Annotated in this window: 109 protein-coding genes, 1 tRNA gene, 2 pseudogenes and 1 riboswitch (2 of these 113 cut by a window edge); of the genes and pseudogenes, 60 read left to right on the top strand and 52 right to left on the bottom strand. The window is 63.2% G+C overall.

The window, feature by feature from the left end; genetic code table 11:
* A protein-coding gene (locus WHZ77_RS25280) for a DUF1499 domain-containing protein (protein WP_375310437.1) crosses the window boundary here: on the bottom strand, positions 1-536 show its 5' portion. Its footprint begins 319 nt before the window's first position; 536 of the gene's 855 nt are visible here — the first part of the coding sequence; the start codon lies at positions 534-536; the stop codon falls past the left edge of the window.
* A 165-nt stretch (positions 537-701) separates the two neighbouring features.
* Entirely contained in the window at positions 702-2,330 is a 1,629-nt protein-coding gene (locus tag WHZ77_RS25275; RefSeq protein WP_375310436.1) for a fatty-acid--CoA ligase, read from the bottom strand.
* Between the two features lie 64 nt (positions 2,331-2,394).
* Between WHZ77_RS25275 and WHZ77_RS25270 the strand changes: the two genes are divergently transcribed.
* A complete protein-coding gene (locus WHZ77_RS25270) occupies positions 2,395-3,480 on the top strand; it encodes an extensin family protein (protein WP_375310435.1) in 1,086 nt (361 codons plus the stop codon).
* Positions 3,481-3,517: 37 nt separating this feature from the next.
* Here WHZ77_RS25270 and WHZ77_RS25265 read toward each other — a convergent pair whose 3' ends face one another.
* On the bottom strand, positions 3,518-4,204 hold the full coding sequence (locus WHZ77_RS25265) for a L,D-transpeptidase (RefSeq protein ID WP_375310434.1): 687 nt from the start codon (positions 4,202-4,204) through the stop codon (positions 3,518-3,520).
* 317 nt (positions 4,205-4,521) lie between these two features.
* On the opposite strand from WHZ77_RS25265, the gene WHZ77_RS25260 reads away from it, so the two are divergent.
* Entirely contained in the window at positions 4,522-5,499 is a 978-nt protein-coding gene (locus WHZ77_RS25260) for a magnesium transporter CorA family protein (protein WP_375310433.1), read from the top strand.
* Between the two features lie 207 nt (positions 5,500-5,706).
* Complete coding sequence (locus tag WHZ77_RS25255; protein WP_375310432.1) at positions 5,707-5,940, top strand: hypothetical protein; 234 nt, start codon at positions 5,707-5,709, stop codon at positions 5,938-5,940.
* Between the two features lie 147 nt (positions 5,941-6,087).
* Here WHZ77_RS25255 and WHZ77_RS25250 read toward each other — a convergent pair whose 3' ends face one another.
* Both WHZ77_RS25250 and pdxH read right to left on the bottom strand, forming a co-directional pair.
* Positions 6,088-6,840, bottom strand: a complete 753-nt coding sequence (locus tag WHZ77_RS25250) for an SDR family NAD(P)-dependent oxidoreductase (RefSeq protein ID WP_143843881.1) — start codon at positions 6,838-6,840, stop codon at positions 6,088-6,090.
* 38 nt (positions 6,841-6,878) lie between these two features.
* Positions 6,879-7,520: a pyridoxamine 5'-phosphate oxidase gene (pdxH, locus tag WHZ77_RS25245; protein ID WP_375310431.1), complete on the bottom strand. Its 642-nt coding sequence runs from the start codon at positions 7,518-7,520 to the stop codon at positions 6,879-6,881.
* A 113-nt stretch (positions 7,521-7,633) separates the two neighbouring features.
* Between pdxH and WHZ77_RS25240 the strand changes: the two genes are divergently transcribed.
* Positions 7,634-8,041 (top strand): RT0821/Lpp0805 family surface protein, encoded by a 408-nt coding sequence (locus tag WHZ77_RS25240; RefSeq protein ID WP_041748476.1) that lies wholly within the window; start codon positions 7,634-7,636, stop codon positions 8,039-8,041.
* A 109-nt stretch (positions 8,042-8,150) separates the two neighbouring features.
* Positions 8,151-9,116, top strand: a complete 966-nt coding sequence (locus WHZ77_RS25235; RefSeq protein ID WP_375310430.1) for a DnaJ C-terminal domain-containing protein — start codon at positions 8,151-8,153, stop codon at positions 9,114-9,116.
* A 422-nt stretch (positions 9,117-9,538) separates the two neighbouring features.
* Here the strand turns inward: WHZ77_RS25235 and WHZ77_RS25230 are convergent, their stop codons facing one another.
* The gene (locus tag WHZ77_RS25230) at positions 9,539-10,312 is read right to left on the bottom strand and encodes an anti-sigma factor family protein (RefSeq protein WP_375310429.1); all 774 of its coding nucleotides are present in this window, start codon (positions 10,310-10,312) and stop codon (positions 9,539-9,541) included.
* Positions 10,313-10,418: 106 nt separating this feature from the next.
* On the bottom strand, positions 10,419-10,907 hold the full coding sequence (locus tag WHZ77_RS25225) for a sigma-70 family RNA polymerase sigma factor (RefSeq protein WP_375310428.1): 489 nt from the start codon (positions 10,905-10,907) through the stop codon (positions 10,419-10,421).
* 171 nt (positions 10,908-11,078) lie between these two features.
* Here WHZ77_RS25225 and fabI point away from each other — a divergent pair, with 171 nt between their 5' ends.
* From fabI to WHZ77_RS25205, 4 genes are all read left to right on the top strand, one after another.
* Entirely contained in the window at positions 11,079-11,894 is an 816-nt protein-coding gene (gene fabI, locus WHZ77_RS25220; RefSeq protein WP_375310427.1) for an enoyl-ACP reductase FabI, read from the top strand.
* Between the two features lie 14 nt (positions 11,895-11,908).
* Positions 11,909-12,508, top strand: a complete 600-nt coding sequence (locus WHZ77_RS25215; protein WP_375310426.1) for a histidine phosphatase family protein — start codon at positions 11,909-11,911, stop codon at positions 12,506-12,508.
* 151 nt (positions 12,509-12,659) lie between these two features.
* Positions 12,660-13,748 (top strand): chorismate synthase, encoded by a 1,089-nt coding sequence (gene aroC / locus WHZ77_RS25210; RefSeq protein ID WP_375310425.1) that lies wholly within the window; start codon positions 12,660-12,662, stop codon positions 13,746-13,748.
* Positions 13,749-13,827: 79 nt separating this feature from the next.
* Complete coding sequence (locus WHZ77_RS25205) at positions 13,828-15,018, top strand: adenylate/guanylate cyclase domain-containing protein (protein ID WP_375310424.1); 1,191 nt, start codon at positions 13,828-13,830, stop codon at positions 15,016-15,018.
* 7 nt (positions 15,019-15,025) lie between these two features.
* Here the strand turns inward: WHZ77_RS25205 and clpS are convergent, their stop codons facing one another.
* The 3 genes from clpS to WHZ77_RS25190 form a co-directional block, all read right to left on the bottom strand.
* The gene (clpS, locus tag WHZ77_RS25200) at positions 15,026-15,331 is read right to left on the bottom strand and encodes an ATP-dependent Clp protease adapter ClpS (RefSeq protein WP_015687798.1); all 306 of its coding nucleotides are present in this window, start codon (positions 15,329-15,331) and stop codon (positions 15,026-15,028) included.
* Between the two features lie 139 nt (positions 15,332-15,470).
* Positions 15,471-15,854 (bottom strand): fluoride efflux transporter CrcB, encoded by a 384-nt coding sequence (gene crcB / locus WHZ77_RS25195; protein ID WP_375310423.1) that lies wholly within the window; start codon positions 15,852-15,854, stop codon positions 15,471-15,473.
* A gap of 31 nt (positions 15,855-15,885) precedes the next feature.
* Positions 15,886-17,091: an MFS transporter gene (locus tag WHZ77_RS25190; RefSeq protein WP_375310422.1), complete on the bottom strand. Its 1,206-nt coding sequence runs from the start codon at positions 17,089-17,091 to the stop codon at positions 15,886-15,888.
* Between the two features lie 104 nt (positions 17,092-17,195).
* Positions 17,196-17,273: riboswitch (Fluoride riboswitch) on the bottom strand.
* A 265-nt stretch (positions 17,274-17,538) separates the two neighbouring features.
* On the opposite strand from WHZ77_RS25190, the gene WHZ77_RS25185 reads away from it, so the two are divergent.
* Positions 17,539-18,432, top strand: coding sequence for a DUF1194 domain-containing protein (locus tag WHZ77_RS25185; protein WP_375310421.1), 894 nt, complete (start codon positions 17,539-17,541; stop codon positions 18,430-18,432).
* Between the two features lie 179 nt (positions 18,433-18,611).
* Positions 18,612-19,244, top strand: a complete 633-nt coding sequence (locus tag WHZ77_RS25180; protein ID WP_375310420.1) for a hypothetical protein — start codon at positions 18,612-18,614, stop codon at positions 19,242-19,244.
* A 109-nt stretch (positions 19,245-19,353) separates the two neighbouring features.
* Here WHZ77_RS25180 and WHZ77_RS25175 read toward each other — a convergent pair whose 3' ends face one another.
* Entirely contained in the window at positions 19,354-20,412 is a 1,059-nt protein-coding gene (locus tag WHZ77_RS25175) for a class I SAM-dependent methyltransferase (RefSeq protein ID WP_375310419.1), read from the bottom strand.
* Between the two features lie 216 nt (positions 20,413-20,628).
* Between WHZ77_RS25175 and WHZ77_RS25170 the strand changes: the two genes are divergently transcribed.
* The gene (locus WHZ77_RS25170; protein ID WP_375314811.1) at positions 20,629-21,222 is read left to right on the top strand and encodes a hypothetical protein; all 594 of its coding nucleotides are present in this window, start codon (positions 20,629-20,631) and stop codon (positions 21,220-21,222) included.
* Here WHZ77_RS25170 and WHZ77_RS25165 read toward each other — a convergent pair.
* From WHZ77_RS25165 to WHZ77_RS25125, 9 genes are all read right to left on the bottom strand, one after another.
* A complete protein-coding gene (locus WHZ77_RS25165; protein WP_375310418.1) occupies positions 21,219-22,298 on the bottom strand; it encodes an Acg family FMN-binding oxidoreductase in 1,080 nt (359 codons plus the stop codon). The two genes, WHZ77_RS25170 and WHZ77_RS25165, sit on opposite strands and share 4 nt — an antisense overlap.
* Positions 22,299-22,394: 96 nt before the next feature.
* Entirely contained in the window at positions 22,395-23,642 is a 1,248-nt protein-coding gene (locus WHZ77_RS25160) for a class I SAM-dependent RNA methyltransferase (RefSeq protein WP_375310417.1), read from the bottom strand.
* Positions 23,635-24,369 carry a TlyA family RNA methyltransferase gene (locus WHZ77_RS25155; RefSeq protein WP_375310416.1) on the bottom strand — a complete coding sequence of 245 codons (735 nt, stop codon included), beginning with the start codon at positions 24,367-24,369 and terminating at the stop codon, positions 23,635-23,637. The genes WHZ77_RS25160 and WHZ77_RS25155 overlap by 8 nt, the downstream gene beginning before the upstream one ends.
* A 25-nt stretch (positions 24,370-24,394) precedes the next feature.
* On the bottom strand, positions 24,395-24,949 hold the full coding sequence (locus WHZ77_RS25150) for a nucleoside 2-deoxyribosyltransferase (protein WP_375310415.1): 555 nt from the start codon (positions 24,947-24,949) through the stop codon (positions 24,395-24,397).
* Between the two features lie 193 nt (positions 24,950-25,142).
* On the bottom strand, positions 25,143-27,071 hold the full coding sequence (gene dxs / locus WHZ77_RS25145) for a 1-deoxy-D-xylulose-5-phosphate synthase (RefSeq protein WP_015687788.1): 1,929 nt from the start codon (positions 27,069-27,071) through the stop codon (positions 25,143-25,145).
* Between the two features lie 585 nt (positions 27,072-27,656).
* Positions 27,657-27,908: an exodeoxyribonuclease VII small subunit gene (locus WHZ77_RS25140; protein ID WP_008132970.1), complete on the bottom strand. Its 252-nt coding sequence runs from the start codon at positions 27,906-27,908 to the stop codon at positions 27,657-27,659.
* Between the two features lie 73 nt (positions 27,909-27,981).
* The gene (locus WHZ77_RS25135) at positions 27,982-28,911 is read right to left on the bottom strand and encodes a histone deacetylase family protein (RefSeq protein WP_015687787.1); all 930 of its coding nucleotides are present in this window, start codon (positions 28,909-28,911) and stop codon (positions 27,982-27,984) included.
* Positions 28,912-29,045: 134 nt separating this feature from the next.
* Positions 29,046-30,707, bottom strand: a complete 1,662-nt coding sequence (locus WHZ77_RS25130) for a bifunctional metallophosphatase/5'-nucleotidase (protein WP_375310414.1) — start codon at positions 30,705-30,707, stop codon at positions 29,046-29,048.
* Between the two features lie 111 nt (positions 30,708-30,818).
* A complete protein-coding gene (locus WHZ77_RS25125; RefSeq protein ID WP_375310413.1) occupies positions 30,819-31,577 on the bottom strand; it encodes an enoyl-CoA hydratase-related protein in 759 nt (252 codons plus the stop codon).
* Between the two features lie 277 nt (positions 31,578-31,854).
* Here WHZ77_RS25125 and WHZ77_RS25120 point away from each other — a divergent pair, with 277 nt between their 5' ends.
* Positions 31,855-33,090: an MFS transporter gene (locus tag WHZ77_RS25120; RefSeq protein WP_375310412.1), complete on the top strand. Its 1,236-nt coding sequence runs from the start codon at positions 31,855-31,857 to the stop codon at positions 33,088-33,090.
* A 65-nt stretch (positions 33,091-33,155) separates the two neighbouring features.
* Here WHZ77_RS25120 and WHZ77_RS25115 read toward each other — a convergent pair whose 3' ends face one another.
* Positions 33,156-34,934: an acyl-CoA dehydrogenase gene (locus WHZ77_RS25115; RefSeq protein WP_375310411.1), complete on the bottom strand. Its 1,779-nt coding sequence runs from the start codon at positions 34,932-34,934 to the stop codon at positions 33,156-33,158.
* Positions 34,935-35,174: 240 nt separating this feature from the next.
* Here WHZ77_RS25115 and WHZ77_RS25110 point away from each other — a divergent pair.
* The 4 genes from WHZ77_RS25110 (at position 35,175) to WHZ77_RS25095 (ending at position 37,289) form a co-directional block, all read left to right on the top strand.
* Positions 35,175-35,249 (top strand) — tRNA-Gln (locus WHZ77_RS25110).
* Positions 35,250-35,444: 195 nt separating this feature from the next.
* Positions 35,445-36,317, top strand: a complete 873-nt coding sequence (locus WHZ77_RS25105) for a hypothetical protein (protein ID WP_375310410.1) — start codon at positions 35,445-35,447, stop codon at positions 36,315-36,317.
* A gap of 39 nt (positions 36,318-36,356) precedes the next feature.
* Complete coding sequence (locus WHZ77_RS25100; RefSeq protein ID WP_375310409.1) at positions 36,357-36,875, top strand: hypothetical protein; 519 nt, start codon at positions 36,357-36,359, stop codon at positions 36,873-36,875.
* An 87-nt stretch (positions 36,876-36,962) separates the two neighbouring features.
* Entirely contained in the window at positions 36,963-37,289 is a 327-nt protein-coding gene (locus tag WHZ77_RS25095) for a hypothetical protein (protein WP_375310408.1), read from the top strand.
* Positions 37,290-37,404: 115 nt separating this feature from the next.
* On the opposite strand, the gene WHZ77_RS25090 is transcribed toward WHZ77_RS25095, so the two are convergent.
* The gene (locus WHZ77_RS25090; RefSeq protein WP_375310407.1) at positions 37,405-38,160 is read right to left on the bottom strand and encodes an SDR family NAD(P)-dependent oxidoreductase; all 756 of its coding nucleotides are present in this window, start codon (positions 38,158-38,160) and stop codon (positions 37,405-37,407) included.
* A gap of 256 nt (positions 38,161-38,416) precedes the next feature.
* Between WHZ77_RS25090 and WHZ77_RS25085 the strand changes: the two genes are divergently transcribed.
* Positions 38,417-39,313: an AraC family transcriptional regulator N-terminal domain-containing protein gene (locus WHZ77_RS25085; protein ID WP_375310406.1), complete on the top strand. Its 897-nt coding sequence runs from the start codon at positions 38,417-38,419 to the stop codon at positions 39,311-39,313.
* A gap of 653 nt (positions 39,314-39,966) precedes the next feature.
* Positions 39,967-41,661 carry a methyl-accepting chemotaxis protein gene (locus WHZ77_RS25080; RefSeq protein WP_375310405.1) on the top strand — a complete coding sequence of 565 codons (1,695 nt, stop codon included), beginning with the start codon at positions 39,967-39,969 and terminating at the stop codon, positions 41,659-41,661.
* 69 nt (positions 41,662-41,730) lie between these two features.
* On the opposite strand, the gene WHZ77_RS25075 is transcribed toward WHZ77_RS25080, so the two are convergent.
* A complete protein-coding gene (locus WHZ77_RS25075; protein ID WP_375310404.1) occupies positions 41,731-42,444 on the bottom strand; it encodes a GntR family transcriptional regulator in 714 nt (237 codons plus the stop codon).
* 158 nt (positions 42,445-42,602) lie between these two features.
* On the opposite strand from WHZ77_RS25075, the gene WHZ77_RS25070 reads away from it, so the two are divergent.
* The 10 genes from WHZ77_RS25070 (at position 42,603) to WHZ77_RS25025 (ending at position 52,854) form a co-directional block, all read left to right on the top strand.
* Entirely contained in the window at positions 42,603-43,994 is a 1,392-nt protein-coding gene (locus tag WHZ77_RS25070; RefSeq protein WP_375310403.1) for an adenylosuccinate lyase family protein, read from the top strand.
* Between the two features lie 155 nt (positions 43,995-44,149).
* Positions 44,150-44,650, top strand: a complete 501-nt coding sequence (locus WHZ77_RS25065; RefSeq protein ID WP_375310402.1) for a cation:dicarboxylate symporter family transporter — start codon at positions 44,150-44,152, stop codon at positions 44,648-44,650.
* A 31-nt stretch (positions 44,651-44,681) separates the two neighbouring features.
* Complete coding sequence (locus WHZ77_RS25060; protein ID WP_375310401.1) at positions 44,682-46,301, top strand: class II fumarate hydratase; 1,620 nt, start codon at positions 44,682-44,684, stop codon at positions 46,299-46,301.
* A gap of 196 nt (positions 46,302-46,497) precedes the next feature.
* Positions 46,498-47,838, top strand: coding sequence for an ABC transporter substrate-binding protein (locus WHZ77_RS25055; protein WP_375310400.1), 1,341 nt, complete (start codon positions 46,498-46,500; stop codon positions 47,836-47,838).
* A 7-nt stretch (positions 47,839-47,845) separates the two neighbouring features.
* Positions 47,846-48,775 carry a branched-chain amino acid ABC transporter permease gene (locus WHZ77_RS25050; protein WP_375310399.1) on the top strand — a complete coding sequence of 310 codons (930 nt, stop codon included), beginning with the start codon at positions 47,846-47,848 and terminating at the stop codon, positions 48,773-48,775.
* A complete protein-coding gene (locus WHZ77_RS25045) occupies positions 48,772-49,713 on the top strand; it encodes a branched-chain amino acid ABC transporter permease (RefSeq protein WP_375310398.1) in 942 nt (313 codons plus the stop codon). The genes WHZ77_RS25050 and WHZ77_RS25045 overlap by 4 nt, the downstream gene beginning before the upstream one ends.
* Positions 49,710-50,474, top strand: a complete 765-nt coding sequence (locus tag WHZ77_RS25040) for an ABC transporter ATP-binding protein (RefSeq protein WP_375310397.1) — start codon at positions 49,710-49,712, stop codon at positions 50,472-50,474. The genes WHZ77_RS25045 and WHZ77_RS25040 overlap by 4 nt, the downstream gene beginning before the upstream one ends.
* Entirely contained in the window at positions 50,461-51,117 is a 657-nt protein-coding gene (locus WHZ77_RS25035) for an ABC transporter ATP-binding protein (protein ID WP_375310396.1), read from the top strand. Before WHZ77_RS25040 ends, WHZ77_RS25035 begins: the two co-directional genes overlap by 14 nt.
* Before the next feature lie 82 nt (positions 51,118-51,199).
* Positions 51,200-51,949 (top strand): SDR family oxidoreductase, encoded by a 750-nt coding sequence (locus tag WHZ77_RS25030; RefSeq protein WP_375310395.1) that lies wholly within the window; start codon positions 51,200-51,202, stop codon positions 51,947-51,949.
* 125 nt (positions 51,950-52,074) lie between these two features.
* Entirely contained in the window at positions 52,075-52,854 is a 780-nt protein-coding gene (locus WHZ77_RS25025) for an SDR family NAD(P)-dependent oxidoreductase (RefSeq protein ID WP_375310394.1), read from the top strand.
* Positions 52,855-52,942: 88 nt separating this feature from the next.
* Here WHZ77_RS25025 and WHZ77_RS25020 read toward each other — a convergent pair whose 3' ends face one another.
* On the bottom strand, positions 52,943-54,370 hold the full coding sequence (locus tag WHZ77_RS25020; RefSeq protein ID WP_375310393.1) for an NAD-dependent succinate-semialdehyde dehydrogenase: 1,428 nt from the start codon (positions 54,368-54,370) through the stop codon (positions 52,943-52,945).
* A gap of 221 nt (positions 54,371-54,591) precedes the next feature.
* Positions 54,592-55,221 (bottom strand): helix-turn-helix domain-containing protein, encoded by a 630-nt coding sequence (locus WHZ77_RS25015; protein WP_375310392.1) that lies wholly within the window; start codon positions 55,219-55,221, stop codon positions 54,592-54,594.
* A gap of 585 nt (positions 55,222-55,806) precedes the next feature.
* On the opposite strand from WHZ77_RS25015, the gene WHZ77_RS25010 reads away from it, so the two are divergent.
* The 6 genes from WHZ77_RS25010 to WHZ77_RS24985 all read left to right on the top strand — a co-directional run bounded on the left by WHZ77_RS25010 (position 55,807) and on the right by WHZ77_RS24985 (position 61,122).
* Complete coding sequence (locus WHZ77_RS25010; RefSeq protein ID WP_375310391.1) at positions 55,807-57,492, top strand: MFS transporter; 1,686 nt, start codon at positions 55,807-55,809, stop codon at positions 57,490-57,492.
* 311 nt (positions 57,493-57,803) lie between these two features.
* The gene (locus WHZ77_RS25005; protein ID WP_375310390.1) at positions 57,804-58,736 is read left to right on the top strand and encodes a fumarylacetoacetate hydrolase family protein; all 933 of its coding nucleotides are present in this window, start codon (positions 57,804-57,806) and stop codon (positions 58,734-58,736) included.
* A gap of 16 nt (positions 58,737-58,752) precedes the next feature.
* A complete protein-coding gene (locus WHZ77_RS25000) occupies positions 58,753-59,535 on the top strand; it encodes an N-acyl homoserine lactonase family protein (RefSeq protein WP_375310389.1) in 783 nt (260 codons plus the stop codon).
* Between the two features lie 245 nt (positions 59,536-59,780).
* The gene (locus WHZ77_RS24995) at positions 59,781-60,140 is read left to right on the top strand and encodes an acyl-CoA dehydrogenase family protein (RefSeq protein ID WP_375310388.1); all 360 of its coding nucleotides are present in this window, start codon (positions 59,781-59,783) and stop codon (positions 60,138-60,140) included.
* A gap of 10 nt (positions 60,141-60,150) precedes the next feature.
* Positions 60,151-60,333: an acyl-CoA dehydrogenase family protein gene (locus WHZ77_RS24990; protein ID WP_375310387.1), complete on the top strand. Its 183-nt coding sequence runs from the start codon at positions 60,151-60,153 to the stop codon at positions 60,331-60,333.
* 456 nt (positions 60,334-60,789) lie between these two features.
* Entirely contained in the window at positions 60,790-61,122 is a 333-nt protein-coding gene (locus WHZ77_RS24985; RefSeq protein ID WP_375310386.1) for a hypothetical protein, read from the top strand.
* A 30-nt stretch (positions 61,123-61,152) separates the two neighbouring features.
* On the opposite strand, the gene WHZ77_RS24980 is transcribed toward WHZ77_RS24985, so the two are convergent.
* Entirely contained in the window at positions 61,153-61,959 is an 807-nt protein-coding gene (locus tag WHZ77_RS24980; protein ID WP_375310385.1) for an enoyl-CoA hydratase-related protein, read from the bottom strand.
* A gap of 106 nt (positions 61,960-62,065) precedes the next feature.
* Here WHZ77_RS24980 and WHZ77_RS24975 point away from each other — a divergent pair, with 106 nt between their 5' ends.
* The 8 genes from WHZ77_RS24975 to WHZ77_RS24940 all read left to right on the top strand — a co-directional run bounded on the left by WHZ77_RS24975 (position 62,066) and on the right by WHZ77_RS24940 (position 69,653).
* Positions 62,066-62,845, top strand: coding sequence for an IclR family transcriptional regulator (locus WHZ77_RS24975; protein WP_375310384.1), 780 nt, complete (start codon positions 62,066-62,068; stop codon positions 62,843-62,845).
* 180 nt (positions 62,846-63,025) lie between these two features.
* Positions 63,026-63,730 (top strand): dienelactone hydrolase family protein, encoded by a 705-nt coding sequence (locus WHZ77_RS24970; RefSeq protein WP_375310383.1) that lies wholly within the window; start codon positions 63,026-63,028, stop codon positions 63,728-63,730.
* Between the two features lie 132 nt (positions 63,731-63,862).
* On the top strand, positions 63,863-64,975 hold the full coding sequence (locus WHZ77_RS24965) for an ABC transporter substrate-binding protein (RefSeq protein WP_375310382.1): 1,113 nt from the start codon (positions 63,863-63,865) through the stop codon (positions 64,973-64,975).
* A gap of 37 nt (positions 64,976-65,012) precedes the next feature.
* Positions 65,013-65,888: a branched-chain amino acid ABC transporter permease gene (locus WHZ77_RS24960; RefSeq protein ID WP_375310381.1), complete on the top strand. Its 876-nt coding sequence runs from the start codon at positions 65,013-65,015 to the stop codon at positions 65,886-65,888.
* Positions 65,860-66,924 carry a branched-chain amino acid ABC transporter permease gene (locus WHZ77_RS24955; RefSeq protein ID WP_375310380.1) on the top strand — a complete coding sequence of 355 codons (1,065 nt, stop codon included), beginning with the start codon at positions 65,860-65,862 and terminating at the stop codon, positions 66,922-66,924. The genes WHZ77_RS24960 and WHZ77_RS24955 overlap by 29 nt, the downstream gene beginning before the upstream one ends.
* Positions 66,905-67,690, top strand: a complete 786-nt coding sequence (locus WHZ77_RS24950) for an ABC transporter ATP-binding protein (RefSeq protein WP_375310379.1) — start codon at positions 66,905-66,907, stop codon at positions 67,688-67,690. The genes WHZ77_RS24955 and WHZ77_RS24950 overlap by 20 nt, the downstream gene beginning before the upstream one ends.
* Positions 67,680-68,393 (top strand): ABC transporter ATP-binding protein, encoded by a 714-nt coding sequence (locus WHZ77_RS24945; protein ID WP_375310378.1) that lies wholly within the window; start codon positions 67,680-67,682, stop codon positions 68,391-68,393. The genes WHZ77_RS24950 and WHZ77_RS24945 overlap by 11 nt, the downstream gene beginning before the upstream one ends.
* 36 nt (positions 68,394-68,429) lie before the next feature.
* Positions 68,430-69,653 carry a CaiB/BaiF CoA transferase family protein gene (locus tag WHZ77_RS24940; RefSeq protein WP_375310377.1) on the top strand — a complete coding sequence of 408 codons (1,224 nt, stop codon included), beginning with the start codon at positions 68,430-68,432 and terminating at the stop codon, positions 69,651-69,653.
* A gap of 14 nt (positions 69,654-69,667) precedes the next feature.
* Here WHZ77_RS24940 and WHZ77_RS24935 read toward each other — a convergent pair whose 3' ends face one another.
* Positions 69,668-70,330, bottom strand: a complete 663-nt coding sequence (locus WHZ77_RS24935) for a hypothetical protein (RefSeq protein WP_375310376.1) — start codon at positions 70,328-70,330, stop codon at positions 69,668-69,670.
* Between WHZ77_RS24935 and WHZ77_RS24930 the strand changes: the two are divergent.
* The 3 genes and pseudogenes from WHZ77_RS24930 to WHZ77_RS24920 all read left to right on the top strand — a co-directional run.
* A pseudogene (locus WHZ77_RS24930) lies at positions 70,287-70,635 on the top strand (acyl-CoA dehydrogenase); the annotation flags it as partial. The gene WHZ77_RS24935 and the pseudogene WHZ77_RS24930 overlap by 44 nt on opposite strands.
* Before the next feature lie 26 nt (positions 70,636-70,661).
* On the top strand, positions 70,662-71,438 hold the full coding sequence (locus WHZ77_RS24925; RefSeq protein WP_375310375.1) for an enoyl-CoA hydratase/isomerase family protein: 777 nt from the start codon (positions 70,662-70,664) through the stop codon (positions 71,436-71,438).
* Positions 71,439-71,447: 9 nt separating this feature from the next.
* Entirely contained in the window at positions 71,448-72,308 is an 861-nt protein-coding gene (locus WHZ77_RS24920; protein ID WP_375310374.1) for an amidohydrolase family protein, read from the top strand.
* 19 nt (positions 72,309-72,327) lie between these two features.
* Here the strand turns inward: WHZ77_RS24920 and WHZ77_RS24915 are convergent, their stop codons facing one another.
* From WHZ77_RS24915 to WHZ77_RS24905, 3 genes are all read right to left on the bottom strand, one after another.
* Complete coding sequence (locus WHZ77_RS24915) at positions 72,328-72,816, bottom strand: PaaI family thioesterase (RefSeq protein ID WP_375310373.1); 489 nt, start codon at positions 72,814-72,816, stop codon at positions 72,328-72,330.
* Between the two features lie 73 nt (positions 72,817-72,889).
* Positions 72,890-74,059 carry an NADH:flavin oxidoreductase/NADH oxidase gene (locus tag WHZ77_RS24910; protein WP_375310372.1) on the bottom strand — a complete coding sequence of 390 codons (1,170 nt, stop codon included), beginning with the start codon at positions 74,057-74,059 and terminating at the stop codon, positions 72,890-72,892.
* A gap of 151 nt (positions 74,060-74,210) precedes the next feature.
* Positions 74,211-74,534, bottom strand: coding sequence for a hypothetical protein (locus tag WHZ77_RS24905; RefSeq protein WP_375310371.1), 324 nt, complete (start codon positions 74,532-74,534; stop codon positions 74,211-74,213).
* Between WHZ77_RS24905 and WHZ77_RS24900 the strand changes: the two genes are divergently transcribed.
* On the top strand, positions 74,533-74,892 hold the full coding sequence (locus WHZ77_RS24900) for a hypothetical protein (protein WP_375310370.1): 360 nt from the start codon (positions 74,533-74,535) through the stop codon (positions 74,890-74,892). The two genes, WHZ77_RS24905 and WHZ77_RS24900, sit on opposite strands and share 2 nt — an antisense overlap.
* Before the next feature lie 844 nt (positions 74,893-75,736).
* Here the strand turns inward: WHZ77_RS24900 and WHZ77_RS24895 are convergent.
* Positions 75,737-76,981 carry an APC family permease gene (locus WHZ77_RS24895; RefSeq protein WP_375310369.1) on the bottom strand — a complete coding sequence of 415 codons (1,245 nt, stop codon included), beginning with the start codon at positions 76,979-76,981 and terminating at the stop codon, positions 75,737-75,739.
* A 263-nt stretch (positions 76,982-77,244) separates the two neighbouring features.
* On the opposite strand from WHZ77_RS24895, the gene WHZ77_RS24890 reads away from it, so the two are divergent.
* Together WHZ77_RS24890 and WHZ77_RS24885 are read left to right on the top strand one after the other, a co-directional pair.
* Complete coding sequence (locus tag WHZ77_RS24890) at positions 77,245-78,315, top strand: AI-2E family transporter (RefSeq protein WP_375310368.1); 1,071 nt, start codon at positions 77,245-77,247, stop codon at positions 78,313-78,315.
* 134 nt (positions 78,316-78,449) lie between these two features.
* On the top strand, positions 78,450-78,677 hold the full coding sequence (locus WHZ77_RS24885) for a hypothetical protein (RefSeq protein WP_375310367.1): 228 nt from the start codon (positions 78,450-78,452) through the stop codon (positions 78,675-78,677).
* A 287-nt stretch (positions 78,678-78,964) separates the two neighbouring features.
* Here the strand turns inward: WHZ77_RS24885 and WHZ77_RS24880 are convergent, their stop codons facing one another.
* Positions 78,965-79,459, bottom strand: coding sequence for a hypothetical protein (locus tag WHZ77_RS24880; RefSeq protein ID WP_375310366.1), 495 nt, complete (start codon positions 79,457-79,459; stop codon positions 78,965-78,967).
* Between the two features lie 159 nt (positions 79,460-79,618).
* Here WHZ77_RS24880 and WHZ77_RS24875 point away from each other — a divergent pair, with 159 nt between their 5' ends.
* From WHZ77_RS24875 to WHZ77_RS24865, 3 genes are read left to right on the top strand one after another with little or no spacing between them, the layout of a single operon-like run.
* The gene (locus WHZ77_RS24875) at positions 79,619-80,884 is read left to right on the top strand and encodes an NHLP bacteriocin system secretion protein (protein WP_375310365.1); all 1,266 of its coding nucleotides are present in this window, start codon (positions 79,619-79,621) and stop codon (positions 80,882-80,884) included.
* Positions 80,877-83,042: an NHLP family bacteriocin export ABC transporter peptidase/permease/ATPase subunit gene (locus tag WHZ77_RS24870; RefSeq protein WP_375310364.1), complete on the top strand. Its 2,166-nt coding sequence runs from the start codon at positions 80,877-80,879 to the stop codon at positions 83,040-83,042. The genes WHZ77_RS24875 and WHZ77_RS24870 overlap by 8 nt, the downstream gene beginning before the upstream one ends.
* Positions 83,039-85,921 (top strand): NHLP bacteriocin export ABC transporter permease/ATPase subunit, encoded by a 2,883-nt coding sequence (locus WHZ77_RS24865; protein WP_375310363.1) that lies wholly within the window; start codon positions 83,039-83,041, stop codon positions 85,919-85,921. The genes WHZ77_RS24870 and WHZ77_RS24865 overlap by 4 nt, the downstream gene beginning before the upstream one ends.
* A gap of 124 nt (positions 85,922-86,045) precedes the next feature.
* Here WHZ77_RS24865 and WHZ77_RS24860 read toward each other — a convergent pair whose 3' ends face one another.
* The gene (locus WHZ77_RS24860) at positions 86,046-86,285 is read right to left on the bottom strand and encodes a hypothetical protein (RefSeq protein ID WP_375310362.1); all 240 of its coding nucleotides are present in this window, start codon (positions 86,283-86,285) and stop codon (positions 86,046-86,048) included.
* 157 nt (positions 86,286-86,442) lie between these two features.
* Positions 86,443-87,330, bottom strand: a complete 888-nt coding sequence (locus tag WHZ77_RS24855) for a VOC family protein (RefSeq protein ID WP_375310361.1) — start codon at positions 87,328-87,330, stop codon at positions 86,443-86,445.
* A 165-nt stretch (positions 87,331-87,495) separates the two neighbouring features.
* On the opposite strand from WHZ77_RS24855, the gene WHZ77_RS24850 reads away from it, so the two are divergent.
* Positions 87,496-88,683 carry a CaiB/BaiF CoA transferase family protein gene (locus WHZ77_RS24850; protein WP_375310360.1) on the top strand — a complete coding sequence of 396 codons (1,188 nt, stop codon included), beginning with the start codon at positions 87,496-87,498 and terminating at the stop codon, positions 88,681-88,683.
* Between the two features lie 65 nt (positions 88,684-88,748).
* On the opposite strand, the pseudogene WHZ77_RS24845 reads toward WHZ77_RS24850, so the two are convergent.
* The 5 genes and pseudogenes from WHZ77_RS24845 to WHZ77_RS24825 all read right to left on the bottom strand — a co-directional run.
* A pseudogene (locus WHZ77_RS24845) lies at positions 88,749-89,087 on the bottom strand (ferritin-like domain-containing protein); the annotation flags it as partial.
* Between the two features lie 130 nt (positions 89,088-89,217).
* Positions 89,218-90,366 carry an amidohydrolase gene (locus WHZ77_RS24840; RefSeq protein WP_375310359.1) on the bottom strand — a complete coding sequence of 383 codons (1,149 nt, stop codon included), beginning with the start codon at positions 90,364-90,366 and terminating at the stop codon, positions 89,218-89,220.
* A gap of 229 nt (positions 90,367-90,595) precedes the next feature.
* A complete protein-coding gene (locus tag WHZ77_RS24835; protein ID WP_375310358.1) occupies positions 90,596-91,681 on the bottom strand; it encodes a mandelate racemase/muconate lactonizing enzyme family protein in 1,086 nt (361 codons plus the stop codon).
* Positions 91,682-91,925: 244 nt separating this feature from the next.
* Positions 91,926-93,131: a M20/M25/M40 family metallo-hydrolase gene (locus WHZ77_RS24830; protein ID WP_375310357.1), complete on the bottom strand. Its 1,206-nt coding sequence runs from the start codon at positions 93,129-93,131 to the stop codon at positions 91,926-91,928.
* Positions 93,132-93,275: 144 nt separating this feature from the next.
* The gene (locus WHZ77_RS24825) at positions 93,276-93,677 is read right to left on the bottom strand and encodes a response regulator (RefSeq protein WP_375310356.1); all 402 of its coding nucleotides are present in this window, start codon (positions 93,675-93,677) and stop codon (positions 93,276-93,278) included.
* Positions 93,678-93,756: 79 nt separating this feature from the next.
* Between WHZ77_RS24825 and WHZ77_RS24820 the strand changes: the two genes are divergently transcribed.
* Entirely contained in the window at positions 93,757-94,968 is a 1,212-nt protein-coding gene (locus WHZ77_RS24820) for an ATP-binding protein (RefSeq protein ID WP_375310355.1), read from the top strand.
* 36 nt (positions 94,969-95,004) lie between these two features.
* Here WHZ77_RS24820 and WHZ77_RS24815 read toward each other — a convergent pair whose 3' ends face one another.
* The 6 genes from WHZ77_RS24815 to WHZ77_RS24790 form a co-directional block, all read right to left on the bottom strand.
* Positions 95,005-95,181, bottom strand: coding sequence for a hypothetical protein (locus WHZ77_RS24815; RefSeq protein WP_375310354.1), 177 nt, complete (start codon positions 95,179-95,181; stop codon positions 95,005-95,007).
* Between the two features lie 93 nt (positions 95,182-95,274).
* On the bottom strand, positions 95,275-96,531 hold the full coding sequence (locus WHZ77_RS24810) for an MFS transporter (protein WP_375310353.1): 1,257 nt from the start codon (positions 96,529-96,531) through the stop codon (positions 95,275-95,277).
* A 150-nt stretch (positions 96,532-96,681) separates the two neighbouring features.
* Complete coding sequence (locus WHZ77_RS24805) at positions 96,682-97,965, bottom strand: type II toxin-antitoxin system HipA family toxin (RefSeq protein WP_375310352.1); 1,284 nt, start codon at positions 97,963-97,965, stop codon at positions 96,682-96,684.
* Positions 97,952-98,287: a helix-turn-helix transcriptional regulator gene (locus WHZ77_RS24800; RefSeq protein ID WP_375310351.1), complete on the bottom strand. Its 336-nt coding sequence runs from the start codon at positions 98,285-98,287 to the stop codon at positions 97,952-97,954. Before WHZ77_RS24800 ends, WHZ77_RS24805 begins: the two co-directional genes overlap by 14 nt.
* A 111-nt stretch (positions 98,288-98,398) precedes the next feature.
* On the bottom strand, positions 98,399-98,665 hold the full coding sequence (locus tag WHZ77_RS24795) for an HGGxSTG domain-containing protein (protein WP_375314810.1): 267 nt from the start codon (positions 98,663-98,665) through the stop codon (positions 98,399-98,401).
* Positions 98,666-98,694: 29 nt separating this feature from the next.
* Complete coding sequence (locus tag WHZ77_RS24790; protein ID WP_375314809.1) at positions 98,695-99,363, bottom strand: hypothetical protein; 669 nt, start codon at positions 99,361-99,363, stop codon at positions 98,695-98,697.
* 408 nt (positions 99,364-99,771) lie between these two features.
* On the opposite strand from WHZ77_RS24790, the gene WHZ77_RS24785 reads away from it, so the two are divergent.
* Entirely contained in the window at positions 99,772-100,746 is a 975-nt protein-coding gene (locus tag WHZ77_RS24785) for a Bug family tripartite tricarboxylate transporter substrate binding protein (RefSeq protein WP_375310350.1), read from the top strand.
* 35 nt (positions 100,747-100,781) lie between these two features.
* On the opposite strand, the gene WHZ77_RS24780 is transcribed toward WHZ77_RS24785, so the two are convergent.
* The 3 genes from WHZ77_RS24780 to WHZ77_RS24770 form a co-directional block, all read right to left on the bottom strand.
* The gene (locus WHZ77_RS24780; RefSeq protein WP_143843915.1) at positions 100,782-101,057 is read right to left on the bottom strand and encodes a hypothetical protein; all 276 of its coding nucleotides are present in this window, start codon (positions 101,055-101,057) and stop codon (positions 100,782-100,784) included.
* Positions 101,058-101,136: 79 nt separating this feature from the next.
* Positions 101,137-101,994 carry a VOC family protein gene (locus WHZ77_RS24775; protein WP_375310349.1) on the bottom strand — a complete coding sequence of 286 codons (858 nt, stop codon included), beginning with the start codon at positions 101,992-101,994 and terminating at the stop codon, positions 101,137-101,139.
* A gap of 144 nt (positions 101,995-102,138) precedes the next feature.
* Positions 102,139-103,329: a urate hydroxylase PuuD gene (locus WHZ77_RS24770; RefSeq protein WP_375310348.1), complete on the bottom strand. Its 1,191-nt coding sequence runs from the start codon at positions 103,327-103,329 to the stop codon at positions 102,139-102,141.
* Between the two features lie 235 nt (positions 103,330-103,564).
* On the opposite strand from WHZ77_RS24770, the gene WHZ77_RS24765 reads away from it, so the two are divergent.
* Positions 103,565-104,902: a PQQ-dependent sugar dehydrogenase gene (locus tag WHZ77_RS24765; protein WP_375310347.1), complete on the top strand. Its 1,338-nt coding sequence runs from the start codon at positions 103,565-103,567 to the stop codon at positions 104,900-104,902.
* A gap of 158 nt (positions 104,903-105,060) precedes the next feature.
* On the opposite strand, the gene WHZ77_RS24760 is transcribed toward WHZ77_RS24765, so the two are convergent.
* The 3 genes from WHZ77_RS24760 to WHZ77_RS24750 are packed head-to-tail and all read right to left on the bottom strand — an operon-like array spanning position 105,061 to position 107,243.
* Entirely contained in the window at positions 105,061-105,861 is an 801-nt protein-coding gene (locus WHZ77_RS24760) for an SDR family NAD(P)-dependent oxidoreductase (RefSeq protein WP_375310346.1), read from the bottom strand.
* A gap of 1 nt (position 105,862) precedes the next feature.
* Complete coding sequence (locus WHZ77_RS24755; protein ID WP_375310345.1) at positions 105,863-106,417, bottom strand: carboxymuconolactone decarboxylase family protein; 555 nt, start codon at positions 106,415-106,417, stop codon at positions 105,863-105,865.
* A gap of 13 nt (positions 106,418-106,430) precedes the next feature.
* Positions 106,431-107,243, bottom strand: coding sequence for an SDR family NAD(P)-dependent oxidoreductase (locus WHZ77_RS24750; RefSeq protein WP_375310344.1), 813 nt, complete (start codon positions 107,241-107,243; stop codon positions 106,431-106,433).
* 232 nt (positions 107,244-107,475) lie between these two features.
* Here WHZ77_RS24750 and WHZ77_RS24745 point away from each other — a divergent pair, with 232 nt between their 5' ends.
* The 4 genes from WHZ77_RS24745 to cyoD are packed head-to-tail and all read left to right on the top strand — an operon-like array spanning position 107,476 to position 111,332.
* A complete protein-coding gene (locus WHZ77_RS24745) occupies positions 107,476-108,309 on the top strand; it encodes a cytochrome ubiquinol oxidase subunit II (protein ID WP_375310343.1) in 834 nt (277 codons plus the stop codon).
* On the top strand, positions 108,299-110,299 hold the full coding sequence (cyoB, locus tag WHZ77_RS24740) for a cytochrome o ubiquinol oxidase subunit I (RefSeq protein ID WP_375310342.1): 2,001 nt from the start codon (positions 108,299-108,301) through the stop codon (positions 110,297-110,299). Before WHZ77_RS24745 ends, cyoB begins: the two co-directional genes overlap by 11 nt.
* Complete coding sequence (locus tag WHZ77_RS24735) at positions 110,299-110,940, top strand: cytochrome (ubi)quinol oxidase subunit III (protein ID WP_375310341.1); 642 nt, start codon at positions 110,299-110,301, stop codon at positions 110,938-110,940. Before cyoB ends, WHZ77_RS24735 begins: the two co-directional genes overlap by 1 nt.
* Positions 110,937-111,332 (top strand): cytochrome o ubiquinol oxidase subunit IV, encoded by a 396-nt coding sequence (gene cyoD / locus WHZ77_RS24730; RefSeq protein WP_375310340.1) that lies wholly within the window; start codon positions 110,937-110,939, stop codon positions 111,330-111,332. The genes WHZ77_RS24735 and cyoD overlap by 4 nt, the downstream gene beginning before the upstream one ends.
* 209 nt (positions 111,333-111,541) lie before the next feature.
* On the opposite strand, the gene WHZ77_RS24725 is transcribed toward cyoD, so the two are convergent.
* Positions 111,542-111,796: the 3' end of a thermonuclease family protein gene (locus WHZ77_RS24725; protein ID WP_375310339.1), read on the bottom strand. Its footprint extends 534 nt past the window's final position; 255 of the gene's 789 nt are visible here — the last part of the coding sequence; its start codon lies beyond the right edge, outside the window; its stop codon occupies positions 111,542-111,544.

The raw sequence follows: 111,796 nt of genomic DNA, 5'->3' as shown, positions 1-111,796 counted from the left end.
TTGACGAGCTGGAGCGCGATCGCATAGGCGCGGTCAACCGTGATTTCGAGCTCGATCGGCTCGATCTCGGGATAGAAATGGCGCTGCTGCTCGGCCGAATAGAGGCCGGCATAGACCGCGCTGTTGGCGCCGTCGCCGGTGCGCAGACGCGCCAGCGCGTCGAAGCGGGGCGGGTCGATCGGGTCGGTGGTGATGTCGTGGATCGCCGGCAGCTTGCGATATTGCAGTCCGAGATAGGCGGGGTAGGCGAGGATCGCCCCGTCGATCAGGAAGGCGAGCAGGATGCGCGCCATGCCACGCGAGCCGTTCTGCCAGATCGCCGCAAAGCCGGCGAGCCCGAACAGGATCGAGAGTGCGGCGATCGCGAGGCCCCCGAAGAAGGTGACGAGCGCCGGCTTCGGCTCCAGGAAGCCGAAGCGGACAATGAGGATCGACACCACCACCGCCACCACCGCGAACACGGCCAGGTTGCGCGCCCAGCTCGCAAGGCTGGACACGGGCTCCGTCTGATAGGGAGCGGAAAACCTGCGGGCCATCGGATGAGCTCTGCCGGGGTGCTTGGGGGCGGTGCCGCGCGAAACGGCGTTGGCGCCGGGTGTGCCGTTGAGACCACGGCCCGGGGGCAATTTCAAGGGAGACCGTCACGGCCCGTCATTCCGGGGTCGATGCCGTTGGCATCGCCCCGGAATGACGTGAGAGCTTTATGCCGCCGCGTTCGGGAAGCGGTAATCCTTGAACTGGTCGCGGAGTGCCGTCTTCAGGATCTTGCCGGTCGCCGTGTGCGGGATGCCCTCGACGAAGGCGACGTCATCTGGCATCCACCATTTGGCGATCTTGCCGTCCATGAACTTGAGGATGTCCTCGCGCGTGGTCTGCTGGCCCTGCTTGAGCTGCACGATCAGCAGCGGACGCTCGTCCCATTTGGGATGATAGACCCCGATCACGGCAGCCTCGGCCACCGCCGGATGGCCCACAGCGAGGTTTTCGAGGTCGATCGAGGAGATCCACTCGCCGCCGGACTTGATCACGTCCTTGGAGCGGTCGGTGATCCGCATGTAGCCGGCCTCGTCGATGGTCGCGACGTCGCCGGTGTCGAAGAAGCCGTTCTCGTCGAGGATGTTGCTGTCGACCCGGTAATAGGCCTTGGCGACGGCGGGGCCGGAGACCTTGAGGCGGCCAAATGTCTTGCCGTCCCAAGGTAGCTCCTTGCCGGCATCGTCGGTGATCTTCATCTCCACCGCGAAGGGCGCATAGCCCTGCATCTGAAGCACGTCGAGCCGCGCCTCGCCGGTTGCGTCCGTGAACGGCGGCTTCAGCGCGGCGACGCTGCCGATCGGACTCATCTCGGTCATGCCCCAGGCGTGGCGAACGTTCGAGCCCATGTCGAGGAAGGCCTTGATCATCGAGCGCGGCATCGCAGAGCCGCCGCAGATCACCATCTTCAGGTCCGGCAGCTTCAGATTGTTTGCGGCCATGTGCTGCAGCAGCATCAGCCACACCGTGGGCACGCCCGCGGTGTGCGTCACCTTCTCGGTCGAGAGCAACTCGTAGACCGAGGCGCCGTCGAGCTTGGCTCCGGGCATCACGAGCTTGGTGCCCTGCGACGGCGCGGAGAAAGCGATGCCCCAGCTATTGGCATGGAACAACGGAACCACCGGCAGCATTGTCTCGGAGGCACTGGTGCCGAGCGCATCGACATTGTTGGCCATCAGCGCGTGCAGCACGTTGGAGCGATGCGAGTACAGCACACCCTTCGGGTCGCCCGTCGTGCCGGACGTGTAGCACATCGCGGCTGCCGTGTTCTCGTCAAAGTCCTTCCATTTGAATTTGCCGTCGGCCTCCGCGATCCAGTCCTCGTAGGCGACAACGTTCTTGAGCGTGGTCTTGGGCATATGCGCCTTGTCGGTGAGCACGACGTAGCGCTCCACGCTCGGCAGCTTGTCGGCGATCTTCTCCAGGACCGGAACGAAGGTGATGTCGGTCATCACGATGCGATCCTGCGCATGGTTGATGATCCAGGCGATCTGCTCGGGGAAAAGGCGGGGATTGACGGTATGGCAGATGGCGCCGATCCCCATGATGCCGTACCAGACTTCGAGATGGCGCCAGGTGTTCCAGGCGATCGTTGCGACGCGGTCGCCGAACTTGATGCCATCGCGGTCCAGCATCTGCGAGACCTTGAGGGCACGCTGGTGGATTTCGCCATAGGTGGTGCGATGGATCGGTCCTTCGATCGATCGCGTGACGACCTCCTGCTTGCCATGAATCCTGGCGGCGTGTTCGATGATCCGGTGGCAGAGCAGGGGCCAATCTTGCATCAAACCAAGCATTCCGTCGTTCCTCCGAGGTGGGCTGGACTTGTTATCGCTCTCAGCGCTGGGCCAAAGAATTGTCATGGGTTTTAGCCTGCTGGACTTTCGCCGCAAATGGTCTTGTCGCGGCTATATGTCCGCCGGCGCGGCAATGGTTACCGCTGCGCTCGGGCTGTCGCTCGTGCTCCCGGAGCGGGCAGAGGCGCGGAAATATGCTGCGCCGCTGGATATCTTCGGCCTTGGTACACCACGACCGCGCCCGACGGTTCATTCCGCCAAGATCCCGCTACCGAAACCCCGTCCTGAAGAGGCCCCAAAGGCATCGGACGAGCCTGCTCCGGAGGCCGAAGGGAAACCTGCCCCCGACAAGTCCAACGCCAGCAAGCCCGCGGAGGCCGCGCCGCCGCCCGAGAAGCAGGCTTCGGCCTGCCGCCTCGCGCTGACCGAGGAGATCGCGGTCGCGCCGTCCATTCCGGATATCCGCGGCCCCGGTGCCTGCGGCGGCGAGGATCTGGTGCGGCTGGAGGCCATCGTGCTGCCGGACAAGCGCAGGGTGGCGGTCAAGCCCGCGGCGATCCTCCGCTGCACCATGGCTTCCGCGATCGCCGACTGGGTCCGCAAGGACATGGTGCCGCTGGCCGGCAGCCTCGGCTCGGCGATCAGCGATCTCGACAATTTCGATAGCTTCGAGTGCCGCGGCCGCAACCGCGTCGCCGGTGCGCTGCTGTCCGAGCACGGCAAGGCCAACGCGCTCGACGTCCGTGCCATCAAGCTTGCCAATGGGCAGTCGATCGGCTTCACCGACCGCACCATGTCCCGCGACGTCCGCGAACGTGTGCTGCAGTCGGTCTGCGCGCGCTTTTCCACCGTGCTCGGGCCGGGCTCGGACTGGTACCACGAGGACCACATCCACCTTGACCTCGCGCAGCGGCGCAACGACTACCGGATCTGCCAGTGGAACGTCTGGGATCCCCTGCCGCAGGTCGCTCCGCTGCTGCCGGCGGAACGGCCGGAAGAAGCTCCGCCGCGCGAGGTCGCGGCCAGGCCGGAGGCAAAGGAGGGGGCTGAAGATCAGGAGACTGCGAGGCCCACAGCGCCCGCGGACAAGCCGGCGGCCGAAGGCGGCAAAGTCGAGCCGCACAAGCCGGCAACAAAAAAGCGCCGGTAAAACCGGCGCTTTTGGATGTCAGATAATCCGGAAGAGATCAGAAGCTGCCTGCCTGGCCGGTTTGGCTGCCGCCGAGCGCGAGGCGCGAATTATACGGCGAGTCGCCATGCTTCGGCTCGAGCACCACGACGAGGGTGCCGACCTTGACGCGATCATAGAGATCGATCGCGTCCTCGTTGGTCAGGCGGATGCAGCCAGACGAGATCGAGGCTCCGATATATTCCGGCTGGTTGGTGCCGTGGATACGAAACAGCGTGTCCTTGCCGCCGGAGTAGAGATACATCGCGCGGGAGCCCATCGGATTGTCCGGGCCAGGGGCGACATAGGTCGGCACGCCCAGGCGCGAAATTTCGCCGGGGGTGGGGTGCCAGGCCGGCCACTCGGTCTTGCTGCCCACCTTGGCGATGCCCGACCAGGCCATGGCCTCTTCGCCAACGGTGATGCCGTAGCGGATCGCCTTGCCGCCATCCAAAACGTAGTAAAGATAGTGGTTGTCGGAATCGACCACGATCGAGCCCGGCGATTCCTTGCGGTGGTAGTCGACAATGGCGCGGCGGAACGGCTCTGCGACCGCAGTATTCTCGTACCTGACCTTGGCGAGGAGTTCCTTGTCCTTCGGCTTGAACGCCTTGGTGTCGGTCGCTTCGTAACGCGTGGCCTGCATGCAGCCCGACAGCATCAGGCCAGCGGCCAAAACACCCAGCATAACTTTCAGCGACGACATGATTTGGTTCCAATCGACAATAACAAGCTTTCGCGGAGCTTGAGCCAAGCCCAAACCACGACTCCGTTGGTCCCTATTATCGTTGAAATCTGCCACAATTCCAGCGTCTCGGACCTTTTCCCGCGCTGCAAGGTCCGAGCTGTGGCTTTTTTGCCGCAAGTTTAGCGGCCTTGGGCTGATTTTCGAGCAAACTGTCGATTTTGTGCCACGGTGCGGCCACAAATGCCAACGCTCCGTAATGTGCTTGTCATCATGAACTTGTCAGAATCGCGCTAAGGGCTGTCATTCGGTCGCAGGGCCCCCCGCTGGAGTTGTGCATGTTTTCTGTGTTCGTTCCCTCCGACACCTCCCTCAAGAAGGCCGTCATCGACGATCTCGCCGCGGTGCCGGAGCATGCGGTGTGGATCGACCTCGTCAACCCGACCGCGAACGAGGACAAGGCGGTGGAGCGGCTCTCGGGCATCGCGATCCCCACCCGGGAGGACATGCAGGAGATCGAGATCTCCAGCCGTCTCTATATCGAGAACGGCGCGCGCTATATGACGGCGACGCTGATGTGCCACTCCGATACCGACATGCCCCGGACCACGCCGGTCACCTTCATTCTCGGCGACCACCGACTGGTCACGGTGCGCTACGATCAGCCTAAACCGTTCGCCCTGGTCGAGGCCAAGCTCGCCCGCGCCTGCACGCCGGCGATCACCGGCGAGATGGTGCTGATGGAGCTGCTGGACGCGGTGATCGACCGCTGCGCCGACATTCTGGAGAAATGCGGCGCCGAGATCGACCAGGTCTCGCACGACATCTTCGAGCCGGAGCAGGATCGCCACGGCCACGCCAAGTTGTACGCGCAGATACTGGCCGCGATCGGCCGCAAGGGCGACCTGACCTCCAAGGTTCGCGAGAGCCTGGTCTCGATCGGCCGCGTCGTCGCCTTCCTCTCGGCAGTGGTGGAGGGCGTGAAATGGTCGAAGGACATGCGCGAGCAGCTCAAGACCATGCAGCGCGACGTCGTCTCGCTGACCGATCACGCCTCCTACCTCTCGAGCAAGATCACCTTCGTGCTCGACGCCATGCTGGGCGTCGTCAATCTCGAGCAGAACAACATCATCAAGCTGTTTTCGGTCATGGCCGTTGTCCTGATGCCGCCGACGCTGATCGCCTCGATCTACGGCATGAACTTCAAGGCGATGCCGGAACTCGAATGGGCGCACGGCTATCCGTTCGCGCTGGTGCTGATGCTGATCGCGGCGATCGTGCCGTACTGGATCTTCAAGTGGAAGAAGTGGCTCTGATCTCATCGCCCTCTCGGGAAATAGTGACCGAGACCTTACGGCGTTCACAGAGACACGGCGGTTGGTGTCGCAGAATAGATCGGGATTGCGGCCGCGCGGTGATGTGTGCCCGCCGCCCCAATTCCTCCGGTAAAATTTGAGCGGTGGGCTGAACGTTTGCGCGAAGCTTGTCTGCGATAAGCAGTGGGTTAGCCGCGAGGAACAGCCATGGTTGAAAAACACATAACGTCGCTCCGCAACGTCATTGATCTGGCGAACTATCGTCAGGTCCTGGCCAGCGGCAAGGCGGCGTCGATGTCGGCACGGATGTGCCGGCACTGTGGTGCTCCGCTGCTCGACGGCGAGAACGACGACGACTGCTCGACTGCAATCAATGCCGCAGCTCCAGATGCCGCAGCTCAAAGACTGCGCGATCAGCCGCGTCGGTTTCGCGCCGATTGAGAACGGAAGGTAAGGGCGATCCAGGTCTTGCGGCGGCTTTGTCTGGATCGCCTTGCTTCCCCAGAACCAACGAATTCGGTCATTTCGAGAAGCCCGCGACAAAATTGCAAAGCAATTTTGCGCTTGCGCTCGTAACGACGTCAGCACCTACACGTGCTGACCACCGTTGATGTGGATCTCGGCGCCGTTGACGTAGGAGCTGGTGTCCGTGCACAGCACGTAGATGATCTTGGCGACCTCGTCGGGCGTGCCGAGGCGGTGCAGCGGGATCTGCTGCTCGACGATCTTGTCGGTGCCCGGCGAGAGGATCGAGGTGTCGATCTCGCCCGGCGCGATCGCGTTGACGCGCACGCCGACGCGGCCGAAATCGGAGGCCATCTCGCGCGTCAACGATGCCAGCGCGGCTTTCGAGGTGGCATAGGCGGCGCCCGCGAAGGGATGCACGCGCGAGCCCGCGATCGAGGTGACGTTCACGACCGAGCCCTTGGCCGCCTTCAATTCCTCGATCAGCCCGCGCGCGATCATGATCGGCGCGAAGAAATTGACGTGAAACACGTGGGTCCAGGTGTCCAGATCGGTGTCGACCGAGCCGAGCCGCGAGCCACCCGGGCCCTTCGGCGAGATCGCGGCGTTGTTGACCAGCGCATGCAGCATGCCACCTTCGAGGCGGTCGCGGATGTCGGAGATCGCGCGCGTCGTGTCCTGGGGATTGCCGAGGTCGACCTGGATGTGATCCTCCGGCCCTGCGTCCCAGGGACAGTCCTCCGGGAACGGATGCCGCGAGCAGGTGATGACACGCCAGCCCGCCGACGAGAAGCGGATCACTGTGGCGTGGCCGATACCGCGGCTCGCTCCGGTCAGGAGCAGCGTGCGGCGCGGCGCATTGGACGAATGCGACATGGACATCTTTCAGGTCGGCCCAAAGCTCGAGGTAAGGCTCACGGGTACATCCGCGTCTTGGACCACGGTTGGCTGGCCGCGTCACGGCGAAATTCGATGCGGTCGTGCAGGCGGAATGGGCGGTCGTGCCAGAACTCGATCCGAGAAGGGGTGATGCGCCAGCCGCTCCAGCCCGGCGGCCGCGGCACTTCGCCGATGACATGCCTTGCAGCGATTTTCGCAATGGCCTGCTCGAAGGCGAAGCGGCTCTCCAGCTCCTGCGACTGCTTGCTGGCCCAGGCGCCGATCTGCGCCTGCTTGGGGCGGGTGGCGAAATAGGCGTCGGCCTCGGCGTCGGTCACCGGCGTCACGTTGCCGCGGATGCGGACCTGACGGCGCAGCGACTTCCAGTGAAAAAGTAAAGCCGCCTTAGGATTTGCGGCGAGTTCGCGGCCCTTCTGGCTCGCGATGTGGCTGTAGAAGACAAAACCCTCGGTATCGAAGCCTTTCATCAGCACCATGCGCACGTCAGGCAGCCCGTCGGGATCGACGGTTGCGAGTGCCATGGCGTTCGGATCGTTCGGTTCGCTCTTGATCGCCTCGTTCAGCCAAGCGTCGAACAGCGCAAATGGCTCGTCGGCGGCGGTGAAATCACCGGATGTTAAGGGTGTCTGGTGTTTCATCGAGGTCGTGTCGGTCATGTCTGGAGTCCGAGTTGCGTATCGCGGCCCAAAACGCGTTGTTGTCCGCTCCCGCCCTATATAGGGCATGGGGACGCGTTGGCCTATCGGCGATCGGGCCGTCCAGCTTTGTCATGACGATGATTCTGATCGGGCTCGGCACCGGCGGCTGCAGCTTTTCCCGCAATGACACCAGTGCCTATGCCAAGGCCGACGACAGCGACCTCACAGGCTCGATCGCGCGGCCGGCAAAGGACGCCCCGCCGACCGAGACCGATCTTGCCTTCGCCCGCAACGCCGCCTCCGACGTCCTCAGCAAGGGCGACAGGGATTCGAGCCAGCACTGGGAAAATCCGGAAACCGGGGCGCGGGGCTCGGTGACGCCGATCGCGCAATCCTATGCCGCCGAAGATGGGCGCAAGTGCCGCGATTTTCTGGCCAGCTACGTCAACGGCAGCACCGAGAGCTGGCTCCAGGGCGCCGGCTGCCAAAGCAGCCGTGGCCGTTGGGAGATACATACGCTAAAGCCATGGCGGAGCTAGGAATCGCTTCACCTGACTAGTTGCAAAAATACCACTCGCCCCCCACATGAGGCTCAGATGGGGCGGGGAGCCCTTTGAACATATCGATTTCCGAGAGGAGACGTGACGGATGCGCGACCCCTATGAGGTCTTGGGGGTGCAGCGGAGCGCTAGCGCTGCCGCGATCAAGAGCGCCTATCGCAAGCTTGCCAAGAAGCATCATCCCGACAGCAACAAGGACGACCCGAAGGCCGCCGAGCGCTTCTCCGAGATCAACTCGGCGAACGAGATCCTCGGCGACGAGGACAAGCGCAAGCAGTTTGACCGCGGCGAGATCGACGCCGAGGGCAAGCCGCGCTTCCAGGGTTTTCCGGGCGGCGGCGGCGGGCCGCGCGGACGCGCGGGTCCTGGCGGATTCGAGTATTCGTTCCGCGGCGGCGGTGGAGGCCCCGGTCAGGGGGCGGGTGCGTTCGAGGATATCCTCAACAGCATGTTCGGCGGCGGGGTTCGCGGCGCGCGGCCCGGGGCTGGCGGGGGTGCCCAGTTCGAATTCGACACCGGCGGGATCGGGCTTGATCTCGACGTCAACGTCGCCATGTCGGTCTCGCTGGAAGAGTCGGTCAAGGGTGGCGAAAAGCGAGTCCGGTTGCCGAACGGCAAGGAATTGAACGTCAAGATTCCGGCCGGCGTCACCGAGGGCCAGCAGATCCGCCTGCGCGGGCAGGGCGAGAGCGCCCAGGGCCATCCGCCGGGCGATCTCCTGATCACCATCAGCGTCGCGCCGCACGCGTTCTTCAAGATCGAAGGCGCCGACCTCAGGATCGACCTGCCGGTCACGCTCTATGAGGCGGTGCTCGGCGGCAAGGTCCGCGTGCCCACCCTCGGCAATGCCGTCGAGCTTTCGGTCCCGAAAAACACCTCCAGCGGCCGGACCTTCCGCCTCAAGGGCAAGGGCCTGCCGAAAGCCGGCGGAACCGGGGATCTCTTCGTCACCATCAGGATTATGCTACCGGACGGGAACGACGCCGAGCTTGAGGCATTGATGGAGAAGTGGCGGGACCATCATCCTTACAATCCACGTAGTGGGCTGGGCTAAGCATGATCCGGACCCGAAAGGCCGCGTTAGCGCAAAGTGCGTAGCGGTTTTCCGACAAGATCATGCGCAAACAAATAGCTAAAGCGCGAGCCGTCGCGCTTTAGGGTACGATTGAACCGAAGGGGTTTCTCCTAAAGGCCTAGGGCATCGTCGAGGAGATGATGCTCATCATATGGCAGAAGCGTGGTAGCGCTTCATGTGCTCGACGTGTCGGTTGTCCGGCGGGCCAGCCGATAAAAAGGTGCGGCCTCGAGAGGGGGACCAGCGCGGTACCAAAAACCCCAATCGAGGCCGCCCGCGTCGATCGGCGGATCGAACGCCGCTCATAATCGCGTGAACACTCGGTGCGATAATGAGACGCGCCGATGTTTTGATTCCAGATTTTCAATGACGGAATCGAGGCACCGCGCTTGCGCGGTTGTCTAGCCGCCACTTTTCTCGGCCTGGTCGTACACGGCCTGCGCCACCTTCGTCAGCCGATCGCGGTCGGTACCGCCTCCGCTGACGACATAGCCGACGCCGCGCTCGGCCCAGAACAGCGCCCCGTCCTTGTCCGTTTTGGCGTAGCGCATCTGCGTCGCGCCGTTCTCGGTCTTGGAGGTGTAGATCGTGTACCGCTCGCCCGAGGCGCCCTCATACATCAGGAACGAGGCCGGACCATTCGGCCCCGGCAGGAGCCGGCCGCCGACGAGCTTCAGCCCGCTCGCTTCCAGATTCGGCGCGAACACGGTCCAGCCGCAGCGCCGGGTCAGCCAGGCCTGGAGGTGGTCCCGCTCGTTGCCGCCGACCTCGACGGGGTGGCGAACCTCGACGACATAGAGGCGGTGGGCATCGAGCGCGTCCGCCGTAAAGCTCTGGAAGGGCGAGGGCGCATTGGCGGCGCCATGCGCCACCCAGCCGGCGGTGCCGCCGGCGACGAAGGCAACCAGCACAGCCGCGGCGGCGCCATAGAGCCATTGCCGGGGACGGCGTTCCAGCCGTTCGAGCTCAAGCCGGGCCGGCACCGGCTCCTGGGCGACGGAATCGTAGCGGGCGTGCAGCATCTCGGCCATGGCGCGCCAGGACCGCACGCGCTCGGCATCGTCGGGGTGCGCGTCAAGCCAGGCCTCGACGTCGGCGCGGCGCTCAGCCGGCAGCTCGCCGTCGACATGGGCGTGCAGCTCGTCCTCGGTCACTGAAATCCTGTGGTCGTTCATATCGATCGTCTCTGGCTCTGCGGCCCCAAAAATCTGACGCGGTTCAACTGCACTGCTTCTCTTTCCGTGCAGGGAACGCGGGTCGCGCGATGCATCAATCCTGCCATCATTTCACCCGCCTGAGCGCGGGGCGCTCGCCCTCCAGCGAGGCCTTGACGTGGGCACGGGCGCGGGCCAGGCGGGACATCACGGTGCCGATCGGCACACCCTGGATGTCGGCGACCTCGCGGTAGCTCATGCCCTCCAGCATCACCAGCAGCAGCACCGAGCGCTGCTCCTCGACCAGCGTTGCCAGCGCCCTCTCGATGTCGCGCCCCTCGGCTTCGGTCCCGCTGGCATCCGGGTTGTTCTCCGTCAGCTGCGTGAATTGCGGGCGCCTTGCCAGCGAGCGCCGCCGGTTCTTGTTGAGGTTGGTCAGGATCGTGTAGAGCCAGCTCCTGACGTCGCCTCCGAGGAACAGGCGCTCCGAACGCAGCGCCCGCACCAGCGTATCCTGCACCAGATCGTCGGCCGCATCCGCCTCGCGCGTGAGCGCACGGGCGTAGCGGCGCAACGCCGGGATCATGGCCTCCACACTCTGGCGAAATGCGCTCATGCCGTCTTGATGTCCTGCCGTTCGGCGCAAGCGCCACTATCATCATAACACCCGAACGGAACGGCTATTCCGGCGCTTGAAACAGCGTTAACGCTGCGTATTAGGACTGTACCGCGAAGGAGGGCTGGTGTACCTCCAAACCGCAACGAGAGCTCGACGGGACGTTAGCAAATGGCGCAGAATTCGGGACTGATGCAAGGCAAGCGGGGGGTCATCCTCGGCCTCGCCAACAACCGCTCGATCGCCTGGGGCATCGCCAAGGCATGCCACGCGGCCGGCGCCGAGCTCGCCTTCACCTATCAGGGCGATGCGCTGAAGAAGCGCGTCGAGCCGCTCGCCGCCGAGATCGGCGGGCTCGTGCTCGGCCATTGCGACGTCACCGATGCCGCGACCATCGACGCCGCCTTCGCCGTGCTGCAGGAGAAGTGGGGCAAGATCGACTTCCTGGTGCACGCGATCGCCTATGGCGAGCAGCTCGACGGCCGCTACGTCGACACCACGCCGGAGAATTTTTCCAAGTCGATGCTGATCTCCTGCTACTCGTTCACGGCGGTGGCGCAGCGCGCCGAGAAGCTGATGACCGACGGCGGCTCGCTCATCACGCTCTCCTATTACGGCGCCGAGAAGTGGATGCCGCATTACAACGTGATGGGTGTGGCCAAGGCGGCGCTGGAGGCCAGCGTGCGCTATCTCGCCGCCGATCTCGGCGAGAAGAACATCCGCGTCAACGCGATCTCGGCGGGGCCGATCAAGACGCTGGCCGCGTCCGGCATCGGCGACTTCCGCTATATCCTGAAGTGGAACGAGTACAACGCGCCGCTGCGGCGCAACGTGTCGACCGAGGACGTCGGCGGCAGCGCGCTGTATCTCCTCTCTGATCTCTCGCGCGGTGTCACCGGCGAAGTGCATCACGTCGATTCCGGCTATCATGTGCTGGGCATGAAGCGGCCCGACGCACCGGACATTTCGTTCGGCAGCAAGGAATAGTCTCCAAGTTTGGAATGCCCGTGCCCACGATCTATTATCTTCGCCACGGCGAGACCGAGTGGAACGCGCTCGGCAGGCTTCAGGGCACCAGGGACATTCCGCTGAACGCGCGCGGCCGCGATCAGGCCGTTCAGGCCGGTGGCGTTCTCGCGGATCTCTTCAAGCGCGACGGCCGCGACAAGGCGGCGCTGCCCTACGTGTCGAGCCCGCTCGGACGGGCACGCATGACCATGGAGCTCGCGCGCGGCAAGCTCGAACTGCCGGTCGCGGACTATGCGCTCGATGATCGCCTGCGCGAGATCGGTTACGGCAGCTGGGAAGGACTGACGCTGGCCGAGAGCGAGGCGACCGATCCCGAAATCTATGCCCGGCGCCTCGCCGACAAATGGACGGTGGGTCCCGCCGGCGGGGAGACCTATGCCGACGTGCAGGTCCGCGTGCGCGCCTGGTACGATCAGCTCCAGACCGACACCGTCGCGGTCGCCCATGGCGGCACCTGCCGGGCCCTGATGGTCTCGCTCGGCCTTCAGACCCCCGCCGGCGCGGCCGAGCTCTATATCGAGCAGGGCGCGGTCTACGTGTTTCGCGACGGACGGCTGGAGAAGTTTAGTTAAGTCCTCTCGCCGACCCGCCCTCCGCCGTCATCGCCGGGACAAGCCCGGCCATGACGACTGAGGTGGGTATTTGACCCTTCATCCAGATCGCGTTACGTCACGTTGAGATATAACACAGGCGTTGCCATTCAACGCTAGGCGACGGTCCAGCATGTCTTTCAACACCTTCGGCCACATGTTCCGCGTCACCACCTTCGGCGAGAGCCACGGGGTGGCGATCGGCTGCGTGGTCGACGGCTGTCCGCCGATGATCCCGCTCACTGAGGCGGACATCCAGCAGGACCTCGATCGCCGCCGTCCTGGCCAGTCACGCTTTACCACCCAGCGCCAGGAGCCGGACCAGGTTAAAATCCTCTCCGGCGTGATGGCGCATCCGGAGACCGGCGTGCAGGTGACGACAGGCACGCCGATCGGGCTCCTGATCGAGAACACCGACCAGCGCTCGAAGGACTATTCGGAGATCAAGGACAAGTTTCGCCCGGGGCACGCCGACTTCACCTATGAAGCGAAATATGGCCTGCGCGACTATCGCGGCGGCGGCCGCTCCTCCGCGCGCGAGACCGCGACACGCGTCGCCGCCGGCGCCATCGCGCGCAAGGTGCTGCCCGATGTGAAGGTGCGCGGCGCGCTGGTGCAGATGGGCCCGCACAAGATCGACCGCGACAAGTGGGACTGGGACGAGATCGCGAAAAATCCGTTCTTCTGTCCGGACAAGGACAAGGCCGCGTTCTTCGAGACCTATCTCGACGGCATCCGCAAGAGCGGCTCATCGATCGGCGCGGTGCTGGAGATCGTCGCCGAGGGCGTGCCGGCCGGCCTCGGCGCCCCGATCTACGCAAAACTCGATTCCGATCTGGCGGGCGCGATGATGACCATCAACGCGGTCAAGGGCGTCGAGATCGGCGCCGGCTTTGGCGCGGCGGAATTGACCGGCGAGGAGAACGCCGACGAGATGCGCACCGGCAATGACGGCACGCGCTTTTTGTCCAACCATGCCGGCGGCATTCTGGGCGGCATCGCGACCGGGCAGCCGGTGGTGGTGCGCTTCGCGGTGAAGCCGACCTCGTCGATACTCCAGCCGCGTCTGACCGTCGATCGCCAGGGCGCCGACACCGAGATTCTTACGAAGGGCCGCCACGACCCCTGCGTCGGCATCCGCGCAGTGCCCGTCGGCGAAGCCATGATGGCCTGCGTGCTGGCCGATCACTTCCTGCGCGACCGCGGGCAGGTCGGGCGATAGAGCTGGGCGAGCGTTCGTGTCGCGGTACTAGCCCACCGCGCAGCTTGACGATCCCACAACTTCATCCGCAAATGCGGACATGCAAAACTCCGAGATCCAGCGCATCACCAATTGGCTGATCGACGGCGCAAGGTCCGCGGGGACCCCGTCCGAGATGATCGCCGATGTCTGCGAACATCTCGTCGCAGCGGGCCTGCCGCTGTGGCGGTTCGGCATCTTCGTCCGCACGCTGCATCCGGAAATTTTTGGCCGCAACTTCATCTGGCGGGAAGGCCAGGAGGTCGAGATCGGCACCGTCGATTTCGAGATCCTGGATACCCCCGAATTCGCCAGGAGCCCGCTTCGGATCGTGTTCGAGGAAGGACTCGAGGTCCGGGGACGGATGCACGATCCGGACAGCAGGCGCTTTCCGTTCCTCGACGACATGCGCGCCGAAGGCGTGACCGACTACCTCGCGATGCCGATGCCGTATCTCGATGGCTCGATCCACGCAACGAGTTGGGTCACGCGCCGTCCCGGCGGTTTCAGCGACGACGACGTCGCGGCGATCCGAACCCTCGTGGCGCCGCTCGCACGTGTCAGCGAGATCGTCAGCCTGCGTCGCACCGCCGAGATGTTGCTCGACACCTATGTCGGCAACCGCGCCGGCGCGCGCATCCTTGGCGGCCAGATCCGCCGCGGCCACAACGACACCATGCAGGCCGCGATCTGGCTCTCGGATTTGCGCGGCTTCACCGCGCTGTCGGACCGGCTGCCGGCCGAGACCGTGGTCGAAATCCTCAACCAGTATTTCGACTGCCAGGTCACCGCGATCCGGGGGCATGGCGGCGAGGTGCTGAAATTCATGGGCGACGGTCTGCTCGCGGTGTTCCCGATCGACGAATATGTCGGCGATGCCGCGCATGTCTGCACGCGCGTGCTGGAAGCGGCGCGCGAGTCCCGCGCCAGCGTCGAGGCGCTCGCTTTTCCGGTCGGCGACGTGGTCGAGCGCTTTCGCTTCGGCGTCGCGCTGCACGTCGGCAACATCCTCTACGGCAATATCGGCGGCGGCAACCGGCTCGACTTCACCTGCATCGGCCCTGCCGTCAATCTGGCGGCACGGCTGGAGAAGATCGCAGGAAGGCTCGGCCGCACCGTCGTGGTCTCGGAAGTCTTTGCGAAGGCCTGCCGCCACGACTGGCGCGAGCTCGGCGAATTTCCGATCGCGGGATTTTCCAAGGCGCAACTCGTGTACGGGCTGGCGGAAGAGACGCCGGCGTTGATGGCCTGATGAAGCCCTATTCCTCTGGCTCCGTCGTGAATAGCAGCGGATAGCCCTTTGTGCGCGCGGCGTCGGTGGCGCGGGTGGCCTTGGTCTCGGCGACGTCCTTGGTGAACACGGCGACCACACAGGCGCCCAGCTTGTGCGCGGTGATCATCACCTTGTAGGCCTGATCCTCGGTCATGCGGAACTCGGCCTTCAGGATCATCGTGACGAACTCACGCGGCGTGTAGTCGTCGTTGATCAGGATGACCTTGTGCAGCTTCGGCCGCTCGACCTTGGTTTTGGTCCGCGTCTTGGGTGTGGTGACGGTGTCGTTCATCGTGTCCTGAAACGTCCCGGCCCTGACGAGCTTCGAACTTGCCCATTATATTGCAGGACCCGGGGCCTCTCCAAGATGGTCAGCCCCTCGTCATCATGCCCAAGGGAATGGCAGGAATGCGCCGGTTGTGCAGGTGCCTTCACGGAAGCGCGCGCACCAATTGCAGCGCGGCAATGAGCGCGCCCACGGACAGCACGACCGATCCAATCATGTAGGCCGCGGAGGCCCATGTTTGGCCGCGCTCGATCAGGTACCAGGCATCCAGCGAGAACGTCGAGAATGTCGTGTAGCCGCCGCAGATCCCGACCGTCAGGAAAATCCGGGCGGTCTGCGGCAGGTTCCATCTGGTCGCGAACAGCGCCGCGAAAAGGCCGATCAGGAACGATCCCGTCACGTTGATGATCAGGGTGCCCCAGGGAAAATCGGTGCCGAACAGTCGGCCCGAGCCGATCGCGACGAGGTAGCGTACGACCGCACCGAGCGCTCCGCCCGCTGCGACGGCCAGAATATATTGAATGTTCAACGTCTCGTTCCCCAATTTGCGCCGTGTACGATCATTTCTTCTCCGCTGTCAGCCCGTTGCCGACGGCGAGCAGCCCCACCAGCGAGACCAGCGCGAAGCCGAGCCCGGCGAAGAAGGTTACGGCAGGGCCATAGGCATCCCACAGCGCTCCGGCGATCACGCTTGCGGCCAGCAAAGCGAGGCCGGTGAACAGATTGAAATAGCCGAATGCCGTGCCGCGCAGGCTCGGCGGCGCGGCGTCGGCGACGAGGGCCGAGAGCAGGCCTTGCGTCAATCCCATGTGCAGCCCCCACAGCACCACGCCGAGCGCGAGGCCCGCCAGATTGGGCAGCAGCGCGAGCGCAAGATCGGCGCCGGCGAGACAAACGAGGCCGACCGCGAGCAGGCCGGTGCGGTTGATGCGGTCCGACAGCACGCCGGCCGGATAGGCGGACAGCGCGTAGGTGATGTTCATCAGCACCAGCACCGCCGGCACCCACATCGCGTTGAGCCCGATGTTCTGGGCGCGCAGGATCAGGAAGGCCTCGCTGAAGCGCGCCAGTGTGAAGACGATTCCGACCGCCACGACGCGCCAGTAGACCGCTCCAAGCTGCCGCATCGCGGCGAGATTGAGCGGATTTTTCGCGGGCTCCCGGCTCGGGTCCGGCTCCGGCTCGCTCACCGCGAACGCGATCAATCCGAAGGACAGAAATGCCGGCAGCACCGCCACCCAGAACACCGCGGCAAAATTGTCCGCGGTCCACCACATCAGGCCGATCGCCGCGAGCGGCCCGACGAAGGCGCCGATCGTGTCGAGCGATTGCCGCAGGCCAAAGCTCGCACCGCGCACGCCGACGGGCGCGATATCGGCGATCAGCGCATCGCGCGGCGCACCGCGAATGCCCTTGCCGACGCGGTCGACAAAGCGTGCCGCCACAAGCCATCCGACACTGGGGGCGATCGGGAACAGCGGTTTGGTGAAGGCGGCGAGTCCGTAGCCGAGCGCGGCAAGCAACTTGCGGCGGCCGAGCCAGTCCGACAACGCGCCGGAGAAGATCTTCGTGATCGAGGCCGTCGCCTCGGCGAAGCCTTCGATGAAGCCGACGGTGAGCGTGGAGGCCCCGAGCACGGTGACGAGATAGACCGGCAGCAGCGCGTGGATCATCTCGGAGGAGATGTCCATTAGCATCGAGACGAAACCGAGCACCCAGATCCCTCTGGGCAGTGCGGCGCGTGCAGTATTCGGTGTCGTCGTCACGTCCTCGCCTTCGTCCTTGGCCTTCGTTGTCAGGCAACAAAAAACCCGCCATCGGCGGGCTTGTCCATGCTCCCGCCAAAGGCAGAGGCTCAAAGATTGCCTCGCCTCGAGCAGGAGTCATCAGCCCACTACGGTCACAGGCCGCCGGGCGGTTATCGGGGGACTCCATCCCCATCTGTGCGTCCAGCCTAGCATGGAAATCGCGCCGGACAAATGGGCGGGAGAGCTCCGTCCCATGAGCCGTCGTTTTGCATCTCGATGCGGGAGGCACTTGCGTAGGATGCTGCAGATGATCGCGCGAGGCCCGGTGGCGCGAAAGCGGCGAGACGACGGCCGCTTTGCGCAACACGCCTCAATTGCTGACCTGAATGTGAGCCGCGATCGATCTTCGCACTTTGCGGCAAGGCGATTGCATGTCACCATCGCATCATACGACGGGAGACTGCGATGCGCATGCTGTTCTCGATCGGGGCTATGCTGGTGGCCGGCGTTCTCGCCGGAGGGGACGTCGCGGGCATCGCGGCACCAGGGCCCAAATTTGAAACATCCAAGTTTGAACCATTCAAACCCGATCCGCTCAAGCATCGACCGCAGCGGCTGGCGGCCGACAGGGACGCGCAGACGGTCGATGTCGAGCTGATCCTCGCGGTCGACGTCTCCTACTCCATGGACATGGACGAGCTCGCGATCCAGCGCGAGGGCTACGCGCAGGCGATCCAGTCGAAGGAATTCCTCCAGGCGTTGAAGCTCGGACCGAACGGTCGGATCGCGGTGACCTATTTCGAATGGGCCGCCTCCAGCGACCAGAAGATCATCATCCCCTGGCGGCTGGTGGACGGACCCGAGACCGCGGACGCGGTTGCCGCCGAGATCATGAAGACGCCGATCCGGCGCGCCTCGCGCACCTCGATCTCCGGCGCAATCAATTTCGCAATGCCGCTGTTCGACGAGGATCCCTATCGCGGCCTGCGCCGTGTCATCGACATTTCCGGCGACGGTCCCAACAACAATGGCGGGCCGGTCACGGCGGCGCGCGACGCGGCGCTCGAGAAGGGCATCGTCATCAACGGCCTGCCGATCATGGTCAAGGAGCCGTCCTATTCGACCATGGATATCGACAATCTCGACTACTACTACGAGGACTGCGTCATCGGCGGCCCCGGCTCCTTCGTCATCTCGATCAAAGACCGCGAGAAGTTCAAGGAGGCGATCCGCACCAAGCTGCTGATGGAGGTTGCAGGCCGCACGCCCGAGCGTCCCGTGGTGCGGGTCGCCGACAAGGAACCGCGCGTCAACTGCATGATCGGCGAGAAGATCTGGTCGGATCGCTGGGGGCGCTGACGGCGCTGCTGCGAATGGGGCCTTTTGCCTCGTCTCGCCGGAGGGTGGAAGTTAACCGCTCGTTAACGAGTGCCGGGCCTAATCGGATCGTGTCTGATTGTTTCCGGTCGGTATCTTGTCATTGCTGACCGGCGAGCGACCGAAAACGGGATTGTCAGACTCGTCCGCCGAGCAATCCAATGGCCATCGTCACGCAGAGCACCAGCCAGATTTCGCCCGCCAATGAGCGGGTCTATCACCAGAGCAGATTGCTCGGTGAATGGAAGGGCAATTGGGCGGGCAACAACCAGGCCGTCGGCTTCAAGGTGGTCAATATCCGCGGCGCCCGGGCGCAGGTCGAGTACACCCATAACGGGCACACCGAGCGCGGTTTTGGCCAGGTCAGTGGCGCGCTTATCACCTTCGGCACGATCACGGTCGGCACCAAGGACGGCAAGAGCCTGGTGCTCTTGTCTTCCGCGGGCGCTGGCAAGCAGACCGCCAATCTCGAGAAGCAGGCGCCGCCGGCTTCCGACAGCCGCTTGATGGGAAGCTGGGGCGGCTATTCCAGCGACAACGGCAAGAGTGCGAGCTTCAAGGTCCTCGCCGTCAACGGCAAGGAAGCGCAGGTCAGCGTCACCACCGACGGCATCACCCGTCAGGGCACCGGCATCGTCTACAACAACGTCATCATGTTCGGGCAGTCGCAAATTTCAACCAAGGACGGACAGAACGGTACGATCATCTACCAGGTCGGCACCAAGTCCTTCTCGGTGCCCGTGACGAAATATCCGCCGGCGGATTCGTCGTCTTCGGTGGACAGGACGGCCTGAACTCCAGCGAGCTACTTCGCGACGAGCGGCGGCAGCACGCTGTCGTTCGGTGCTTCCGCCTGCATCGTTATCAGATTCATCGAGCGTGCATGCGCCCGGCGTGGGGAGGTCAGATCCGTGCCTCCAGGATCAGGTTGAAGGGTGTTTCGGCGGCGCGGCGGAAACGCGACAAGCCTCCCTCGCTGGCGACCTTGCGTAGCCTTGCCTCGCCGGCTTGCGCGCCCAGCGCCAGACCCACCTCCTGATCGAGCGAGGCCGGCGTGCAGATCATGGTCGACGCCGCATAATAGACGCGCCCCACCGGGTTGAGATTGTCTTCCAGGCGGTCGCCCGCGAACGGCTCGACCAGCATGCAGGTGCCGTCCTTTGCCATGGTCTCGCGCACGTGGCTGATGGCGCCGACGGGATCACCCATGTCGTGCAGGCAATCGAAGAAGCAGACGAGATCGTAATCCTCTGTCGGATAGGTCTTGGCGGAGTGAACGGCGAAGTTCACCCGATCGCCCAGTTTTGTCTCAGCCGTGGCCTTGCGCGCAGCCGCGATCGAGCCCTCGTGATAGTCGAAGCCGTGGAAGCGCGAATTCGGGAAGGCCTCCGCCATCAGCCGTGTCGAGACGCCGTGTCCACAGCCGACATCGGCGACCTTGGCGCCGCGCTCGAGCTTGTCCACGACGCCGTCGAGTGCCGGCAGCCACTCCTGCACCAGATGATGCATGTAGCCCGTGCGAAAGAAGCGGGCCGTGCCGCAGAACAGGCACTCGCTGCGCCGATTCCAGCCGACTCCCTTGCCGGACTTGAATGCATCGGAAATCTTCGGTTCGTCCAAGAACGTCGATGCGATGACGTTGCCGAACGCGCCGAGGAAAACCGGGCTGTCCTGGTCGGCGAGCGCCATCGCCTGCTCGGGCAGCATCGAGAATTTTCCCGAAGCGGAATCGTATTCGACGTAGCCGGATGCGGCCTGGCTCGCGAGCCATTCGCGGACATAGCGCTCTGCGGTTCCGGTGGCGCTCGCCAGCTCGGACGAGCTCATCGGTCCCTTTGCCGCAAGGGCGCGGTAGAGACCGAGCTTGTCTCCGAGCAGGACCAGCGATGCATTCATCGCCGCACCGAACTCGGTGACCATCTTGCCCATAAAGGCATTCAACCTGTCGGAATTGACCTCCATGACAGCCTCCATATGTCGGCAGTTTCAAAGGCCTGCGCAATCAAGGCGACTGCGCAAGCGTGCGCATTCCGTAATTGGGTCCATCCGTCACGGAGGAGGTTCAACACGTCAGGAAAAGGTGATCCTGGAACAGGACGAAGCGGCCACCGGCGTCGCTTCGCTGGCCTTCGCGCGATCCCGAGGGTATAATCCGCCAACTGTTTAGTGGTCACCGGAATGTTGAGCCTGGCTTCGTTACGCGCCCTCGTGCTTCTCTTAGCGGTGCTCTGCCTCGGCGGAGCGCCAGCTCATGCGCAGGTCGCCCCTCTGAGATATTGGATCCCGGGCGGACCGTTCGGCTTTGGCAGCGGTGCCGGTCAGAGTTCCGACGGTTACGGCAATTTTGCGAGCTTCAATGCAGACGAGGGCTACGGTTCTCGTCCCGGCTTTTTTGTTGGAGGCGAGCGCGGCAATCTTGGTCTGAGCGGTCTCAGCCAGCCCGCGCCGACCGCCAATTTCAGCGCGCTCTCTTATGACAGCACGCAGTTCGGCTACAACACCAAGACGGCGGGCGGCGTGCCCGTCACGTTCTTTGCCGGCTTCGACACGCTGAAATACAACGGCGGCATTGGCAGCTCGCTGGCGCCACTCACCTCCGGCGCTTCGCCCGGCTACGGTGCGTTCGCGGGGGTCGAATTCAAGCCGACCTCAAATCTCAGCCTGTCGTTCGGCGCCGGCTTCTCCCAACAGGACGCGGGCCGCATGGACAGCGATATCAGATCGAACATGCTGCCCGGCGAGTCGCCGGCGTTAAGTGGTCTTCGGCGCTAGCGCTGCATCACCAGTTCCGGAGGACGCCGCAGCGATTTCGGCAGTGTCGGGCCGGTGCCGAAGCGCATCACGATATCGGGGCGTCGATCGCCGAGTCCGAGCGAGGTCGCGAATTGCGGCCTCAGTGCCGCCACCTCGAGCGGTTGGTTGACGAAGGAATATTTGAGGCCCAGCGCGGTCGCCTGCAAACCAAAACGCTGGCAGGCCCGGCCGACCGAGATCCAGTGCGATTTGTCGCTCCGGTCGGCCGCGAGCACGACGACGCCCGCAGAGCTGTCGAGCTCCTCGCGATATTTCTTGTTTTCCCCGCTTTCGGTGAGGACGAACTTCAGGAGCGGGCGCGCGAGCCATGCGGGCAGGGTCGGATTCCCCGAGGCACCCGAGAAGAGCCCGTCCATGGTCGCGAGCGCATCGGTCTCGTTGAAACGAAGCCAGCTTACGAGCTCGCGCATGAAGGCCTTGTCGCGCATCTGTGCTGAATTTCCATCGAGCACATAGTTGGTGACGTTAGCGATCGCGGTACGGTCGGTCATCAGGATCGCCGCGACGTTCGGTTCGCGGCAGGCGTTCTCAAGCTGGCGCAAGATTTCGGGCGCAACCGTCCTGCCGTCGAAAACCGCGCGGGTGCTTTGCCTGACGGGGATCGCGTCGGCCAGCGCCGATATTGCCGGCGGCGCCTCATCGAGTGCGATCACGATCCGGTCGCCGTCGATTGTCGGATGGGCATGCCAGCCCAGGATTGACGCTGCGAGAATGAGGTTTTCGGCGGCGCAGCCGAGGCTGACGAAGAGATGATGATCGTCCGGATCGACGGCCGGACAGCGCCGCGCGAAGTCGGGTGCAATCGCGATTTCGTTACCGCGGGCGGAGAAAATCCACGGCTGGGTGTTGTGGCTGTTGGCTGCAAGCGTCGCAAAGCGCACCAGCTCGCGATCCCTCGGCGCAGCCTGCAGCGGGGCTCGTGACGTACTCACCGCCTCGTCATAGGTCATCGTCGCCGCAGGGGCAGGCAGACCGCTGAAAGCGACCGCGGACAATCCGAGCGTCGTCGTGATGAACTGCCGTCGGTCAACCACAGACGTCCACTCCACATTGCACATGACGCTTGTAGCGCCCACGGGCATCGAGGCGATTGACCGGAATCAAGGCTGGTGACGCGGACGCTGACGGCCTTACCGCGTGAACTTCGCCACCAGCTCCACATGCGGCGTGTGGCGGAACTGGTCGACCGGGACCACGGTGTCGATCCTGTAGCCGCCATCGATCAGCAGCCGTGCGTCGCGGGAAAACGTCGCGACGTTGCAGGACACTGCGATCACCACGGGAACCTTGCTCGCGGCGAGTTTCAGCGCCTGCGCCTGCGCGCCCTGGCGCGGCGGGTCGAACACCACGGCGTCGAAGTCGCGCAGCTCTGGCGACACCAACGGGCGGCGGAACAGGTCGCGCGGCTCGGCCTTGATCGGCTTCAGCCCGGGCGTGCGCGCGGCTTTCGCGAGCGCGTCGACTGCGCCGGCGTCGTTGTCATAAGCGGTGACGCGGGCCTTCTCGGCGAGCCTCAACGCAAACGGCCCGACGCCGCAGAAGAGGTCGAGAACCTCCTTGGCCTTGCCCACGCGCTCTGCGACGAGCGCGGCCAGCGTTTCTTCGCCGGCGATGGTCGCCTGCAGGAACGAGCCGGGCGGCAGCGTCACCTCGGCGCGGCCCATCTTCACCGTCGGCGGCAGGCGTTGCAGCACCAGCTCGCCGTGCCGCGTCAGCCGCGCCAGCCGATGTTGTTCGGCGACGCGCGACAGCGCCGTGACCAGCGGTGTCGGCAGCGGGCCGGAGCCGCGCACGTCGACATCGAGGCCGTTGGCGGTGGCGGTGACCTGGATGTCCAGCGGCTTCGTCACCGGCATTCTGGACGTCAGCGGTTCGGCAAGTGCCCAGGCGGCCTCGAGCGCGCCGTTGAGCGCTGGATCGAGAATGGGGCAGCGGTCGATCGGAATGACGTCGTGCGAGCTCGTCGCGGAGAAGCCGACCTTGAGGACGCTATGCGTGCCGAACCGCCCGTGCAGCGTGACACGCCTGCGCCCCGCACCATGGGCATCGACCAGCGGCGCCACCTCGCAATCGATGCCGGCCTGCGCCAGCGTCTCGACCACGATGCCGCGCTTCCAGGCGCGGTATGGCTCGGCCGCCCAGTGCTGGATCGCGCAGCCGCCGCAGATGCCGAAATGCGGACAGAACGGCGCGATGCGCTCCGGGCTCGCGATATCGACCGCGAGCAGCTTGCGGCGGTCGGGGTGGTTGCCGAGGACATGATCGACCTCGACGGTCTCGCCGCCGAGCGTATAAGGCACGTAGACCGCTTCGCCCGCGGCGAGGCAGACGCCATCGCCGCGGTGGCCGACGTGATCGATGGTCAGGCGCTCAACCACGGCGGGCGCCCAGGAAGAATTCGACGTTGCCGTCGCCGCCCGTGATCGGGGAGGGAAACACCTCGATGTCGGAGCAACCGAGCGAAGCGGCAAAGGCCGCGATGTCGTCGCAGATCTCCTGGTGTACGGCGGCGTCGCGGATGATGCCCTTCTTGTTGTGTTTCCGGTCGGCCTCGAATTGCGGCTTGATCAGCGCCAGCAGGCTCATCGGCGCGGCCGCCAGCGATAGCGCCACCGGCAGCACAGTTCTCAGCGAGATGAAGCTGACGTCGATGACGACCACATCGGGCCGTGCCGGCAGCCGCTTGCCGTCATAGCTGCGGATGTCGGTCTCCTCCATCGACACGATCCTGGGATGACCGCGCAGCGAAGGATGCAGCTGGCTGGTGCCGACATCGACCGCGAACACCAGGCTCGCGCCATTCGCCAGCAGCACCTCGGTGAAACCGCCGGTGGAGGCGCCGACGTCGAGGCAGACATGGTCCTCGATCTCGATCGAATAGCGCTCCAGCGCGCCGGCGAGCTTGACGCCGCCGCGCGAGACGTAGGGGTGCGCCGGCTCCGCCTGGATCACCGCGTCCTCGGCGATCGTCTCCGACGGCTTTGCGACCTGCTTGTCATCAGCCGTGACGAGGCCGGCCTCGATAGCGGCGCGCGCCCGCGCCCGGCTCTCGAACAAGCCACGCTCGACCAGCAAAACATCCGCACGCTTGCGGGCAGGGGACATCGGGTCTCCGACAGAGAACGAGTGCTCAGGATGCGATCAATCGCGCGGCTGCCATCCGGACGCAAGCCTCGAATGCAGCAAGATCGTGCCAGACGTCGACAGGCATTTCCGCCGGCGTCACCAGCGGGTAGCCGTGCAGCTCCAGCGCATGGATCATCATGAGATTGTCGGAGTGGCCGAAATCCTCGACCGTCAGCCCGTGCGCATCGACCAGCCGCCCGCCCTCGGAGGTGACGGTCAGGAAGCGGCCGACGCGGTCGGCATAGACGGCGCCGTCGTTGGAATAGGCGAGGCAGAACTTGCGGCGGCCGGCCATGTAGCCGAGTTCGTAGACGGTGCCGGGATCGGCGCCGGCGCCGCGGAACGGGGTGAGGTTGGCGATGATGATTTCGGCCTGGTCCATCATCGCCTCGTTGCCGCAAAAGATCTGCCGCGAGGCGTCGGGGGCGGCAAGGTCGACGATGTTGTCGAGCGGATAGAGGCCGGTGAGGCCGTGAGCCGCGCAGATATCGACCTTGCGCCGGCCGATCTCAACCGCATCCGGCAGGAACACGTCGGGGCCTGCCAGATAGATTTTCATGGAAATAGAACCGGAAAATTTGGATCGAGGTGCGAGCCACGGCATGTGCTCTGCTCCCTCCCCCGCCAGCGGGGGAGGGTCGGGGAGAGGGTGTCTCCGCAATCGAGAACCCCCGAAAGAGGAGAAAGCCCTCACCCGGATCGCTTCGCGATCCGACCTCTCCCGCAAGAAAGCGGGAGAGGTGAAGCTAACCTCAGGCCAGCTTGACCGTCTCGGCCTTGACGTCCTTGCCGAGCGCCTCGAACACCTTGGCGACGATGCCCTTGGCGTCGAGACCGGCGCGTCCGTACATCGCGGCCGGCGTATCGTGGTCCTGGAACACGTCGGGCAACACCATGGAGCGGAAGCGCACCATGCCGGTGTCGAGCGCGCCCTGGTCGGTCAGGTACTGTGCGACATGCGAGCCGAAACCGCCGACCGAGCCTTCCTCGATCGTGATCAGGACGTCGTGGTCGCGGGCCAGCTTGAGCACCAGTTCGGTGTCGAGCGGCTTCATGAAGCGCGCATCGGCGATCGTGGTGGAGAGCCCATGAGCGGCGAGCTCGTCGGCCGCCTTCTCGCATTCGGCCAGACGCGTACCGAAGGAGAGCAGGGCGATCTTGTTGCCCTGGCGGATCACGCGGCCCTTGCCGATCTCGAGGGGAACGCCGACGTCGGGCATCTCGATGCCGCGGCCTTCACCGCGCGGATAGCGCAGCGAGCTCGGACGGTCGTTGATCGCGACCTGGGTCGCCACCATGTGCACGAGTTCGGCCTCGTCGGCCGCGGCCATGATCACCATGTTCGGCAGGCAGCCGAGATAGGCGTTGTCGAACGAGCCGGCGTGGGTCGCGCCGTCGGCGCCGACGAGGCCAGCGCGGTCGATGGCGAAGCGCACGGGCAGGTTCTGGATCGCGACGTCGTGCACGATCTGGTCATAGCCGCGCTGCAGGAAGGTCGAGTAGATCGCGCAGAACGGCTTGTAACCTTCGGTCGCAAGACCGGCGGCGAACGTCACCGCGTGCTGCTCGGCGATGCCGACGTCGAAAGTGCGGTCCGGGAACGCCTTGTTGAAGATGTCGACGCCGGTGCCCGACGGCATCGCCGCGGTGATGGCGACGATCTTGTCGTCCTTCTCGGCTTCCTTGACCAAGCTCTGGCCGAACACGTTCTGGTAGGCCGGCGCGTTCGGCTTGGACTTGGCCTGGGTGCCGGTCGCGACGTCGAACTTGACCACGGCGTGGTACTTGTCGGCGGACGCTTCCGCCGGGCCGTAGCCCTTGCCCTTCTGCGTCACGACGTGAACCAGGATCGGGCCGGTCTCCATGTCGCGCACGTTCTTCAGCACGGGCAGCAGATGATCGAGGTTATGGCCGTCGATCGGGCCGACGTAATAGAAGCCGAGCTCCTCGAACAGCGTGCCGCCGTCCATCATGAAGCCGCGCGAATATTCCTCGACGCGGTTGGCGCGGTTGGCGATGACCTTGGGCAGCCGCTGGTTGATCTGCTTGGCGGCCTCTCGCAGCGTGCGATAGGTCTTGCCGGAGTAGAGGCGCGACAGATAGGCGCTCATGGCACCGACCGGCGGTGCGATCGACATGTCGTTGTCGTTCAGAATGACGATCAGGCGCGAATTCATCGCACCCGCGTTGTTCATGGCCTCGTAGGCCATGCCGGCCGACATCGCGCCGTCACCGATCACTGCGATGACGTTATTGTTGCCGCCGGCGAGGTCGCGTGCGACCGCCATGCCGAGGCCGGCGGAGATCGAGGTCGAGGAATGCGCGGCGCCGAACGGATCGTAATCGCTCTCGCTGCGCTTGGTGAAGCCGGACAGGCCGCCGCCGGTGCGCAGCGTGCGGATGCGGTCGCGCCGGCCGGTGAGGATCTTGTGCGGATAGGCCTGGTGGCCGACGTCCCAGATCAGCCGGTCGCGCGGCGTGTCGAAGACATAATGGATCGCGGTGGTGAGCTCGACCACGCCGAGACCCGCGCCGAAGTGACCGCCGGTCACCGAGACGGCATCGATCGTCTCCTGCCGGAGCTCGTCGGCGACCTGACGAACCTGCTCGACGTTGAGCTTGCGCAGGTCGTCCGGCGTCCGGATGGTGTCGAGAAGCGGCGTCTTACTGTATGCGTTCACGGCGATTTCCAATTTGTCAGCGCCGGAAGGTCGTTCCGGTGCGCGATGGGTTTGCACAATATCGGCGCAGCGCGAGTCCTAAAACCGTCGGAGCCACCTGCATGGGGCGAAGCCCCGTCTTCAAGCTTAGGTGAGCTTAAGTGCGCTCCGGTTCAGTCTCTGTGATCCCTGTCACTTAGATCTGCTTCGTCCGTCCCAGCCAATTTCATCAGCAGTTTGAAGCGCTTGTCGTCGGTAATCGGTGCCCACGCAAGGCTTGCAAAAAGCCACACTCCGCGCAGCTTTACACCAAAGCTCGGGCCAAAGCCAACCCACCGGGCTGACTACGGGCATGCACGTGCAACCCGTGGGCCAGATTGGTTAACTGGGGCGCCTTGCCGGAGGTTCCGGCTTTGCCCGGTTCCCTGGCAGGTTTTTGGGCGAGACCGAGGCTGTTTTGGACGGTTTCAGAGAGCTGGAATGCCTGGCGACCCATCGTGACCGCGTCAGGCCTGAGCCCCCACGGCGTTCCTGCCGGCGGAACCCGTGCAATCATGAAAAAAAGCTGGCGGCCACCGCTCGAAATGGGCGGCTCGGCGGAGGTCCTTACTGCACGTCGAGCGGCGCGGTGCCGGTGGCCTGGCCGCTGGCATCGGTGGTGATCTTGTCGACGCGCGCTTCCGCCTGGCGCAGCAGCTCCTCACAGCGGCGCTTCAGCGCCTCGCCGCGTTCGTAGATCGTCACGGATTCCTCGAGCGGCACCTTGCCGTCCTCGAGCCGCTTCACGATCGTTTCGAGCTCCTCGATCGCGCGCTCGAAGGTGAGCCTGGAGACGTCGACTTGGGTATTTTCGGCCATATCCGTTTCCGATTGCCCGATTCGCTTCACCTGAAGAGAAGCCGAGTTTTGCGGGCTTAATGTGGCGGGTGCATCAAGCGCCCATCAGGGCGCCGACATGCGCCGTAACAGATTCTTTCAATCCTTGCAGGTCATAGCCGCCCTCGAGCACCGAAACAATGCGGCTGCCTGCGGTCTTGTCGGCGAGGTCCATCAGCTTGCGCGTGACCCAGGTGTAATCCTCCGCGCGCAGGTTCAGCGAGGCCAGCGGATCGCGGTAATGCGCGTCGAAGCCGGCGGAGATGATGATCAGCTCGGGGCTGAACTTCGTCAGTTGCGGCAGGATCAAATTCTCGAACGCGGAGCGGAATTCGGGGCCGCCGTCCTCGGAGGCGAGCGGCGCGTTGACGATGGTGTCGTGGTCGCCGCGCTCGCCCTTCGCGCCGGTGCCCGGAAACAGCGGCATCTGGTGCGTCGAGCAATACATCACGGTCGGGTCCGACCAGAAGATGTCCTGCGTGCCGTTGCCGTGATGCACGTCGAAATCGACGATGGCCGCGCGCGTGATGCCGTATTTGCGCTGGGCGTGGCGCGCGGCGATCGCGACATTGTCGAAAAAGCAGAAGCCCATCGGCTTGCCGATCTCGGCATGATGTCCGGGCGGGCGCACGGCGACGAAGGCGTTGCGGTGCTCGCCGTTCATCACGGCTTCGGTTGCGGCCACCGCGCCGCCGACGCCGCGCATCACCGCTTCCCACGTGCCTGGCGACATCGAGGTGTCGCCGTCGATATAGATCAGGCCGCTGGTCGGCGCCATGTGGCGCAGCTCGGTGACGTAATGCTCGTTGTGGCAGAGCGTGACGAGATCGAGATCGCCTTCCGGCGCCTGGTCGCGCACCAGGAACTGGAAGCGCTCGTGGGACAGCGCTTCCTCCACCGCGCGCAGGCGGTCGGGCCTTTCAGGATGACCCGGGGGCGTGTCGTGGTCGAGGCAGGCCTTGTGGGAGAGGAGAAGCGTGCTCATCAGGTCGGCCTCACGGGATACGGGCTCTCGACGTCGCTTGGCGCATCCGGCGCCAAAACGCAATGCAAAACCCAATCTAGGCGTTTGGCCGAAAATGGCAAAGGGTGGTCCCGTTCCGGTCCGTTTGATCCGGATCAATCCACGCGCAGGATGCGGCTCAGTGGCAGCGGTCCGATCGGCCCGTGCGCCTTGAAGAACGCGAACAGGGCATCCGCATCGTAGCTGCCATATTGCGCCGCCGTCCCCTGTTTGGCGACGGTGAAGCCGTCGCCGCCGACGGCGAGGTAATCGTTGAGGGTGACGCGGTAGCCGCCTCCAGGCTCGATTGGCCGGCCGTTCAGCGTCATCTTTTCAATCATGACGCGCTCGCCGAATGGCTTTGTTGCGTCCCAAGTATAGCTGAATCCGTTCGAGACCTGGAGGATTCGCGGGCGCTTCGGATCGAGCCATTGCTGCTCCAGCATGTCCTTGAGCTGGCTACCGGTCAGCGTCATGGTGACGAGGCGGTTGCGGAACGGCTGGCTCGCGAACAACTCGCCGAACGACACCGCGCCGTTCTCCTTCGGGACGATGTCGGTGCGGATGCCGCCGGGATTGGTGAGTGCGATGACAGCGCTGCCATCCTGAGCCGCCCTGGTCGCGGCGAGCTGCGCGTCGGCGATGACGTCGCCGAGCGCGCTCTCGCCGGCCTCGTTCGGAACGCGCGACAGCGTCTGCGTTACCGATCCCGCCGGGCGGTTGGCAATGGGTGCCGAGAGCTTGTCGTAGGCATCGATCAATGCAGTCTGCTCGGGATCCTTGGCCAGCGAGGCATTGGCGACGATGACGTTCTCGGCCTTGGCTTCGACGATGTCGCGCGTTGCCGGATCGAGCGTGAGGTCGATCGCGGTGACCAGCGTGCCGTATTTGTCGCCGCTGGTGACGAGCCGCCCGTCGATATTGCAGATATAGGCGCGGTGGGTATGGCCGCTGACGACGACGTCGACGGCGCGGTCGAACTTCTTGACGATATCGACGATCGGGCCCGTGATAGCAGGGCATTCGTTGTAGTCGCCCGAGGGCTCGCCGCCCTGGTGGATCAGCACCACGATCGCTTCGACGCCGCGCGCCTTCAACTGCGGTACGAGCGCGTTCACCGTCTCGGCTTCGTCGCGGAATTCGAGCCCGGCGATGCCGGATGGCGAGACAATGCCCGCTGTCTCCTTCAAGGTCAGTCCGATGAAGGCGACGGGAATACCCTCAAACTCCCTTATCTCATAGGGCGGCAGCACGCTCTTGCCGGTCGCGGTCTCCACGGTGGAGGCGGCGAGATAATGGAATTTGGCGCCCGTGAACGGACGCGGTCCCTGGCAGCCGTCGACGGGATGGCAGCCGCCGTTCTGCATCCGCAACAGCTCGGTCTTGCCTTCGTCGAATTCGTGATTGCCGACCGAAGTGATCGCAAGCCCCATCATCGACAGCGACTCGATCGACGGCTCGTCGTGAAACATCGCCGACAAGAACGGACTCGCGCCGATCAAATCGCCGGCGGCGACGAAGATCGTGTTCTTGTGCCCCTCGCGTAGCTGTTTCACCAGCGTCGCCATGTATTCGGCGCCGCCGGCGGCCACCATCACCTTCCCGGTCTTGTCCTCGGGATCATTGATGCGGATGCCGCCCGGCGGCGGCCGCAGATTGCCGTGGAAATCGTTGATCGCGAGCATGCGCAGCTCCACGGGCGCGGCGGTCTGGGCCGAGGCGGGGAGGGCGGAGGTCAGCGCAACTGCGGCAAGGATCGATTGAAAGGCGTATCGCATGGAACCAGATTAGTCGTTCCAGGCGAAGATTTCACGAAAGTTCTCGCCGTCATTCCGGGGCGCGACGACGTCGCGAGCCCGGAATGACGGCGGTTGGCTGGACGCCGACCCCTACCGCTTCTTCCGACTCGCGAACGCGTTGAACGCGGCGATCGCGTCATCCGATTTCAGCCGTTCGCCGAACAGATGGGCTTCTTGGTCGATGCGGCGGGTGAGCTCTTCGGGCGCGGCGCGCAGCAATTTGCGCGAGGTCGCGACCGCCTCGGCGGGCAGCCGGCAGATCTCGCGCGCCACCTTGCGCGCCTCGACTTCGGTATGTCCTGGCGAGACCACGGTGTTGACGAAGCCGGCATGATGCGCCTCCGCCGCGGTGAAGGTCCGCCCCATCACCAGCATCGCAAAGGCGCGCTGATACCCCATCGTGTTCGGCATCAGGAGGCTGGCGGCGCCGACCGGCACGAGTCCGAGATGGATATAGGGCGCCGAGAAGGTCGCGGCGTTCGAGGCGAGCACGTAGTCGCAGTGGAACAGCATCACCGTGCCCATGCCGATCGACGCGCCGTCCACGGCGGCAATGATCGGCTTGACGTTGAGGGCCAGCGAATAGAGGAATTTCGCGCCGTCCGACAGGGTCTCCGGGCGCGAGGCGTCGGCCTTGAGAAAGTCGTCGATGTCGTCGCCGGCGGTGAACACTCCGGAGCCGCCGGTGACGATCATGCAGCGGATGTCGGGATTGTTCTGCGCGGTGTCGATCGCGCGGCTCATCTCGCGATACATGTCCTGCGTGATCGCGTTCTTCTTGCCCGGGCGGCGCAGGGTGATGACGCGCGTTCCGCGCTCCTCGGTGACGATGATGTTGCCGTTCGGCATGTAGCCCCCTGCGGTCGCCGCGACGCTTGCATTTGGCGAGTCCCGCTAGCGTCAGCCTACATGATCTTGCAGACGTGCCAATCCGTCCACGCGACCTTTTCGAGGACGACCCCCGGCGCATGACCCTGGGAACCGTACCGCTTCGGATCCCGCCGGCCGCACCATTTTCACATGCAATTGCGCATTGCAACAAATGGCTACAATGTTTCATTTGAAAAACCGGTGGTTGTGGGGCACGATTGCCCAATGCCGTTTCCTTTGGCCGATTGCTCGATCGATGATTGCCGCAACGGGCGTTGACGAATCCTCGCTGCACTACCGCGGCTGGCGGGTCGTGCTGGCCTGCTTCCTGATGGCCTTCTTCATGTTCGGCTTCGGCCTCTACGGCCAGGGGGTCTATCTCGCCGAGCTTCAGCGCGCCCATGGCTGGCCGGGCACGCTGGTCTCCGCGGCCAGCACCTTCTCGTTTCTGCTCACCGCCGTCCTCGTCATCTTCACCGACGATCTGCTGGCCCGCATCGGGCTGCGGTCGCTGATCCTGTGCGGCCTGGCGGCGCTCGGCGCTTCGACCGTACTGCTGGCGCTGATGCAGACGCCCTGGCAACTCTATCTGGCTTATGCGCTGATGTCCGTCGGCTGGACCGGCATGGGGACCGTGGTGATCGCGACCGTGCTGAACTCCTGGTTCGAACGGCGCCGCGGGCTCGCGCTGAGCCTCGCCTTCAACGGCGCGACCTGCGGCGGCATCGTCCTTGTTCCGCTGCTGCTGTCGCTGACCGGCAGCATCGGCTTCCGCTCGGCCATGCTGGTGGCTACGATCGTGATGGTGGTGCTGGTGCTGCCGGTGGTGGTTGGCTTCATCGGTTGGCCGGCCGAGAGCTTGCGGACAACGGGCGGGCGCTCCGATGGGGCCGCGGCCGCACCGGCTCATTCCCGCAAGACGCTGCTCGCCAGCGCCGCGTTCTGGACCATGGTGCTGCCGATCGCGATCGCGCTGCTGGCGCAGATGGGATTCATCATCCACCAGGTGACATTTCTGGAGCCGCTGATCGGGCGTGCCAGCGCTGGCCTTGCCGTCACCATCATGGCGGCGATGGCGGTGGTCGGCCGCCTGTCGCTCGGCCTGTTCGTCGACAGGCTCGATCCGCGGCTTGCCTGCGCGGCGTCGATGACGAGCCAGGCGGCCGCGCTGTTCGTGCTTCTCCAAAGCACGAGTCCTGCGGTGCTGCTGGCGTGCTGCGCCGTCTACGGCTTTTCGATCGGCAACATGATCACGTTCCCGCCCTTGATCATCCAGCGCGAGATCGGCTCTGCCGCCTTCGCCGCGGCGATGGGATTGGGTACCTCGATCAGCGGCATCGTCAGCGCCTTCGGCCCGGGCATCGTCGGCTTCGCGCGGAGTTTCACCGGCAACTACACGATGGCGTTCGCGATGTGCGTGGTGCTCGATCTCGTGGCTGCGGGGATCGTGCTGTGGCGGCCGGGAACGAGGGCGAAGCTTGCTGCATTGTAGCGGCTGTAGGCCGGATGGAGCGAAGCGTAATCCGGGACCACTGCATCCGATCGCGTGGCTGCAGCCTACCCCAGCAAAACTGCATCCGCCGCCGCGACCGACTCCGCACTCTCCGTCACCGTCCGCTCCAGTGCTCCCGCTTGCACCGTAATGTTCTCGGCGAAGAAGCGCGCGAGCGAGACGTAGCGCGCGGCGTCCGCATTGCCGTCGGCCTTCGCCGCGAGCGCTTCGGAGGCCAGCATGCAGCCGCCGAGCGTCGCGCCGAACTGCTGCAGATACGGCGTCGCGCCGGCGAGCGCGTCGTTCGGTGCGGACGCAACGCGCTCCAGCAGCCATTTGCTGGTGCGCGTCAGGGCCTCGAGCGCCTCGCGCAGCTTCGTGCCGGTGGTGCCGAAGGCGGGATCGTTGGAGGCCTCGACCTGGCTGATTGTTGCGGCGAGCTCGTCGAGCAGTGCCCACACCGCCGCGCCGCCATTGGCCGCCAGCTTGCGTGTGACGAGGTCGATCGCCTGGATGCCGTTGGTGCCCTCGTAGATCGCGGTGATGCGCGCATCGCGGTAGTGCTGCGCGGCGCCGGTCTCCTCGATGAAGCCCATGCCGCCATGCACCTGCACGCCGAGATAGGCGACCTCGTTGCCGATATCGGTGGAATAGCCCTTGGCCATCGGCGTCAGCAGTGCCGCGCGCGCGGCGGCGTCAGCCCTGACCTTCGGATCCTTGGCACGGGTCGAGACGTCCAGCGCAACCGCGGTCGCATAACAGATGGTGCGCGCGGCCGCGGTCTGCGCCCGCATCCGCATCAGCATGCGCTTGACGTCGGGATGCACGAAGATCGCATCCGAGCCGTCGCCCTTCTTGCCGATCGCGCGGCCCTGCTTGCGCTCCTGTGCATAAGACAGCGCCTGCTGATAGGCGCGATCGGCGACGCCGACGCCTTCGAGGCCGACGCCGAGCCGGGCCTGGTTCATCATCGTGAACATGCAGCGCATGCCCTGGTTCTCTTCGCCGATCAGAAAGCCGATTGCGCCGCCATGGTCGCCCATGGTCATGGTGCAGGTCGGTGAGGCATGCATGCCGAGCTTGTGCTCGACGCCGCTGGCGAAGATGTCGTTGCGCTGTCCCAGCGAGCCGTCGGCATTGACCATGAACTTCGGCACCAGGAACAGTGATATCCCCTTGGTGCCGGCGGGCGCGTCGGGCAGGCGCGCCAGCACGAAATGCACGATGTTGTCGGTCATGTCGTGCTCGCCATAGGTGATGAAGATCTTCGTCCCTTTGATGCGATAGGTGCCGTCGGCCTGCTTGTCGGCGCGGGTGCGCAGCGCGCCGACGTCGGAGCCGGCCTGCGGCTCCGTCAGCTGCATCGTGCCGGTCCATTCGCCGGAGACGAGCTTTTCAAGATAGATCTTCTTCAGTTCGTCGCTGCCATGAGCATCGAGCGCCTCGATCGCCGAGGCCGTCAGCAGAGGGCAGAGGCCGAAGGCAACGTTGGCGGCGCTCCAGATCTCGGTGCAGGCGGCATTGATCGCGATCGGCAGGCCCTGGCCGCCGAAATCCTCCGGGCCCGACACCGCGTTCCAGCCGCCCTCGGTCCAGCGCTTGTAGGCATCGGGCCAGCCCGGCGCGGTCGTGACCTTGCCGGCATCGAGCTTGATGCCGTGCTCGTCGCCGACCTTGTTGAGCGGCGCCAGGACGTCGGCCGCGAACTTGCCGGCTTCCTCCAGCACGGCGGCCGCGATGTCGGCATCGAAATCGCCGTAATGGCCGGCCTCCACGGCGGCCTTGAGGCCGGCACCATGGTTGAGCGACAGCAGCATGTCAGAGATCGGCGCGCGGTAGGTCATGACTCACTCCCGAGGACAGGTATTGGCGCCGTATTCCCATGAAACGCGGGAGGTCTCAATGGGCGGGAGGGCGGGAACGGGCCAGGGCCGGGACCATAATAAGGTGTGGCGGGAGTGGGCTCCGCCCGGTGGCATTTTGCCCCTCCGGGCGGTTGAAATGCCGCGCCGCTCCCTATAGACCGGCTGCGACCAAAGGGAATCCGCGGGTGCCGGTTCTTCCGCCAATTCCCGGTCGCCAGTTGGGGCGTAGCCAAGCGGTAAGGCAGCGGATTTTGATTCCGCCATTCGGAGGTTCGATCCCTCCCGCCCCAGCCAGATGCTCCGCTTCCCCTGAAATTCCTCACGAAACCGGCCTGGCTGGGGAGCTGCTGCACAGCTCTGCGACACATCACTGCTGCACAGGTGTCGTGATCCCATGGCTGCGCATATTTTCCGGAGGAATGCTGTGGGCGCCGCCGTCCACCGCGGCCGCTTGCCAGTTTCTTTTCTTGTCCGCATCTTTTTCTGAGCTTGAAGACGACCAGCCGCGCGACGGCGCGGCGCCTGGCCGTTCAACTCGACCTGATCCTGGAAGATGCAGCGATGCTCGCTGAACGCGACACTCTCGATCTGTCTTCGTCTCAAAGTGAGACAATGCTGCGTGCCGTGGTGACCAACCATTTGGGCAAGCTGGAGCGCGTTGCCACTGCGGCCAAATGCGCCCCCGATTTCGACGTCCGACGGGCGCGTCTGGATGACAAGAAGGCCTTCTGGACCTGCGCCCTCCTGGATGCGCAAGGCCCGGGTGCCTACCTACGGCGGGAGGATTACGATCAGATGGTCGCAGACGGGTTCAGCGCCTCTGATATCAACGATGTGTGGCAGCACCTCTGTTTGCTGCGGACTAACAAGCTGGTCCCGACTAAGCCGCATGTGCTGCGTCGACTGGTCGAAGACGTTGAGGCGGTACCGACGGCCATGAACCTCGGCATTGCCCAGGGCATCTACTACCGCGGTTTGAAGCTCGCTCTTGCTAGCATCGACCGCCGGTATGGCGGCAATCGGGTCGAGGACGCCGGTTTGGTCGACCGGATGATCCGTGCGCAAAACGATCCACCGGCGCCGCGCCCGGCTATGGGAGTGATGCACGACAACGATCCACCCCGCGATCCACCGAAGAAGGAGACCTTGCTGGCGAGCGCTAGCCTCCCGATGGCGATCTTCGAGGAGTTTACCGAAAAGCTCATCACCGCAAACGCCAAGCAGGAGCATTGGGACGGCAAGACGCAGCGGCAGGTCCGCAACATCAGCAAGCTGTTCATCAAGTTCATGCTGCAGGATCAGCACGTGGAGGATCTACAATCAGTGGATAGGCGCATGTGGCAGCCTTCGTCGACTTCCTGAATCTCGAAATCTACGTGAACTACGGCAAATCATCCGCGGATGAACATCGAAGAGCTGCGTGAGGTTGCCCTGACGCATGACAAGAGCAAGCGCGGAATTAGCGGCGATACCCTCAATCGGCATCTGGGAAATCTGGGGCAGGTCTTCACTTTTGCCGCGGCGCGCGGCGCGACGGCCCTTGCAGGGATCGATCTGACCAAGCTTCGCGCTAAGGGCAAGAAGGGGCGCGGTCGGAACGCACGAGCCAAACTCCCTCTGGAGAAGGCGGCGGCGATCTTTCATGCGCCCGTGTTCAACAATTGCGCGGCCTGGGACGCGTTGGATACGCCGGGGACTGAGGGGCAGAGCCTGATCTTTCATTGCGCGCTGTACTTCGTTCCGATGCTCATCTTTTACACGGGGTGCCGCCGGGAGGAGTTGTGCGGCTTGATGGTCGACGATGTCGTTATCGATAACGGCGATATTCCTTATCTTCATATCGCGAAGAATGAGCAGAGGCGGATCAAGAACCCCCAATCCCAACGCAACATACCGCTCCACCCGGAGGTGTTGGGCTGAATTTTCTGGCCTACGTCAAGGCCATAAAGGCGCTCGGCTATCGGCTTCTGTTTCCAGATCTCTTCTCGCCTTTCGACCAAATCTCCGATGGGCGATCGATTCTACAAGGATTTTAAGCCCGTCCTTGAGACGACTGGCGTGACCGAGGAGGGATTAGGAGCGCATGCCGTGCGGCACACGTTCGGCGCGCAGCTCAAGAAGAAGTTGGTGGCGAAGGAGGATCGCGCCGACCTTCTTGGACACGGCGGCGACAGCGAGACCGACGAGCGGTATTGCGAGCCGCATGAAGTGGCGACCTTGCTGAAGTTTGTAATGATGCTTCCGGTAGTGACGGAGCACTTGCCGCCGCACGAAGTGCGCTTGCTCCCTTGGGTCTTGAAGAAGGAAGTCGCGCCGTTTTCGCAGCCTTCGTGAGCAAAGCGTTCGACCTAAATTGGAAGCGTCAGCGGCCGAGACTTGGATCTGTAATAGCTTTCGCCGGGAATCCCGGAGGACGCCCGGCGATCTCAAAGTCCAGAATCAGCAAGTCTTAGATGGTCTGTCCGCCGGATACTTCGATGCGTTGAGCCGTCAGCCACCGGTTGTCGGGACCGAGCAGGCTCGCGATCATCGGTCCGATATCGTCGGGAACGCCCACGCGGCCGAGGGCGGTCATCCCGGCAAATTGCTTGTTGAGGTCAGGGATGTCACGAACCGCTCCACCGAGGAAATCGGTCGCGATCGCTCCGGGCGCGACCGTGTTCACGGTGATCCCGCGGCTGCCCAACTCCTTTGCCAAGCAGATCGTCAGAACTTCCACCGCGCCCTTGGCGGCCGAGTAGGCCGAGAAGCCGGGGAAAGAGACACGGGTAAGACCCGAGGAGAGATTCACTATTCGGCCTCCGTCGTGAAGCAGCGGAAGAAGAGCCTGGGTCAGGAAGAAAACGCCCTTCACGTGCACATTGAAGAGAGAATCGAATTGAGCTTCCGTTGTCTCGGAGAAGGGCGCCATCTCGCCATGGCCGGCGTTGTTGACGAGATGGTCGAACGTCTCTCGGCCCCAGTTCCTTCTCAACGTCGCTTGCACTTCATCGGCGAATTTCTTGAAGGAGGACACTTTGCTGACATCCAACGGCAGCGCGACCGCCTTCCGTCCCAGCGCCTTCATCTCTTGGACCGTCGTTTCGGCCTCGGCTGCGCCGTTGCGATAGGTCAGAATGACGTCGCCGCCGTGGCGGCCGATGCCAAGAGCGGTGTTACGACCAAGGCCGCGGGTACCGCCGGTGACGATAGAGATTGTGGTCATCTTAGTCTCCTTGTTGATGTCGATACGACGGGACCAGTAATCAGATCGTTCGGTATTGAGGTTGCCAGATACTCGGAAACGTTTGCCTGTTTCTCGGAGTTACCAACGCCCACACGGCCCGATAGCGGAAAAGCATCGGCGATTTCTGGGCACAAAGATCCAAGTCGGCTAGAATATCTTGCCTGAAAGCAGATCAAATTTGCCTGATACTCCAGGCGGCTTGTGCCCCGAAGCCAGTCCCGCTAGGTTGCACCGTATGAACGATCTGCTGGATGCGGTTCGCCGCTACGCTGAGCACCATTCCGACTGCAATGGAATCGGTACTCCGCCGATCACTGGATTAACCACCATCCGCGCGGTGGCCCCGAGCGTGCTGCAATACGCGATTTCGCGGCCGTTGATCGCTCTCGTGCTTCAAGGCAGCAAGCGAGTGACAATGGGAAACCGGACGTTCGATTTCGGTGCCGGTGAATCATTGCTTATCGCCGCCGATGTTCCGACAGTCAGCCAGATCACGCGAGCCTGTCCGGGTACGCCTTATCTCTCGCTTGTTCTAGATCTCGACCCCACTGTGATAGCCGATCTCACTTTGGATATGGACGGCGCGCCCGACCAGGAAAATGTCCAGGTTCATGTGGGCCCTACCGAGATTGAGATCGCCGACGCAGCGCTCCGCCTTCTGCGACTGCTGGATAGGCCCTCGGCATTACCCATACTGCAGAGGCAAATGGTCCGTGAAATTCATTACTGGCTTCTCGTCGGTCGGCATGGAGCCCGTATTCGCAGCCTTGGCGTTGCGGATAGCCACGCTCATCGGGTTGCCCGTGCCGTTGCGACGATCCGATCGGACTACGCGCAGCCTTTGCGCATAGAGCGTCTCGCGGATGCGGCCGGCATGAGTCCATCTTCATTCCATGAACACTTCCGGTCGATCACGTCGCTGACGCCTTTGCAGTTTCAGAAGCAGCTACGTCTCATCGAGGCGAGACGCATGATGCTCTCGGAGGGGGCGATGATCAGTACCGCGGCTCACGCCGTCGGATACGAGAGCGTACAGCAGTTCACGCGCGAGTACGGTCGATTGTTCGGTATGCCGCCTGCAAAGGACATGAAGGCCACCAAGGCGAAGGGGCGAGTCGAAGCGGCAGCGTGATCGAGTCCAGAAAGACGTTTGTGTCGGTAGCATTGAGCGAAGACGGGGACGGAGCTCATCCGCGCGGGACGATATCGTGACTACTTTCCGCCCGAAGGGCCTGGCTTCTTACCTCAAGGAGATCTTATTCCTGTTTCCGGGCGGTAGTCCGGCTCGCTCCACAGGCTATCCCTTGAACCCCTCCGTTCGAGTTCGTTCCTAGCTCGAGGATGTTCCTCGCCGCGCTTTCGTCGACGTCGAACCTTGGGGAGAGACCGTTGTGCAGTCGCCAGGCGCTTGCGTACCGAGGAGCGCATGCTCTCGTTGGAGAGAAGGATCGCCTGGCGCTTCGGAGGTCGATGCCGACGGCTGGTCGGCGGTCGCTCCGGACCGTGCCTCCTGCTCCGTCGGCGCCGACGCCAGCCCATTTCGAGACGTTTGATCTTTCACTCGATCGGGCGGTGCAGCACCGCATGTACACGACCCCGGCAGGAAGACCGGGCTTTGAAGAAGTTGCCGAACACTTGCAGGCGATCAATCGGGCGCTTTGTCGGTTATATTGGAAGGTCGCCCGGAAACGGCTAACTGGCTACATATTTATTCTTCTTTAGGAGAATCGCTCTACTAATTTTGTCGCAATGATGATCTTCAAATAACGAATTAACGGGGGATGCATGCTTCTCGATAGGTTGTCCATTCGTGCGAAGCTGCTTTGCCTCACCTCGGTGATGATCTTGTCGCTCGGCGTTTCGATCGGTATCGCGCTCCAACTCTCTTACTTGAGGATGCGAAGCGACCGCATCGCGGAGATCAAGGCTGCTACAGATATGGGCATCGGTCTGGCGAGGTCTCTTGATCGGGATGTGGCGGAGGGCAAGTTGTCCAAGGAACAAGCCATCGAGGATCTGCGAAAACGCCTTCATACGATGATGTATCGCGACGGGCAGGTCTATACGTTCGCGTCCTCGATGGAGGGAGTTTCCGTGGCGAACGGAGGAAATCCGGCGCTCGTGGGCAAAAATATCCTGGATGTGGTGGATGAGAACGGCGTGCGTCCCGTTCGTTTGATGCGCGATGGGGTGCGCGACAAGGGTGAGGCCATCGTGGAGTACATGTGGCCAAAGCCTGGCGTCGACGGTGTCGTAAGCAAGCTGACTTACGTCAAGGCGTTCGCGCCCTGGGATATCTTCATAGGGACGGGTGACTACATCGACGATATCAAGGCGGCCTTCTGGGAGACAGGAAAGGCGTTGGCGATAACGGTTGCCAGTTTGCTCGCGGTCAGCCTTGTCCTGACCTACCTGATCAGCCGAAATATCGGTAACGCACTGTCGTCGCTTTCGAAGACCATGCGGGCCATCGCGACTGGCGAGACCGACGTCGAATTGATCGGAACCGATCGCCGTGACGAGATCGGAGAAATGGCCTCAGCCGTCGAAGTGTTTCGAAGGAACGCCATCGAGAACAAGTCTCTTCACGAATCCAAGGAGACCGAGAGAGCGGCCTTCGCCGATGAAAGACGGCAAGATCTGATTCGACTGGCGAGTGCTTTCGAAGCTGACGTCAAGGCCGTCGTCGATGCTGTGGCCGCCGGAATTCTGCAGATGGGAGCCTCGTCGGAGAAGATGACGGCGATAGCCGAAGTTACCGAAGCCAAAACGACGACTGTCGCTTCCGACATGAGAGAGGCTTCAACGAACGTAACGATCGTCGCATCCGCCTCGGAGGAACTGAGAACTTCCATCCAGGAGATCTCGCGTCAGGCCAATCTTGCGCAAACCGTCGTGGGGCGCGCGGTCCTCGCGTCGGAACGTTCGGGCGCTACGGTGCAGACGCTGGAGGCGGCCGGACTCGAGATCGGCGAAGTCGTCAAACTGATCGCTACGATCGCCAGTCAGACGAACCTATTGGCCTTGAACGCCACTATCGAGGCCGCGCGTGCTGGCGAGGCGGGGAGGGGATTTGCGATCGTCGCGTCGGAAGTGAAAGGACTCGCGACCCAGACCGCTCAGGCCACGCAACGGATTTCCGATCAGATCTCGACCATGCAGAGCGCGGCTTCGGATACGGCGGGCGCGCTTCATGAATTGCGCGGCGTGATCAACGAAGTGAACGAGGCCGCGATCTCGATTAGTGCTGCGGTGGAAGAGCAGACCGCGGCAACCAGCGAGATTGGGCGCAATATCATGGAAGCAGCAGGCCGGACCGAGGCCGTCACGAGGAGTATCGTCGATGTGACGGAGGGAGCCAGGGAAACCGGGGCAGCGGCACGCTCGGTCTTCGACATTTCGTGCGATCTAACGCACCAGTCGTCTGCGCTGTCCAGGAAGGTAAACAGCTTCGTCAGCGGCTTGCGAAATGCGTCCTGAAGCTGAAAATCCAGATCCGATGGCCTCCGAGGCTCGCGCTCTGGCGGTTGGATTCCTGATCGAGAATGCCTAGGCGATTTCCACTTGCTGCCGCGTGAGCCGCATAGAATAGCTGTAGCGATCCGCCGGATGTATGCTGAGCGATACTTCTGCCATCTCGTTCGAACTGAAAAGATACTGGCGTCGAATCGAAAGGGCGTAGGCACCCGGCACTGCCTTCAACGGCTCAGCAAGATCTGCTGATACGCCGACCGCGCTGATGTCCTGACGGATCTCACCAAAGCGACGTCCTGATATGTTCTCCACCAATGTCCCGAAGATATCGCGATGGCTGTCCATTCGCGTCCGGACCTCGCGGGCGAACGTAGCGTCGATATAGACATCGGTCCAGCAGATGGGCGTCTTCGTTGCATCTCCCGGAATCATGCGCAAGCTTGAAATCCGCAACCAGCGACGCCCGGGCTGGCAGCCCAGAGCGCGAGCGAGCTGTTCGTCGGTTACGACCTCGGCGACCCGCTGGACGTGGCGTTCGGTCTCGACGCCGAATTGCTGGACCGCTTCGATAGAACCGAGCGATTGCGAAAAGCCGCCGCCGCTATGCAAGGGCGCGACCGCTTCGACCCTAGTGCCGGCATTTCTTTTTCGGCTCACGATTCCCGATGCCTGCAACTCCCGCATCGCGGCCCGGATTGTTGATCGGCTGACGGTGAACTGCTCGGCGAGCTCGAACTCGTTGGGCAGCAACGAACCGACCGGATGGCGGCCGTCGGCGATCGCCTGCATTAGAGCGCGAGCCACGTAGGCGTAACGGGTTACCACCGAAATCCCCCCTGAAGAGTCCTCATGAAAGCCTGGTTGGCCGGCGTCAAGCGGCACCTATTGACCCGGCTAATATGTTCGGACATATTAATATGTACGAACATATTAACTAGGGGAGCGCGATGGGAAGCACGGTATTTGACTCGGACCTATTTCGCGACATGTTCGGGACATCCGAAATGCGTGCGATCTTCGCCGATGACGGATTAGTCGGTCGCTATATCGAGGCCGAGGTCGCACTGGCCCGTGCTCAGGCGCGCATTGGGGTGGTGCCCAAAGCTGCAGCCGAGGCGATTGCAGCCGCGGCGCGTTCCATCAAGATCGACTTCGAAAAGCTGCGCCGCGAGACCGAGATCGTGGGCTATCCGATCCTCCCGCTCGTGCATCAGCTGGCGGAAGCTGCGGGCGAAGCCGGTCGCTTCGTGCACTGGGGCGCGACGACCCAAGACATCATGGATACCGCCAACGTCCTACAGATCCGCGCCGCGTTGCAGATCGTGGCGCGCGACCTTCGAGAGGTGCGCGACATCCTGACTGTGATGGCGCGCAAGTATCGCAACACGCCGATGGCCGGCCGAACCCATCTGCAGCAGGCGCTTCCGGTGACGTTCGGTTACAAGGCCGCGGTCTGGCTATCCTCGATCGACCGTCATATCGAGCGCGTCGATCAGGCGCTTCCGCGCATCCTCGTCGGCGAATTCTCAGGCGCCGCAGGCACGCTCGCTTCCGTCGGCGACGGGGGCCTCGAAATGCAAAGGCTGTTCTGCGAAGAACTCGGACTGCATCAGCCGTCGATCACTTGGCATGTCGCTCGCGACGGTATCGCCGAGTCGGTGACGTTGCTCGGTCTGATCACCGGTACCTTGGGTAAGATCGCGACCGACGTGATGCTGATGTCAGCGTCGGAATTCGGCGAGGTCTCAGAACCGTTTGTGCATGGACGTGGTGCATCGTCGACAATGCCGCAGAAGCGCAATCCGATCTCCAGCGAGCTGATGCTCGCCGCGGCAAAGTCCGTGCGCCAGCACGTCGCCGCGATGCTCGACGGCATGATCCACGATTTCGAACGCGCCACCGGTCCATGGCATCTGGAATGGGTGTCACTGCCGGAAAGCTTCCTGCTGACCGCCGCGTCACTGGCCAACGCCAAATTCATGCTGGCCGGGCTCGTCGTGCACGAGCATCGGATGCTGCAAAACCTCGATCTCACCCGCGGTCTGATCGTGGCGGAGGCGGTGATGATGGCGGCGGCGCCGAAGCTCGGCCGGCAGAAGGCCCACGATGTCGTCTACGACGCCTGCCGCAAGGCGATCGAAGGCGGCGGCCAGCTTGCCGACATTCTCGCCGGCGTGCCCGAGATCACCGAAGCCGTTGGAGGCGAGGACGTGATCCGGCGTCACTGTGATCCCGCCAACTATCTCGGCCTCTGCGGTCCGATGGTCGATCGCGTTCTCCAGATTTCAGCCGCCGGAGCCCAGCGACCCGCGCAGGTGCACGGCACCCGATCTCCCTAATGCGCCGGAGAGCGCAGCCAACAACGATTGACGATCTTCGGAGGATACATTGCCACGATGGCGACAACACCGCGCGACGACGTTGCGCTCGAACGGCCCGCCAAGCCGGCGCGAAAGCCCTATGGAAGAACCTCGGCCTGCAAGTTGCGGTCAGCATGGTTCTCGGAATCGTCGTGGGCCTCGTTTGGTCCGAGTTCGGCGCGTCGCTGAAGATCCTCGGCGATATCTTCCTGCGGCTGATCAAGACAGCGGTCGCGCCGCTGATATTCCTGACGGTCGCCGTCGGTATCGTTGCGGCCGGCGACATCAAGCGGGTCGGCAAGGTCGGGCTCATCGCCATGGTCTATTTCGAGGTCGTCTCGACGATTGCGTTGGCGCTTGGCCTGCTGTTCGGCAACCTCGTAGGTGTCGGCAAGAATCTCGGTCATATTGCAGCACCGGCTGCCGCCACCAAGGGCGCGGAAGCCGCGACCAAGGCAGCGGCCGCCTCGCATACCACGTTCGGCCAGTTTCTGATCAACGTCTTTCCGGACAATTTCATCGGCGCCTTCGCGCGCGGCGAATTGCTTCAGGTGCTCGTCATCGCCCTGATCTTCGGCTTCGGTCTGATGGCGCTCTCGCCGGAGAAGCGCGCGCCGATCGAGAGCGGAGCATGATGATGATCTCTTCCCGGATATAGCGCAACAGATGGAAGATGTTGATGCGGAACAGGGCGCAGACGGCGCCGAGCACGACCACGATGAACAGGATCACCAGCGCGTAGAAACTCAGCACGAAGTAGGCGAGCGAAATTGGCCGGTGAATTCGACGAGACCGCTTGGAAGGGCGCCGAGAAGTGGTCCGGCGCCCTGGTCCGAAGCAATGGTGGAAATGAACTCATTGGAGGCGACTGAGGTGAACCAGTCAAGGCTCGAGCAGGACGCATTCGGTGCGGTCGAGGTCCCGTCCAATCGCTATTGGGGCGCCCAGACGCAGCGGGCGCTCGCGGTATTCGACGTCGGAGAAGAGCGTTTTCCGGCCTGCCTTTTCCATGCCTTCGCACTCCAAAAGATCGCGGCCGCCCGCGCGAATAGTCGGCTCGGAGCCCTCGATGAAGAATTGGCAAGGACGATCGAACTGGCTGCGTTGGAGATCCGGGAGGGGAGGTTCGATGATCATTTTCCTCTGACGGTCTGGCAAACGGGTTCCGGGACGCAGACCAATATGAACGTCAATGAGGTCATCGCCAATCGAGCCAATGAGATGCTCGGGCAACCGCTTGGGGGGAAGAAACCGGTTCATCCCAACGATCACGTCAATTGCTCGCAATCGTCCAACGACAGCTTCCCCACCGTCATGCATATCGCCGTCGCCTTGGAGATACGCGATCGCCTGCTCCCTGCCGTCCGGGCACTGCGCGATGAACTTGCGTCGAAGGCCGAGATGTTTTCGGATGTCGTGAAGATAGGTCGTACCCATCTCATGGATGCCGTGCCGATGACGATGGGCCAGGCCTTCGAGGCGTTCTGGCGACAAGTGGACAACTGCCTGGCGCGAATTGAGGATGCCAGACCGCGTCTGTATAGGCTGTCGCAGGGCGGCACGGCGGTCGGGTCCGGTCTAAATGCACCGGCCGATTTCGATGTCGTGTTTTGCGATGAACTGAACTCATTGTGCGGGCTGACGTTCGCTCCCAATCCGAGCAAGTTCGAAGGTATGGGCGCGCACGATACCTTGGTCGAAGTTTCCGGTACGTTGAACACGCTTGCCGTCACTCTGGTCAAGATCGCAAACGATATCAGGTTTCTGGGGTCTGGCCCCCGCTGCGGTCTTGGAGAGCTGATCGTGCCGCACGATGGCCTGACGTCGTCGATCATGCCGGGAAAACGGAACCCCACGATCGGCGAGGTGGTGGTGCAGACGGCCTTCCAAGCAATGGGCAATCACGCCACCGTCACCGCGGCGGGCGCGTCGGGCAATTTCGAGCTGAACGTCGCGAAGCCTGTGCTCATCTACAATCTGCTGCAATCGATTCGCGTCTTGTCCGACAGCTCGCGCATGCTGGCTATCCGCCTAGTGCGCGGATTGATGGTCGATCGAGAGCGTCTCGCAGCCAATGTGTCCAACGCGCTCCTCCTGGCAACGAGTCTGAACCCTGTCTTGGGATACGACAAGGTTGCCGAAATCACCGCACACGCTTTGGCGGATGGCGTCACGCCTCGGCAGGCGGCAATCTCCTTGGGTTTCCTGTCAGGCGACGAGTACGACCGGATCGTCGATCCGGCTCGGATGACGGGGGTGCGAAGCGCGCCTTCATCAAAGGTCTGATGCATTCCCGGCGGTGAGGACAGGCGATCTTCACCGCTTCTCGGCCGACAAAATTAAGCTTCCCACGACCGCTCATTTCTGTTATATCTTCTTTAGAAGAATAATTCTCTTTTAGAATACGTCTCATTTGAGATGAGGGATCTGATCAAGGACGCTCGAGACGTCCGGGGAAGCTGACGGAAGGAGAGGAAATAGAATGTCGATCAACGATAGGATGAGATCTGACGTGCTGACCCGGCGAGCCGCGCTCGCCGCGCTTGGAGTCGGGGCGCTGGCGTTGTCCGGACGCCGTGTGCAGGCGCAAGCTGCGAAGCCGGACGAGATCAAGGTCGGCATAGCAACGTATCTGTCCGGGCCAGCGAGCGTGTTCGGCGTGCCGGCGAGGCAAGCCGCGGAACTGCTTATCGAAGAGCTCAACGCGGCGGGAGGCATCGCCGGTGTAAAGCTCCGCCCGATCTTCTTCGATGAGGGGCCTGGCGTCGATCACTTCGTCGCCGAGTATCGTCGTCTCGTGCAAAGCGAAAAAGTCGATCTGATGTTCGCGGCGATCTCGTCCGCGGACTGTCTTGCCTGCGCGCCGATTGCCGAGGAGATGAAGCGCCCCACGCTTCTTTGGGATTGCAGCACTCAACGCATTTTCGAAGAAGCGCACTACGATTACGTGTTCCGAACCATAGGCAACAGTACCCCCGAGGTCCTGGCGCCCGTTCTCTATCTTCTCAAGTACAAGCCGAATTTCTCGACCGTCGCGGTAGTCAATCAAGACTACGTGTGGGGCCGGGACAGCTGGACGATGTTCAAGACGATCGTCGAGAGGCTGAAGCCGGGCGTTCGCGTGGTAGCCGAGATGTTTCCGCGTTTTGGCGCGACGGATTATTCGAGCGAAGTGACCCGTCTCCTCGCGACCAAGCCGGATGTGGTGTTCAACGCCTCATGGGGTGGTGATCTCGACACATTCATCCGCCAAGCGGCCGATCGAAAGCTTCTCGAGCGATCCCTCTTCGTACTGCCCCTGGGGGAATCGTCGCTCGAGCGGGTCGGCAAAAGCCTGCCGCCGGGCCACATCATCGGCGCCCGAGGCGATCACTGGTTTCTGCATCCCTCGCCCGAAGATGCGAAACGCTTGGCCGCGTTCACGGAGAACTTCCGGAAGCGAACTGGCGTCTACCCGATCTATCCGTGCTTCCACATGGCCCAGGCCGTGTTCGCGATGAAGGCCGCTTACGAAAAGGCGCTGGCGACCAAGGGCGGCGTCTGGCCGACGGATGCCGAACTTGCTGCGGCATTCAAGGGCCTTCAGTTTCCCTCGCTGACAAGCCCGGTGAAGATACGTGAGGATGGTCAGGGGCTCGCGAACATGTTGGTCGGAACGACAGTCGCGGATCCAAAATACTCGTTCCCGATCCTGGCCGACATGGTCGTTTTTCCGGGCGAGATGGTCACGACGCCCGTCGGAAAGTCGAGCTTCGAATGGCTAAAAACGCTCGAGCCGGACATTCTTTCTCGGGTCCCGCAGCCTGTGACATCGAGGGGCTGACTCGATCATGGGTTGGCTCGGCGACAACGGGATGTTGCTCGGTCTGGCGATGCTGGACGGACTGTCCTACGCGGCGGCGGTCTTTATGGTCGCGGTCGGACTGAATCTCGTCTTCGGGGTCATGCGTGTGCTCAACGTCGCGCATGGAAGCCTTTATGCGATCGGGGGCTATGCCGCGGCGTCTCTGAGCCTATTTCTGATCGCTCGGGGTATGCCGCCTTGGCTCTCGATACCGTCGCTCGTGGTTTCGTCCGTGATCGTCGGCGCGATACTTGGGCCCCCCATCGAACGCTTGCTACGGAGCGTGTCGGGACAAGAGGAGGCTCTTCAACTTCTCGTCACCTTCGCCCTCTTCATGATCCTCGAAGATCTTCAGAAGCTTGTCTGGGGGGTGCAGCCCGTCGTCTCCGATGCGCCAGTCAAATTGCTGGGTACGATCGACGTTCCCTTTGGCGGAGACGCGATTCCTTTCACGGCCTATCAACTCTTTCTATTGCCCGGCGTGGCTCTCGTGACGCTGATCGGCCTCGCTTGGTTCCTGCGTCGCACTCTCGCAGGTCGAATGATCGTTGCCGTAACGGTCGATCGGGAAGCCGCGCGGGCGATGGGCATCAATGCCGGGAAGGTGATGCTTCTGACCTTCACGGCAGGGGCCGCGCTCGCTGCCTTGGGTGGGGCGCTCGCGTCGCCTACCACCTCGCTCGTGCCCGGCATCGGTGCCTCGACCATCGTCCTGTCATTTGCGGTGGTTGCGACCGCAGGGCTTGGACAGATCGAGGGTGCGGCTCTTACCGCGCTCATGATCGGGCTCGGCCGCTCGCTTGCCGTCTATTTCGCCCCTGAATTCGAAGTGGTCGTGCCTTACTTCATCATGGTGTCGGTGCTGTTGGTTCGTCCACAGGGCTTGTTCGCCGTCCCGGAGACCCGACGCATATGAGCCGCTACGCTGATCTCGTTCTTACGCTCCTCGCGGCGGCGTTCGTCCTGGCGCTGTCCTGGGCTGTGCCATGGCTACGTTTTGTGATGACGATCGCGATTGCGAAAGGCCTGGCTGTCCTTGGTATTCTGCTGCTGCTGCGTGCGGGACAGGTGAGCTTCGGCCACGCGCTGTATCTTTCGCTCGCCGCTTATGTCGTGGCGTTTATGGCAGCCCGCATTCCGGAGGTGCTCCTTCTTCTTCCGCTGGCCGCAATCGTAGCCGCGTCAATTGGACTGTTGGTCGGGCTCTTCGTCTCTCGCTACCGCGCGATCTTCTTCGGAATGCTGAACTTGGCGCTCAGCATGGTCTTCTACTCGATGCTCGACAAGTTCTACGAGGTGACGCGCGGCGGAGACGGAATCCGGGTGCCCGTCACCAGCTTCGCGGGAACCGTACTTTCTCCGGATCAGCAGTCGTGGGCGCTTCTGATCCTCGCTTTGGTGCTCGCGATTGGTTTCGGCGCCGTCGTACGGCTCTACCTCCTGTCTCCAATGGGGAGCGCACTATCGGCCTTGAAGACACGCGAGGCCCGTCTGGAGTTCATGGGTGTTCCTGCGCGGCGCGTACTTCTGTCCGCCTATGTTCTTTCGGCTCTAATGGCAGGTTGCGGCGGTGCCCTGATCGCGTTGTCGACGCGCCATGTTACGCCGGCGTTGGCTTATTGGACGGCGTCAGGAGAATTGGTTTTCATCGCCATTCTTGGCGGAGCTGGGAGTGTCTTCGGACCGTTTCTCGGCGCGCTTGCCTACGAACTGACGCGGACCTATGCGGCGGCCCTCGTGGCGGACGCCTGGCAGATGATTCTCGGGACGGTGCTGCTGGTTGTCATACTCTTTGCTCCCGGCGGACTTTGGGGAATCGGTCGGGCTCTCGTCGTACGGGGGCGCCAAACATGATTCTGCTCTCTGCGAAAGGTTTGAAACTTGCCTTCGGCGGCGTCAAAGCCGCCGACGGCATCGACCTGGACGTTCGGAACGGCGAGTTTCTCGCCATCATTGGTCCGAATGGTGCCGGAAAAACGACGTTCATCAACATGGTGACCGGCTATCTCACCCCGCAAGCAGGCGAAATCCACTATGACGGGCAGCCGCTTCTCGGCCTAGCGCCACGCCGTCTCGTTCGCCTCGGTATTGCGCGGTCCTTTCAACTGCCCCAGCTCTTCCTGGAGCACACCGTGGCCGAGAACGTTGCGCTTGCGATTGCCGCCCGCGAGGGCCTTTGGTCTCCGATCCGACCGTTGATGCGATCCGCTTGGCGCGGAGAGGTCGACGATATTCTAGCGCAATTCGATCTTTCGGACATCGCGGAGCGGCGGGCCGACACGCTGAACGAGGGGGCGAGGAAGCTCACAGACATCGCCATGGCGGTCGCGCTGAAGCCCCGGCTCATCTTGATGGACGAGCCGACCAGCGGCGTCGCGGCGTCGGAGAAGATAAGCATCGTCGAGACGTTGGTCCGCGTTCTGCGGACCGCGGGTGTCACGGCGGTGTTCGTCGAACATGACATGGATGTCGTTTCCCGCTTTGCCGATAGGGTCGCTGTCTGGAGTCAGGGAAAGATCGCGGCGCTCGGGCCGCCCGGCGCTGTGTTGACTGATCCCAACGTGCTCCGCGACGTGATCGGGATTGAAACAGAGGTCGGTCATGCTGCGGCTTGAGGGCATATGTGCCGAAATCGGCGGAGCGCGGGTCCTCCGTCACGTTTCGCTTACGGTACCGCCCGGCGGGCGGGTCGCGCTCATCGGTCGGAATGGTGCGGGAAAGACGACCACGTTGCGGGCGCTGATGGGCCTCGCGCCCTTGCGCGAAGGAAAAGTCTCTATCGACGGCAGAGATTGCGGCGCCGTGCCGGCTCACCGCAGGTGCGCGCTCGGCGTCGGCTACGCTCCGGAGGAGCGCAATTTGTTCGGTAGCTTTACGGTGCGCGACAACATGCTGTTGCCGGCACAGGTTCTCGGTCTTTCAGGTCGTGAGTGCCAGCGGCGGCTAGAAGCGGCTTTTGAACTACTTCCGGAGCTGCGCGATCTGGCCGGTCGCAAAGCGGCCGGGCTGTCTGGTGGCCAAGGAAAGATGGTGGCGCTCGGCCGAGCGCTCATGGTCGGAACGCGCGCGATCATTCTGGACGAACCGCTCCAGGGGCTGGCTCCGGCTTTGGCGCTCCGATATGTCGATGCACTCAAGCGCTTGCGTTCCGCTCTTCCGGACGTTGCTATCCTTGTCACGGAATCGAGTCCCAATCTCCTGAAATCGTTGATTGAGACGACCTTCATCATCGAGCGCGGCGAAGTGACGGAAGCCTGATCGGCTCCGGTTCACCGGGTATGAAAGTGTTTCCGCGAGTTCTTTCGCCGCAGTAGAGCGGCGACCAAATAGGAGAAGCCAGATGAGACTAGAGGACAAGATCGCAATCGTCACGGGTGGCGGAAGCGGCTTCGGCGAGGCGATTGCAAAGCGATTTGCGGCGGAAGGTGCGCTGGTCGTTGTCGCTGATCTTCGCGGTGACGCGGCGACGAGAGTTGCGGCGGAGATCGGCGAGAGGGCAATTGCAGTGACGGCCGACGTCGCCCGAGCTGAGGACGTTTCTGAGGTCGTCGCAGAGACCGAAAAAAGATTGGGTGCGCCCCGAATCCTGATCAACAATGCCGGCACCACGCATCGCAATCAACCATTGCTCGAGACGGATGAAGCGTCTTTCGACCGCGTTTTCAACGTCAACGTGAAGTCGATTTACCATTTCGTGCGGGGCGTCGCGCCGAAAATGCGGGACGCGGGAGGTGGCGTGATTCTGAACGTAGGTTCGACCGCCGGCATCCGTCCACGACCAGGATTGACCTGGTACAACGCTTCGAAAGGTGCAGTGAACTTGATGTCCCGTTCCCTGGCCGTCGAGCTCGCTCCCTGGAAGATTCGCGTGAATGCTTTGTGCCCGGTAGCCGCGGAAACACCTTTGCTTGAGCCTTTGCTTGGAATGCCGGACACACCTGAGAACCGGCAGAAGTTTGTCGCGAGCATTCCACTCGGCCGGCTGTGTCGTCCCTCGGACGTCGCGGCTGCCGCTGTCTACATGGCTTCCGATGAGGCGGAGTTCATTACCGGCGTGGAATTCCCGATCGACGGAGGACGGACAGTCTGACCGTAAACATGGATATTCCGTCGCTCGCGGCACCGAGGAGCAGATCTCGTCTCGATGGACGCCATGTACTGCTATTCGGAGCCGGGACTGCCAACGAGGCTGGACAAGGCTGGAGCTTGCGAGAAGTGAGCGACAGTGTCTATGGCGTCGGGAAGGCGACCGCCCTAGTCTATGCCCGACATGGCGCTGTCGTCACCTGCGTAGACGTGGACTTGGCGGCCGCCACTGCGACGGCCGAACTCATCCGCAGCGAGGGCGGAACCGCATTCGCTTTTGCTTGCGACGCAACTCGGTCCGAGGAAGTGAAGGGCACGATCGAAAGGTCGTTGGCGTTTAACGGGCGGATCGACGTGCTTCATAACAACATCGGCATCGCGAAAATGGGAGGGCCGGTGGAGTGCTCCGAGGATGACTTCGATCGGATCATCTCGGTGAATTTGAAGAGTATGTATTTGACATGCAAGTGGGCGCTGCCGGTGATGGAGCGACAGCGGAAGGGCGCGATCGTCAACATCTCGTCTTTCGCGGCGGTAAGATTTACCGTGCCTTGGATTCCGTATGCTGCATCGAAAGGCGCGGTGAATGCGCTGACGATGAGCGTGGCGGCTCAGTACGCCGCCAAAGGCGTTCGTTGCAACGCGATTGCGCCGGGCTTGCTATCGACGCCGATGGTGCAGTCCGCTCACAATAGGAATCACGCCGGCATCGAGGATATGATGAGGTCTCGCGATGACGCGGTGCCCATGCTTTGGCAAGGGGAAGGCTGGGATGTCGGAGAAGCTGCCGCATTCCTCGCATCGGACGAAGCGCGGTTCATTACCGGCCAGGTGCTTTTCGTCGACGGGGGAAGTACCGTCGTCATGCCGAGTAAGCCATGGTCGCCGAGTGGCGACGACGGGCGCTAACGCTCGTCGAAAGGCCACTCAATGCGGCCCCGCTCACCGGTCGCGGGCTCGGCGGTACGTGCCGCCAAGCCCGTCGAGGCAATCTCGTTTACCAGACGCTGACGAACTTTGTCTTTTGATAAGGAGACAAGATCTCGACACCTCCTTCGGTACCGAATCCGCTTTCTTTCCAACCTCCCAGAGGGACCTCGGGCAGGTGTGTCACGAACTCGTTCACGCCCACCGTTCCGAAGTGAAGTGCATCGGTCAAGCGACGCTGCCGTGCGGCGTCGTTCGAGAAAAGGTATGCCGAAAGACCGAACTCCAGTCCGTTGGCTCGTTTGAGCATCTGGTTCTCATCGGCGAAGGGCAGGATCGGTACGATTGGGCCGAAAGGTTCCGAATGGAGAATTTCGGCGTTCTCGGGAACGTCCGTCATAACCGTTGGCGCGTAGAAGAATCCCCTGTTGCCGATGCGAACTCCTCCGGCAGCTATCTTCGCTCCGCGTTGGCGGGCGTCCTCCACGAGATGCGAGATCGCTTGGACCCGCCGCTCGTTCGCAAGAGGGCCCATCTGTGTCTTGGGATCCATTCCGTCGCCCACTCGCCAAGCCTCGGCGTGCTCGGTCATGCGAGCCGTAAAGCGCTCGAAGACGCTCTCCTCCACAAAAAAGCGCGTCGGAGACAGGCATATCTGTCCCGAATTGGCGAATTTCGCCTTTGCTAGAATGTCCGCGGCCCTCTCGGGATCGACGTCACCGCAAACGATAGTCGGGGCGTGGCCGCCCAATTCCATCGTGACGGGCTTCATGACCCTGCCGGCCGCGGCCGCTAGTTGCTTGCCGACAGGAATGGACCCAGTGAATGTTATCTTGGCGACCGCGGCCGCAGGGATGAGGTAGTTCGAAATTTCTTCAGGTCTGCCGAAGACTATCGAAATCGCGGCGGGTGGTACGCCGGCAGACAGCAACGCCTTGGCTAGGGCCAGAACGGAGCCGGGAGTTTCCTCGGACGGCTTGCAGATGATAGAGCATCCCGCGCCGAGCGCGCCGGCGAATTTTTTGGCCGCCAGAGCCATCGGAAAGTTCCACGGCGTGAAGGCGGCTACGACGCCGATCGGATGCGTTTCTATCTCGATCCGGTTGGCGGCGTCCCGACCGCGAAGGGTACGACCAGCGATGCGACGGGCCTGTTCGCCGCCCCATTCCAGGAATTCCGCAGAACGCATGACCTCGGCCTTGGCTTCGGCGAGCGGCTTGCCTTGCTCGGCGGTGATGATCCGGGCGACGGAATCGATGTCGGATCTCAAGTGGTCTGCAGCACTTTTCAGTATCGCTCCGCGTTGCCAAGGAGAAACCCCTTGCCATTCGATGAGGCCGCGAGCGGCGGCATCGAGTGCTTCGTCGAGATCCGTCGAATTGGCATGTGCGACCTTGCCGATGCTCTCGCCCGTCGCCGGATTGAGCACATCCTGGCCCAAATTTGCTGCGCCCTCGCGCCACCTGCCGTTGATTACCAACGGGAATTCGATCGTCATAACTTTCCCCTTCTCGCGCAATCATGCTCAGCGCCCGCCGTACGGCTCGCCGTCGGCTTCGCATTATTTGGTAGAAGAAATGATCTTCTATAGAAGATTTAATCCGCACGCAAGTTCATGCGTGGTGGCACACGCTGTCCTGGGGCGCGTACCGAGGGATCGGCCAAGAGCGTCTATCCGCCGTGAACGAGCGGAGCGATCGAGAGGCGATCGCCGAAGAGTCAGGAAGCCGTATCGTTGCGGCGGGGAAACATCTGTGCGGCGGAAATGACGAGGTAGTACTCGACAGACCGGGAGGTTTTGTTCTCGAACCAATGCTCTACGTCGGCCTCGAAATAGAGCGAGTCGCCCTCCTCGAGAATGGTCTCCACATTGTCGATTCCGACCACGATGCGGCCTTGCGAGGCGAGCACATGCTTGGTCACTCCGGCAGGGTAGGGTGGCAGCTTGCCGGTCGACACCTTAGGCGGCAAGTGGTGGAGGACGACTTCGACCGGCAACCCGGCCATGACCGGCGAGAGCAGATAGCGTTCGAAGCCTGTTTCGGCATCACGAAAGACCTGTCTTTGATTTTTCCGCACTAGCGCGAACGCACGGCGCGAGGCTCCTTCGTCACCGACCAGTGTAGAGAACGAAGTATCCAGTGCATGAGCGATGCGCTTCGCGACACCGATGGTCGGGCTTTTTTCGCCTCGCTCGACCTTCGAAAGCATTGCTCTGCTTACGCCCGAAAGCTTCGAGACTTGATCGAGAGTGAGGTCGGCCTGCTCACGCAGTAGCCGAACCCGGTCGCCAAATGCCTGGCTTACCGGATCCTGTCTGCCAATCTTCTTTACCGCCGTCCTAGCCATTCCGAATCACTCTTCAGCCGTCGCTGTCCATCGCTTTAATATTAGGCGGCAGTACCTCCAATGTCACATCCGGCCCAGACATAGCGAATTGCAGAAGATGTAGGCGTCACCCGAAAATTCTTCTATAGAATAGCATTTCTGCTATAAGAAAATAATTCTTCCAAAGAATACGATTTCTGCTATGAGAGATTAACTTTAGGAGGTCGCGCGGTGATTTTGGGTCGCAATTGGGAGTCTAGACGATGGCTTCGTCCATCGACGTTCCTTGGCGGACCATCGCTCAGCCGCCCGTCCTTTAACGGGATCGTTCGGCAGACCGGGATCGCATCGCATGCGGCGTGACCTCGGAGGATGTCGACGAAGCCGTCCGGAGGCGCGTCCAGCATTCTCATATGGCTTCATGGCGGGAATGACGCCGAACGAGAAGGCAAGTGCTTCTCGTGTCGGCGAATTGTCCGCAGTCCGACTGCAGAAGAGGTCGAGAGCTAAGAAGTAACCAACGTCCGCCAGGAAGCTGCGCGCAGAGCCATCGTCTGTAACGCGCGGACCCGGATTGCTGTCAATTTTGAATAAGGGGAGCGAAACATGCCGACATATAGGGTCAGTCTACCGAACGAGCCGATCGCATCGCAGATCACCGGGAGCACACTTCAGCCCTCGGATTCCGCCGGCTCGACAGGCTTGCAAATCCGCACGATCACGGCCGCCGCGATGGGCACCGTCTTTGAGTGGTACGAATTCACGCTCTATGCTGCGATGGCGGGAGTGCTCGCGGCCAAATTCTTCAGCGGTCTCGATCCGTCTATAAGTTTCATCTTCGCATTGCTGACTTTCGGCGTCGGCTTCGTGGTGAGGCCGTTTGGTGCGATCGTATTCGGGCGACTAGGCGACCTTATCGGTCGCAAGCGCACCTTCATGATAACCATCGTCATCATGGGGTTGGCCACCTTCGCCGTGGGGCTTCTTCCGATTTACGAGACCGTGGGAATCCTTGCGCCGATCATGCTGGTCGCCCTGCGTATCCTGCAAGGCCTGGCGCTCGGGGGCGAGTACGGTGGGGCGGTCATCTACGTGACCGAGCACGTCGAGAGAAACAAAAGAGGTTTGAGCACTTCATTTATTCAGATGACGGGCACCCTCGGCTTCCTGTTGGCTCTGATCTCCATACAAGCAGTGCAGGCGTTTGCGTCGACGGCCGCATTCGACGCCTGGGCCTGGCGAATTCCGTTTCTCATTTCGATCGTCCTCCTGGGTCTATCGATTCGAGTGCGTCTGCAGATGCACGAATCGCCGGTCTTCCAGAAAATGGCCGAAGAAAAACGGCTGTCCAGTGGGCCGATCCGCGAAACGTTCGGAAGCTGGAAAAATATCCGACTACTTTGCGTCGCCTTGATCGGCATCGGGGGCGGCATGTCCGTCGTATACTACAATGCGGTTCTCTATCCTCTCTTCTTTCTGACGCGGACATTGAATGTCTCGATGCCCGTCGCCAATCTGGTCACCACGATCGCGGCGCTCTTGTCGATACCCATGATCTGGTTCTCAGGATGGCTGTCCGATCGCGTGGGTCGGAAGCCAGTGATGCTTGCGGGGTTCGCTCTCGGCCTCGCGGCGACGTTTCCGATCTTCCATCAGATCGCCGCAGTGGCCAATCCTGCCCTCGCCAAGGCCCAGGCAGAGACCGCCGTTTCGGTTCGAACCGACGCATCGGGTTGCTCCTTCATGTTCAACCCGCTCGGAAATCGCAAGTTTACGTCGCCGTGCGATATCGCGCGCCAAGTTCTGGCCGCATCGTCCGTCAATTACACGAGCGTCGATCAACCTGGTGCCGGCACGACCGAGGTGCGGATCGGCGACCGTGTGCTGATTGCAAATTCGTCTGGCGCATTCGATCAGGCGACCTTCACGCGCGAGTTGAAGGAAGGGATCAAGCAAGCGGGATTTGGTGCACCCGCGAATCCGACCGCGACCGATCAAATGAAGATCATTGCACTGCTGTTGGTGCTGCTTCTTGCGATGGCGTTGGGTTACGCGCCCGTGGGTGTGGCGATGGCGGAGATGTTCCCTGCGCGCATCCGCTATACAGCGATGTCTTTTCCGTATCATTTTTCCAGTGGCTGGATCGGCGGTCTGCTACCGACATTCGCGTTTGCCATCGCCGTCGCGCAAGGAAACATCTTCGCGGGCCTTTGGTACACCGTCGGCTGGCTTATCGTGGGACTGATTGTGACCGGATTGTTCTATCGCGAGCCCAAATCCGATGTGGAGTGAAGTACTGGGAGCCTCGCGCCGTGATGCCGCCTCGCGACTTCCATTGATGCAAGCGCTTATTCGACGAGTAAGGGCGGTGGGAGGCTTTGCTTGCCGATAGCCAAACGTACTTTTCTGAATTGTGCCGCAGTATGGGTTCTGCGCACTCCGTGGTCCCTGTTGGGACATCCTCCTGAGACTGCCGTGGCCGCGTGGCCATGGCGCCCGCCGTCGCCAGACGGCGGCGGCGGGCCCTTTTTTCTTGGTGATGTGAACTAACGGATCGGGTTCGTACGGCGTGAACTCCGACAGTGCTCTGGAAAATGACAAAGATGAACTCTCGAAACGAACCGAACATTCAAGTCTCTGATCTTGACGCGCGCCTTGCCAATCTGCGTCTCGACGACGGATACGCCCTTGGCGCAGAGGTGAAGGGCGGTGTTGTAAACTTGACCGCCCTCGCGGCTGCTATAGGTCTATCGGCCCCCCGCGATATCGACGATCTCCTGCAAAATAGGCGAGCTCCTGAAGTGCGTGCCGTGCTGGACGCGATCGAAAGTCGGGGATCGGAAGTCGCCGTCACGCCGATCTCGGAAGTCCCGTTCGCGCCACTGGTGACCCGTCCCGAAAAGATCATCTGTGTCGGCTTCAATTACCGGGAACACGCCATCGAAACCAATACGCCGGTCCCCAAGGCGCCGCCGCTTTTCAACAAATTCAACAACGCTCTCAATAGCCACGGTGGAGTTGTGCATCTGCCCACGCGCGCGGCCCGGCAGTTCGATTATGAGACCGAGCTAGTCATCGTATTCGGACGAAATTGCCGGGACGTGCCGGAAGACGACGCACTTGATGTTGTTGCCGGTTACACCATCGGAAATGACGTCAGCGCGCGCGAGCTGCAGACCGCGACCTCACAATTTCTGGCCGGCAAGACTTCCGATGGCTTCGGTCCGGTCGGGCCATGGCTTGTGCCTCGCGGTATGGTTCGGGATCCTAACGCCCTGAAGCTCCAGACATGGGTCAATGGCACAATTCGCCAGGACTGGAACACGCGCGACATGATCTTCGACTGCCGCAGGCTGATCGCGTATGCATCGAGCGTCATGAGCATCAAGGCCGGCGACATAATGTTTACAGGGACGCCGCAGGGCGTGATTCTCGGAGAGAAGGCGCCTCGAGAGGAGCGTCGGTGGCTCAAAGCGGGGGACGAGGTCGTATCTTCACTGGAAGGCCTCGGCGAACTGCGCGTCAAACTTATGTAGTTACGGACACGATACGATGAGCAATCTTGCAACGGTAGAAAAGATATTCATTCTCGACGGCGGTGAAGCGAATGTCGACGACGGTTCGATCTACTCGCCGGGCCTGAACGTCGGCGTGCCGATGACGTTGAGTTGCAATGCCTATCTCGTCCGACATCGCGAGGGATGGTTCCTGTGGGACACCGGAACGCAGGACGACCTAGTTTCGGAGCCGATTGGGCGGATCATTGCACACGGAATCCGGGGAACGGTGAGACGGACTTTGGGAGCGCAACTGGCCGAGCTGGGCGTCACGCCTGACCAGATAGGCACCATCGCAATCTCTCACGCGCACTACGACCACGTAGGCAACTGTCGCCTGTTTCGCAAGGCGAAGTGGATTGCACAAAAGGCCGAATACGAAGCGATGTTCGGACCAAATCCCGAAGAGTTCGGATATTCACCCGAACTCTACGAGACCATGAGGCAGAACGAGGTCGAGCTGGTCGAAGGGGATCACGACGTTTTCGGAGACGGAGCCGTTCGCTTGATTTTCACGCCGGGGCACACGCTCGGTCACTGCTCGTTATTGATAAGGTTGCCCGAAACCGGCTCCGTTTTGCTCAGTGGCGATGTCGCTCACAATCGGGAAAACTTTCGTCTTCGTCGGGTTCCAGCCTTCAACGCCGACAAGAGTGCGTCTGTTGCTTCCATGGAGAAAGTTGACGCGCTCTTGCGCGCTGAAAGGGCGACTATGTGGATCAACCACGACACCGCTGAAAGCAAGCTGCTGCCGCATGCGCCAGCCGCGATACTATGATTCAGGCGGGTTGAAAGCACTGCAAAGGTAACGACCAGGTGCTGACTCTGGACCGACGCCGGCGGCGAGGTCATCGCGGGCGCGGTGACGCTTGCGCCGGTCAATCCGCAGGATCGCATTGCGCTTGTGTCAAGCTCCACGGGGGGACTCTTCAAGGCGTTGCCCGGCATGTTCCTTGGGGCAAACAGGCACCGACCACACTGGTCCTTGCACGCGACGCGAACGGCGAGGCTTTCCTATGTCGCGTGCCCAGCGACAAGACGCGTACGAACAAGACGCGGCGGAACGTCGCCTATGAGCCGCGCGAAGATCTCGACTTCGGCGGCGTGCAATTGGCCGCGAGCGATGTCTTGCCCGCGCCCTCTTGCCCTGGTGCCGATGGCCTGATGCCGTTTGACGCGGCCATCCGTGTCCAGCAGATGATCGGCGCGATGGAGCGGTGCATGGATTATGCGCTGTCCTACGCCAATGAGCGGGTGCAGTTTGGTCGCCCGATCGCGAAATTCCAAGCGATCCAGCACATGCTGGCGATCGCGGCAGGCCACTTTGCGGCGGCGTCGGCGGCGGGTGATTCGCTGAACGGAATCGCCGATCCTCGGCGATGACGCGCTGGGTGTGGCGATCGCAAAATCGCGGTGCGGCGAATCTGCAGGGCAGGTCGCTGCGCTCTGCCATCAGGTGCATGGCGCGATGGGATTTACCCAGGAGCATCCGCTGCACTACGCGACTCGCCGTCTCTGGTCGTGGCGCGACGAATGGGGGCCGAACCCTGGTGGCAGGAAAAGATCGGCCGGATGATCTGCGAGCAGGGCGGCGAAGGCTTTTGGCCGCTGCTCGTCGACCGGCAGGCCGCTGGGGCGGCTTAGCTCGAGGACGGCGGACAAAGATAGCGCTGCACGACGTCGTTGAGCAGCGCGACGATCTCTGTCCGTCGCCGCGTGATATCCTGGAGAGGGCCGGATACCGCGACAGCGAGCGAGCGGTTCCACCCGTCAATGCCTCCGGGCAACGGCAAGGCGATCGATCCCGCGCCCGGGTCTGACTGTGCCGGCAATTCCGCAGACATCCGGTAAAGCCGCGCCGAAATCCTTGTTGAGTGTCCGTTTGGCGGCACGTTGATCGGGTTGCGCAGGCAGGTCCAGTCGAGCGCGCGTTGATAGGGCCGGTATCCCGTTTCGGCAGATCCGTCATGACTTCCACATCGTCCGCCGCTCACATATAGGGCGACGGTGAAGTGCAGCGTCTGAGTCGCGAGTGAGTTTCCAGCTTTCGATCCTGAAGATTCTCGACGGGCAAACCGACGGACGTGCCAGCCTCGAGGTCATCAAGCAGCACCTTGCCGTTCTCTACACGAGCGGACAGGAATGGACCGTACGGATGAATCGTCTCGCCGAACGGGCGCCCGATCTCGATATATTCGGCCAGAAGCTGGTGGTGCGCGAGCCGGGCGTGTGGAACATTACCGAGGAAGGCCGCAGCTTTCTCGCGATCCTCGAGGGGCGGGGCGCGGCTAATGAGGATATCGCGCTGGCCGAGCCGAGTCCGGCCGGCCTGATTTCCGGGGCGAGCGCTCGGCCTGGCCCCTAGATCCGTCGAAAGACGCTCGCGTCCTCGCGTTCACTTGCCGGTGAAGCGTGGCGCCCGCTTTTCGATGAAATGGGCAACGCCTTCCTTGAAGTCTTCCGTTCCCCGGCAGATCGCGACTTCCCTGTTCGCGAGCTGCGTCGCTTCGGCGAGGGTTTGCCGAGGGGCTGCCGTGAGTTGCTGCTTGATGATGTGCATGGATCGGGGCGAGCAGAGATTGGCGAAATCCGACGCGGTCTGCTGAACCGTCTCGCGAAAAGTGTCTGCGGGCAACATTCGGACCAGGCCGAGCCGCTCGGCCTCGGCGGCTTCGACCACGCGTCCGGACAGCAGAAGGTCCGCGGCATTCATCGGCCCGATGAGCTGACGTAACATCCAGGCGCTGCCGTGTTCTGCGATGAGGCCGCGCCGGGCGAAAGACGTGGTCAGCTTCGCACCCGCGGCCATGAAGCGCAGGTCGCAATAGAGCGCGATGCAAAGACCAACCCCTGCGATGGCGCCATTGATGCCCGCAATGATCGGCTTGGGAACGGCGAGAAGATAGCTGTATCGCTGCGCCAGATCATCATCACTTTCCGCGGGGACGACCGGGGGGGCGGCGCTCGTGTTTCCCGACGACGCATCCGACAGGCGACCCATGTCGGCGCCAGCGCAGAAGCCTCGGCCTGCGCCGGTGATCACGATCGCGCGGACATCGTCGTCTTCGGACGCGATCGCCATCAGGCGGCGCAGCTCGCTCTCCATGACCGGTGTCCAGGCGTTCATCTTGTCCGGTCGGTCGAACGTGATCGTCGCGACGCGATCGGACACTTCGAAATTCATCTGCTCGGCAGGAACCATGAGCGACCTCCATTGAGGAGCCTTCTAGCAAACGCAAGGAACCATCGAAATGCCTTTCGTCCATGAAGAAACTTTTCTATCTATGTGAAAAAGCAAGCGAGGAAGCATGTCCAAAGAGGTCATCAAGACGGCCAAGCGGCTGTTCGAGATCCTGGAATATTTCGACGAAGTGCAGCGACCATTGAGTCTCAAGGAGGTCGCTTTGCGTTTCGGCTATCCGGTCTCCAGCGCTTCCGCGGTGCTCAAGAGCATGGTGGTGCTCGGTTATGTCGACTTCGACCGCTATTCGCGGACCTACATGCCGACGATGCGGATCGTTCAGCTGGGGCACTGGGTGCAGGGCGCGCTTTTCGGCGAGCGCGGAATTTCGGCCCTGGTCAACCACCTCAACAAGGAAACGGAAGAGACGGTCAGCATCGCGACCCAGAGCGACCTCTACATGCAATACATTCACGTGCAGCCGTCGCCGCGCACGATCCAGTTTTCGATCAGGCCCGGGACGATCCGGCCGCTCGCGCGCTCGGGCCTCGGATGGATGCTGCTGAGCGCACGCTCGGACGAGACCATCGAGAAGCTCGTGCGCCGCATCAATTTCGAAGAGGAGGATCGGAAGAGGAAGGTGGATCTGAAGGAGCTGATGCAGAAGCTCCGCAAGATACGCAAGGATGGCTACGTCATCTCCCTTCACACCGTGACGGCCGGAGCGGGCGTCATCGGTATGTTGTTGCCGGAGCGGCGCCACGGCCGCATTCTGGCGATCGGCGTCGGCGGGCCGGTCGATCGGCTCGTGTCGAAGCGAACGCAGATCCTGAGATCTCTGCGGGAAGGCATCGATAAATTCGTCTCGCGGGAGGACAGCGCAGCCGCGACAAAAGCCCGCAACTGAGCGAATCCATTTTCACATATCTGTAAATACGCACGCATATCTGTAATGCTCTGGCTTTCATCTCCGGCCCGGCACATTCTCCTCCCCACCTCACGCCTCGAACGCGCGGGGATACAAGATGGTTAAAAGGGTGGAGCCGTGCAGGAGAAGGTCGTTGATCTGAAAACCAAGGATGGGGTGATGAACACGTACGTGTTTCATCCGGACCGTCCAGGACCGTTCCCTGTCGTCATCTTCTATATGGACTCGGTCGGCGTCCGCGAGGAGCTGTCCGACATGTGCCGTCGCCTGGCGACAGTCGGCTATTACGTCATCATGCCGAACATGTACTACCGCATGGCTCGATGCGTCGATCTGGACGCCAATCGTCTGTGGGATCCGGCCTGCGCGGACAAGCTGGAGTTCATGTGGAAGCTCAACCGTCACCTCAGCAACACGATGGTGATGGAGGACACCCAGGTCCTCTTCGACTTCCTCGCCAATGAACCGGCGGCGAGGCAGGGCAGGACGGGATGCGTCGGCTACTGCATGAGCGGCCGCTACGTCTACAGGGCGATGGGCTTGTTTCCCGATCGCATGGCAGCCGGTGCCTCCGTCTACGGCGCGCGCCTGGTCACCGACCAGCCGGATTCCGCGCATCTCGTCACCGACAAGATCAAGGGTGAAATCTACTTCGCCCTCGCCGAGCATGATCACTACGCGCCGCCCGAGATGCTCGAGCAGGTGTCGCAGGCGATCAAGACGACCGGCATCAACGGGCGGATGGAATACTATCCGGAAGCTGAGCACGGCTTCGCTTTTCCGACCCGGCGTCTCTACCACAAGGCCAGCACGGAGCGGCATTGGGAGCGCCTGTTCGATCTCTTTCAGCGCAATCTGAATTGAGTTCGGGCGCCTGAGTCCAATCAGAATTCAAAAAGAGCCGCCGCGTTGCCGTGGCTGGCGAGACAAATCATAGGGGGAAGAACGATGAAGCGTGCGGATCGCCGAAATGTAATGTTGTCTTTGGGAGCCATCGTGGCGGCGACTGTGCAGCTCGCTTACGCGCCCGGCGCGATGGCGGCTGACCCGGTCAAGATCGGCCTTGCGCTGCCTCTGAGCGGCGCCGCAGCGACTTATGGGCAGGAATTGCAGCGCGGCGCTGAATATGCAGCGGACCTCGTCAACCAGCGCGGAGGCATTCTCGGCGGCCGGAAGATAGAACTGGTCTTCGAGGATGAGAAGGGCACGCCGCAAGGCGGCGTCGCCGCCGTCCAGAAGCTGATGTCGGTGGGGCGCGTGAAAGCGATCACCGGGGGGACGAACAGCTCGGTCGTGCTTGCTGAGTCTTCGGTCACGAAGAAGCGCATCCTGCAGGTAAACGCCGGCGCGCAGGCCGACGCGATCACCGATCAAGGCAGTCCCTGGCTGTTCCAGGTCAACAACACGGTGTCGCTCAATTCCGAAGCGTTCAATGCCTACATCGTCAAGACGCTAAAGCCGAAGGCGGTCGCCTACATGGGCGAGAATTCCGAGTTCAACAAGACGGTCCTCGAGAAGCTCAAGGCGAGCCTCCAGTCCGCAGGCATTGAGCTGGTGAGCACCTCTACTTATGACGCCGAGACCAACGATTTCACGTCCATTCTCACCAAGATCAAGGCGAGCAATCCGGACATGATCTACGTCGCAGACGCCTATCCGGCTCGCGCCGCACAGCTGTGGAAGCAGGTGCGCCAGCTCGGCGGCTTCAAGATCGAGGTGATGTCGCCAGGCGTGGTGACGCCGGGCATGATCAAGCCGTCGGAGGGCGCCATGAACGGCGTCGTTACGGGAGAGATCTTCATGGCATCGGATCCCGGCGCCGAAGGCAAGGAGTTCGTCGAGAACTATCAGAAGAAGTTCAACTCCCCTCCGGGAAAAGGTGAGCTGGTGATCTTCGAGGCGATCAATCTTATCGCCGCCGCGATGGACAAAGCCGGTACCGACAGCGACTACGACAAGATCTCGAAAGTCATCCGCGAAAACTCCTGGCCGAGCCCGAGGGGACTGCTCAAGTTCGACGAGAAGGGCAGGGCGCGGGCGCCATACTTCTACATCCAGCGTATCGACAACGGCAGCCTCGTTCAGGTCGAGCGCGTCAGCTCGAACTGACGATCGCGCGGATCAAACCTAGAAGGCACTTACGGCTTTGGAACTTCTGGTTCAAACCCTTGTCAACGGATTGGTGCTGGGCGCCAGCTATGCCGTCATCGCCGTCGGCCTGACGCTGATCTTCGGAATCGTGGGCATTGCAAACTTTGCCCATGGCGCGTTTTTCGCCATGGGCGGCTACGCCTGCTATCTGCTGACGTCGCGAGGCCTGAACTATTTCATCGCCGTTCCGCTGTCGGTGCTGATCGTCGTAGCCATCGGCGCCGTGACTGAATGGGTCGTCATCCGGCGCAGCCTGTATGGCGATTCACATCACGGCTCGCTGATCGTCACGTTCGCGCTCGGTCAGGCGGCAGTGGCCGGATTGATCCTGATCTTCGGGCCGGACCCGCTCCCCGTGACATCGCCGCTCGCACAGAGCACGATGCGGTTTCTCGGTATCTTCGTGACGTCGCAACGCGCGTTCATTTTAGTTTGTTCAGTTCTCGTGCTCGGTGCGCTCGGCCTGTGGCTCCGTCTGAGCATCAAGGGCCAGCAGGTTGTCGCCGTCGCCCAAAACGCGCGCGGTGCGCTCTATTCCGGCATCGACGTCCCCTGGATCCGCGCGCTTGCCTTCGTGCTCGGCGTCGCCGCTGCCGGTCTTGCCGGCGCGCTGTTGGCGCCGATCTCTACGATCTACCCGACCATGGGATACAGCGCGCTGATCGTCGGCTTCACCGTCGTCATCCTGGGCGGAATGGGCAGTATTCCCGGCGCGATGCTGGGTGCGCTTCTGATCGGTGTCGCCAACGCGCTGTTCGAAACCTACGTCTCGGTCTCGTGGACGCCCGCGCTGGGCTGGGGGCTCGTCATCGCCACGCTGCTGTTCCGACCGCAAGGACTGCTTGGCCAACTCCAGCAGCATCGGCACTGAGATGGCGATTCAGGATTTCGGCGCGACGATGGACAGGAAGCAGGCCGGCGCCATGAACGGCAAAAGGGCCGGGCGCGCCGCGCGAGAGGCCATTTATGTCGCATGCGCCGTCGCAGCCATCGCGGCGTTCACCTTCGCGTTCACCGACCCGTTCGTGGTGACCCTCGCCGGTTACACCTGTGCGTTCGCCCTGTTTGCTCTGAGCATCAACATCATCCTCGGCGGCGTCGGCGAGGTGCCGCTCGGCCAATGCCTGTTTTTCGGCGTCGGCGCTTACGGCGCGGCGATCGGAATGGGTAAGCTTGGGCTGCCGTTCGAGGTCGCGGTGCTGATCGCGCTCGTGCTTTCCGTGGTGCTGGCCGCCATCATCGGCGTCATCACGCTGCGTCTGACCGGCGCCTATTTCTCGATCGTGTCCTGGGGGCTGACCGGCGTCGCCATGGTCGCAGCGACGAATCTCGAAGAGATCACCGGGGGGCCGCTCGGCCTGTTCGGCTTTCCGCCGATCGAGATCGGCCCGCTTCAGCTGTCGGATCCGCAAACCTACTTCGCGGTCACCGCCACCATTCTTCTGCTTGCGATCCTCTTCCTGGTGGCCTTGCGCCGGTCTCCGTTCGGCGCCGCCATGGACAGCGTTCGGCAGAATCCCCATCTCGCGCGCTCGGTCGGCGTCGATGTGGCGCGCGTCCGGCTGAAAGCCTTCATGCTGAGCGCGCCGTTTGCCGCGCTGGCGGGTGCGCTCGCCGTTCCCTACACGCAGATTGTCACGCCCGAGGTCTTCAGCGTCGCGAACACGGTGGACGGGCTCCTGATGGTCCTGCTGGGCGGCGCGCAGCTCGTGGTCGGACCGGTGATCGGCGCTGCGATGTTCACGCTGATCCCGCAGGCTATGAACCTCGATCCGAACGTGAGGATCCTGGTGTTCTCGTCGATCATCATCCTGATCATGATGTTTGCCCCCGGCGGACTGCATCAACTGGGCGTTGCTCTGCGTGACCGGTTGGCAAGGAGGGCAGATGACGATCGCAGCCGCTGAGCGTCCAGTCGTCTCGGCCCGGGACATTGTCAAGCGATATGGTGGCGTGACGGCCCTGAACGGCGTCAGCCTCGATGTCGAGGAAGGCGAAATCTTTGGCATTATCGGCCCGAATGGTGCGGGCAAGTCGACACTGTTCGACATCCTCTGCGGCATCACCGTGCCGACCAGCGGATCAATCCGCATCATGGGAAGCGAAATCTCGGGAATGCCGCCGCATCTCATCGCGCGCTCGGGCGTCGCTCGAACCTTCCAGAGAACTGCGGTGTTCGCCGAAAGCACGGTGCTGGAAAATCTCCTGTTCGGGCGCCATGCGAGCTTTCACCACGGTGTCCTGGGCCGCATCGTCGGCAGCAAGTCCTATGTCCGGGATCAGCAGGCCTTCCACGCCCGCGTCGAGGAGGTTCTTGGGCTGATTGGCCTCGACGGAGAGCGAAACCGCAAGGCCGGCGTGCTGGCCTATGGCGTGCAGCGCCGGCTGGCCGTCGGAATCGCATTGATGTCCGATCCGAAGATCATGTTCCTCGACGAGCCCGCCGCCGGCATGAATGGGCGCGAGACCGCCGACTTCATCGCGCTGATCCGTGCGATCGCGCCGGGTCGGACGATCCTGATCGTCGAGCACGACATGGCGGTCATCCGGCAGCTCTGCGGCCGCGCACTCGTCGTCGTCGACGGCAAGCCGGTCGTGATCGACGCGCCGCATCACGTTCTCCGTCATCCGGAAGTCGTGACCGCTTATCTGGGGGCTGACGATGACGAGTGATGGCACGCTGCTGACCGTCAAGGACGTCTCGGCGGCTTATGGCAAGGTCGTCGCGCTCCGCGGCGTCTCGCTCTCCGTCAACCGCGGCGAGATCGTTGCTATCCTCGGCGCCAATGGCGCCGGCAAGACCACGCTATTGAACGCGATCTCCGGCGTTCTGCCGATCACGGCGGGCCGGATCGAATTCGCGGACCAACGTATCGACGGGCGCAAGCCCTGGACGCTTAGCCGGGCCGGCATCAGCCACGTCCCCGAGGGGCGCGAGATCTTTCCGTCGATGACCGTCGAGGGGAATTTGAAGATCGTCGACGCATTCGGCAGCGGTCCCATATTCACGGTCGAGGACGTGCTGAGCATGTTTCCACGTCTGCGCGAGCGCTTTCGGCAGGCCGCCGGCAATCTCAGCGGCGGCGAGCAGCAGATGCTCGCCATCGGTCGCGGTCTGATGGCGCGCCCCCGGCTGATCCTGTTCGACGAGCCGTCGCTCGGATTGTCGCCCTTCTTCTCCAAATTCGTGCTCGGCGCCATCGGCGCACTCCGGGCCAAGGGTCTCTCGGCGCTCCTGGTCGAGCAGAACATGCGTGCAGCACTCAAGATCGCCGACCGGGCCTATGTGCTCCGCGTCGGTTCGATCGTACGCGAAGGATCCGCCGGCGAAATCGCCGATGCGCCCGACATCCAGGAAGCCTATCTCGGCGCTTAGCGCACATAGCTCGTTGCAAGGGATTGAGACAGACACATGCAGGGTCGACGCAATCTTCCGCTCGATGGCCTTACGGTCATCGATCTTGGTCAGGTCTATCAGGGCCCTTACGCAACTTATCTGATGGCCAAGGCCGGGGCCCAGGTGATCAAGATCGAGCCGCTTGCCGGTGAACCGGTTCGTCAGCGCGACAGCGTCAGTCGCGGGTCGGGCGCACCGTTCGCAATGCTGAACGGTCACAAGAAGTGCATCACGCTGGATCTCAAGTCTGCGAAGGGCAAGGAGATCCTCAAGCGCCTGGTCAAGGGCGCCGACGTCCTGCTGGAAAACTACGCGCCGGGCGTGATGGACAGGCTGGGTGTGGGGTGGTCCGTTCTGCACGAACTCAATCCTCGCCTCGTCTACGCGTCGGGATCCGGTTACGGGCTGTCGGGACCGGACAAGGACAACCTCGCCATGGACGTGACTGTTCAAGCGGTGTCGGGACTCATGAGCGTCACCGGCTTTCCGGATAGTCCGCCTGTCAAGGCCGGTCCGGCGCTGGTCGATTTCATGAGCGGAATTCATCTCTATGCCGGCGTGATGACGGCTTTGTACGAGCGGCAGATCACGGGCGTCGGTCGGCTCGTGGAAGTGGCGATGCAGGAGGCCGTGTTTCCCGCGCTCGCTTCGAACTTGGCCTACATGTACGACATCGGCCGGGCGCCGCCGCGCACCGGAAACCGCCACGGCGGGCTCTCCGCGGCACCGTACAATGTCTATCCAGCGAGCGATGGCTACATCGCGATCATCGCGACCAACGACAGGCACTGGGCCAACCTGCTGCAGGCCATCGGGCGAACGGAACTCGCCGGTGATCCGCGCTTCGCTGACAAGGTCGCGCGCGTTCGCAATATGGACGAAACCGACCAGCTGATCGCGGACTGGAGCTCGAAGATCACCCGCGAGGACGCCTGCGCTGCGCTCGCAAAGTTCAAGGTGCCGTCCGCACCGGTCCGTGACCTCGAAGAGGTGTGCAACGACCGCCACATGCATGCGCGCGGCATGCTGGAGTGGATCGAGCATCCGCAGTTCGGAAGGATCGTGATTCCGGACAGCCCGATCCGCATTCACGGCGCCGACAGGCTACCGGCCGCGGTCTCCTCCAGATTGGGCGCGAACACCGACGAGGTTCTGTCGTCGATGCTCGACATGTCGGAGCCCGAGATCGCTACGCTGCGGAGCGAGGGCGTGATCGGCCCGCGCCCCTCATCCACATAGAGAGAATGTCGATGTCAGCTTCCGAAACCCTCGTCGTCGAAACAGCCGCGCGTGTTCTTGCGGATCTGGCCGATCCGCAGACCATCGTGCAGAAGCGCGACGATGCCTGGAAGGTGCCGCTCTGGTCGTCGCTTCAGGAGATTGGCCTCGACCTCGCATGGGTCTCCGAGGCCGCCGGCGGGGCAGGGGCGTCGCTGGCCGATGGCTTTGGTATCATCCGTGAAGCGGGCCGCGCGGCATTGGCAGTGCCCCTGGCGGAGACGCTTCTGGCCGGGTGGCTGCTGGACCGTGCGGGTCTGACCGCCCCGGGTGGGTCGATAACGGTGGCGCCGGTGCGGCCGAAAGATCATCTCATTCTGGACAGGGCCGGGCGCATCAGCGGTCGTGCCCGCATGGTGCCCTTCGCCAGCGACGTCGAGCATATTGTCGTGCTGGCCACGGCAGACGATGGGGCCGCGGTCGCTCTGGTCCGAAGTGCCGATTGCAAGCTCAAGGCGGGCAAAAGCCTCGCGGGCGATGCGCGTGACGCCGTGGAGTTCGCGAACGTCTTGCCGGTTCATAGCGCGCGCGTGAAGGGCTCGGGGGCGCGCGAAAAGGATGTTCTCTTGCTGATGGGCGCGGCGGCGCGTCAACAAGGCGGCGGGCGCGAAGCCGGACGTGAGGGTGACCGTCGGCATCTGGCGGCTGGTCGCGCAATTGCACACGCTGCGCCGCATGTCCGTTTCGGTGGCGGGGATGCTCGAGGCGGGCCGCGAACCCGTCGTCGAGGCCGCGATCGTCAAGGACCTTGGCACGGTCTGGGAGCAGGGCTTGCCGCATCGGGTCCGCGAGCTCGCTTCGATGCTCGACCTCGAGGACGACGAAGAGGATGCATTCCGCAACGAGCTGGATTTTGAACTCAAGATCGCACCGAAGCTCACAATCCAGGGCGGCACTACGGAAGTCCTGCGCGGCGTCATCGCGCGGACTCGGACTTCGCTGATCACGACAAGAGGAATCTGACACCAGATGAGCACTGATATCGCGGTTACCGCGCAAGGCCACGTCGCAACGATTGAGATCCAGCGGCCACCGCTGAATTATTTCGATCTCCAGCTCATTCGCGACATCGCCGACGCACTCGACAAGATCGACGCGAACGGCGAGATCCGCGCCGTCGTCCTTGCCGCGCAGGGGAAGGCGTTCTGCGCCGGCGCGGATTTCAATACGCCTGCCCAGGACGCACAGGCGAATAACGACCGGCGGGATGGCGGCCACCTCTATATCGAGGCCGTCCGCATCTTCCGGAACAAGAAGCCGATCGTTGCGGCCGTGCAGGGCGCGGCGATCGGCGGCGGCTTTGGCCTGGCGATGTCGGCGGATTTCCGCGTAACTTGCCCCGAGGCCCGGTTTGCCGCGAACTTCACGCGCCTCGGTTTCCATCCCGGGTTCGGATTGACCGTCACGCTGCCGGAAGCCATCGGCAAGTCGAACGCCGAGCTGATGTTCTACACCAGCCGACGCGTCACCGGTGAGCAGGCGCTGGCAATGGGATTGGCGAGCGTTTTGGTTCCTCAGGACCAGGTTCGTGCGGCCGCAATGTCGCTGGCCCAGGAAATCGCTGAATGCTCGCCGCTCGGCCTTCTGTCGACCCGCGCCACCATGCGCGCGGGGCTTGCGGACCGAGTCAAGCATGCGACGGATCACGAACTCACCGAGCAGAATCGCCTGCGCGTGACCGACGATTTCCGCGAAGGCGTCAAATCGACGGCGGAGCGCCGATCCGCCAATTTCACCGGCAAGTGAGGGGCATTCATGACTGAGAAGCTCGAGAAATTCCCGGACGGCAGCACTGACTGCCACGTCCATATCTACGGACCGTTCAATCGCTTCCCGGCCGAACATGCCGGCCGGTTTTCGCCGAAGCAGGAGTTTCCGGTCGAGATGCTGTTCGACGTGTGGGAGTCGATCGGCATCTCGCGCGGCGTCATTGTCCATGCCGGCAACGCCGGCTCGGACAATGAGGTGACGCTCGAAGCCCTCAAGCGCTTTCCGGACAGACTGCGCGCGGTCGCTATCCTCAACCAGGACGTCACCGACAGGCGGCTGGACGAGTTGACCGAGGCCGGCTTCAAGGGCGTGCGCATCAATCTACTGTACCAGGACGGCAAGCCCGTGATGTCGGGCGGCGGGATGAATTTGGACGACCTGAAGGCTTTGGCGCCGCGCATCGCCGAGCGCGGCTGGCATGCGCAGCTCTGGATCGAGACCGGCGATTTGCAGCAGCTCGCGCCCGAAATCGAAAAGCTCCCGCTCGATTTCGTCATCGACCACCAGGGCCGTACCATGGCGGACAAAACCGTCAATTACAGCGGCTACCAATGGTTCTGCGACCGTGGACTCAAGAGCGGCCGCTATTGGTGCAAGCTGTCCGGCGCGGACCGTAACACGCGCATCGGCAGCCCGTACAAGGACACAGAGGATTTCATGAGGGCGCTGGTTGCCGCAAACCCCGACCGGCTGGTCTGGGGCAGTGACTGGCCGCATGTCGGGCACACCGACGATGCAATTCCGAAGGAGGCCGTGCTGATGAATCTGTTCAGGCGGTGCGTGCCCGACGAGGCCGTTCGCAGGAAGATCCTGATCGACAATGCGGCCCGGCTCTACGGCTTCTGAGAGCCACAGGCCGAAGGGATCACGCCGGGCTCTCCCCGGCGGGGTTCTTGGCGCGCAGGGCCGCCGTCGAACTTGCCGTTGCGATGAGCAAATCGTTTGAATCCCGCAGTTCGGCTTCCAGGAAGCCGATGCTGCGTCCCTGTCGGACGACCTTGGCGTAGGCGCGATACAGGCCAGGATGTGCGGGCAGCAAGAACGCGACCTTGATCTCGAGGCTGGCGACCGTGATCCGGTATTCGCCGCGCAATAGGCACGCGGTGGCCATGGCACCGTCGAGCCAGCCCGTGATGATCCCACCCTGCACGATTCCGCCCTTTGGATGCCCTTCGGTCGAATGGCAATGCCGCGGCTCGGCATGCCATTCGATCACGACGCGGTCGCGTGTCTTGTCGTAGGCGACGGCGCCGACGCCGAGCAGTTCCCACGCCGCCGGCCGTCGCGCCTCGGTCTGTTTGATCAAGTCTTCGTACGACATGTTTGCTGTTGGCTCGCAGTTGCTGGATTGCACGAGGCGAGCCGCAGCACGCCTCGCAAACAATCAGCACAAGCAGTATGGCGGTGCAAGCAGCGCCAGGCGGAGGTCAGCTATCCGCCGCGATGCCCTTTTGCCACGTGGAGGGATTTCCGCCGAAGCCGCGGCGGGCGCGCTTTTCGAGCCAGTATCCCATTTGCGGCGGGACCGCGCTGAAGGTCGGATCGACGCCGAGCTTCTGTGCCGCATCCATCGCCCAGTTCGGGTTGTGGATGAACTCGCGGCCGACCGCGACGAGGTCGGCCTTCTTGTCCTGGAGGATCCCTTCGGCCTGGTCGCCGTGAATGATGAGACCGACCGCCATGGTCATGATATCGGCCTCGCGGCGGATATAGTCCGCGAACTGGACCTGATAGCCATACGCGTTGAGGCGGAAGAAATTCGGCACCTTGCTGTTGAGGCCGCCGGTGCTGCAGTCGATGACATCGACGCCCTTCGTTTTCAGGATGCGCACCAGCCGGGCGTTCTCCGCCGGTCCCCAACCCGCCTCGTCCTCGATCGACAGACGGACGAACAGGGGCTTTGACGCTGGCCAATGCGCGCGAACGGATTCGGCGACCTCCACGGCAAATCTCATGCGGTTGGCTTCGCTGCCGCCATAGTCGTCCGTTCGCTGGTTCGCCTCTGGCGAGAGGAACGAATGGATCAGATAACCATGGGCGGCATGCAGTTCGACGACCTCGAAACCTGCCTGGTCGGCGCGCGCGGCCGCCTTGCCCCAGGCGTCGATCGCATCGGGAATTTCACGACGTTCCAGCGCGCGCGGTGTAAAATAGCCGTTGCCGAACGCCAACGCGCTCGGACCGATCAGGTCCCAGCCTTGGACGTCATCGACGTCTGCAAGCTCCTCAGCGGAGAGGATCCCATCGCCCTCCCAGGGGCGCCGGGCCTTGCCCTTCCGGCCGGTATGTCCGAGCTGGATGCCGGCCACCGCGCCGTTCGACTTGATGAAGCCGGCGATCTGGCGGAGTGGTGCGATGAACTTGTCGTCCCAGATGCCGAGGTCTCCGACCGTCCCGCATCCGCGACGTTCGACCTTGGTCGATTCCACGATCACGAGACCCGCGCCGCCGGCCGCGAACTTGCCCGCGTTGCCCAGATGCCAGGGCGTCGGAAAACCGTGCTCTGCAACGTATTGCAGCATCGGCGGGACCACGATCCGGTTCTTGAGCTCGACATCACGGATACGTAGTGGTGAGAACAGCAGCGTTTCGTTCATCCCGGTCTCCCTTGTTGACTTCAGATTAGGGAGCTGGCCCACATATGCCAATGCACGTCAGGGACGGCGTCGCATTTCTATGGATGTGAAAAGAGGCGCTGACGATACCTTGTTGGCTGGACGGCATCGTCCACTCGACCTTTGAGCACCGCTATTTTGTTTCCGGATGGTCTGCAAAAATTGTCGCCAACGCTTTCCCCGATTTCGCGAGAATCTTCTGCCTCGCTTCCGCGATCTGCTCGAGGGGCGGTGCGATCTCTCGCAATCCCATCTCGACCCGAAGATCGTTGAGGGCCCTCTGGTCGAACGCGATCGAGTCGTCGGCCCAGCGGTTCATCTGCTCCGCCCAGAGCTTGCAAAGATCGTTGGCGGAGAGTTGTTCGTACCGGCGGCCGCGTACGAGATAGGATTGCCGATTGTCCGATTGACGGTTCTTGAGCAGCAGCTCGACAGCTTCTCGCGACTGATCGGTCATGGACCACCCTTTCCCGAAGCGTTTCGTCGAGATTCTCAATTCGGGTTCGTTGCGAGATAAGCATAAATTACGCGGGACCGGAAGCGACGCCGGGCACGTCGGTTTTGTTTGCCCTAAGGAAGAGCATTTCGAGCTGAATGCGCTGATGAAGATCGTCAACGGCATCCGGCGCGACGGCTACATGTTCTCCAAGCACATCGTCGTCCAGGACGCGGGTGTGATTGCCGTCCTGCTGCCGAAGCGCGATTTCGGACGCGACCTGGTCCTTGGTGTCGGCGGCCCGGTGTCCCGTCTCGAGGAGCGGCAGGACGAAATTGTGGCTTTTATCCGCGAAGGCATCGCGCGGCACCTGTCGTGATATCAGGCGTATGGCAGAATAAAGCTCGGCCCAGACCGCAGATGAATCGTTGGCAACTCTCATGGCAGGTGGCGCTCGGGGGGATTTGCCCTCGTAGGTCACCGCGCAGGACGTCAGTTTCATTCGACCTGAAATAATGGCCGATCAACAACTGAACCCGCGCCGATGCAGGCACGTGGCGCTCGCGGCCGACACCTTCGGGCCAAGTGAAAAGCGAGCGTGGTGACTTATTTGCATGGCTCAGCCGCTAAGGTCAGTCTTCAATTCAGACGGGGCGCCGCAGACGGAGGCAATTTGGCGGCCCGACAAGATCCTTGCACAAACGGCGTCCGTTCTGGGACTGATGAGGTAAACAGCGAAAGCTTATCAGTTATCTGATGACCGCCTTGAGACGGACGCTTCCCAAGTTGGGAGGTAGTGCCCAGGCGGCTTTCCTCCGCCCGATCACCAAGCCCTCCGACGGATAGAGCATCGCCGTCCGCCGCCGCGCAGGCCACCGACGGGCGGCCTGTGGCGACTGCCGAGCAGGCCGCCTGCCTCCGAGCCGGCCGCTTCCCGCGAAGGCTTCCAGCCGCTTCCGCAGCCGCCTTTGGCCTCAGGCGGCCCGGCCGGGCCAAGTCCTAGAACGCCCAAGAACCGATTGGTCCTGCCGCACGCAGCTGCTACACAGCCCCAGTGTTCGCCTGTGTTTCTGCGAGGTTTTCCGGGGGCGCGCGGAGCCCGATTTCTGACTGGGTACCCTCCCGCCCCAGCCAGGAGCTCCCCTCCCGCTGAAATTGCGTGCAAAACCGGTCTGGCTGGCTGCACAGCTCTGCGGCACGCTGGACCAGGCCATTCGATGGGATCATCGAATGATGAGATCGAGCGCAAGAAGCAGAAGACTGGAGATCAGGCCCGCGAACGGCACCCAGCGCGGGCAGATGAATGCACCCAGCGGCGGCACGTCGTTGCCGCTTTTGATCTTGATGAGCGCGAGATTGATGGTGGCGAAGACCACGAGCGTGAAGCGCGCCGTCAGATCCGCAAGGCCCGCAAGAGGAACCGCCAGCGCGAGCGATAAAATAGCCGCGACGCCAATCGCGGTCGCCAGAAGAGGCGTGTGCGTGACCGGGTTCAGTCTTGCGAGGACCCTCGGCAGGTTGCCCTGGTCGGCAAGACCGTAGATCACCCGGCCAATCATGATCATATGAACAATGATGCCGTTGAGTGTCGCCACCACGGCAATTGCACTCATGGTGATGAGCGGCATGCCGGTGAGACGTTCGAAGACGAGAGCAAGGGGCGCTGAGGACTGCGAGAGTTCCTGTGGAGGCACTGCCGTCACGGCGATCCATACGACCATGGCGTAGATGAGGGCGGTCAGACCCAGGGTCAGGAACAGCGCGCGGGGCAGGGTCCGACTGGGATCCTTCAGTTCCTCTGCAACGTTGACGACATGCTCGAACCCGATGAAGGCAAACACCGCGATGAGTGATGTCCCGGCGATTCCGGTCCAGGCTGCGGTATCACCGACCGAAGGCCATAGCTCTGGAAGGCGGGTGACAACGTCGGTGCCGTGGCCGAGGCCGGCAACAATGATCAGCACCAGGCCGCCGACTTCGACAAGCGTCATGGCACCCGCGAAAGTGACCGATTGGACCGTAGCGAGGCATGCCAAGCCGCCCATCGCCAGGACAACCGCAGCAATGATCCAGGACGCCGGTGCAGAGACAAAGACCGCAACATAACCCGAACTGCCAACGCTGATCGTGGCGGCCGATACCGATGCGGTCGCGACCACGAGAAGCCCGACGGCCAAACTGAGCCAGTTGCGCTTGAATGCAGCCTGTACATAAGCCGCCTCGCTGGCGCTCACCGGCATGCGCGTACCCAATTCCGCAAATGATGCCGCGCTAAAGGCCATGACGAGCGCTGCGCCAACGAAGGCAAGAGGCGCGTGCATGCCACTGCGTCCGGCAGCAATGCCGACGAGAACGTAGATTCCGGCTCCGATGGTGACGCCCAGCCCGTACAGAACCGCGTGGGTCAGTGTCAGCGCGCGGACAAGGCGTGGTGAGGCCTCTTGTGCTGACGCACGCAGGGCAGACATTCAATGTTCTCCTCAGCGAGATGTGCTTGTCGCATTACGTGCGCATCGCGGGTTGATCCAGCGCAATGCAGCGCGCCCAGTCGTCCCATGGTATCCCGACCGTCCCGGGCGCCAACCGGGCCCGTTCCACGGAAATCGACCGTTGCGATCCGGCGCAAACCAGGCGCTTAAGTGCTATCAATCTCGTGGTGAGGATCCCATCCTCTTGAGATCGCCGCGAAAGCGGCCTTGGTGTCATACACTTGATATAGCGGGAAGCCGATATGAGCGCCTTCGAAGACAAAGTTTTCCTCGGCTTGGTCGTCGCGGTGTCAGTGGCGTTCGGCTGGATTCTCTGGCCATTCTACGGCGCGATTCTCTGGGGCGTCGTCGCGGCGGTCGTATTTGCGCCGCTCTACCGGAGACTGTTGGAGGGCCTCCAGCAGAGGCGTAGCCTGGCTGCGATCGCAACGGTGATGATCGTTGTGACGATGGTCATTTTGCCATTGGCGTTGGTCGGCGCGGCGCTCGCTCGGGAGGCGTCGGCCGTGTATGGGCGAATTCAGTCCGGGGAACTGGATCTCGTGCGGTCGTTTCAACAGATCGTCGACGCACTTCCCCTCTGGGCAACCGGTCTGCTCGACCGCTTCGGTATCGCGAGCCTGGGCGGAGTCCAGGAGAAACTCTCCGGTGCTCTCCTGAAGGGAAGCCAGTTCATTGCTGCGCAGGCGCTCGACATCGGTCAAAGCACCTTCGGATTCTTTGTAGATCTCTTTGCCATGCTGTACTTGCTGTTCTTCCTGTTTCGGGACGAGACGACCCTGTCGAAGCGGGTGAGATATGCAATACCCCTGCGCCCTGAACAACTGAATGCTCTCCTGCTCAAATTCACCATTGTCATCCGCGCGACCGTCAAGGGAGACCTGCTCGTCGCGCTTCTGCAGGGTGCTCTCGGCGGCGTGATGTTCTGGTTTCTGGGCATCAACGCCTCGCTGCTTTGGGCCGTCTTGATGGCCTTCCTCTCGCTCCTTCCGGCTATCGGATCTGGCTTGGTGTGGATGCCGGTGGCAATCTATCTTCTCGCAACCGGCGCCACCTGGCAGGGAATCCTGCTGATCGCCTATGGCGCTTTTGTCATTGGCTTGGTGGACAATTTCCTGCGCCCGATGCTCGTCGGCAAGGACACCAAGATGCCCGATTATGTGGTGTTCTTTTCCACCCTTGGCGGGATCGAAGCGTTCGGTCTGAACGGCTTCGTCATCGGTCCGGTGATCGCGGCCATGTTTATCGCGCTGTGGGATATCTTTTCGGCGTCGAGACAGACGAATGACCCTGCCGCGACAATGGCCCCGTGAGCCCCTTCGGATCGCAGCGACAAAAGCACCGCCCATGATGACCGGGTGACCGGGATCACAGCAGCTCCGGCGGCGCGCCGGCATGTTTCCTGTGGTTGCGGGATGGACTCGCAGCGTCAACGGGAGACACGACGATGAGCGTTCCGACGAACAACGACTTTGCAAATTGCGAGCTCTCGCTCGATGAGCTTGATGCCGTCGCTGGTGGCGGCCTGTGGGGCTGGATCAAGCACGAGGCGTCCTCAGCCTGGGACTGGCTCAAGCACGATGGGTTGAAAGTCGCGGAAGCCATCATCAAGGTGATTACCCATCCCCCGACGGGCTCAGGCCCGGGTCCGACCGTGCCGCACAGAATGTCCTGACGGCCAGCCAGGTCCACAGCTGTTTAACTTGCGCATCCCGGGCCTTCGGCCCGGGATATTCAATTGAAGGATGCGCGTCGACCTGTGTGACGACGATCACCGCGCAACCGGGCCGGTCATGGAATATTTTGCCGGACAGGCCAGTCAATAATTCGCAGCGCATCATCCGATCGGATGACCTCTTTCAACTCACGATCCGGCAAGGTCCGACCCTATGCGACACGTCCGTCAGCCGTCACCGCCATCGGCGGTCTCCATTCCGTCATCGCGCGCGGCGATCGGGCGGCTCAAAGCCGGGAGCGAATAGAACCGAGAATCCCGGCCGTCGTGTCCACGACTTGAAGCGCCTGTTGGGACTTGGCCAGCGCCAGCGCGGATCTCGTACATTGATCGGGAAGCTGCGCAATCTTCTTACGCTGGCTTGCAAGGATGCTGGTCGACTGATCGATGGCAAATCTCACCACATCGCGGGTCGGATCGTTCTCACCGACGTTGGTCAGCTCCTTCTCGATCGTGATCAGATACTCGTAACTGGACAGCTCTTGCGAAATCTCGACAAGGTTCTGCATCGTGGACTTGACGCAATCTGCATCGACGGCGGTGATGTCAGGCCGCTTCGTGGTCTGGACGAGATCGCCCATCAGGCCCGCGAACATCGGCCGGAGATCCTCGACCTTCTTCAAATCGGCCTGGCTGAGAACGCCGGCCAGGCACGCGTTCACGCACACATTGGTGGCGAGCAGAACGCCAAGGCATCGCCATGCGCGCCGTGCGGCGAGCACGCGTTCCGTTGCGACAGGTGTGATGCGATCCGTTTGCCATCTCATCAGCTGCGTCCGATCTCTTCCGCCTCGACAGGTTCAATCCGGTCTCGTCGCAAGCTTAACGCCGCCGGGCAGATCGCTCAATCGCATTCTCGGACGGCGGTGGGAGGCTGAACTGTGACCACCGGTGCCGAACAGATTTTTCGCGCCAGCGCGTTGCAGCGTGCGGCATCGCCCGACGAGCTCGACCATCTCGTCGCGATCACCAGGCCGGCCGACTGGATCTTCGCCGCCGTCGTGACGGCCGCGCTGGTCGCGGCGATCGTCTGGGGTATTTTCGGCCGGATTCCGTCGCGCGTCTCGGGGCAGGGAATCCTGGTCGGCAGCGGTCGCGTCGTCGATGCGGTCTCCGCCGCGGAAGGACGGCTTGCGTCGCTCGGCGTTTCGGTCGGCGACCATGTCGAGCGCGGGCAGGTGATTGCGCAGATCTCACAAACCGAGATCGAGCAGAAATACGGCAACGCCGCGGAAACGTACAAGGAGCGTCAGCGCGAACACGACGACATGGCCGCGAAGGTCGCGGCGGAGCTTGCCGTCAAGGCCTCCAATTTCGAGAAGCTGGAGGCCGCCTTCAACAAGGTGATCGAGGCGACGGGCCAGCGCGTTCAGTCGCTCGATATCGACGTGAAGAACCTCGAGCAGCTGATGACAAAGGGCCTGACAACGCGCAAGACGCTGGAGGACCGCCGCCTCGAATTGACCGAAGCCCAGCAGCGGCGGACGGATTCGCAGAACGAAATCCTCAAGCTTCATGCGCAGAAGGCCGACCTCGAAACCCAGCGCGCGCGCGAATTGCAGCAGGCCGAGTTCGCGGCCAACAATGCGCGCCGGGAGATGCAGGCGCTGGCGGGAACCCTGGGGCGCAATTCGCGGGTCTTGAGTCCGATTGCCGGGCGCGTGCTGGAGATCAAGACGTCGACCGGCTCGGTCCTTGGCGTCGGCACGCCGGTGGTCCTGATCGAGGACGAGGGCGCCAAGCTCGAGGCGGTCGTCTATATCCCCGCGGATCAGGGCAAGAGCGTCAAGCCGGGCTTCCAGGTGCGCGTGGCGCCGAGCACCGTCAAGCGCGAGGAATTCGGCACGATGATCGGGGTCGTCTCGAGCGTCTCCGAATTTCCCGTGACCCCCCAGGGTATGACGGCCGTCCTCCACAACGATCAGCTCGTCAAGGTGTTCTCGCATGACGGCGCGCCTTACGCTGTCGCCGTGTCCCTGAGCCAGGACGCGTCGACGGTGAGCGGGTATCGATGGGCGGTCGGACGGGGGCCGCAAGTTCACCTGACCAGCGGCACTCTGGCCCAGGCCGAAATCACCACCCGGAACCGGCGCCCGCTGGATCTCGTCGTCCCCCTCCTCAGGAAGCTGACCGGGGTCGATGGATAGTCAGGCTTCACCGATCTCCGGAATCAAGAAGACACCGACGATTCTGCAGATGGAGGCGGCGGAATGCGGCGCGGCCTGCCTCGCCATGGTGCTCGCGTTCCATGGCCGGTGGGTGCCGCTCGAACAATTGCGCGTCGAATGCGGCGTCTCGCGCGACGGCAGCAAGGCGAGCAACATCGTCAGGGCGGCGCGCCGCTTCGGCCTGTCCGCCAAGGGATTTCGGCAGGAGCTCGCGACACTGCGTTCCGCGCCGACACCTTGCATCATTCACTGGAACTTCAACCATTTCGTCGTCCTCGACGGGATCGAGGAGAAGTACGCTTACATCAACGACCCCGCCTTCGGGCGGCGCCGCATCGGCATCGACGAGCTCGACAGGAGCTTTACCGGCGTCGTGCTCACCATGGAGCCGGACGCCGGATTCGTCCCGCAAGGCAGCAAGCCCGGCGGGCTGCGCCTGCTGGTCCGCGAGCTTCGCGGCTCGAAGGCCACGGCCGGACTGCTTGTCCTGCTCAGCTTCGTCATGGTCATTCCCGGCCTCGTCGCCGCGAGCTTCTCGAAGATCTTCATCGACGACATCCTGATCCAGCATCTGACGGGGTGGCTGCGGCCGCTGCTGGTCGGCATGGCCATCACCGCGCTGATCCGCACGATTCTGACGCTGCTGCAGCAATCGCTGCTGCTGAGGCTGCAGACCAAGCTCTCGGTGGTGATGATCAGCCGGTTTCTCTGGCGGGTGATGGCACTCCCGATGGAGTTCTTCACCCAGCGCCACGCCGGCGACATCGCGACGCGCGTCGCCGCCAACGAGCAGATCGCGCGGCTGCTGGCAGGCGGAATTGCGGCAAACGTGCTCAATCTCACCTCCGTCGTATTCTTTGCCGCCGCGATGGCGATCTACGACATATGGCTGGCCGCGATCTGCATCGGCCTGTCGCTGCTCAACGTCCTGTCCCTGCGGCTCTCACACCGGCGCCGGGAGGATCTCAGCCGCGGACTGTCACAGGAGCGCGGCAAGTCGCTGGGAGCGGTCGTCAGCATCGTCAGGTCGATCGAGACGATCAAGGCGAGCGGCCTCGAAGACGAGGCGTTCGGACAATGGTCCGGCATCCAGGCCAAGGTTCTGAATGCCGAGCGCGATCTGGCCTCGTCCTCGATCATGCTCGACATGATCCCGACATTGATCTCCGGCATGACCATGACGGCGATCCTGATCCTCGGCGGTCTGCGGGTCATCGAGGGATCGCTGACGCTCGGCAGTCTCGTCGCCTTCCAGTCGCTGATGGCCAGCTTCTCCGAGCCGGTGGCGACGCTCGTCAACCAGGCCGGCGGATTTCAATTGATCCGAGGGGCGCTCGACCGCCTCGAAGACGTCTACAACTATCCGCTCGGCGACACGGCGAAGGATGATGCATCGGGCCAGCGCTTCCCCGCGAAGCTCGCCGGACGCATTGAGCTCCGGAACGTGCAGTTCGGCTATTCGCTGCTCGAGCCGCCTCTGATCGCCGATCTCTCGATCGCCGTCAGTCCGGGATCGCGTGTGGCGCTCGTCGGCGCGTCCGGCAGCGGAAAGTCGACGCTGGGCCGCCTGATCTGTGGGCTCAACAAGCCGTGGGCCGGTGAAATCCTGATCGACGGCGCTCCGCTCCAGGATGTCCCGCCGAACATCCTGGCAAACTCCATCGCCTATGTGGACCAGGACATTTTCCTGTTCGAGGGAACGGTGCGCGACAATCTCACGCTGTGGGACTGGACCGTTCCGGATGTCGACCTGACCCGGGCGCTGAAGGACGGCGAGATCCAGGACGAGATCGCCATCAGGGCCGGCAATTACGAGTCCTATGTCAACGAGGGCGGGACGAATTTCAGCGGCGGGCAGCGTCAGCGCATCGAGATCGCTCGCGCTCTCGTCGGCCGTCCCTCCATCGTGGTTCTCGACGAGGCGACCGCCGCGCTCGATCCGGTCACGGAGAAGGCGATCGACGACAATCTGCGCCGCTCCGGCTGTACCTGCGTCATCATCGCGCATCGGCTGAGCACGATCAGGGATTGCGACGAGATCGTCGTGTTGCGGCAGGGGAAGGTCGCCGAGCGCGGAACGCACGAGACCCTGCTGGCGCTGGGCGGCGAGTATGCGCGACTGGTGTCTCAGGAATGACGGGTCACGTCGAAAGCATTGTGTCGGGTGCGAGCCTTGTCGCGTCGGCGGAATTGCCGATCGAGCTGGCGCTGGATAGCCGCCGTCCCATCCTGCTCGATCACCATGGCTGGGTGCTCGAGATTGTCGCCGGCCATGTCGACATTTTTGCCGTTGATGTCGGCGACGGCGGATACGGCGGCAGACATCATCTGTTTCGGGTCGAGAGCGGGGACATCGTTCCCGATCTGCCGTCCGCCGGCGGCTTGAGCTTCATTGCGGTCGGAACCGACGGCTCGCGCGCGTCTGCGCGTTGGAGAGCCGAGCCGTCATCAGAGGCCCAGGCAATGCGCTGGATCGATCGTCTCGCGCGCTTCGTTGCGGGATCGGCGCCGCTGTGGCAGATGGCCGAAGTGCCGGAAGGCGAGGCTGCATTGCCGCCAGGCGCGTGCGGCCGCGGCCCGATGCGGGGCCTGCTCTGGCTGACCGTGGTGCGCGGTCAGCTCAGGCTGATGGGAGCAGGGACGGCTTACGCGGCAGGAAGCCATCCGCTGCCTTTGACGTCCGGCCTGTGGGTCCAGGCCGGCGAGGAAGGGTGTGCGGTGATTGCCTCCAGTGCGGCACCTGTCGCCGGCGCGATCTGGCCGGCGATCGATCAGTTTCACCAGAGCTTCGTCGCATGCGTGCAGGGCATGCTGGCCCGTGAGCGACTGGACGAAAGCGAGCGTCTGGCGAATCGGAACGCGCTCGCGGCCGCGCAATCGATGGAAGCCTTCGATCGCCTGTCCGGCATCATGGTGCGGCGCTTCGATCACGACGCGGACGATGCATCCCGGTCGGACCGGCTGGCCGGCGCCTGCCAGATCGTCGGCGGCGCGATGCGCACGCCGATTGCGATCTCCGGACGGATCGACGGCGCCCGGCAGGATTTCACCGCCCTTGCCCAAATCGCGCAGGATGCCCGCCTGCGGCTGCGACAGGTGCTGCTCCGGTCGGATTGGTGGAGAACCGATGCCGGACCGCTGGTCGGCTGGCTTGGCGAGCAGCGCGAACCCGTCGCTTTGGTCTACGAGCCGGGCCGTGGATATGTCATGACCGATCCGTTGACGAAAATTCGTCGGCGGGTCGATCGCTCCGTGGCGATGCAGATCGCTCCGGAAACGGCGATGTTTTATCCGCCGCTGCCGTCACGATCCCTGAAGTCTTCCGATCTTCTTCAATTCGCGCTGCGCTACGCGCGGGGGAGCGGCCTGCGAATCGCGCTGGCGGTCGCCGTGATCGGGCTTTTGTCCCTGGTGACACCCTTCGTCACCAATCTGCTGATCAGCTCCATCATCCCGAGATCGGAGCTCGACCAGCTCGTGTTCTGCGCGCTGGCGCTGGGTCTGACGGCGCTGTCGGTGGCCGGTGTGCAGGTCATGCAAGGCCTCGTCATGCTCCGGATGGAAGCGACGATCGACTGGCGATTGCAGGCGGCGATGATCGATCGTCTGCTCAGGCTGCCGACCGCCATCTTCCGGGAGTTCACGGCCGGCGAGCTGGTCGACCGCGCGATGGGCATCGACGCCGCGCGGCGTGCGCTGACGGGCCACGCGCTGCGCGGGATGATCGCCGGCCTGTTCTGCGTGTTCAGCCTTGGCTTGATGCTCTACTACAGTCCCAAATTGGCGTTGATCGCGCTTGCGCTGACGTCAGTCAGGGCGGCTGCGATCGTCGGCACCAACCTGATCCGGCTGCATTTCGAGACGAAGCACTTCAATCAGCAGGGCAAGGTCAGCGGATTTGTTCTTCAATTGCTGACGGGCGTCGGCAAGCTGCGGGTATCGGGGGCGACGCAGCGCGCGCTGGGAATCTGGTCGAGGCAGTTCGCGACCCAGAAGCAGTATTTCGTGTCGTCGCAGGTCGCGGGCAACGGCCTCGGTGGATTCGAGACCGCATTTCCCACCATCGCGACGCTGATCATCTTCGCCTATGCGTCCTATTCGGACAGCAATCTGCTGAAGGACATCGGCACGTTCTTCGCGTTCTTTTCCGCCTTCGGCCAGGCGATGGGCGCCATCGGCGCCTGGGCCGGCGGCTTGAGCGAGGCGCTCATCGCCATACCGCCGCTGGTCCGGCTGCGACCTCTCATCGCCAGCCCCACGGAGATTTCCGACGACCGGACATCGCCGGGAGAGCTGTCCGGATCGATCGAGCTTGCGCGCGTGTCGTTCCGGTATCTTTCGAGCGGCCCCATGGTGCTCGACAACGTCACATTGAAGATTGCGCCGGGAGAATACGTCGCGATCGTCGGTCCGTCCGGAAGCGGAAAATCGTCCTTGTTCCGGCTTCTCCTCGGGTTCGAGCACCCGGAATCGGGCGCGGTGTTCTACGACGGCAAATCGATCGGGACGCTGGATGCCAGCGCCGTGCGGCGCCAACTTGGCGTCGTGCTGCAGAGCGCGAAGCTGGCGAACGGAACCATCTACGAGAACATCTGCGGCGGGCTCCGGCTGCCGCTCGACCAAGCCTGGGAAGCTGCGCGCCTCGCGGGAATCGAAGACGACATCAAGGCCATGCCGATGGGCATGCTGACCCAGGTGTCAGAGGGTGTCAGCACTCTCTCCGGAGGACAGCGGCAGCGCATCATGATCGCGCGCGCCATCGCGCGGCGTCCGCGCGTCCTGCTGTTCGACGAGGCGACGAGCTCGCTGGACAATCGATCCCAGGCCATCGTCAGCGATGCGCTGGAAAACCTCAACGTCACCCGGATCGTGATCGCGCACCGGCTCAGCACAGTGCAGCGCGCCGACCGGATCATCGTGCTGGTCGACGGCAAGATTGTCGAGACCGGAACGTTCGAGGAGCTGAGCGCCGCCGGAGGAACCTTCTCGCTATTCGCGCGGCGACAGATGCTGTGAGATGCGCCGGCGATGATACCGAGGTGACCGGTGGCTGGCGATAACAGCAAAGAACTCCCGGGCTGGGGTCCGGGAGTTTGGTTGTCGTGAATTGAATCAGGGCGTCTTGCCTCGCGCTTCAGGCTCAGTTCTGCCTCGTCGCAGCCTGACCACCGACGACAATCGCGCCGCCGCCGACGAAGATGCCGGCAATCACCGCAACCGGCGTGCTCGAGAGGAATTTGCCGATGGCCTGGCCTGCGTCGTGGATCTGGTTCCCGAGCCAGTGCGTGGCGCTGCTGAACCAGCCGCCGCCGGCGACTTCATCGAGCTGTTCGATCGAGAGTTCAAAGTTCGCGCCGTCGTTGTTGATCTGATGGGCCATGTTATCTCACCTGTCTTGACGCTGCGGGATCATCCTCGCAACTGTGGACAGGATGCCGCACGCGTCCGCTGCTCGCCGTGACTGGAGTCACGCTGGTGCGGGCGGCCGTGATTTTGTCGCTGGCGTGCTAGTCTCGGCAGCATTGTCCAGGCAGCGCTCATCCCTCGTATTGATCCAGCCCCATCGCCCATGACACTTGATCGTGGCCGTTGGCGTAGTTGCGGTTGTTCACCGCCGGATTGCGATTGACCATCGGCCGCATGAACATCGGATGCGTCGCGCTGCGGACCTCATGCTCGACCGTGAACAGCGGCTTGCCGCTGTCGAGGTCGACGATGTCGCAGAACCGGTACTGGTACTGGTTGTCCTCGCGCGAGACCAGGTCGCGCGCGAGCAGCTTGCGGTACGGGCCGGAGAAGTCGGTGACGTACATCTGCACATGATGGCCGTCATAGCCGGGCAGCGGCCGGTCGGTCTCACGAAACAAGAGATGCTGGTCGCGCCCCGTCTGCACGGCGGCGACCGTGCCGTCGCCGTCCCGCAAGCTTGCGGGCATGTTCATGACCTCGGGGTAGAATGCGCAGATCGCCGGCACCGTTCCAGCCGGCACGTCGAACTCGACATAGGGAATGCCGAGCGCGATGCGCCCGAAGCGCGCCGCGTCCGGTTCGTGGATGCGCATGCGGTTGCCCCACGGACAAATCGCCTCGACGTAGTCGTTATGCTCGGCGAAAGCGAATGCCGTGCCCTCGAGCTTCTTCGCGACGGAGGCCAGGCGTTGCAGCAGCGCCTCGCGGCCCTCGATCACCAGCCCGGTATGGCCGCGCAGCACCTGCGGCTTGCCGCTCGGCAGATGAAACTGGCTGCGTCCGGCATTGATCCACATGTTGGTGTCGGACACCATCAGATAGGGATCGCGGGTGAGCCCGAGCCCGGTGACGTAGAACAGCGCGGCGAGGCGCTGATCCGGGACCTGGATGTTGACGTGCTCGAAATGGATCGCATTGCCGAGATCTTCTTGGGATCGATCGAATTGTTGCGGCATGGATGTGCTTCTCGTTGGGGGACGGACACGCCATACTAGAGCACAATTTCCGCCGGCCGAAACCGGCCGGCGATCACATCTCGAGAGCAGGCGCAATGTCCGTTGCCGGCTTGCCGTGGCAGCCAGTCCCTGTAATCTGGCAAGAACATGGAAGGGAAGGGATCGATGGGAGGAGTTTTGGAGGGCGTGCGCGTCCTCGATTTCGGGCGCTATATCGCCGGGCCCTATTGCGCGACCTTGCTGGCAGAATTCGGCGCCGAGGTCATTCGTGTGGAGAAGCGCGACGGCAGCGAGGACCGCTTCGTGGCGCCGGTCGGCGAAGGCGGCGAAGGCGCGCTGTTCCTTCAGGTCAACCGCAACAAGAAGTGCATCACGCTCGACCCGATGAAGCCGGAAGGGCAGGAGGTGATGCGCCGGCTGGTGGCAACTGCCGACGTCGTCGTCGCCAATCTGCCGCCGCAGACCTTGCATGCGATGAAGCTCGACTACGACTCGCTGAAGGCGATCAAGCCCGACATCATCCTGACCACGGCCACCGCGTTCGGCGGGCCGGGGCCCTGGTCCGACCGCGTCGGCTTCGACGGCGTCGGGCAGGTCATGTCAGGCTCGGTCTACATGACCGGCGCCGGCGATCCGCCTTACCGGGCCGCGGTGAACTGGGTCGATTTCGGCACCGCGCTGCATTGCGCGTTCGGCACGCTCGCCGCGCTGATGGAGCGGGCCAAATCCGGGCGCGGGCAGATCGTCGAGGGCGCGTTGCTTGCGACCGCGCTGTCCTTCACCAATGCCACGCTGATCGAGCAGGCCGTCATCAACGTCAATCGCGTGCCATCAGGCAATCTCGGCCAGACCGCAGCGCCAGCCGACATCTACCGCACCAGGGACGGCTGGGTGCTGTGCCAGGTGACGGGTCATCCGCTGTTCAAGCGCTGGGCCAGGCTGATGGGCGAGGAGGAGCAGTGGCTGAACGATCCGCGCTTTGCCGACGACATCAGCCGCGGCAACAACGGCCCCGTCATCAGCGAGCGCATGGCGCGCTGGTGCGCCGAACGCACCACGCAGGAGGCCGTCGACGCGCTGGGCAAGGCGATGATTCCGACCGGGCCCGTGCTGAGCCCGCAACAGGCGCTGGATCATCCGCACATCCGTGCCGCCGGCTTCCTGCAGGACGTCGATTATCCCGGCTTGCCGAAGTCCGCGCCGGTCGCCCGCGCCGCGGTCCGACTGTCGGAAACGCCGGGTGAAATTGCAAGTCGTCCGCCGACGCTCGGCGAGCATACTGATCTCGTGCTGGCCGAGCTCGGTTATGACGAAGCCGCAATCGCGGCGCTGCGGCAGGGCGGGATCATCTAGCCGAGCGGATTGGACCATGCCAGGCGGCCCCGCCATTTGCGGAGCCGCTCCGGTCTTGCGCGTTTCTATGCCGCGTTGACCGCCTTGGCGTTGACGCCCTTGCGCAAAGCCACCGTGTTCAGCTTGGTGTTGGCGGCCTTCTCTTCATTCAGGTTCGTTGTCAGGAAGCGCACGATCTCGTCGTGTCCGGGCTCTTCGGCCCAGGCGATCAGCGTGCCGTAGCGGCACATCTCGTAATGCTCGACGGCCTGGGCGTTGGCGACGATGGCGGCGTCCAGCACGGCCTTGTCCTCGATCTCGCCAGCGGTCTCGTTGGCTTCCTTGATGATGCCGTGGATGGCCGGACACTGCGTCCCGCTCGGCTCCTTGCCGAGCTTTGCGAAGGCCTTCTGGAGCCGTTCGACATGCCGCGCGACCTCCAGGAGGCGCTGTTCGAGACGGCGATGAAAGGCCTTGCGGGGGAACGCGAAGCCCTCGCGCGGCTGCTGCACGATCGCCACCTGCGAACCGCCCATCCCGCCAAGCCGGCTTGAGCTAGTTCGACGCCAGCGCCGTCTTGGCCACTTCCGCCATCCAGCCGGACGCGACGGGCAGGATCGCGTCGTTGAAATCGTAGCGCGGGCCGTGCAGTTCGGCGCCGTCGCGTAATTCGCCGTTGCCGATCCAGACGAAGGCGCCGGGGCGCTTTTGAAGATAGAAGGCGAAATCCTCGCCGGCCATGCTGGGCGCGAGATCGCGCCGCACCTCGGCCTGCACCTTCTCCGCGGCGAGGCGCGCGAGGCCCGCTTCGTCAGGTGTATTGACCACCACGCCGACGCCCATAACGATCTCGGGCGTGACCTTGACGTCGAAGCTGGTTGCGATGCCGGCGCAGATCTGTTCGATCCGCGCCACCATGATGTCCTTCACTGCGTCGCGGTGATACCGCAGCGTGCCGCCGATTTCGACGCGTCCTGCGATCTGGTTGCGCGCCTTGCCGCCTTCGAGCGTGCAGAGCGAGAGCACGGCGGTATCGAGCGGGTCGACGCCGCGCGCCACGATCGATTGCAGCGCCACGATCAGATGTCCCGTCGCCATCACGGGATCGCGGGTCAGATGCGGCATGCCGGCATGTCCGGCATGGCCCTCGATGGCGATGCTGACGCGTCCGCCGGAGGCCATGACGACGCCGTCATGGACCGCGATAGTGCCGGCAGGAAGCCCCGGCCAGTTGTGGAAGCCGAACACCCGCGTCATTGGAAAGCGCTCGAACAGGCCCGCGCCGACCATCGCGCGCGCGCCGCCAAGTCCTTCCTCGGCGGGCTGAAAGATGAAGTCGACGGTGCCGCTCCAGCTGGTGTCGGCGACCAGCAGCGCGGCCGCGCCGAGCAGCGAGGCGGTGTGCCCGTCATGCCCGCAGGCATGCATCACGCCGGGATTTTTCGAGGCGTAGCCAAGCCCGGTATCCTCCGTGATCGGCAGCGCATCCATGTCGGCGCGCAGGCCGACGCGGCCCTGCGCAGACCCGCGTGTCAGCGTCGCGACGACACCATGGCCGCCGATGTCAGCCTCGAAGGGAATGCCGAGCTCGGTGAGCTTGTCCTGGACGAAGGCGGCAGTGGCCTTCTCGTGGAGGCCCAGTTCCGGATGGGCATGCAGGTGCCGGCGCCACTGGGTCAGTTTCTGGTGCAGTTCGGGGGTCAAGGCGGGGGTCTTTCGCAAGGAGGGCCGGCTGCGGCGACCATAGCCGATTATCCGGTCCCCGCATCCAGTGCCTTGGAATGCCTCGCGTGCAGCAATGCGCGGCACTTCTCTCTGTCATTCCGGGGCGCGCCTCTTGGCGCGAACCCGGAATCCATCGTGCGGCAATCTCTGCGGACCGATGGATTCCGGCTCGCGACTTCGTCGCGCCCCGGAATGGCGGGCATGAGTGCTACGCCAGCTTCGCCAGCCCCTTCCAGTCGAAGCCGATGCCGTGGCCCGGGCGGTCCGGCGCCAGGGCTTTGCCGTCCTCGAGCACCAGCGGATGCTCGATATACGTGTCCAGCCCGAAGCCATGGGCCTCCAGATACGACCGGTTCGGGCAGGCCGCGAGCAGATGCACGGTGATGTCGTGCGCGCCGTGGCTGGTGACCGGCAGGTTGAAGGCTTCGGCGAGCCGCGCGATCTTCATGAAGGCGGTGACACCGCCGCAATTGGTGACGTCAGGCTCGGGATAGGACACCGCGCCCGCGACGATGTAGTTCTTGAACTCCCACAGCGAGCGCAAGTTTTCGCCGGCCGCGATCGGCACGCCCCCGGCCTGCATGATGCGGGTGTGGCCCGCGACGTCGTCCGGGATGATCGGCTCCTCCAGCCAGGTGAGGTCGTAAGGCACGAACGCGCGGGCGGCGCGGATGGCTTCCTCCACGGTCCACTTCATGTTGGCGTCCGCCATCAGCGGAAAGCCGTCGCCGAGATGCCGGCGCATGGCCGCGACGCGCGCGACGTCGGACTTCAGATCGGGCCGGCCGACCTTCATCTTGATGGCGCGAAAGCCCTTGGCGAGATTGCCGTCGGTCTGCGCCAGCAGCGCCTCGACCGAGAGATCGAGGTCGATGCCGCCGGCATAACACGGCACGCGGGCGTCGAAGCCGCCGAGCAGGCGGAACAGCGGCAGCTTGGCGCGCCGCGCCTTCAGGTCCCACAGCGCGATGTCGAGCGCGGAGAGCGCCAGCACCGCCGGCCCGCCGCGGCCGCCATAATGCAGGCCCCACCAGACGTGATGCCAGATCGCCTCGGTGTCGTCGGCCTCGCGCCCCTCGACCAGCGGCGGAATCTCGCGCCTGAGGATATCAACGGTCGCGCCGCCATTGCGCCCCACGGTGTAAGTGTAGCCGACGCCTTCCGCACCATCCGCGTCGCGTACGCGGCAGGTGATCAGCTCGAACGCCGCGATCTCGCCATGCGTTGAGTCCGACAGCGTGACGGGGAGGGGGATCCGGTAGAGTCCGGACTCGATTGTCGCGATGCGTGCCATGTGGCCTCCCTGTGTTTTATTTTGTAGGGTGGGTTAGCCGTGCGACTGCGCGAAGCGCAGTCGCACGGCGTAACCCACCACTTTGGTTCCGCGGCAGCAGAAGTGGTGGGTTACGCTGCGCCAACCCACCCTACGAGGATGTGAATCTTTCGACTTTCTGCGATTTCGATGTGAGTCAAATCAACGACTTAGCTTGCTCGAAAACGGCATAAATCGAATTGTCTCTCATGCTCTACGAACTCGGTCACCGCATCGTTGCCAGCTGCACGGCCAGCGCGCAGGCGCGGTCGTATTCGTCGAGATTGATCCACTCGTCGATCGTGTGCGCCTCGTTCTGGCCGGCGCCGAACGTCACGGTCGGAACGCCGTGGCGGACCATCCAGTTGGCGTCGAGGCCGCCATTGGCGGTGCGCACGTTCGGCGTGCCGCCGACCGCGGACACCGCCTCGACCGCGCGCTTGATGACGGGCTGGCTGTCCTTCATGCGGAACGGAAAATAGTCTGTCTCGGCCTTGAACTTGACCTTGCCGGACTTGCCTTGCGCGTTGGTCACTTTCTTGGCGGCCTTCTCGAACGCGGCCTTGTAGGCCTTGGTGATCTCCTTGAAGAACTTTCCGTCGTGGCTGCGGCTCTCTCCGCGCACATGGACGTAATCGGTGACGACGTTGGTGGCATCACCCGCCGGGCGGCCTTCGCCGCCGGTGACCGGGCCGACATTGCTGGTGCCCATCCGCGCGCTCGCGCCCTTGCCCTTCACCACCTTGCCGAACCAGCCGCCGGCCTGCACGTCGGCGAGCGCGAGCGCCATGATCATGGTCGAGGAGATGCCGCGCTCGGGCGCGACGCCGGCATGCGAAGCGCGGCCGAAGATCTCGACGCTCCAGCGGTCGGCGCCGACCGCGCCGATCACGACGTTGGAGGCGGAACCGCCGTCATAGTTGAACGCCATCACCGGCGAGCCGAGCTCGTCGAGCTTGACGTGGCGCGCGCCATAGAGCCCGCTCTCCTCGCGCACGCAGAACAGCAGCGTGATCGGCGGATGGTCGAGCTTCTGCTTTTCGAGCTCGGCCGCCAGCGTCACCAGGACGCCGCAGCCGCAGCGGTTGTCGCCGCCGAGCGCGGTCCGGGCCTCGTTGACGATCTTGCGGCCGGACTTCTTGGGCTTGGCGCCGGCGCAGAGCGGCACGGTGTCCATGTGGGTCATGAACATGATGCGCGGCTGGTTATGCAGCGCGCCGCGGCCGGGCAGGTCGACGATGAGGTTGCCGGTCTCGGTCGGCACGGGAATGCGCGTATTGGCGTCGTCGAGCCGGATCGCCTTGGCCGGAACGCCGCTCTCCTTCAGCGCGGCGCTGAGCTCCCGCCCGATCGCCGCCTCCTGTCCGGTCACGCCCTCGACGGCGAGAAAGCGCATGAGGCGGTCGGTGGCGGCTTTGGTGTCGACAGGCATGGCAGGTCCCTTGGATGCTGGTACGCCGCAGCATCCTTCGCGGGACAATCTTGTGCAAGTCTCCAGAACGGCTCACGGTCATGCGGCCGGCCGCTAAACGCAGTCGTCAACAGGAAGCGCGACGTGGCAGGTCCCGGCGGCCCTCTACCAGACGCCGACGGTTTGCAAGAGCTGGGATTGGCTGAACGGTTTGGGCATGAAGCGGGCATGTGGCGGGAGTTCTCCGTCGGCTGGGCGTCTCTTTCCCGACATGAGCACGATCTTCACCGGCGGCCAGCCATCGCGCACCGCAGCAGCCAGCTCGAGTCCATCCATGGAACCCGGCATATCGATGTCGGTCAGGACGAGGTCCACGGCTTGTGCCCGCAAGATGGAGATTGCCCTGTCCGCATTGCAGACCGAGATCACTGTATGATCCGCTTGCTGCAACCCGAGCTCGACGTCCAGAAGGATCAGCGGCTCGTCTTCCACAAGTAGTATTTTCAACCCGGGACTCCCATCTGCTGTGGACCCAAGTGATGAAAACCAGGCTTGTTCCTTGGCCATTTGATCATGAACACCGACTTTGAGTTTGGCTGCGCGATTAAGTCGTTGACCGCGCCCGGCTGGTGCGCAATGGAGCTTTATGGACCACGACTTCAAAGCCGATATCGACGCCATCGAAGCCATTGCGGCGGTTCCGACGATTCTCGCGGTCGTGTCTCAAGTGACGGGGCTGGGATTCTCGGCCGTGGCTCGCGTCACCGGCGATCGCTGGGTCTGTCTTGCGGCCCACGACCAGGTCGGGCTCGGCCTCGGCGCCGGGGGCGAGCTCAAGGTCGAAACGACGATCTGTCACGAGGTACATCAGGCCCGCGAGGCTGTGGTGATCGATCACGTCGCCCAGGATGCGTGCTACGCGGATCATCATACGCCGGCGATGTACGGTTTTCAGTCCTACATCTCGATGCCGATCTTCCTTGCCGACGGAAGCTTTTTCGGAACGCTCTGCGCCCTTGATCCGGAGCCGGCGAAGCTGAAGAATCCCGGCGTCATCGGCATGTTCCGGCTGTTCGCCGACCTGATCGGCATTCATCTCGATGCCGCAAGGCGCGTCGCGACGGCCGAGGCAAATCTGTTGGACGCCAAGGCCGCCGCAGAATTGCAGGAGCAGTTCATGGCGGTGCTCGGTCATGACCTGCGCAATCCGCTTGCCGCGATCGCGGCCGGCACGCGCCTCCTCGAAAAGATGCCGCTCGACGAGAAGGCGAAGTCCCTCGTCGCCATGATGGAAACCAGCACCATTCGCATGTCTTCGCTGATCGAAGATGTCATCGATCTCGCGCGCAGTCGCCTCGGCGGTAGGATGTCGTTCGCACCGTCGATGGAGCCGCTGGAACCCTTGCTCAGGCAGATCGTCGACGAGATGCGCGCCACGCATCCCCAGCGGCGGATCGAAGCCGAGTTTGCCATCACAAAGCCGGTCTTCGCCGACCGCCAACGGATTGCCCGCCTGCTTTCGAATCTTCTCGGCAACGCCCTCAGCTACAGCGCGGTTGAGACCCCCGTCTTCGTGCGTGCGCAAACCTACGGTAGTTTTTCTCTTTCGGTCATCAATCGGGGGCCGGCCATTCCCGCGGCCACGCTGGGCAAGCTGTTCATGCCATATGTGCGCGGGCGGGATACCGGGAATCAGCAAGGACTGGGTCTGGGGCTCTTCATCGTGTCCCAGATTGCTTCGGCCCACGGCGGCACCATCGATGTGACCTCGACGGACGATGAGACCCGCTTTACTTTTCAAATGCCGCTTTTGATCGACGAGCGAGCCTTGGGCGCCGCTGCTCCCTCAGCCTCGTAGAGGCTGTCGGTCCCTCACATTCGCAACGCGGAAGGCTTAATTCCGGCCGTCCGCGGGGGTCTTACCGGGCTGGGTACTGCTCGGCGGGTCGGATGCCGGAAAACTGTCCTTCAAACCCTTCTCTAGAGCGTCGTCGGCCTTGTCGACGCGGCGGTCCTTCCGGGCCGGATCAGCGTGCTTGTCGGCAGGCGCAGGATCGAATTTTTCGGCCATTTGGCGCTCCTCGGTCGTACGCCAACGCAAGGGTCCCAACTGCGTTCCAATTCTGATTGCTGATCGCCCGAGCTTTCAAGCGCTCAAGGTAGACTACCCAATCGCCCGCGTCGGCGACGTGTAAGCCAGGAAGATCAGCACGCCGACGAAAAGCGCCGCGGCCATGAACAGCAGCACCGCCGGCAGCCCCGCGAACGCGGCCACCGCGCCCGTGGTTGACTGCATCAGTGCGGTGCCGAGAAAGAAGGCGAGGTTTACTGCTGCCAGCGCTTTGCCCGCGGTCTGCGCGTCGACCAGCTGCCGGCACATGCCGAACAGCAGCGGCTGCGCCGAGGTCGCCAAGCCGATCAGCACGAACAGCACGAGATCGTATTGCGGCGGCATGACCGGCACGCCGAACAGCCATGCAACCGCTAAATGCGGCGCGCCGAGCGCCAGCAGCGCCACCAGCAGCGCCGCGATCGTGTGCGTGCCGGCCACCAGCTCGCGGCGGCGGCCGATTTTGCGGTCGATCACGCCCATGCACAGCGGGCCCGCGATCATCGCCAGCGTGTACGCGCCGAGCAAATTGCCGGCCTCGACCCGCGTCAGGCCCTTGACCTGCATCAGCCACGGCCCGCCCCACAGGCCCCGCAGCACCAGCGAGGTCGCAAGCGATACCAGCGCGAGCGCGATCAGTCCGCGCAGCGGCCGCGACAGGCCGAGCCTGAGCACCTCGATCATCTGCGACAGCGGCGAGGACTCGTCCTTGTGCTCGGCCGGCTGGTTCGGCACCAGCGCGAACACCGCGACTGCCACCGCGACGGCACCGAGCGCGGCGATCCAGAACCCGGCGCGCCAGCCGTAATGATCGACCACGAAGGCGAGAGGGCTCGACGACAGCAGCATGCCGATATTGCCGATCGAGAGGATCGCGCCCGACCACAGCCCGAACCGCGCCGCCGACAATTGCTTGGCCGCCAGCGTCATCGGGCACATCAGCATGCCCGAGGTGGCGATGCCCAGCAGCAATTGCCCGACCGCAAAGCTCTCGGGCCCCGTCGCAAAGCCCGACGCGATGGCGCCGGCCACGGTTCCCGCGAGCAGGCTCAGCGACACCGGCCGCACGCCAAAGCGATCCATCGCCGCGCCAACCGGAATCTGCGACGCCGCAAAGGCGAAATGATAGACCGAGGTCAGGCTCGCCAGCGCCTGCGGCTCGAGCTGAAAATCCGCCGCCATCAAATCGAGGCTGAGCGCCGGGATGGTGCGCAGCAAGGTCGAGAGCATGTGCCCGCAGGCCAGCGCAACGAGCGCGAAGATCAGCGCGCGGGTGGCGCCGCCCGCGTCGTCGGTGGTGGTGGTAGTCATGAGCGCCCCGTCCCGGGAAGGTTTCAGGTGGGTTACATGATCGCGGCAGGCGTGCCAATGGCGGGGGGGGGACCGGATGCAGGAACGGGTTGATCGATCTACCTCATACGTGAGGGCGCTCTGCAAGTACCGCGCTGCCACGCCCGCCGACTAGGAATCAGCGAGCTTCACCAGCGCGTCCGGTGCGTCGACGAAGGCGAACGGGTTGAGGAACTGCCGTCCCCACAGGAAGTTGCGATCGACCTCGGACAACGCAGCCTCCTCGCAGACGTCTTTCCAGAATGTCTTGGTCGCCTTGATCTGTCCTGCAACGAGTTCGGTGGCCTCATCGAGACCGAGCAGGAAGAGCGGGGCGGCCTGAAGGCACACCGAGATCTGGCTGGTGCGTCGTTCGCCGGTGATGAACATCGCCTGCGTGGCCTCTCCGCCGGTCCTGGCTTGCGGACAAATGTCATAGGCGGGCGTCAGCGAGAGTTCCTTTCCATTCCAGAACGCCGCGTGGTTCCTGGCGTGATCGTCCGTATTGCCGCAGAGGACGTTGAACACCATCCTGCCGTACAGTTCATGAAGAGTGTCCTTTGGTGAGATGAACCTGTGGCGGATGATCGTCGCGAGGTCTTCGTAGCTCGCATAGCGCGCCATCATCTCCTCGAGCCCGAGCAGCGTCAGCGCGGATACCATCGCGCGGCGCTGCCAACCGTTACCGGTCTTGTGCCGATCGAAACGTTCGATCAGGAGAACGTCCTTTCCGGCGGCGCGGTCGAGGCTGACCGCAGCCGCGGCAAGCCCGGCCTTTGCGGCAAGCCGCATCGCCACGAACTCCGCCTTGACGACGTTGTAGAGGTCGTTCTGGGATGAGAACTTGGCGATGAACTTGCGGTCTTCTCCGGTGATCATGGTTTTCGGCCGGGCGCCGCCGATCGAGCTTCCATGCAGCAGGGCTCGGTCGAGTTCCTGCGGAAGCGGCACTCCCTGTTCGACGAGAGTGGTCGCTGCCTGAAGTTCTGCCAGCGATGCTGCTGAAGCCTCGCGCGGGACGTACTTTTCCGCCGATAGCTGGAAATCCAGCGCGCCGATGCGGTCCGAGCCGGACTCCAGCAGGTACGTCAACTCGTCGATGTCCCCGGTATCGACGTCCTTGCCGCTGCTCCCGAATGTCCGGTTGATGATGACCCGGCGGCCCCAGGCGTCAGGCGCAGCGTCGCGGATGCAGTTCGGCATCATCAGTCCGGGCGTCAAAGGGAGCGCTCCGCTCCGCAACGGAAGTTCCGGATCGTAGAGCGCAATCGCGTTGTTCCGCCCGAGATAGCTTCGTCCATAGTTGAAGTGGAGTTGGTTGCCCGCGGCAGATAGCCGGCCGGCCACGACCGGCGTGGTGGCGTCCGGCAGCCAGACCCACACGAAGGCTTCGGTTGGCTTCTCAGAAATCGTCATGGGGTGTCTCGCGTGAGGTGCGGACGGATTTCGGCAGGAGCTTCATCACGGTGGAATTGGAGGCGAGGGTGCTCGCAAGAGCGCGTTCGTCGGCGTCGAAAAGCGGCACGCCGGCGATGGCGGCTGCTTCGAAGACCGCGCCGAGCGTGCAGCCGAGATCGCCGTTCTCGATGCGCCGCAAGAGCCCGCGCGAAAGCCCGGCCCTGACGGCAAGCTCCTCGGCCGTCATCTTCCGTTCGATGCGGGCCTTGCGAATGAGCTGGCCCAGAAGAACTGCCGCGTCCTTTGCGTAGCGGGAGTAGGGTCGTTCCTTCTTGGGCATGAAAAAATCCATTAATGGGCCAGATAGGCCCTCATGAGCCGTTTATAGATCATTTCTTGAGATGTGACAAGTTCTGATCTATAAATGAACTGTAAGGTCCCAAATGGTTCATTAATGATCCAAATTAGATCGAAACGGGCCGGATTTAATCTCATCCAGTAGCTCCTGCGCCTCGCCCAGCAGCGTCCGGATCGCCCGGTGCTCCGCCACCCCCTCCTGCGAAAAGAGCCCATGCTTCTGCGCATTTCGGTTTCCTCGCGGCGCGCCGGATCTGGGGGCGCCGCCATGCATGCGGCAGCGTGTCCTGCCGCGGATAGCCGGAGCGCGGCACGCCTCGCCGCTGCGAACCCTAGCGCCGCAGCGCAAGCTCTGCTGCATCGCTTCGGTATTGCGCGGGTGATCGTGGCTCATGCATCGGCGCCTTGTCCGGTGCCGGCGCGCGCGTGCTCCCAATCGCGGGCATCAGGTGCCGCCGCGTTTTCGGCACCCGTCGCCATCTCCAGAGGGACTGGCGTCGAAACGACCACACTCGCATGTGTGACATTCCCCACGATCGCCTTCCCTCCGTCCTGCACCGACAAATTCCGCACCGTGATCGCGCGCTCGTCGTTGTTGCGGTGGCGGCTCAGGGCCTCGACCTGGGCGGCGAAGGTGCGGGCCAATCGGGCCAATGCGCGGGTGACACTTTCCTGCTGCGGAAGATCGTCCGTGCAGGCGAGGCGGCAGGCGCAGCGCATCGCCGCCATATGGACCGAGATCATCTGGGACACCAGCATCGCCTCGATGGAGTCCTTCGGCGCGATGCTCTTCATCATCGAGATCATGTAGGCGAGATTGGATTCATCGGGCTTCTGTCCGATCGCGCTCGCCTTGACTAATTGCCTCAAGATTCCATGCAGTGCGTCCACGTCGGCGGCGCCGAGCGCTTCGGCGAGCAGCCGCTCGGCGGCTTGCGGGTCGGGATGGCTGATCGCAATGCGCCGCTTGGTGAGTTTGATCCGTGGTGTCGCAGCCAAGCCGTTGCGATCGTTTGTCGCAAGCCTGGATGTGACGCGGCGTTCGAGAGCTGCCGTCATGTGCTGTGTCCTTTGCTGGCGCAGGTGCGCGAGCAGCCGTTCGTTGCTGCGCGCGGATGCGAATTTCGGGATGTCGATGAAGGGTTTACGCGCAACCGCGTCGAGGCGGCCCTGGTCGGGGCGGCTGTCACTCTGACGATTGTTGCGATGATGCCATTGTGCCGGTGTTTTGCCCGACGTGTCAAATGGCATGGCGAAGAGCGTAAGCCCTTGATCCCTTAGCTGCGGCCTACTGTGCATGGGGTTGTTTTCGCATTTTTTGTTTGGAAGCGGCTCTCACGTGCCGCACGACGGAATGCCGGCGCGCAAACGCGATTGCGAAATCCGGCGTGGCCGCTAATCATGATCACCGGATGCGCTACATCACCACATGCAAAAGCGGCAGCGTAGGCTTTGGGGAGAGAACGAATGCAACGAACGCTTCGCCTGCTGGCGATTGTCGCCGGATTATGCGTGACGACAGAAGCCGTCGCGCAAAAATATCCGACGCGGCCGGTCAAGATCATGGTGGGCTTCAGCGCGGGCGGTCCGGTCGATGTCGTCGCACGTATCGTCGCCGACCGCTTGAGCAACAAGCTCGGGCAGCCCTTCGTGGTCGAGAACCGCGCCGGCGCCAACGGCATGATCGCGGCCGAGGGCGTGGCGCGCGCGGATGCGGACGGCTACACCATGCTGGCCTGCAACTCGTCAACCATCACGCTCAACAAGACGCTGTTCAAGGACGCCCGCTACGATCCGATAGGCGATTTCGCGCCGCTGACCACCGTCGTGTCGGCACCGCTCGTCCTCGTGGTCAACCCCGAGAATCCCAAGACCGCCGACATCAAGACCGTGGCCGATCTGGTCGCCGCCGCCAAGGCCAGGCCGGGCGAGCTCGCCTACGGCTCCGGCGGCAACGGCAACCTCGCTCATCTTGCCATGGAGCTGCTCAGCCAGAAGGCCGGCATCAAGCTGATCCACGTGCCCTATCGCGGCGGCGCGGCCTCCGAGGTCGGCATCCTCGCGCAGGAGGTGCTGGCGGTGTTCGATCCGCTCTCCGCCGTGCCGCTGGTGAAGGCCGGCAAGCTGCGCGCGCTCGCGGTGTCCTCCGCTGAGCGGTTGCCGTCGCTGCCTGACGTGCCGACCGTCGCGGAAGCCGGCTATCCCGGCTTCGACCTGTCGTTCTGGGTCGGCTTCTTCATGCCGAAGGCGACGCCGGCGCCGATCCTGGAGACGTTGCATCGTGAGATCGTCGCCGCCGCCAAGGATCCGACGATGCAGGAGCGGCTGGAGACGCAAGGCGTCGTGAGCGTGCTCAGTCCAACCGAGTACGCCGCCAAGATCGCAAAGGAGACCAGGGAGCTGGCCGAGGTGGTGACGGCCGCGAACATCAAGGCGGAGTGAACGCCGCAATTGGCGTCAAGACAGGCGGACGGCGCTCACGCCTTGGGAAAATCCTTGCGCATCGCGATCTCGGCGGCATCGCCCGGCGACAGCACGGTCTGCTCGAAAGCCGGCTGCGGTCTCGTCATGATGTCGTAGAGCGAGATGCCCTTGATCGGCTTGTCCATGAGCTCGCGAACGCAGTCGGCGAGCGTGCCGTTGTAGACGAGGTAGGGCGGACCCCGGTCCTTCTGTCTCTCGCCCTTCAGCGACGGCCACTTCTTCAGTTCGGCCGGCGCGTCATAGGCGATCGGCGATCCCTCTTTGAACATGTGCTTGATCCCGGACGGCAGAGGATTGCCGGGAATCCTAGGGCCGCCGGGTAAACACACGTTAAAGAATTAGTTAGAATCAGCCGGCAACGAAGGCGAGCAGGGTGCCGTTGGCCTTGGCCGGCGGCACGCAGATCGCAGCTCCGCTGCGCACGGCAGCCGAGCCCAGCGCCTTCTCCGTTGCCGCAAGATCGCCGCTCACGAGGACAAGGGCCGCGCCGCCGCGCTTGGAGAGACCTGCGAGCGGAACGCCGGGATAGCGTTTGCCGAGCTGGTCCAGCGTCAGATAGACGAAGTCGGCACGATCGCCGCCGGAGGGAACGGTGACCGCGCCGTCGGCCTCGTTCTTCGGCTCGCGGTCGATCAGCCGGCCGAGATGCGCGGCTTCCTTCGCGGGCTCCGGCGTTGCGATCAGCGCCTGCCTGATCCGCTTCGCCGCATTGGCGTGCGTTATCAGCTCCGGCATCCACACCGTCTCGCGGGTCTTGTGCTGGCAGGCGAAGATGCGCACGCCGCCGGGCGCCTCCGCGGTCGGCCACATGAAGGTGCGGAACTTGGCTGCCGACACCGTGCCATCAGGCAACGTAACGGGACGTTCGAAATCGGTCGGGCCGATTGGCGCAAGGCCGCGTGTGCGGATCTCTTCGGCGCCGGCAGCGGAATCGAGCGCGGTGAAGGCGATGCGCTCGATACCTTCGCCGTGCTTGTCGAGGAAGGCGCGCGCCGGCGCATTGTGCTCGGTCGCATCCAGTACGCCGAGCAGCTCCATATAGTCGGGGTCGAACATGATGGTGTAGTTGCCGGTGCCCATATGCGCGCTGTGGGTGCCGCGCGGGGATATGGTGAAGCCGAGCTGGCGATAATTCTCGGCGGCCTTGTCCAGGTCTTGAACCATGACCACGGCGTGGTCGATACCGATGACGTTCTTGAGGGCCACTGTGATTTCCCCGGATGCAAACTGACTGGACCGCGTTGGCGGACGCTGCCCCTGTCTACGCCGGATAGGCGGTCAAGTCATTTTCAAATCGGCGGGAAATGCGGAATTTCATTCCGCAAGGCGCAGCATCGTCGCGTGAAGGCGTTAGCGCGCCTGCTCGATATAGGCGGCGAGGATGGCGCGCTCCTCGCTGGTCATCTCGGTGATGTTGCCCGGTGGCATGGCGGTCGACCAGGCCGCGACGCGGCCGATCAGGCGGATGTTGCGATGGATATGCTCGGGCGCGTCGAGCAGGATGCCCTTCGGCGCGGTCACGATGCCGGCCCAGACCGGCTCGGTCGCGTGGCACATGCTGCAGCGGGACATCACGATGTCCTCGACATTGGCGGCCGTGACCGGCGCAGACAGCGCGCCCGTCTTCACCTCCCGCGGGCCGGCGGCGGAAAGGAACAGGATCGCGATCACGCCCGCAGAGGCGACGCCCCACACCCACCACGGCGATTTGCGCCCGGCATGCCGCTCGTTGAAGAAGTGGCGGATCACGGGGCCGAGCGCCAGGATGATCGCGACGATGATCCAGTTGAAGCGGGTGGCGTAAAGCAGGGGATAGTGGTTGCTGATCATCAGCACGACGACGGGGAGCGTCAGGTAGTTGTTGTGGACCGAGCGCTCCTTGCCAGTCTTGCCGAGCTTTGGATCGGGTGCTTGTCCCGCGATCAGGGCCGCCACGATCTTTTTTTGGTTCGGGATGATCACCGCGAAGACGTTGGCGACCATGATGGTGCCGATGATCGCCGCGATCTGGTTGAAGGCGCCGCGGCCGCTCAGCACATGGGTGAAGGCGTAGGTCAGTCCGACCAGGAACAGGTAGCCGCCGACGGCAAAGGGCAGCTCGCGCTGCGCGAGCCCGGTGCGGCAGGCGGCCTCATAGAGCAGCCACGCCAGCGCAAGGCTGCAGAAGCTGAACAGTCCGGCCTGGAATGGCGTGAGGTCGAGGATAGACTTGTCGACCAGGAACAGATCGGCATCGAGATAATACACCACCACCATCAGCGCGAAGCCGGACAGCCAGGTGGTGTAGGCCTCCCATTTGAACCAGGTGAGCTCGTCCGGCATCTGGGTGGGCGCGACCAGATATTTCATGATCCGGTAGAAGCCGCCGCCATGGACCTGCCAGGCCTCCCCCTGCACGCCATCAGGCAGGTCGGACTTCGGCTTCAGGCTGAGGTCGAGGGCGATGAAATAGAAGGAACTGCCGATCCAGGCGATCGCCGCCACCACGTGCAGCCAGCGGAGCAGCAGGCTCGCCCATTCCGATATGATGGATCCCCACATGATCACCCCATCAATTGCGGCACCGATGCCGCAGCCTTGATGACCGCAACCGGCGGCCGTGCCCTTGCAATCTGTCGCACCGATCAGCCGTATTTTCCAGTACGATGGGCCGCGGCCCATGCACATCGTGCGGGCAGGAGCTGACGTGGGATTCGGCAGGCATTTTGCTTGTTGTAGAACGTTTGTGGTCAATCGACGTTGACGCTTGAGACGTGCAGGCCGGGAGGAATATGACGTGAAAAGCAGGATTTCGTCCGTAGTGATAGCCGTGGGATTGCTGATTGAGGCTGCGACATTTGCGCAGGCCGAGCCGGTGCTGCAAGGCAAGGAAGCCTATGGCGATTGGCAGACCGACAAGCCCGGCACCGTCAGGCTGATCCGGCCGGAGAATCTCGTCAGGCCCGGCGCCACGCGGTCGGTCGCGAGCTCCTCGCGCGTGGTGCCGCGTCCGCCGCAGGCAGCGCTCCATGTGCCGGCAGGTTTCAGGATCGAGCTGTTCGCCGAAGGGCTGCGCGCGCCGCGCATCGTGCGCGTTGCACCGAACGGCGATGTCTTCGTCGCGGAAACGCGGGCCGGCACCGTCCGCGTGTTGCGCGCCGGGGAGGGCGGCAAGGCCGCGACCAACGAGGTGTTCGCCAGCGGGCTGCGGCAGCCTTTCGGCATCGCCTTCTTCCCGAACGGCGACAATCCGCAATGGGTCTATGTCGCCAACACCGACAGCGTCGTCCGCTTTCCCTATCAGGCCGGCGATCTGCAAGCCCGCGGCAAGGCCGAGACGATCGTCGCAAGCCTGCCGCATGACGGCGGCCATTCGACCCGCGATATCGTCTTCACGCCCGACAACAAGCGCATGCTGGTCTCCGTCGGCTCGCTCAGCAATGTCGCCGAGGGCATGGGCACGCCGCCGGGCGGCTTGGAAGCCTGGTCAAAGGCGCAGCCGCTTGGCGCCGCCTGGGCGAGCGAGACCGAACGTGCCACCGTGCTGGCCTTCAACCCCGACGGCAAGGAGCGGAAGGTCTACGCCACCGGCATACGCAATTGCGTCGGCCTCGCGATGCAGCCGCAGACCGGGCTGCCTTGGTGTTCGACCAACGAGCGCGACGGTCTCGGCGACGATCTCGTGCCCGATTACGTGACCAGCGTGAAGGAGGGCGCGTTCTATGGCTGGCCGTGGTTCTACATCGGTGGCAATGAAGACCCGCGCCATGCCGGTGCACGGCCGGACCTCAAGGACAAGGTGACGGTGCCTGATGTGCTGGTGCAGCCGCACTCGGCGTCGCTCGGCATGACCTTCTACCAGGGCACGCAGTTTCCATCCGAATACCAGGGCGACGCCTTCGCCGCCGAGCACGGCTCCTGGAACCGCTCGAAGCGCACCGGCTACAAGCTGATCCGCATCCGGATGAAGGACGGCAAGCCGACGGGGGAGTACGAGGATTTCGTCACGGGGTTTGTGGTGAACGACACGGAGGTGTGGGGCCGGCCGGTGGGCGTCGCGGTGGCGAAGGATGGAGCGCTGCTGATCTCGGAAGATGGCAACGGCACGATCTGGCGGGTAACAAGCGCGCGCTGACCTTTCTTCGCCTCTCCCCGCGCGCGGGGAGAGGCCGGAACTTGCGAGAGCAAATTCCGGGTGAGGGCGACTCTCCGCGAGTCCAACTGTCAAAGTTTTCGCGGAGGCAGCCCCTTATCCCGATCCTCTCCCCGAAAGAACGGGACGAGGGAGAGGACCTACCCCCGTCTCACGCTCGCCCCGCCATCCACCGGCAACGTCACGCCGGTGATGAAGTTCGCTTCATCCGACGCCAAAAACAGTGCGGCGTTCGCGACGTCCCATCCGGTGCCCATCTTCCTGCGCAGCGGCACCTTGCTGTCGCGCTCGGCTTCGACTTCGGCGCGGGTCTTGTGCCATTCGCGGGCGCGGGTATCGACCGCCATCGGGGTGTTCATCAGGCCGGGCAGGATGACGTTGGCGCGGATGCCATATTCGGCGTTCTGGTAGGCGAGCTGCTCGGTGAAGGCGATCATCGCCGACTTGGTCGCCTTGTAGGCGACGTAAGGATAGGTGGTGATCGCCGCCATCGAGGAGATGTTGATGATCGCGCCGCCGGCCTGCGCGCGCATGATCGGGATCACCTCCTTCGCGGCAAGAATGCAGCTCTTCAGATTGATGGCGACGACCCGGTCGAACGCCTCTTCGGTGATCTGCAGCAGCTCGGCGTCGCCGCCGGACAGGCTGACGCCGACATTGTTGTGCAGCACGTCGATACGGCCCCAGCGCACCTGCGCTTCCGCCACCATCGCCTTGATGTCTGCGGATTTGGTGACGTCGGCCCTGAAGGCCACGGCGGTGCCTTGCTTGGCTGCGATCATCGCCGCGGTTTCCTGCGCGGATTCCGGATGATGGTCGACGCACAGCACCTTGGCGCCCTCGCGCGCGAAGGTCAGCGCCGTCGCGCGGCCATTGCCCATGCCTTCGCCGGGGCTCTGGCCGGCGCCGACGACGATCGCAATCTTGTCCTTCAAGCGCATCTCAGTTCACTCCCGGGATCGGGTACTGCTGGAGTACCTCTTTGTACATGGGTTCGTTGTCGATCTTCATGGTGGCGAGCACGCGCACCACGCCGCAATAGAAGGCGATGGTCAGGACCAGGTCGACCATGTGCTCGTCGGAGAGGTGCTGCCTGATCTCGGCGAAGGTCGCATCCGACATGGCAAGCTCCCGCGCCATCTCGCGGGCGCCTTTCAGGATCGCCTTCGCCAGCGGCTCCAGCTTCGAGGGCTTGCCGTCGGTCTCCGCCATCAGTCCGGCGATGTCCGCGTCGGTGACGCCGAATTCCTTGCCGATCTTTACATGATGCGTGAATTCGTATTCCGACTTCTCCATCCAGCCGACCTGGAGGATCGCAAGCTCGCGCAGACGCGGGTCGAGCTTGCTCTTGAAGCGGATGTAGCCGCCGATGCCATTGAAGGCGCGCGCCATCTCCGGCGAGTTGACCAGCAGCTTGTGCAAATTGGTGTTGCGCTTGAGCATGTCGCGATATTCGGGCGCGACCTGGTCGGCCTCGAGATAGGGCAGGCGGGCCATTGGTGGGTTTCCTCTAGTGCTCTTGTGATTCGCGTTGGGGAGCCTGCAGCGTGACGCCGCCGTCCACCACCAGCACCTGGCCGGTGATGTAGCGGGCAAAGTTGCTGAGCAGGAATTTGACGGCGTGGCCGACGTCCCAGCCGGTGTCTTCGGTCTTGAGAACGGACGCCTTGGCCCGCTGCGCGCGAGCCTGCTCGCTCATGCCGCGGGCATAGACCATCGGCGTGTACATTGGTCCCGGGCAGATGCAGTTGACGCGGATGTTGTCGCGGCCGTGATCGACCGCCATCGCGCGGGTCAGGCCGATGATCGCGGCCTTCGAGGTCGTGTAGGTCGTGAGCCCGCGCGGCCGCAGTGCCGAGATCGAGGAGATGTTGATGATCGCGCCGCCCTTCGCCGTCCTGATCATCGCGGGGATCGCGTGCTTCGAGAGCAGGAACATGGTCTCGACATTGACCTGCATGACGCGGCGATATTGCTCGGGCGCCTCGTCGACCACGCTGCCGCGGCTGCCGATGCCGACATTGTTGTCGAGGAAATCCAGCCGGCCCCAGCGATCAAGCGCGGCTTCGACCAGCTTTTTGCAATCATCTTCGCTGGTGACGTCGCCACCGTGGGCAGCGGCCGTGCCGCCTTCGGCTGTGATCATCTCCACGGTGCGCTCGGCCAGCTTGAGGTCGCGATCGGCCACCAGCACGTTTGCGCCGGCGCGGGCCAGCAGAATTGCTGCAGCGCGGCCGTTGCCGGTGCCATCGCCCGCGGCGCCGCCGCCGCTGATCAGCGCCACCTTGCCGGCGAGGCCGGCATCGTCCTCAGGGCCTCGCATGTCATTTCATCCCACCATTTTCGTGCAGATTAGCAATCGTCCCAACAGGAGAGAAGGCCGGCAGTCCCGCGCAGATGTCATTGACATCGCATGGAATTGCATGCCGCGGGGCGGCACGAGGCGCGTTTGATCGGGCGTGTCCCGGAACCGTCCTCACCCGCTCGCGTTTGTTGCGTGGCCGTTTCCGCGCTAGGCTGTCGTCCGGGGTTTCCCAATCGCCAGTGGCTTGCCGATGAATCTGCTCGATCCACAAGGGCCGGTGGCTGCCGCCAACAGCACCATCCTGGTCGATTCCGTCTTCATCATGCTTGCGATCGTGGTGCCGACCATTTTCGCAATCCTGGCTTTTGCGTTCTGGTTTCGCGCCTCAAATCCGAAGGCGCGCTTCCAACCTGACTTCGTCTATTCCGGTCGTGTCGAGATGGTGGTGTGGGCGATCCCCGCGCTCACCGTGATCCTGCTCGGCGGAGTCGCCTGGATCGGCTCGCATCAGCTCGATCCCGCAGCGCCCGTGCCGGGCACCGGCAGTCCGGTGAGGATCCAGGCTGTCTCGCTCGACTGGAAATGGTTGTTCATCTATCCGGATCAGCGCATCGCCACCGTCAACACACTGACGGTGCCGGCCGGCGCCGAGCTGAATTTCCAGCTGACATCGTCGAGCGTCATGAACACGTTCTTCATCCCGCAACTCGGCAGCATGATCTACACCATGAACGGCATGGTGACGCGTCTGAACCTGCGCGCCGACAACGAAGGCAAGCTGCAGGGCCTGTCGGCGCATTTTTCGGGCGACGGCTTTCCCGACATGATGTTCGACGTCAACGTGATCTCGCCGATCGCCTTTCCGGATTGGGTGGCGGCGACGGCGAAGTCCGACGCCGTGCTGAACGAGGACAGCTACAAGAAGCTGATGCAGCAGGGCATCGAGAAGGGCAGGCCGAGTTACCGTCTCGACGATCCCCGGCTGTTCGACCTGATCGCGACCCAGCACATTCCACCCGGGCCCGGACCCGAGTTGATCTCGGATGCGGGCCGCCCGCACAGTGGAGGCCACGATGCTCGGTAAGCTCGATTGGTCGGCCATTCCATTCGATCAGCCGATTCCGCTGATCGCGGGCGCGGTGGTGCTGGTTGCGATCCTCGCCGTGCTGATCTGGGTCGTGGTGAAGGGACATCTGCCTTATCTCTGGCATGAATGGATCACCAGCGTCGACCACAAGCGTATCGGGGTCATGTACATCCTGCTGGCTTCCGTGATGCTGCTGCGCGGCGGCAGCGATGCCTTCATGATGCGGATCCAGCAGGCGGTCGCGTTCCAGTCGCAGGGCTATCTTCCGCCGGAGCATTACAACCAGATCTTCTCGGCTCACGGCACGATCATGATCTTCTTCGTGGCGATGCCGTTCGTGATCGGGCTGATGAATCTCATCGTGCCGCTCCAGCTCGGCGTGCGCGACGTGGCTTTCCCGACGCTCAATTCGGTCGGCTTCTGGCTGACCGCGACCGGCGCGCTGCTCGTCAATCTCTCGCTCGTGGTCGGTGAATTTGCGCGGACCGGCTGGCTCGCCTTTCCGCCGCTGTCGGAACTGTCATATTCACCGGGCGTCGGTGTCGATTACTACGCGTGGTCGCTCCAGATCTCCGGCGTCGGCACGCTGGTGGCCGGCATCAATCTCGTCACCACGGTGCTTAAGCTGCGTACCAGGGGCATGAACTATCTGCGCATGCCGATGTTCTGCTGGACCACGCTGGCTTCGAACCTGCTGATCGTCGCGGCGTTTCCGATCCTCACCGCCACGCTCGCGATGCTGCTGCTCGACCGTTACCTCGGCTTTCATTTCTTCACCAACGAGGCCGGCGGCAACGTCATGATGTTCATGAATTTGATCTGGGCCTGGGGGCATCCGGAGGTCTACATCCTCGTGCTGCCTGCCTTCGGCATCTTCTCCGAGGTGGTCTCGACCTTCTCCGGCAAGGCGCTTTTCGGCTACCGCTCCATGGTGCTCGCGACCATGGCGATCTGCGTCATCTCCTTTATGGTCTGGCTGCACCACTTCTTCACGATGGGGGCGGGCCCAGACGTCAACGCCATCTTCGGCATCGCCAGCATGATCATCGCGGTGCCGACGGGTGTGAAGATCTACAACTGGCTGTTCACGATGTACGGCGGCCGCGTCCGCTTCACGACGCCGATGCTGTGGGCGGTCGGCTTCATGGTCACCTTCATCATCGGCGGACTGACCGGCGTGCTACTCGCGGTGCCGCCGGCCGACTTCATGCTCCACAACAGCATGTTCCTGGTGGCGCATTTCCACAACGTCATCATTGGCGGGGTGCTGTTCGGTGCCTTCGCCGGGTTCGAATACTGGTTCCCGAAGGCGTTCGGCTTCCGTCTCGACGAGCGCTGGGGCAAGACGGCGTTCTGGTTCACGTTTCTCGGTTTCTACGTCACCTTCGTTCCGCTCTATGTCGCCGGCATGCTCGGTATGACCAGGCGCATGCAGCACTACGATGTCGCGGCGTGGCGGCCGTGGATGCTCATTGCGGCAGCCGGCATGGCCGTGCTGACGATCGGCGTGATCTGCCAGATCGTGCAGCTCGTGGTCAGCATCCGCAATCGCGAGGCGCTGCGCGACCGGACCGGCGATCCCTGGGACGGGCGCTCGCTGGAATGGGCGACTTCGTCGCCGCCACCGGTGTTCAACTTCGCCTTCAATCCTGATGTCCGCGGCGAGGATGCCTATTGGGACATGAAGACCCATGCGCGACAGCAATCGTTCGAACACCAAGAGCCTGGGTATCAGGACATCGAGATGCCCAAGAACTCGCCGACCGGTTTTGTCTGCGCGTTCTTCGCCACCATCATGGGCTTCGCGCTGATCTGGCACATCTGGTGGATGGTGATTTTGGGCGGCATCGGCGCGTTCGCGACCTTCGTCGTATTCGCCTGGCGCGACCATGACGAATACGTCATTCCGGCCGACGAGGTCGCGGCGATCGACCGGGTCAATATCGAGGAACGGCGCAGCCTCGTCAGCATGGCGGGGACGGTCTGATGTCGATGACCGCAACCGCCGGCCGCGCCCATGCCGATCCCCATCACATCGGGCTCGTCATCGAGCATCCGGGACCTGCGCCGAAGCGGACAGTTACCGCCTATGGCTTCTGGGTGTTCCTGCTCTCCGACATCGTGATGTTCTCCTGCTTCTTTGCAGCCTATGCGGTGCTAGCCGACCAGACTGCCGGCGGCCCGAAGGGCTCGGAGATCTTCGAGCAGAGGAATGTCGCGATCGAGACGGTCTGCCTGCTGCTGTCGAGCTTTACCTGCGGTATGGCGAGCATTGCCGCCGACGTGCGCAACCGGTTCTGGTTCTACCTCGGCATGGCCGTGACATGCGTGCTGGGACTGATCTTTCTCACCATTGAGTTCCGCGAATTCGCCGATCTCATCGCGCGCGGCTATGGCCCCTCGCGCAGCGCATTCCTGACGTCGTTCTTTTCGCTAGTCGGATGCCACGGCCTGCACGTTTCCGCCGGCGTTCTCTGGCTTCTCACCATGATGGCCCAGGTCTTCGCAAAGGGCTTTCGCGCCGACGTCCTGCGCCGGATGATGTGCTTTGCGCTGTTCTGGCACGCGCTCGACATCGTCTGGGTCGGGGTCTTCTCCGTCGTCTATTTGCTTGGGAGTGGCGTATGAGCGATCAGACCCACGTGCGCACCGAACATGACATCGCACCGGGCGATGAAGAGCAACATGGCGTCGGCGAACGTATCCTCGGCTACGTCGTCGGCCTTGCGCTTGCGCTGTTGCTCACGGCGACGTCGTTCTTCATCGCCGGCACCGATCTGGTCTGGCAGCCCTCCATCCCTGTCGCATTGATCGTGCTCGCGATCGCACAGATGGGAGTGCACCTGGTTTTCTTTCTGCACATCACGACGGGGCCTGATAATACCAACAACGTGCTCGCGCTGGCGTTCGGCCTTCTGGTCGTGTTCCTGGTGGTCGGCGGCACCGTCTGGATCATGGGGCATCTCAACCAGAACATGCCGCCGATGGACCAGATCATGCCGATGCGCCGCTTGCCCTGAACAAAAAAGAAGAGCCGCTTGTTTGTGACAAGCGGCCCAAGTCTAGGGAGGAAACGCCCGAGCAAAGCAATCGGCCGAAGCCGGATTGCTGCCAAGGAGGCGATAGCGAAAAGCGCTACCGCACGGTCCTAGAGATGCCGCAACTCCCGATAGAAATCAATTCCGGATCAATACTGTCCCGGCTCTCTTTCGGATGGTTGACGTTTCCTTCATTTTGGCCGGCGGCAATTATAGGCCTTGCGGAAGCCCGCGGCCTGCGCGTCGTCCTCCGAGCAGAACCAGCGGTCCGGCTTGGTGGTCGCGGGATAGCTCGGGCAGCCCCTTAAGTGATAGATGCCGACATTACCGGTGACGCGTGCGCGCACCGCGAGCTTGCCCTTGATGCTGCAGCTTGGCGGCATGGTCAGCTCTTCCGGAAACAGCACCGCGCGAATCTCCTTGTCGCGGTCTGGGCGGCAGGCCGC

Source organism: Bradyrhizobium sp. A5 (assembly GCF_042076515.1).
In the GTDB taxonomy this organism is placed as follows: Bacteria; Pseudomonadota; Alphaproteobacteria; order Rhizobiales; family Xanthobacteraceae; genus Bradyrhizobium; species Bradyrhizobium cosmicum.
The sequence above is the reverse complement of the archived record's forward strand: the minus strand, read 5'-3'. Positions and strand labels throughout refer to the sequence as shown.

Excerpts from the sequence above, each read along its gene's own strand:
- WHZ77_RS25275 (WP_375310436.1), bottom strand. The coding sequence starts at position 2,330 with ATGCTTGGTTTGATGCAAGATTGGCCCCTGCTCTGCCACCGGATCATC.
- WHZ77_RS25270 (WP_375310435.1), top strand. The coding sequence starts at position 2,395 with ATGGGTTTTAGCCTGCTGGACTTTCGCCGCAAATGGTCTTGTCGCGGC.
- WHZ77_RS25265 (WP_375310434.1), bottom strand. The coding sequence starts at position 4,204 with ATGTCGTCGCTGAAAGTTATGCTGGGTGTTTTGGCCGCTGGCCTGATG.
- WHZ77_RS25260 (WP_375310433.1), top strand. The coding sequence starts at position 4,522 with ATGTTTTCTGTGTTCGTTCCCTCCGACACCTCCCTCAAGAAGGCCGTC.
- WHZ77_RS25255 (WP_375310432.1), top strand. The coding sequence starts at position 5,707 with ATGGTTGAAAAACACATAACGTCGCTCCGCAACGTCATTGATCTGGCG.
- WHZ77_RS25250 (WP_143843881.1), bottom strand. The coding sequence starts at position 6,840 with ATGTCGCATTCGTCCAATGCGCCGCGCCGCACGCTGCTCCTGACCGGA.
- pdxH (WP_375310431.1), bottom strand. The coding sequence starts at position 7,520 with ATGACCGACACGACCTCGATGAAACACCAGACACCCTTAACATCCGGT.
- WHZ77_RS25240 (WP_041748476.1), top strand. The coding sequence starts at position 7,634 with ATGACGATGATTCTGATCGGGCTCGGCACCGGCGGCTGCAGCTTTTCC.
- WHZ77_RS25235 (WP_375310430.1), top strand. The coding sequence starts at position 8,151 with ATGCGCGACCCCTATGAGGTCTTGGGGGTGCAGCGGAGCGCTAGCGCT.
- WHZ77_RS25230 (WP_375310429.1), bottom strand. The coding sequence starts at position 10,312 with ATGAACGACCACAGGATTTCAGTGACCGAGGACGAGCTGCACGCCCAT.
- WHZ77_RS25225 (WP_375310428.1), bottom strand. The coding sequence starts at position 10,907 with ATGAGCGCATTTCGCCAGAGTGTGGAGGCCATGATCCCGGCGTTGCGC.
- fabI (WP_375310427.1), top strand. The coding sequence starts at position 11,079 with ATGGCGCAGAATTCGGGACTGATGCAAGGCAAGCGGGGGGTCATCCTC.
- WHZ77_RS25215 (WP_375310426.1), top strand. The coding sequence starts at position 11,909 with ATGCCCGTGCCCACGATCTATTATCTTCGCCACGGCGAGACCGAGTGG.
- aroC (WP_375310425.1), top strand. The coding sequence starts at position 12,660 with ATGTCTTTCAACACCTTCGGCCACATGTTCCGCGTCACCACCTTCGGC.
- WHZ77_RS25205 (WP_375310424.1), top strand. The coding sequence starts at position 13,828 with ATGCAAAACTCCGAGATCCAGCGCATCACCAATTGGCTGATCGACGGC.
- clpS (WP_015687798.1), bottom strand. The coding sequence starts at position 15,331 with ATGAACGACACCGTCACCACACCCAAGACGCGGACCAAAACCAAGGTC.
- WHZ77_RS25185 (WP_375310421.1), top strand. The coding sequence starts at position 17,539 with ATGCGCATGCTGTTCTCGATCGGGGCTATGCTGGTGGCCGGCGTTCTC.
- WHZ77_RS25180 (WP_375310420.1), top strand. The coding sequence starts at position 18,612 with ATGGCCATCGTCACGCAGAGCACCAGCCAGATTTCGCCCGCCAATGAG.
- WHZ77_RS25175 (WP_375310419.1), bottom strand. The coding sequence starts at position 20,412 with ATGGAGGTCAATTCCGACAGGTTGAATGCCTTTATGGGCAAGATGGTC.
- WHZ77_RS25170 (WP_375314811.1), top strand. The coding sequence starts at position 20,629 with ATGTTGAGCCTGGCTTCGTTACGCGCCCTCGTGCTTCTCTTAGCGGTG.
- WHZ77_RS25155 (WP_375310416.1), bottom strand. The coding sequence starts at position 24,369 with ATGTCCCCTGCCCGCAAGCGTGCGGATGTTTTGCTGGTCGAGCGTGGC.
- WHZ77_RS25150 (WP_375310415.1), bottom strand. The coding sequence starts at position 24,949 with ATGAAAATCTATCTGGCAGGCCCCGACGTGTTCCTGCCGGATGCGGTT.
- WHZ77_RS25140 (WP_008132970.1), bottom strand. The coding sequence starts at position 27,908 with ATGGCCGAAAATACCCAAGTCGACGTCTCCAGGCTCACCTTCGAGCGC.
- WHZ77_RS25135 (WP_015687787.1), bottom strand. The coding sequence starts at position 28,911 with ATGAGCACGCTTCTCCTCTCCCACAAGGCCTGCCTCGACCACGACACG.
- WHZ77_RS25130 (WP_375310414.1), bottom strand. The coding sequence starts at position 30,707 with ATGCGATACGCCTTTCAATCGATCCTTGCCGCAGTTGCGCTGACCTCC.
- WHZ77_RS25125 (WP_375310413.1), bottom strand. The coding sequence starts at position 31,577 with ATGCCGAACGGCAACATCATCGTCACCGAGGAGCGCGGAACGCGCGTC.
- WHZ77_RS25120 (WP_375310412.1), top strand. The coding sequence starts at position 31,855 with ATGATTGCCGCAACGGGCGTTGACGAATCCTCGCTGCACTACCGCGGC.
- WHZ77_RS25115 (WP_375310411.1), bottom strand. The coding sequence starts at position 34,934 with ATGACCTACCGCGCGCCGATCTCTGACATGCTGCTGTCGCTCAACCAT.
- WHZ77_RS25100 (WP_375310409.1), top strand. The coding sequence starts at position 36,357 with ATGAACATCGAAGAGCTGCGTGAGGTTGCCCTGACGCATGACAAGAGC.
- WHZ77_RS25095 (WP_375310408.1), top strand. The coding sequence starts at position 36,963 with ATGGGCGATCGATTCTACAAGGATTTTAAGCCCGTCCTTGAGACGACT.
- WHZ77_RS25090 (WP_375310407.1), bottom strand. The coding sequence starts at position 38,160 with ATGACCACAATCTCTATCGTCACCGGCGGTACCCGCGGCCTTGGTCGT.
- WHZ77_RS25085 (WP_375310406.1), top strand. The coding sequence starts at position 38,417 with ATGAACGATCTGCTGGATGCGGTTCGCCGCTACGCTGAGCACCATTCC.
- WHZ77_RS25080 (WP_375310405.1), top strand. The coding sequence starts at position 39,967 with ATGCTTCTCGATAGGTTGTCCATTCGTGCGAAGCTGCTTTGCCTCACC.
- WHZ77_RS25075 (WP_375310404.1), bottom strand. The coding sequence starts at position 42,444 with ATGCAGGCGATCGCCGACGGCCGCCATCCGGTCGGTTCGTTGCTGCCC.
- WHZ77_RS25070 (WP_375310403.1), top strand. The coding sequence starts at position 42,603 with ATGGGAAGCACGGTATTTGACTCGGACCTATTTCGCGACATGTTCGGG.
- WHZ77_RS25065 (WP_375310402.1), top strand. The coding sequence starts at position 44,150 with ATGGTTCTCGGAATCGTCGTGGGCCTCGTTTGGTCCGAGTTCGGCGCG.
- WHZ77_RS25060 (WP_375310401.1), top strand. The coding sequence starts at position 44,682 with ATGGAAGATGTTGATGCGGAACAGGGCGCAGACGGCGCCGAGCACGAC.
- WHZ77_RS25055 (WP_375310400.1), top strand. The coding sequence starts at position 46,498 with ATGTCGATCAACGATAGGATGAGATCTGACGTGCTGACCCGGCGAGCC.
- WHZ77_RS25050 (WP_375310399.1), top strand. The coding sequence starts at position 47,846 with ATGGGTTGGCTCGGCGACAACGGGATGTTGCTCGGTCTGGCGATGCTG.
- WHZ77_RS25045 (WP_375310398.1), top strand. The coding sequence starts at position 48,772 with ATGAGCCGCTACGCTGATCTCGTTCTTACGCTCCTCGCGGCGGCGTTC.
- WHZ77_RS25040 (WP_375310397.1), top strand. The coding sequence starts at position 49,710 with ATGATTCTGCTCTCTGCGAAAGGTTTGAAACTTGCCTTCGGCGGCGTC.
- WHZ77_RS25035 (WP_375310396.1), top strand. The coding sequence starts at position 50,461 with ATGCTGCGGCTTGAGGGCATATGTGCCGAAATCGGCGGAGCGCGGGTC.
- WHZ77_RS25030 (WP_375310395.1), top strand. The coding sequence starts at position 51,200 with ATGAGACTAGAGGACAAGATCGCAATCGTCACGGGTGGCGGAAGCGGC.
- WHZ77_RS25020 (WP_375310393.1), bottom strand. The coding sequence starts at position 54,370 with ATGACGATCGAATTCCCGTTGGTAATCAACGGCAGGTGGCGCGAGGGC.
- WHZ77_RS25015 (WP_375310392.1), bottom strand. The coding sequence starts at position 55,221 with ATGGCTAGGACGGCGGTAAAGAAGATTGGCAGACAGGATCCGGTAAGC.
- WHZ77_RS25010 (WP_375310391.1), top strand. The coding sequence starts at position 55,807 with ATGCCGACATATAGGGTCAGTCTACCGAACGAGCCGATCGCATCGCAG.
- WHZ77_RS25005 (WP_375310390.1), top strand. The coding sequence starts at position 57,804 with ATGAACTCTCGAAACGAACCGAACATTCAAGTCTCTGATCTTGACGCG.
- WHZ77_RS25000 (WP_375310389.1), top strand. The coding sequence starts at position 58,753 with ATGAGCAATCTTGCAACGGTAGAAAAGATATTCATTCTCGACGGCGGT.
- WHZ77_RS24980 (WP_375310385.1), bottom strand. The coding sequence starts at position 61,959 with ATGGTTCCTGCCGAGCAGATGAATTTCGAAGTGTCCGATCGCGTCGCG.
- WHZ77_RS24975 (WP_375310384.1), top strand. The coding sequence starts at position 62,066 with ATGTCCAAAGAGGTCATCAAGACGGCCAAGCGGCTGTTCGAGATCCTG.
- WHZ77_RS24970 (WP_375310383.1), top strand. The coding sequence starts at position 63,026 with ATGAACACGTACGTGTTTCATCCGGACCGTCCAGGACCGTTCCCTGTC.
- WHZ77_RS24950 (WP_375310379.1), top strand. The coding sequence starts at position 66,905 with ATGACGATCGCAGCCGCTGAGCGTCCAGTCGTCTCGGCCCGGGACATT.
- WHZ77_RS24945 (WP_375310378.1), top strand. The coding sequence starts at position 67,680 with ATGACGAGTGATGGCACGCTGCTGACCGTCAAGGACGTCTCGGCGGCT.
- WHZ77_RS24940 (WP_375310377.1), top strand. The coding sequence starts at position 68,430 with ATGCAGGGTCGACGCAATCTTCCGCTCGATGGCCTTACGGTCATCGAT.
- WHZ77_RS24935 (WP_375310376.1), bottom strand. The coding sequence starts at position 70,330 with ATGCCGACGGTCACCCTCACGTCCGGCTTCGCGCCCGCCGCCTTGTTG.
- WHZ77_RS24925 (WP_375310375.1), top strand. The coding sequence starts at position 70,662 with ATGAGCACTGATATCGCGGTTACCGCGCAAGGCCACGTCGCAACGATT.
- WHZ77_RS24920 (WP_375310374.1), top strand. The coding sequence starts at position 71,448 with ATGACTGAGAAGCTCGAGAAATTCCCGGACGGCAGCACTGACTGCCAC.
- WHZ77_RS24910 (WP_375310372.1), bottom strand. The coding sequence starts at position 74,059 with ATGAACGAAACGCTGCTGTTCTCACCACTACGTATCCGTGATGTCGAG.
- WHZ77_RS24900 (WP_375310370.1), top strand. The coding sequence starts at position 74,533 with ATGGACCACCCTTTCCCGAAGCGTTTCGTCGAGATTCTCAATTCGGGT.
- WHZ77_RS24905 (WP_375310371.1), bottom strand. The coding sequence starts at position 74,534 with ATGACCGATCAGTCGCGAGAAGCTGTCGAGCTGCTGCTCAAGAACCGT.
- WHZ77_RS24895 (WP_375310369.1), bottom strand. The coding sequence starts at position 76,981 with ATGTCTGCCCTGCGTGCGTCAGCACAAGAGGCCTCACCACGCCTTGTC.
- WHZ77_RS24890 (WP_375310368.1), top strand. The coding sequence starts at position 77,245 with ATGAGCGCCTTCGAAGACAAAGTTTTCCTCGGCTTGGTCGTCGCGGTG.
- WHZ77_RS24885 (WP_375310367.1), top strand. The coding sequence starts at position 78,450 with ATGAGCGTTCCGACGAACAACGACTTTGCAAATTGCGAGCTCTCGCTC.
- WHZ77_RS24870 (WP_375310364.1), top strand. The coding sequence starts at position 80,877 with ATGGATAGTCAGGCTTCACCGATCTCCGGAATCAAGAAGACACCGACG.
- WHZ77_RS24865 (WP_375310363.1), top strand. The coding sequence starts at position 83,039 with ATGACGGGTCACGTCGAAAGCATTGTGTCGGGTGCGAGCCTTGTCGCG.
- WHZ77_RS24860 (WP_375310362.1), bottom strand. The coding sequence starts at position 86,285 with ATGGCCCATCAGATCAACAACGACGGCGCGAACTTTGAACTCTCGATC.
- WHZ77_RS24855 (WP_375310361.1), bottom strand. The coding sequence starts at position 87,330 with ATGCCGCAACAATTCGATCGATCCCAAGAAGATCTCGGCAATGCGATC.
- WHZ77_RS24850 (WP_375310360.1), top strand. The coding sequence starts at position 87,496 with ATGGGAGGAGTTTTGGAGGGCGTGCGCGTCCTCGATTTCGGGCGCTAT.
- WHZ77_RS24835 (WP_375310358.1), bottom strand. The coding sequence starts at position 91,681 with ATGGCACGCATCGCGACAATCGAGTCCGGACTCTACCGGATCCCCCTC.
- WHZ77_RS24830 (WP_375310357.1), bottom strand. The coding sequence starts at position 93,131 with ATGCCTGTCGACACCAAAGCCGCCACCGACCGCCTCATGCGCTTTCTC.
- WHZ77_RS24825 (WP_375310356.1), bottom strand. The coding sequence starts at position 93,677 with ATGGCCAAGGAACAAGCCTGGTTTTCATCACTTGGGTCCACAGCAGAT.
- WHZ77_RS24820 (WP_375310355.1), top strand. The coding sequence starts at position 93,757 with ATGGACCACGACTTCAAAGCCGATATCGACGCCATCGAAGCCATTGCG.
- WHZ77_RS24815 (WP_375310354.1), bottom strand. The coding sequence starts at position 95,181 with ATGGCCGAAAAATTCGATCCTGCGCCTGCCGACAAGCACGCTGATCCG.
- WHZ77_RS24810 (WP_375310353.1), bottom strand. The coding sequence starts at position 96,531 with ATGACTACCACCACCACCGACGACGCGGGCGGCGCCACCCGCGCGCTG.
- WHZ77_RS24805 (WP_375310352.1), bottom strand. The coding sequence starts at position 97,965 with ATGACGATTTCTGAGAAGCCAACCGAAGCCTTCGTGTGGGTCTGGCTG.
- WHZ77_RS24800 (WP_375310351.1), bottom strand. The coding sequence starts at position 98,287 with ATGCCCAAGAAGGAACGACCCTACTCCCGCTACGCAAAGGACGCGGCA.
- WHZ77_RS24795 (WP_375314810.1), bottom strand. The coding sequence starts at position 98,665 with ATGCAGCAGAGCTTGCGCTGCGGCGCTAGGGTTCGCAGCGGCGAGGCG.
- WHZ77_RS24790 (WP_375314809.1), bottom strand. The coding sequence starts at position 99,363 with ATGACGGCAGCTCTCGAACGCCGCGTCACATCCAGGCTTGCGACAAAC.
- WHZ77_RS24785 (WP_375310350.1), top strand. The coding sequence starts at position 99,772 with ATGCAACGAACGCTTCGCCTGCTGGCGATTGTCGCCGGATTATGCGTG.
- WHZ77_RS24780 (WP_143843915.1), bottom strand. The coding sequence starts at position 101,057 with ATGTTCAAAGAGGGATCGCCGATCGCCTATGACGCGCCGGCCGAACTG.
- WHZ77_RS24770 (WP_375310348.1), bottom strand. The coding sequence starts at position 103,329 with ATGTGGGGATCCATCATATCGGAATGGGCGAGCCTGCTGCTCCGCTGG.
- WHZ77_RS24760 (WP_375310346.1), bottom strand. The coding sequence starts at position 105,861 with ATGCGCTTGAAGGACAAGATTGCGATCGTCGTCGGCGCCGGCCAGAGC.
- WHZ77_RS24755 (WP_375310345.1), bottom strand. The coding sequence starts at position 106,417 with ATGGCCCGCCTGCCCTATCTCGAGGCCGACCAGGTCGCGCCCGAATAT.
- WHZ77_RS24750 (WP_375310344.1), bottom strand. The coding sequence starts at position 107,243 with ATGCGAGGCCCTGAGGACGATGCCGGCCTCGCCGGCAAGGTGGCGCTG.
- WHZ77_RS24745 (WP_375310343.1), top strand. The coding sequence starts at position 107,476 with ATGAATCTGCTCGATCCACAAGGGCCGGTGGCTGCCGCCAACAGCACC.
- cyoB (WP_375310342.1), top strand. The coding sequence starts at position 108,299 with ATGCTCGGTAAGCTCGATTGGTCGGCCATTCCATTCGATCAGCCGATT.
- WHZ77_RS24735 (WP_375310341.1), top strand. The coding sequence starts at position 110,299 with ATGTCGATGACCGCAACCGCCGGCCGCGCCCATGCCGATCCCCATCAC.
- cyoD (WP_375310340.1), top strand. The coding sequence starts at position 110,937 with ATGAGCGATCAGACCCACGTGCGCACCGAACATGACATCGCACCGGGC.